This is a genomic window from Pseudomonas palleroniana (assembly GCF_022836895.1).
Classification (GTDB): Bacteria; Pseudomonadota; Gammaproteobacteria; order Pseudomonadales; family Pseudomonadaceae; genus Aquipseudomonas; species Aquipseudomonas palleroniana.
This window is the reverse complement of the sequence record NZ_CP092411.1, coordinates 4,836,469-4,947,543: the sequence shown is the minus strand read 5'-3', so window position 1 is coordinate 4,947,543 and position 111,075 is coordinate 4,836,469. Positions and strand designations below refer to the sequence as shown.

Genomic DNA, 111,075 nt, shown 5'->3' with positions numbered 1-111,075 from the left:
CTTATTGTCTTGGTGACTTCTGGCTTCGTGCTTCTTGCTGCCGCCTACGCCTTTTTAGCGACTCCGGAGTATCAAGTCAGCAGCGTGCTAAGGCCGGTTGCAATCAACGAGTTGGATGCATTGAATCGCTCAGAGGTCTACAAGCTCCCTCCAGGCGAAGCGCTGGCCAAGCTGGGAGCGTCCCTGGAGTCATATGAGACTCGTTTGGGGTTCTTTAGGGAAAATCAACCGCTGTTCAGTGAATTTGAGCGCCCAGGGCGTACGCTTGAGCAGAGCTTCGAGGAGTTCAATCGAGACTCGATAAACTTGATTTTGCCTGATCCAAAAAAAGCGGATTCTTTAAGTGCTTATATCCGGCTTGAAATGAATTATCCGAAAGGCGTTGATGGTGTAACTATCCTCAATAACTTTGTGCAATACGCTATACAAAGTGAGAGAAAACAGATAGCGGCTGATTTGAATGTTATTGTTAAAAACCGTCTAAATGAGATTTCTGGAAAGTTTAATGCTGCTCGCGCCAGTTATGAAACCAATAAGGAAGCCAAGATAGCTTCATTGCTCGAGGCGGATAATATTAAGCGTGCGCGGTTGCAGGATGAACTTAAAGCGCTGCGCGCTCAACTCAAGACACTGCGCGTCGATCGCATCGCACAATTGAACGAAGCGATTGGTATTGCCCGATCATTGGGGATTGTTAAGCCAACCACACCTTCTTCGCTTGGTGATGTAGCCCGGACTGGCTCAAGCAGCGTAATGCGCACAGAGATCAATAATCAGCAGATACCGCTCTATTTTATGGGCGTGGATGCACTTGAAGCTGAACGCCGTGCGCTTGCTCAACGAGGTTCCGACGATTTTTCCGAAGCTCGTATAGCTCAAATCGCCAAAGAGTTGCAGTTGCTTCAGTCCAACCGAGAAGTCGAGGTGCTGAAGAGTCGTGAGAATGAAGATATTTTTCTCGCTGATGTCGAACCGCTGCGCGCCGAAATGGCTCGTTTGCGCAATCTGAACATTGATATGGATAATCTCAAGCTGGTCTCTATAGACCGTGCCGCACTGGAGCCTTTGAGTGCATACAAACCCAAAAAAGCTTTTATCATTGGTGGCGGTTTGATAGCAGGCTTGGTGTTAAGTATAGCCTTGGCCCTATTCCGTTCTGTCTTGCGGGTGAGGACGGAAATTAAGTAGTGCGTGCGCGGTCAAAACCACCCCATGCAGCATGAGCGGAAATCCGGCTATGATGGGAGGCTGCGATTTTCTGGCTGGCACTGGCCATTTGGCCGTGCCTTTTTGACGGTGACTGAAGCGGCGTGAGCGCTTGGTGATTATGCTATTGCCTTTGCGTAAAAATGTCTAAAATCGCCATCAGATTTCAGAAGGCCGAACAGCGCTATGGGGCGTTGCGGTAAGGTCACTGAAGAAATCCTGGCCGTGTGGGCTACTTGTAGGGAATTTATGGCATATTTATCAAACGATCAGTTAGCTAAAATGGGGTTTAAGAGCCTCGGCAAAGAGGTCAAGATCAGCGATCGTGCCAGTATTTATAACGCTGATGAAATGGAAATTGGCGACTTTTCTAGGATTGATGACTTTTGTGTTATCTCTGGGAAAGTAAAGCTTGGCAAGTTTAATCATATAACCCCAATGTGCCTTATCGCCGGTGGAACACCCGGTGTTTTTTTGGATGATTTTTGCACGCTGGCATATGGAGTTAAAGTGTTTTCTCAGTCTGATGACTACAGTGGGGAAACGCTGACCAATTCCCTCGTTCCCAAAAAATACAAGAAAGAAGTGTTTTCGGCAGTTCATCTGCACAAGCATGTCATCGTAGGTGCTGGAGCCGTTATATTTCCAGGCGTAGACGTGGCCGAAGGTTGTGCCATCGGAGCGATGGCGCTCCTGACTAAAAGCACAGATGCCTGGGGTATCTATGCTGGTATCCCTGCGAAAAGGGTCAAAGAACGAAAGAAAGATTTACTTCAATTAGAAAAAGAATTTAACGGTGAGCATGATGAAAATTCCATTTAATAAACCGCCTTATACAGGTAATGAAGATCAATACGTGACCCAGGCGATGCGCAGCGCCAAAATGTCGGGCGATGGTGATTTTACCGTTAGTTGCCAGCGCTGGTTTGAGGAAACGTTTTCCTGTGAAAAGGCGCTCCTGACCCCTTCATGCACCCAAGCGCTCGAAATGGCCGCTATCTTGATTGATATTCAGCCGGGCGATGAAGTCATCATGCCTAGCTTTACTTTTGTCAGTACGGCGAATGCATTCGTATTGCGCGGGGCAAAGATTGTATTTGTCGATATTCGTCCAGATACGATGAATATTGATGAAACCCTGATCGAAGCTGCGATTACTGAAAATACCAAGGCGATCGTACCCGTTCATTATGCCGGCATTGCCTGTGAAATGGATGTGATCATGGACATTGCGCAGCGCCACGGCCTGTTTGTCGTGGAGGACGCCGCACAGGGCATGATGTCCACGTATAAAGGTCGTAAGTTGGGCACTATAGGCCATTTGGCGGCCTATAGTTTTCATGAAACAAAAAACTATACGAGTGGCGGTGAAGGAGGATTGTTGCTGATCAATGACAAGCGTTTCATTGGTCGCGCTGAGATTATCCGCGAAAAAGGCACCAATCGTAGCCAGTTTTTTAGAGGCATGATTGATAAATATACTTGGGTTGATATTGGTAGTAGTTATCTTCCAGGCGAGTTACAGGCGGCCTATCTGTTTGGTCAACTTGAACGTGCCGATGTAATCAATGACTTCAGATTAAGTGTTTGGCAGCGGTATAACGCTTCGTTGTCGGGGTTGGTGGCAGAAGGTTTGATTGAGACACCGACGACGCCAAGTGACTGTGTCGGTAATGCCCATATGTTTTACATTAAAGTAAAAAATATCAAGGCTCGCACAGCCTGTATTAAACACTTAAATGCAGCTGGGGTCGGTGCAGTATTCCACTATGTACCTCTGCACAGCGCTCCAGCAGGCGTCGTATTGGGGCGGTTTGCTGGTGAAGATCGTTTTACTACCCAGGAAAGTGAGCGCCTGATTCGTTTGCCTATCTGGTACGGCATGTCAGATGCCGAAGTGCAGCACGTAATTGACTCCGTAATAGGAGCCGTTGATGCCGCCGGCCGGTAAATTAAACAACGCAGGTAGTGGCATGTTGGCCGGCGCTTTTTTTACGAGCGCCGCCCAAGCATCTAAAATACTTGTTGGGTTTTGCATACTCAAGCTGATTGCTTTTTACCTGGGTGCAGATGGCTTGGGTAAATTGGGTCATTTCATGAGTCTGGTATCGATTGCCGTCCTATTGGCCGGCGGCGGAATTAGCCATGGTGTGATTAAGTACGTTGCGGAGTTCAAGAATAATCGATTCAAATTGGATCGATTGTTTTCGACATCGGTTTTTTATGCCGCAGGTTTTTGTGTTGTTTCGTTATTGCTGTTAGGAGTATTTTCGGAAAGGATATCTGCATTTGTTTTTGGAGAGGCTGAATATTATTGGGTGGTTTTACTGCTTGCGTTTTCTCAGCTATTTTTTGCATTTAATATTTTGTTTTCCGGCTTTTTCAACGGTCTGGGAAAGTTAAAAGTTAATGCAATGGTTCAAGTCGTTTCCAATCTACTTGCACTTCCCGTCATCTGGTGGTTGATTTACGCATTTGGCTTACCCGGCGCCGCTATCGCCATGTTGGCAATATTTTCCATACCTGTGCTTATTTCCCCGATTTTTCTAAGGGGATTACCACTGGTGAGGATGCTCAAATGGCGCAGGTTCGACATGCCCCTCGCCAAGAGTTTTTCCAGGTTCGGGCTGATGCTACTGGTCAGCGCAGTGATGTTCCCGGTCGTGGAAATTGTCATCAGGGAGTCGCTTATCACGCAGGTAGGTTATTCTGAAGCGGGGATTTGGCAAGGCAGCATAAAATTATCGAGCGCGTATATCGGTTTTTTCAGCGTCTTCCTGGCTTCTTATTTCATGCCCATGATTTCGGCCATTCAGGACAAGGGGCTCATCACTACCCACGTTGTGAAATTCATGCTGCTGGTGATGGCAGTATTTTTGGCGGGAGGGAGCGTCTTGTACTTCGGACGTCACTTTTTTATTCCGCTGTTGCTGTCTTCTGAATTCCACGATCTGGAAAACTTCATCATATTTCAATTAATCGGTGACTTTTTTAAGGTGGCCGCTTATGTCGTCGGTTTTGTTGCTGTTGCGAAAGCGGCGACAAAGTTGTACATCCTGTCTGAGGTAGTACAGGCACTTCTATTTGTCGGGTTGACATTTTCTGTGGGGAGAGATGTAGGTGGCGTCCACGGCGTCATGTATTCCTATATGCTGGCCTATATTATTTTCTTTGTGATTTCCATCGTTGGCTTTGTTTATTGGGCGCGCAGATAATGGGGTTGGAATTTGTACTCCCGTTGTACCTCGTATTTGGATTCTTAGTAATCGTTGCGGCGTTTGACGTGCTTAGTGATCGGCGCCTGCCGTCTGTGGTCATATCAGTCCTGATGGGGGCCCCCCTGATACTGTTAGCGACGTTGAGAGCAGCAGGTGTGGGGAGCGATGACCTCGCTTACTTGCAGATGGCGAATGAAATTCCGTCGTTATTGGATTGTAAAAATATTTACTGTGATTACAGCTACTCGACATTTAATGTCGAGTTTGGCTTTTTCATGTTTCTCTCCTTGTTGGCGGTGATTGGAAAAAACTCGTTTGTCTTGTTTGGGTTCAGTTCGCTGTTTGCGGTAGTGCTCAATATAAGAAGTATACGGTACTTTTCTCCTTATTTCGCTTTGGGTGTTTTGGTCTATTTTACACATTTTTATCTTGCAAAAGAATTGAATGCAATACGCTTGGGTATTGCCTCCGGATTGCTATTTTTAGCAGCGATGTATTTGCATAGACAACGTTACATGAAGCTGGCATTTTATGTTATTGCTGCCACTTTGGTGCACGTTTCATCGGTATTTTTCATTATCCCCCTTTCGCTTTATAAGATGAAGCCAAAAAGGATTTTGTACTTGTTCGTCAGTGTCATACTTGTCTTGATGGCAATGCTGATTGACTTTAAATCAGTGCTGCGCCAAGCGGCACTGTTTGGGTTTGTAGGCGAAAAAATTGAACTTTATCTTAATGCTGACATGTACAGTTACGCGTTGCCGTTGTTTGATATGGTTAATATAAAAAATTTATTAATCATATTGCTTTCGCTGATATGTTGGCGAAAGTTGGAGGTGCGCTATCCCACCTTTAATCTGGTTTTCTGCATGTTTTATTGTGCTGCTTTCTTTCGGATTGTGCTGGGTGATTTCGCCATTTTGGCCGGGCGTGGGTATGCAAGCATATCGATGTTTGAATATGTTTTGCTTCCAATGATTGCTGTTCATCTGCTCGGCAGGAAGCTCGGATTTTTGGCGGTTTGTCTTTATGCTTTTGGAACGTTGTACCTGAACTTGAGTACTAACTCGGGCTGGACGGGCGGGTCTGAAGTGTTTTTTGATTTTCTATGATTTTCTGGTGAGTTTATGAAGAACATTCTGTTTGTGATGGGCGGGTTGGCCATTGGTGGGGTTGAGACCTACGTTGTCCGGCTGGCGAAGTATCTCAGTCTGGCGGGACATAAGGTCACCGTGACGCTGCTCTCAAACAAGAGTGACGCCGGTCTGTTCGAGGAACTATCTCGCTACGCGACCGTCAATGTCGTGGAACACGTGCCTTTCTTTTCGGCATCAAGTTGGATTAACGCACTTATTCCTGCAAAAAAAGATCGGGCCCATTACGACATTGTGCATGTGGTAGATATTTTAACGTTGGCATATGTTTTTCTTAATAAGTCACGTCTTCGTTTTACAGCATTAAGTATTGGTATTTACCATTCCAAAGAAATTTGCTGGTGGCGTGGGCGAGATATCTATTTCAGAAGGAAGATGCTAGAGCTCTATGATCGCAATGTGGAGTTGACGCTGTTTCCGAACGAAAGGACCGCTGAGATGGCGTCTGCATTTGCCAATGTCGAAGTGAGCAATTTAGATATTCTGCCACTGGGTATTTCCTTTGAGAGCTATGCCAATCGACGTCCGCTGCAGTCTTCTCTGCGGATTGTTTCAGTAGGCCGTCTGGTTGATTTTAAGGTCTATAACAAACATGTGATTTCACAGCTGGCCGAGCTGCGCAAACAGGCCGATTTTGAGTACTTTATTTATGGTGATGGCCCTGAGCGAGCGGCTCTTGAGTCTTTGGCGCAGGCGTGTGGTGTCGGTAAATATGTGCATTTCAAAGGGGAGGTGGAGTATGCAGAGCTTCCCTCTATCCTCGAGGGCGCTTTTTGTTTCGTTGGCTCAGGCACAACAATCATTGAAGCGTCGGCCGCCGGTATTCCTTCTGTAGTGGGCATTGAATCCATAGAGGAGCCATTGACCTGCGGATTGTTTTCGGATGTTTCTGGCTACTCGTACAATGAAGCGACGGCTACAACTGTACGGGTGGGCATTCTAGATACTATTGCCATGTTGCAGGCTCTAAATCCAGAGCAGTACTTGGAAGTCTCTAACCAACATCGCGTAAAGGCAAAATCATTTGATATCGTCGAAACGTCGGATAAGTTTGTTGAGCTGTCAAGTCGTAAGCCGTCATTTGATATGAAAATGAATCGTTGGGTTGCAATGTTTTCGTTTTTTAAGTCGGTGGTCGTACAGGGCCCGCGTGGGCTGAAATCCAGATTTGATAGTGTGAATTGATATGTCTTTGAATATTGCGATTGTGACTCAGTATTTTTATCCTGAGAGCTTTATTATCAATGATATTGTCGAGGAGTTGGCGGCGTTAGGTCATGACGTGGAAGTTTTCACGGGGCAGCCGAACTATCCGGAGGGTGAAACCTACGAAGGTTATGATCAAAATGCGTGCAGTGAGCATCTGTATAGGGATTCGATAAAGGTTCATCGGGCCCCGTTGAGGCCAAGAAAGGCCGGAGGCGCCAAGAACTTGGTGCTCAATTATCTGTCGTTCGTGACCAATGGGATCAGGTTCTTCCCCAAAAAAAATGCCGGCAAGCAGTTTGATGCAATCATAGTATTCGCCGTTTCACCCATTACTGCGGCCATTCCAGCGATTGTCCTGAAGCGATCCAGTGGCGCCCACTTGATGGTGTGGGTGCAAGACCTATGGCCGGAAACCCTTAAGGCCACTGGATTCATTAAAAATCCTTTCTTGCTCAAGATCGTGGGGCTTCTTGTACGTTTTATTTATGCGCAGACTGATACCATCCTGGTTCAGTCCGAAGCCTTCGTCTCCTCGGCATCAAAGTATGCCGCTAAAGACAAGATTGTTTACTACCCCAATTCTTACCGTGTTCCATCGGTCGATGTGGAAGCGACGGACCGACTACCGCTTGAAATCAACCAATTATTATCATCCAATTTCTGTGTGGTTTTCGCTGGTAACCTGGGCTTCGCTCAGTCTTTGGAAACCATTATTGATGCTGCCAAAGCTTTAGGCCATTTGGATTGCAAAATAGTCGTGGTGGGTAGTGGCAGTCGGCTTGAGTGGATGCGTGAGCAGAAACGCCAACATCACTTGGACAATCTGGAGCTGGTGGGGCGGCTACCATCGTCATTGATGCCCGAGTTGTTTTCCAAGAGCGAAGCATTGCTGGTCACGCTCAAGCGCGACGAAATATTCACTTTGACTATACCCAGCAAGGTCCAGGCGTATATGGCGGCCGGTAAGCCTATTCTGGCTGCGTTGGATGGTGAAGGCGCTAGAGTCGTCGCTCAGGCGGGAGCAGGGCTTTGTTCGCCGGCTGAGGACGCTGCCGCGCTGGCCAGGAATATAGAGATGCTGCATGCGGCAGCTCCGGAAAAAAGAGCCGCTTATGGGGCGGCAGGCTTTAGTTTTTTCTGTAATAATTACGAGATGAAGAACCAGTGCCGTCGGTTGGTCCAAATTATTAAAGAACGTGCGAACTCTTAGAGATTAATGATGAAGATATTAGTGCTTGGCGTGACGGGGATGTTAGGGAGTGCTGTATTCAAGTACATTGCCAATCACACCGAACATAGTGTGTTCGGCACTATGCGTGGAAAAGGAGGGGCGAAGCACTTTGAAGAGAAGCATAGAGATCACTTCTATTCTGATATAGATGTTCTTGATTATGAGTCATTAGTCGGTGTGTTCGAGAAAAATCGCCCGGACGTTGTCATAAACTGTGTAGGCCTGATCAAGCAGTTGGCTCAAGCCAAAGACCCGCTGTCAACGTTGCCATTGAATTCGATGTTGCCGCATCGATTGTCAAAGCTATGCAAGTTGACGGGGGCTCGTCTCGTTCATATTAGTACCGATTGCGTATTTACCGGTGCCAAAGGCATGTATGTTGAGTCGGATCTGTCCGATGCGGAAGACTTGTATGGCAAATCTAAGTTTATCGGTGAGCTGCATGATGAAGAGCATGCGATTACTTTGCGAACCTCTATTATTGGTCACGAGCTGGCCAGTTGCTCCTCTCTGGTTGATTGGTTCCTATCTCAGGAAGGGGCAGTGAAAGGCTTCACGAAAGCGATTTTCTCCGGCGTACCCACCGCAGAGCTGGCGCGCATCATTGTTGATTTTGTGTTGCCTCACAAGGAATTGTTCGGGCTTTACCATGTGTCCGTTGCACCTATTGACAAGTTCACCTTGCTGAATGAAATCGCCAAAGTCTATGAGAAGAATATTGACATCGTAGCTGATGAACAATTGGTTATTGACCGCTCTCTGGATTCGACACGTTTTCGTGAAGCAGTCGGTTATGTGCCACCGGCCTGGCCGGATCTTATTAAGTTTATGCGCGCTCAGCGATAATTTAGGAGTTTTTTGATGTTTGATAATAAAGTTTTAATGATTACCGGTGGTACTGGCTCTTTCGGTAATACGGTTTTGAAGCGTTTTCTTGATACGAACGTAAAAGAAATTCGCGTATTTAGCCGTGACGAAAAAAAACAAGAAGACATGCGCATTGCGCTCGGTAATGACAAGGTAAAGTTTTATATCGGCGACGTACGTGATTACAACAGTATTTCCCAAGCTATGGTTGGGGTGAATTACATTTTCCATGCCGCCGCACTCAAGCAGGTTCCCTCGTGCGAGTTCTACCCGATGGAGGCCGTCAAAACCAACGTGCTGGGTACCGAGAACGTTCTGAACGCGGCGATTGCCAATAATGTGGAACGTGTTGTGGTCTTGAGCACCGACAAAGCGGTTTACCCAATCAACGCAATGGGCATTTCCAAGGCGATGGCGGAGAAGTTGGTAGTCGCCAAGTCCCGCATGATTCCGAAGGCCGGCCCGGTCATTTGCTCCACACGCTACGGTAACGTTATGGCGTCCCGTGGTTCTGTCATTCCATTGTTCATCAATCAGCTCAAGCAGGGCGGTGAACTGACCGTTACCGACCCTAATATGACGCGTTTCCTGATGTCCCTGGAAGACTCGGTCGATTTGGTGCTGCATGCATTCGAGCACGCTGAGCAAGGTGATATTTTCGTTCAGAAAGCCCCGGCTTCCACGGTAGAAGTTCTGGCTCAGGCATTGAAAGAACTCTTCAACCGCTTGAACTCAATTAAAGTCATCGGCACTCGCCACGGCGAGAAACTGTATGAGTCTTTGATTTCTCGTGAAGAAATGGCCAAAGCTGAAGATATGGGCCGTTACTATCGTATCCCGGCGGATAATCGCGACCTCAACTACGAGAAGTATTTCGTTGAAGGCGAAACCGAGATCTCCGAATTGGACGACTATACCTCCCACAACACCGAACGTCTCGACGTGGAAGGTGTTAAAAAGCTGTTGCTCAAGCTGGACTTCATTCAGGAGCAACTCAATGCTTAAGGTTATGACCCTGGTAGGAACTCGCCCGGAACTCATCAAGATGAGCCGAGTGATTGCAGAGTTGGATAAGCAGACTAATCATATTTTGGTCCACTCTGGTCAAAACTATGATTTTGAGCTCAATCAGGTATTTTTTGATGACCTGGAGATTCGCAAACCGGACTATTTTCTAGGCGCCGTCGGTGAGACCGCTGCCCAGACCATCGCACAGGTCATTGAGAAGTCCGATGAGCTTTTTGAGAAGGAAAAGCCGGACGCTCTGTTACTTTACGGTGATACCAACACCTGTTTGGCGGTTATCGCCGCCAAGCGTAGAAAGATTCCAGTGTTTCACATGGAAGCCGGTAATCGTTGCTTTGACCAGCGCGTGCCCGAGGAACTGAACCGCAAGGTATTGGATCACTTGAGCGATATCAACATGGTGCTGACCGAGCACGCTCGTCGGTACCTGCTTGATGAAGGCGTACGCCCGGAAACCATTATCAAGACGGGTTCCCACATGGAAGAAGTCTTGAATCATTACATGCCTAAGATCGAAGCCTCGGACGTGTTGGCGCGAGAAGGGCTGGAAACGGGGCGTTATTTCATTGTCAGCACGCACCGTGAGGAAAACGTTGATACCCCAGAGAACCTTCGCGACTTGCTGGGTTCCCTGAAGGCTTTGGCTGACCAATATCAATACCCGGTGATCGTGTCTACGCATCCACGTACGCGCAAGCGTCTCGAGGCGTTGGGTGAGTCGCTTGATCATCCATTGATTCGTTTCGTCAAGCCGTTCGGCTTGCTGGACTACATCAAGTTGCAGATGGGCGCTTACTGCATTCTTTCTGACAGCGGCACAATCACTGAAGAAGCTTCTCTTCTGAATCTGCCGGCCGTCACGATCCGTAACGCCCATGAGCGTCCGGAAGGTATGGACGAGGGTACGCTGATCATGTGTGGTTTGAAAACCGAGCGCGTTCTCAACGCTGTTCGTGTGGTGACATCACAACATGTACGCGGCGAGCGCAATATTGCGGTGGTCGATGATTACCTCGGCGGCGCCGTGTCCAAGAAAGTCGTGCGAATCGTGCACAGTTATACCGATTACATTAACCGCACCGTTTGGTCGAAGTCATAAGCAAGGAGCTTTGTGTGCAGATATTTGTGACTGGAGCATCGGGATTTGTTGGTGGTCGGTTGGTTCGAGTTTTAGCCGCTCGCACTGATATTCGAGTCACTGTAGCTGTAAGAGGGGCGAATTTTACTTGCCCTGAAGCAGAGCAGGTCGTCCGGTTCGACGATCTTTCGACCGCGAGCTTTTCATCCGAACTCAATGGTATTGATACCGTGGTGCATTGCGCGGCTCGCGTACATGTCATGAACGACCAGGAAGCTGACCCGCTGGAGGCTTTTCGTCGTGCGAATGTGGAAGGTACTCTAAACCTTGCACGTCAGGCTGCTGCAGCGGGCGTAAGGCGGTTTGTGTTTCTCAGTTCGATCAAGGTCAATGGCGAAAGCACTGCACCGGGTGCACCTTTTACAGCCGACCAAGCGGGTAATCCGTCAGACCCTTACGGTGTTTCGAAGATGGAAGCTGAGCAGGGGTTGCGTCAGTTGGCCTCGACCACTGGAATGGAGGTCGTGATTATTCGCCCCGTACTGGTCTATGGGCCAGGTGTGAAAGCTAACTTTCGCAGCATGATGCGTTGGCTGCATAAAGGTGTGCCATTGCCTTTTGGCGCTATTCATAACGCCCGCAGTCTGGTTGCCTTGGACAACCTGGTCGATTTGATCATCACTTGCGTCAGTCACCCGGCTGCGGCTAATCAGACGTTCATGGTCAGTGATGGTGAAGATTTATCAACCACCACATTACTGCGCAAAATGGCATCTGCGTTGGGTAAGCCGGCGCGTCTTCTTCCTGTGCCCGCTGTACTGTTAAGCGTAGGGGCGAACATGCTGGGTAAGCGTAGTTTGTCACAGCGCTTGTGTGGTTCATTGCAGGTCGATATCGCCAAGACACGTTCCGTCTTGGGATGGATGCCTCCACTGTCGGTAAATGAGGCGTTGAAGGTCACTGCGTCGGATTTCATGGAAAATGAAAAGAAATGAGTTACTGGTGGATTGTTCCTGCTGTTGCGTTGGTCTCATTTGTGATGACCGCTGTCATCCGTCGATACGCGCTTTCGCGAAGCATCATTGATATCCCGAATGCGCGCAGCTCGCACTCGGTACCCACGCCTCGAGGCGGTGGGGTAGCGATTGTGCTTGCCTTCCTTGCTGTTATTCCGCTGCTGGCATGGCTTGGGCTGGTATCTACGGACTCGTTGGTTGCAGTAGGGGGGGCCGGAGCCCTGGTTGCAGTGCTGGGCTTCATGGACGATCACGGCCATATCGCTGCTCGTTGGCGTTTGGTTGGCCATTTTTCCGCAGCCATTTGGGCGTTGTTCTGGCTCAACGGGCTCGCTCCGCTGAGCGTTTTTGGATGGACTCTGGAGCTCGGTATAGTCGGTAGCGTACTGGCTGCTGTGTATATGGTGTGGATGCTCAACCTCTATAATTTCATGGACGGAATCGATGGTATCGCCAGTGTTGAGGCAATGTGCGCATGTCTGGGAGCCTGCTTGCTTTATACGATGAGCGGACATCAGGATATGATCTGGTTGCCCTTGCTATTGGCTGCTGCGGTGGGAGCGTTTCTACTCTGGAATTTCCCACCCGCAAAAATATTCATGGGTGATGCCGGAAGTGGATTTTTGGGTGTCATCTTAGCCTGCTTCTCCATCCAGGCTGCGTGGACTCAATCGTCATTCTTCTGGGCCTGGTTGATATTGCTGGGGGTATTTGTGGTCGATGCAACCTTCACTTTGGTACGGCGCTTATTGCGCGGTGATAAGGTTTACGAAGCTCATCGCAGCCATGCTTACCAATTTGCTTCGCGTAAATTCGGCAAACATCTGCCTGTGACTTTGGCAGTGGCGGCCATCAATGTATTCTGGCTTTTGCCCATATCCATGGGTGTTGTTTTATACGGTTTGGATGGCGCCTGGGGGCTGGTTCTCGGCTATCTACCGCTGGTTGCTCTGGCGATAAAATTTCATGCTGGCGAGCTTGAGAAGCCGAGTGTTGGCAAATAAGTAGTATCTGCAGCCAGACTGGACGTTATGACGACTCCATATTTGGCGCTGCGAGCACAAGGCATTGGAGTGTATAGAGGTGTTTGAAGAGGCTATGGATAAGTTACGGGCGTATTTGGTCGCGCTACCTAGACGAAAAAAACGACTGATTCAGATTGGTACTGATGTATTTTTGGTTTGGTTAGCCTTGTGGCTCGCGTTCGTCGTACGCCTGGGCGTTGACGAACTGGTTAATCCGGTTCGTGTGCACCTCTGGCTGTTCATTGCCGCTCCTATTGTCGGAATCCCTCTGTTCGTACGCTTCGGTATGTATCGAGCGGTGATGCGTTACTTCGGTAACGATGCACTTATCGCGATTATTAAAGCGGTCAGCCTGTCGTCACTGATTCTCGGTGTGGTCGTCTACTGGTACAGCAACCACCAGAACGTGGTTCCACGTTCCATAATTTTCAACTATTGGTGGTTGAGCCTCATTATGGTTGGTGGCCTGCGCCTGGCAATGCGTCAGTATTTTCTGGGTGACTGGTTTGCCGCGTCACAGCATGTCCCGTTCACCAGTCGTGACGATGGCCTGTCGCGTGTTGCCATCTATGGTGCTGGTGCTGCGGGGAACCAATTGGTTGCTGCTTTGCGTATGGGCAGAGTGATGCGTCCAGTCGCCTTTATCGACGATGACGTCAGTATTACTGATCGCGTTATCTCCGGGCTGCAAGTCTATAAGCCAAAGCACATCCAGCGAATGATCGACGCCACTGGCGCTCAAGAAATCCTGCTCGCAATCCCTTCATCGAACCGTGGACGCCGTCGCGAAATCCTGGGGTTCCTCGAAGGCTTTCCTCTCCACGTACGAAGCGTTCCAGGTTTCATGGACCTCGCCAGCGGCCGTGTAAAGGTGGATGACATCCAGGAAGTCGACATTGCCGACCTGTTAGGGCGTGACGCGGTGCCTGCACAAGGCGAATTGCTGGAGCGCTGCATTAAAGGAAAAAGTGTCCTTGTGACCGGCGCGGGTGGGTCGATCGGATCCGAGCTATGCCGACAAATCCTGGCTTTGCGACCGACTACATTGCTGCTGTTCGAACACAGCGAATTCAACCTCTACAGCATCCTTTCGGAACTGGAGCAGCGAATCACCCGTGAGTCGCTCCCGGTGAAGCTGTTGCCGATCCTGGGCTCTGTGCGCAATCAGTCTAAACTGCTTGATGTGATGAAAACCTGGCACGTCGATACGGTCTATCATGCCGCCGCCTACAAGCATGTGCCCATGGTTGAACACAACATCGCCGAGGGGGTGTTGAACAATGTGATCGGCACATTGAATACCGCCCAGGCTGCATTGCAGGCGGGAGTGGAGAACTTTGTTCTGATCTCGACGGACAAGGCAGTTCGTCCTACCAATGTCATGGGCAGTACCAAACGCTTGGCTGAGTTGACTTTGCAAGCCCTGAGTCGCGAATTGGCACCCGTACTGTTCGGTGACAAATCCAATGTCTCGCGGGTCAATAAAACTCGTTTCACCATGGTGCGCTTTGGCAATGTGCTGGGTTCTTCGGGTTCGGTGATTCCGCTCTTCCACAAGCAGATCAAGTCGGGTGGCCCGCTCACGGTGACCCACCCCAAGATCACCCGTTACTTCATGACTATCCCTGAGGCCGCGCAGTTGGTGATTCAGGCAGGCTCTATGGGCCTTGGTGGTGATGTATTTGTGCTGGACATGGGGGAACCGGTAAAAATCGTCGAGCTCGCGGAGAAGATGATTCACCTGTCTGGCCTGAGTGTTCGCTCAGACAAGAACCCGCACGGCGATATAGCCATCGAGTTTTCCGGCTTGCGGCCTGGTGAAAAACTTTACGAAGAGTTGCTGATCGGTGACAACGTGGTCGCCACCCAGCACCCGATGATCATGAGCGCCAACGAAGACCATCTCGCTTGGGACGTACTCAAAGGGAAGCTGAGCGAGCTGCTTGCCGCCGTGGATGAGGACGATTACACCCGAGTCCGCCAGTTACTGCGCGACACCGTCAGCGGCTACTCTCCCGACGGCGAAATTGTCGACTGGATCTACCAGCAGCGTCGCCTCGAGCCCTGAGCTAACACCCTGTTACTCACTCACTTTTGACTCTCTCCTAACATCACCTAAGTTAGAAAAGCAGCTTCGGAAAAGCTGCTTTTCTCTTACCGATGTCATGGAGCGTCACCAATGCAAAACGCGTACATCTCTTCCCTTATCTTCGCCTTCCTCACCAGCTTCTCAGTCGCTACCATCGCGGCTCCATCCGCCAAGCCGGAAGCTCCGGCCGCCGTTGCGGCGCAGAAGGTCCAGGTCGAGCAATCCGCCAAGGTCAACCTTAACGCCGCTGACGCCGAAACCCTGCGTCGCGATCTGTTTGGTATCGGAGCGGCCAAAGCCAAGGCGATCATCGCCTATCGTGAAAGCAACGGCCCCTTCACGGCGGTAGATGAGTTGTTGGAAGTGAAGGGCATCGGCAAGGCGTTGCTGGAGAAAAATCGCGACAGGCTGATCATCAATTGAATATGTGAAAAAGCGCCCAGGAGGCCGGTCATTGACCGGCCTTTTCTGCATCTGAAACCTTATCGGCAGGATGTCCCAACAACCTTGGCATGAAAAGTGATTACCTCTGTTCCCGGCATTGTTCAACAATCCTGAGGTAACGATGACTCTCAATTTGTCCCTGGCTGACCAGATCGCCCTCGAATTACGTGCCGATATCATCGGCGGGCGTTTGCTGCCAGGTATGGCGCTGGTCGAAGGTGACCTGGTCAAGGGATACAACGCTTCGCGCAATACCATCCGCGAAGCGCTGCATCGTCTAGGGCAGGAAGGGCTGACGCGCTATATACGCAACAAAGGTGTGATGGTCCGGCGCTTGGAAAGGGAGGAGGTGCGCGACCTGTTCGTCGTACGCCGCACTCTGGAGCTGCAGGCTATTGCCCAGAGCGGCGCGCTGACGACTGATCAGGCCGCACACATGCAAAACGCGATTGAGGCAACCAGCCTCGCCCGTGAGCGTGAGGATTGGCGAGCAATGGCCACTCACAGCCTGCTGTTCCATCAGCAGATTGTCAGGTTGATGCGCAGCCCGTTGTTCGATGAGTTTTTCGCCCAGGTGATTGCCCAACTGCGGTTGGTGTTCTGTGCCGCCCCTGATGAGCAGCGTTTCCAGTCGCCCTGGCTGGAGCGCGACCGCGAGATTTACCAGTTACTGATCCAGGAAGATAAATTGGCGGCAGGGGAGGCGATGAGCCTTTACCTGGACGATTCCGAACGCCTTTCCCTTGCCTTGTTTGATCACCCTTGAAGGAGGGTTGCCCCATGTACAAAGACTACCCAGCTGCTTACCAAGTCAGCAAAGGCTCTGCGCTGCAAGTCGATACGGCGTTCTATGAGCGTATTCGTGACCGGGCCGGCCAGCGTACGCTGATCGAACAGTTCGAGGTGCCAATTCGGACGGGGAGGGCGTGGAAGGTGCCGGCCGGGCATGTGTTCCGTGTCACTACGCCGGTGGGCCCGCAGGTGGGTGACTTCAACGTGTGGAACGCCAATGACCCGCGCGAACGTCTGTGGGCGGCACGCACGAGACAATTGCAAGGCGCCCATGTCAGCACCCACGACCGGTTATGGTCCAACCTGCCATTTTTAAGACCTTTGGTAACGATCACCGATGACAGTCTGGCCAGCTATGGCATCGATGAACATGGCGGTCGTTTGCATGATCTGCTGGGCACGCGGTGCGATCCGTATGTGAACCGCATGCTGACAGGCGAGGACTTCCATCATCATTGCCACTCCAACCTCACGCGTGCGGTATTGCCCCACGGCCTGACGGAATTCGATGTGCATGACGTGCTGAATATCTTCCAGTGCACCGGGCTCAATCATGACGATATGTACTTCATGAAGGCCTGTCCGGCGCAGAAGGGCGATTACCTGGAGTTCTTCGCCGAGATCGATCTGCTGTGCGCATTGTCGACTTGCCCTGGCGGAGATCTCTCGCTGCCGATGTGGGGGCCGGACGCGCAGGACCCGTTGACGGTGTGCCGTCCGCTGGGGGTCGAAATCTACCGATTGGAGGATGAGTTATTGGACGGCTGGACTCAGCCTGAGCGTGCTGCCTACAGGGGGCAGCACGGTTTGCACATTGCCAAGGCGGCCTGGGAGTAAACCGGCTTAGCGATCCTGCGCATCCTTGGCGTCGGCCTGGGCGTTGCGTTCGGCCACGCGTTTACGTTGTTCGTCGGTGAGTTCCACCTTGTTGGCGCTGTCACGCAGCATCAGCAGCCCACCGACGATCGACCCGATCGCTACCACTAAAATCAACCACGCATACCACGGCATAAGGCTCTCCTTGAGGCGGACTATCGTGGGAGAATTTTCCCACAGTAGTACCGCTTTGAGTCACGGGCATTCTGAGTAGTTCAGTGTAGGCCCGTTCCGCCTCAATATCTCAGAGCCCGGTCAACATCGCATCCGCCGGTGCGTCGGCGCGGTCCTGTGCGGTCATCTGGAAGTACACGAACCCCACCAGCATGAAACCCAGGAAGATCAAGCCGATCAGCGCATTGAACCAGGCCATGGCCACCAGGCATACCACGGCCAGCACCAGCGCAATGCCCGGCACGATGGGATAGCCCGGCGCGCGGAACGTACGTTCCAGCAGTGGCTCGGTCTTACGCAGCTTGAACAGGCTGAGCATGCTCATGATGTACATCACGATGGCACCGAACACCGCCATGGTGATCATGGCCGCTGTCAGTGTCATGCCGCCCAGGTTGATCAGGCCATCGCTGTAGATGGCGGCGATGCCGACCACGCCACCGGCGATGATCGCCCGGTGCGGTGTCTGAAAACGTGACAGTTTGGCCAGGAAGGACGGCAAGTAGCCGGCACGCGCCAGGGCAAAGAACTGACGCGAGTAGCCGAGGATGATGCCGTGGAAACTGGCCACCAGCCCGAACAGGCCGATCCAGACCAGCATGTGCAGCCAGCCCGAACCGTTACCGACCACGGCCTTCATGGCTTGGGGCAGCGGGTCGTTGATGTTCGACAGCGCACGCCAGTCGCCCACGCCGCCGGCAAAGAACATCACGCCCATGGCCAGGATTACCAGCGTCAGGATGCCGCTGATATAGGCTTTCGGGATGGTGCGTTTCGGATCTTTCGCCTCTTCGGCCGCCATGGCGGCACCTTCAATAGCCAGGAAGAACCAGATGGCGAAGGGGATCGCCGCGAACATCCCGGCAATCGCCGGCGCGCCGAAGGTATCCGCACCGGCCCAGCCATTGAGGGCAAAGTTGCTGAAGCTGAATGCCGGCGCGACCACGCCCATGAAGACCAGCAATTCGGCGACCGCGAGTACACACACCACCAGTTCGAACGTGGCAGCGAGCTTCACACCGAGAATGTTGAGGCCCATGAACACGATGTAGGCACCGACGGCTGCGTGTTTCGGGTCCAGTGCGGGGAACTGCACATTCAGGTAAGCACCGATGGCCAAGGCGATGGCGGGGGGCGCAAACACAAACTCGATCAAGGTCGCGAGGCCGGCGATCAAGCCGCCTTTTTCACCAAAGGCGCGGCGGCTGTAGGCAAACGGCCCGCCGGCATGGGGGATGGCAGTCGTCAGCTCGGTGAAGCTGAAGATAAAGCAGGTGTACATCGCCGCGACCATCAGCGACGTCACCAGGAACCCCAGCGTGCCTGCCACGCCCCAGCCGTAGCTCCAGCCAAAATACTCGCCGGAAATCACCAGGCCGACCGCGATGCCCCACAGGTGCAAGGTGCCCAAAGTGGGTTTGAGTTGTGTATTCATTATGGGGTGCTCCCTGAACCGGTTGGAATGATTCAAGGTGTTGCAGCGGCCATGCCAGCCCACGCAACCGTGTCGTAAAGACACGCGACTGTCGTCGGGGGAACGGTTTGGCGTTTGAAAGTCGCTGGAGTTGCACCAGCAAAGTGCGGCAGAGACTCGACTGGCGCTTTCGCGAGCAAGCCCGCTCCCACACTTGACCGCGTATTTTCTGATGAACCTCGGTGAAGTGTGGGAGCGGGCTTGCTCGCGAAGAGGCCCTCCCAGCCCCTGTAAACCTCCTGTAAAGCCACTCTTTACGCCGTCTTTACGCCCCACCCACGCCCTCGGTCTCGTTCCTTTACGCCGCTCCTGCGGACAATTGCCTCACACGCGGCAATCGCCGTAAAACGGAGAGACTTCCATGAGCGTTCTGGACGCGGTGTCACTGCTATTGGCCGTGGCGCTGTTCATTTATCTGCTGGTTGCGCTGTTACGCGCGGATCGGAACTAGGAGCGGGCTATGCACAGTTATGACTATTGGCTGATCATCGCCTTTTTTGCCGTGGTGCTGGTGCCGGCGCCGTTCCTGGGGCGGTTCTACTACAAGGTGATGGAAGGCCAGCGCACGTGGTTGAGCCCGGTTCTGGCGCCGGTGGAAAAAGCCTGCTATCGCCTGTCGGGCGTCGACGAGCACCAGGAGCAAAGCTGGCAGAAGTACACGCTGGCGCTGATCGCGTTCAACCTGGCCGGTTTTGTGTTGCTGTTCGCGATCCTGCTGTTCCAGGACTACCTCCCACTGAACCCGCAGAAATTGCCGGGGCAGGAGTGGACGCTGGCCTTCAACACCGCGGTCAGTTTCATGACCAATACCAACTGGCAGAACTACAGCGGCGAAGCGTCCCTGAGTTACCTCAGCCAGATGGTCGGCCTGACCGTGCAGAACTTCGTCAGCGCCGCCACCGGCCTGGCCGTCCTGGTCGCGCTCTGCCGCGGTATCGGTCGCAAGTCCACCAAGACCTTGGGTAACTTCTGGGTCGATATGACCCGCGCCACCCTCTATGGCTTGTTGCCCTTGTGCCTGGTGCTTGCGCTGTTCCTGGTATGGCAGGGCGTACCGCAGACCTTCGCGCATTACGTGGACGCCGTGACCCTGCAAGGCGTGGATCAAGTGATTCCGCTGGGCCCTGCGGCCAGCCAGATTGCGATTAAACAATTGGGCACCAACGGCGGCGGTTTCTTCGGCGTCAACTCCGCCCATCCCTTCGAAGACCCGACTGCCTGGGCCAACCTGTTTGAATTGGCCGCGATCATCCTGATCCCCGTGGCACTGGTGTTCACCTTCGGTCACTACGTCAAGGACCTGCGCCAGAGCCGCGCGATCCTGGGTTGCATGCTGGCGCTGTTCCTGATTGGTGGCGCGACTTCGCTGTGGGCCGAATACCAGCCCAACCCGACCCTGAGCAACCCGGCGGTTGAGCAAACCGCACCGCTTGAGGGTAAAGAAGCGCGCTTCGGCACCACCGGCACCGTGCTGTGGTCGGTGACTACCACGGCGGCGTCCAACGGTTCGGTCAACGGCATGCAAGACAGCCTCAATCCCCTGAGCGGGATGGTGGCGCTGGTCAACATGATGGTCGGCGAAGTGATCTTCGGCGGCGTCGGCGCGGGCATGTACGGCATGTTGCTCAACGTGTTGATCGCGGTCTTCCTCGCCGGCCTGATGATCGGCCGTACTCCCGAATACCTGGGCAAGAAGCTGCAGGCCAAGGAAGTGCAATTGCTCGTCGTGACCCTGCTGGTCATGCCGGTGGGTGTGCTGGTACTCGGCGCTATCGCCGCCAGCCTGCCCGGCCCGGCCGGTGCCATCAGTAACCCAGGGCCGCACGGGTTCAGCCAGTTGCTGTATGCCTATACCTCGGCCAGCGCCAACAACGGCTCGGCGTTCGGCGGTTTCAGTGGCAACACCGCGTTCCATAACCTGATGTTGGGCCTGGGCATGTTGATCGGCCGCTTCGGCTACATCCTTCCGGTACTGGCCCTGGCCGGTAGCCTGGCGATGAAGAAGACCGCGCCGATCGGCCAGAACAGCTTCCCCACCCACGGCCCGCTGTTCGTGACGTTGTTGACCGTGACCATCTTGCTGGTGGGCGGCCTGACTTTCCTGCCGACACTGGCGTTGGGCCCCATCGCCGAACACTTGAGCATGGGCTTCTGATAAGGGATATGACAATGAATATGCCTGCAAAAAATGCGGCTTCCGTAGCCACCCAGGAACCCGCCAAAACCGCCATCTCCGCCCTGTGGCGCCCGGCGCTGGGCCAGGCTTTCGTCAAGCTGGACCCACGGCAGCTGCAACGCTCGCCGGTCATGCTGGTGGTGGAACTGACCGCCATCCTGACGACCGTGTTGTGCTTCGTGCCCGACACCGCCGTGCCGACCTTTGTCGCCGTGCAAATCGCGGTGTGGCTGTGGTTCACCGTGTTGTTCGCCAACTTCGCCGAAGCCTTGGCCGAAGGTCGCGGCAAGGCCCGCGCCGACAGCCTCAAGGCCGGCAGTGAAGGTCTGAGCGCACGGCGTAAAGAGGCCGATGGCAGTTTCAAGGTGGTGCCGGCCACCAGCCTGCGCAAAGGCGATGTGGTCCGCGTTGCCGCCGGGGAAATGATCCCCGGTGACGGCGAGGTCATCGAAGGGATCGCGGCGGTCAACGAAGCGGCGATCACGGGCGAATCCGCGCCGGTGATCCGCGAGTCCGGCGGCGACCGTTCGGCCGTCACCGGCAACACCCGGCTGGTGTCGGACTGGTTGCTGATCCGCATCAGCGCCAACCCCGGTGAGTCGACCCTGGATCGTATGATCGCCCTCGTGGAAGGCGCCAAACGTCAGAAAACCCCCAACGAAGTCGCGTTGGACATTTTGCTGATCGGCCTGACCCTGATCTTCCTGTTGGTGGTGGTGACCCTGCAGCCGTTCGCTCACTTCGCCAATGGCAGCTTGCCGCTGGTGTTCCTGGTCGCACTGCTGGTGACGTTGATTCCTACCACCATTGGTGGGCTGTTGTCGGCCATCGGTATCGCCGGCATGGACCGCCTGGTGCGCCTCAACGTGATTGCCAAGTCCGGACGTGCCGTGGAAGCGGCGGGGGATGTACACGTATTGCTGCTGGATAAGACCGGCACCATCACGTTCGGCAACCGTCGCTGCGCGGCCGTGCTCGCAGCGCCTGGCGTCAGCGGTCGGGACCTGGCCGAAGGTGCCTTGCTGGCGTCGCTGGCGGACGACACGGCCGAAGGCAAGTCCATTGTCGAATACCTGCGCGCCCTGCACCCCCAGGCCGAGCCGACCCTGGATCAACTGACCGCCGTGCCGTTCAGTGCCGAAACCCGTTTATCGGGTGTCGACTACCAGGGCCGTGTGTACCGCAAAGGTGCCGTGGATTCGCTGCTGGCATTCATTGGCCAACAACGTCGTGATCTGCAACCGGCACTGTCCCGCGAAATCGACAAGATCGCCCAGAGCGGCGGCACACCGCTGCTGGTGTGCGCCGATGGCAAATTGCTAGGTGCGATCCATCTCAAGGACGTGGTCAAGCCTGGCATCCGCGAGCGTTTCGCCGAGTTGCGCAAACTGGGCATCCGCACGGTGATGGTCACCGGCGACAACCCGCTGACCGCCGCCGCGATTGCCGCCGAGGCGGGTGTGGATGACGTGTTGGCCGAAGCCACGCCGGAGAAGAAACTCGCCCGCATTCGCCACGAACAGAACGACGGCCGGTTGGTAGCGATGTGCGGTGACGGCGCCAACGATGCCCCGGCACTGGCCCAGGCCGACGTCGGCATGGCGATGAATGATGGCACCCAGGCCGCTCGCGAAGCCGCCAACATGGTCGACCTCGACAGCGACCCGACCAAGCTGCTGGACGTGGTACAGATCGGCAAGGAATTACTGGTCACCCGTGGTGCGTTGACCACCTTTTCCATCGCCAACGACGTGGCCAAGTATTTCGCGATCCTGCCGGCGCTGTTTGCCGCGATCTACCCGCAGTTGGGCGTGCTCAACGTCATGCACTTGCAGAGCCCGCAAAGCGCGATTCTCTCGGCCATCGTGTTCAACGCGCTGATCATCGTGGTGCTGATTCCGCTGGCGCTGCGCGGTGTGCGCGTGCAGGCGGCAAGTGCGGCGGCGCTGTTGCGGCGCAACCTGCTGATCTATGGGCTGGGCGGGATTCTGGTGCCGTTCGTGGGTATCAAGGCGATCGACATGCTGTTGACCGCACTGCACCTGGTGTAACCCACCCCACTGGTTTGTCGATTTATTGAGGATGTGAAGATGACTAACATGATCCGCCCGGCCCTGAGCCTGCTGGTCCTCATGACCCTGATCACCGGCGTGGCTTACCCCTTGGTCGTCACCGGTGTCGCCCAGGTGGCGTTTCCCGACCAGGCCAATGGCAGCCTGGTGCGCGATGATAGCGGCAAGGTGCGCGGCTCCAGCCTGATCGCACAGGACTTTACCGGTGACAGCTGGTTCCATCCGCGCCCGTCGGCCGGTGCCTTTGCGACGGTGTCCAGCAGCGCCAGCAACCTGGGCCCAAGCAACCCGGCGCTGGCGACGCGCATTTTTGATGACGCGAATAAACAGTGGGTGCCCAGCCAGGGCCCGGTCCCTCTGGCATCGCTGACTACCTCCGGCAGCGGTCTTGATCCACACTTGCCACCGCAGGCAATTGCCTATCAACTGGCGCGGGTGGCGGCCGCGCGGAATGTGCCGGTCTCGACCTTGCAGCGGTTGTTGGATGAACATATCGAAAGCCCGTTGGTGGGGCCGCCGGTGGTTAATGTATTGGCACTGAACATGGCCCTGGAAAAACTCTGATCCCGTGTGGGAGGGGGCTTGCTCCCGATAGCGGTGTCTCAGCTACAGATAATGCAACTGACCCACCGCTATCGGGAGCAAGCCCCTTCCCACCGTTGATCTTCATCGAGCCAGATTAGATAAATACCTGAAGGACACTGCCCGCATGAGCGACTCCGGCCGCGCCGATGCCCTGTTAGCCGAACTGCCCCGGGACGGCCGTGGCCGGCTCAAAGTTTTCCTCGGTGCCGCGCCGGGTGTGGGCAAGACCTACGCCATGCTCCAGGCCGCGCACACCCAGCTGCGCCAGGGCGTGCGGCTGATCGCCGGGGTGGTCGAAACCCACGGTCGCGCCGAAACCGAAGCCCTGCTCAGTGGCCTGCCGCAGCAACCCTTGGTACGCAGCGAATACCGCGGCGTGATGCTCGAAGAAATGGACCTCGACGGCCTGCTGACCGCCAAACCCAAGCTGGTGCTGGTGGACGAACTGGCCCACAGCAACGCCCCCGGCAGCCGTCACGAAAAACGCTGGCAAGACATCCAGGAGCTGCTCGCCGCCGGCATCAACGTGTTCACCACGGTCAACGTCCAGCACCTGGAAAGCCTCAACGACCAGGTCCGTGGCATCACGGGCGTGCAAGTGCGTGAAACCCTGCCGGACTGGGTGCTGCAAGAGGCTGACGAATTACTCTTGATCGACCTGCCATCGCGTGAGCTGCTGGAGCGTTTGCGCGACGGCAAAGTCTACGTGCCGGAACAGGCGCGCGCGGCGATCGACGCGTTTTTTACCCAGACCAACCTGATGGCTTTGCGTGAGCTGGCGATGCAAACCGCCGCCGCGCACGTCGATGATGACTTGGCTCAAGGCTATCGTCAGCTCGGCCAGGCGGCACCGACGGTACGCGGACGCTTGTTGGTGGGAGTGGATGGCGATGCCCAGGCCGAACGTCTGGTGCGGCACGCCAGCCGCGTGGCCCAGCGCCGGCATTTACCCTGGAGCCTGGTGCATGTCGACAACGGCCGCGCACGCGATGAGCAATCGCGCCTGCACCTGCAGAATGCCCAGCAACTGGCTGAGCGTCTTGGGGGGGAGGTCGTCCTGCTGCGGGCGGGGGAAGTGGCGAAAACCCTGATCCAGCATGCCGCCGAACGTCGCGCCAGCCTGTTGCTGGTGGGGCAGTCACGGATGCGTTGGCGCCGCCGCTTGTTTGGCGGTGGCTTGGCGGCGCGCTTGCTGCGCAATGCGCGGGGCCTGGAAATCAACGTGCTCGACAGCGACGACATGCCCGCACCGCCGCGTCTGCCGGACGTGCGCGGGCTGGTCTGGTTCGACTACGGCCTGGCGGTGCTGGCGACCATCGTCGCGGCGGCGTTGGCCTGGGCGGTGGCCAGTGTGTTGCCGCTGCCGAATATCTCCCTGGTGTTTCTCGCGGCCGTCTTGCTGGTGGCGGTACGCAGCAGCCTGGGACCGGCCCTGGTGTGCGCCGCGTTGTCGTTCCTGACCTACGACTTCCTGTTTATCCCACCGAATTTCTCGTTTGCCATCCAGCGTGAAGAAGACGTGCTGACCCTGCTGTTCTTCTTGTTGATGGCGGCCTTGACCGGCAACCTTGCTGCGCGCCAACGCCGGCAACTGCAGGCCCTGCGCGATACCCAGGAAGAAACCAGCGAACTGCTCGACCTGTCGCGCAAACTCACCGCCGCCACCGATCGCCAGGCGGTGATCAGTGCGGCGGCGCATCATCTGGAAGGCTGGAGTGACCTCGACCTGTGCCTGGTCAACCGTGACGGCCAGGGCGGTTGGAAGGTCGAGACCGGCAGCCCGCTGACCCTGACCGAAGCCGAACGCGCCGCTGCCGATTGGGCCTGGCAACACGATCAACCGGCCGGCATGGGCACGGGCACCTTGCCATTCGGGCGCTGGTGGTGGTGGCCGTTATCGGGTGAGGAGGGGCCTTTGGGGTTGCTCGGTGTCAGCCCCAAGCCCGGTCTGGAGTTGAGCGGCCAACGCCGTCGCTTGCTCACTGCGTTGAGCCAGCCGCTGGCGCAGGCGTTGGCGCGGGCTCAGTTGGGCCAGGAACTCGAATCGGCTCGGCTGCATGGCGAAACCGAACAGTTGCGCAGCGCGTTGCTGGCGTCGGTGTCCCACGATTTGCGCACGCCGTTGACCTCCATGCGCGGCAGCATCGACAGTCTGTTGGCTCTCGGCGAGGCGATCCCTCTGGAAGATCGCCGCGAGTTGCTTGAGGGCACCCGCGATGAAGCCGAGCGCCTCGACCGTTACATCCAGAACCTGCTGGATATGACGCGCCTGGGGCATGGTGCATTGAAGCTGGCGCGCGACTGGGTGTCACCCGGCGATATCGTCGGCAGTGCTCTCGCTCGTTTACGCGCCGTGCTGGCGCCGTTACGCGTAAGCACCGATGTGCCGGCTGAACTACCGCTGTTGTATGTCCATGCTGCGTTGATCGAACAAGCCTTGGTCAATGTGCTGGAAAACGCCGCACGTTTTTCGCCGCCTCAGGGCCGCTTGCAGCTGACTGCCGGCGTGGCGGACGAGCAGCTGTTTTTTGCGGTGGCCGATGAGGGCCCGGGGATTCCCGAGGATGAGCGGGCGAAGATTTTCGATATGTTCTACACCGCTGCCCGTGGTGACCGGGGCGGGCAGGGCACGGGCCTGGGCCTGGCGATCTGCCAGGGCATGGTGGGCGCGCACGGTGGGCATATCAGCGTGGCCGATGGCATCGACGGGCGGGGCACTTGCATCACTTTGTTCCTGCCTTTACCGACACAACCTGGCTTGGAACACGGGGCCTGAGCTACCCTCTTTTCTCCACGGATTTTGATTGGACACCATGAGCCAGACCGCGACGATTCTAGTCATTGATGACGAACCGCAGATCCGCAAATTCCTGCGCATCAGCCTGGCCTCCCAAGGCTATAAGGTGATCGAAGCCGGCACCGGCAACGAAGGCCTGGCCCAAGCGGCGTTGAGCAAACCGGACTTGCTGGTCCTTGACCTTGGCCTGCCCGATATGGACGGCCAGCAAGTGCTGCGCGAGTTTCGCGAGTGGTCGACCGTGCCGGTGCTGGTGCTGTCGGTGCGGGCCAGCGAAGGTCAGAAGGTCGAGGCCCTCGACGGCGGCGCCAATGACTACGTGACCAAGCCGTTCGGCATCCAGGAGTTTCTCGCCCGCGTGCGTGCATTGCTGCGCCAGGCACCGGTGGGTGAGGCCCAGGAGGCCGCCTTGAATTTCGGCCCCCTGACGGTGGACCTGGCCTATCGCCGCGTCCTGTTGGACGGTGCCGAAGTGGCGCTTACCCGCAAGGAATATGCGGTACTGGCGCAGTTGGCCCGGCATCCGGGGCGGGTGATTACCCAGCAACAACTGCTCAAGGACATCTGGGGGCCGACCCATACCGAGGATAGCCACTACCTGCGCATCGTCGTGGGCCATCTGCGGCAAAAGCTGGCGGACGACCCCACTCAGCCAAGGTTTATCGTGACCGAGGCGGGCGTGGGGTATCGGTTGTTGAATGCCTAGATTGCGGGTGCCTGTTCCGACGCCATCGGGAGCAACCCCCCACATTTGAGCACATTCCAAAAGTAGAACTCGGTCCCCTGGGAGGGGGCTTGCTCCCGATGAGGCCATCAGCTACAGCTCAACTTCAATGCTGCTCACTCTCATACCGATCCAGCGTATCACTGGCAATCTCCCGCCCCAGCGCGATCAACTCCGGCGCTTTGTAGAACTCGAAAAAACGGCACACCCGTTTCGGCACGTTGATCAGCACGTCGGGCGGGTAACCGGCAATCTTGTACTGCGCCAATGACGTCTGCATCACCTCGAAACTCTGGTTGATCAGGTCCAGCAGTGACGCCGGGCCGACGTTGTCGATGATGAACGAACCGGTTGCGGACTTTGGTGCGCCTTCTTTTTCCGGCGCTGCGGCGGGCTGTTGGGCCTCGGGTTCGGCCGACTCCAGCCATGGGTTGATCTCTGCCGCTTCGGCCTGCAATGCCTCCTGTTCCAGCTTCAGTAACTGTTCAGCCTGTTTACGTCGAAACGGCAGGTGTGAGCCCAGGGATCTGGCCAGGTTATTGAAGCGACTCTTGAACGCAGGCGGGCGCTGGATCACCGGCAACTGGTAGTGTTTTTGATTGGTGGCATTGAGGTTGACCGCGATGATCAAGTCGCAATGGCTCGACACCACCGGCACGATCGGCAATGGGTTGAGCAGGCCGCCGTCGACCAGCATGCGGTTGCCCTGCATCACGGGGGTAAACAGGCTGGGGATCGCCGCGGAGGCGCGCATGGCTTGGTGCAGGCAGCCTTCCTGGAACCAGATTTCCTGTTGGTTGGTCAGGTCGGTGGCGACGGCGGTGTAGGGAATGCGCAGCTCTTCGATATTGAGTTCGCCAACGATCTTGCGGATCTGCCCGAACACTTTCTCGCCACGAATCGCGCCCAGGCGAAAGCTCACATCCACCAGGCGCAGTACGTCGAGGTAGTCGAGGCTTTCGATCCAGTTTCGATACTCGTCCAGCTTGCCGGCGGCGTAGATCCCACCCACCACCGCGCCCATGGAACAGCCGGCGATACAGGCGATGTCATAGCCACGCCGTTCGATTTCTTCGATCACGCCGATATGGGCGTACCCTCGGGCTCCGCCGGAACCCAGTACCAAGGCCACACGTTTCTTCATGAGCTGATCCTTCGCAAAACAGTTGACCACAATGCGCTCATCCGAGGGGCGGCTCAATCTTCGTCGATGTGCGGAATATTTTTGCTGCTTGGCCAGGGCGCTCGGGTATGCTCTGGCGATCGTCAGTTATGCTTTTGGGCGGCCAGACAAGGCACTTTTCCTTGTAGGCAACGTCTACAGCCTACGACTGTTTCTGTTTATTTTGAGGTGTCATCGATGAAAGCCTGGATGTGTGTGCCTGTGATCGTGTTGGCCCTGGCCGGTTGCGCTGGGAAAACGGCTTACCGTGATAGCTGTGGCACGCAATTGGATGCCGCCTGGCATGAGCTGGACCTGGCCAAGGCTGAAGGCTTTGCCGGGACCGTCAGTTACTCCAAGGCCCTGTCTTTGTTGACTGGCGCCAAGACCCAGCAGCAATTCGAAGCCTTTGAGGGGTGCGCCAACAAGGCCGAGAAAGCACGCTTCTATATTCGTGAGTCGCGTGCCGGCCGATAAGCCGTAGCGACAGAGCATTTCATCGTCAGCGGAGGAAGGGATGTCAGCTTTGGTCGATCAGTTAGTCGCTCAGGTCATTGGCCTGGAAGTAGGGTTACTGAGCTGCCAGGCTCGCCTCGCTGCCGTCACCGACGATGAAGCCCTGCATGATCTGCGCACCACCGTGCGGCGTCTGCGTAGCCTTTTGCGGCCCCTGCGCGGCTTGCCGGGGGTGGAGCAACTTGAATTGGCCGCCAGTGCGGTGGGTCAATTGACCACGCCCCTGCGCGACCGAGAAGTACTGGCCGCCTACCTGCACCAGCAGGGTTATCATGAGGCGGCTGCGCGGCGTTTGCGCTTGCAGCCCGAGGCTTATCGGCAGGTTGCGCAATGCCCCGAAGTGGCCCATCTGCTGTTGATCCTCGATGCTTTCCCAAGGTTTATTCGTGCGTCCGAGCACCAGAAGTTGCTCAAGGGCTTGCGCCCGCGCATCGAAAAGCGTCTCGCCAAGCAATGGCAAAAGCTCGGTGACGCCTTGAAGGACCCCGATCATGACCGTCACCGTCTACGGTTGCTGATCAAGCGCGTGCGCTACGCGGCCGAGGCGTATCCCAACCTGGACAAACTCCCCGCCAAAGCGATGTCCCGTCTCAAGCGTGCCCAAAGCGCGTTGGGCGATTGGCACGACTGCTGGCAGTGGCTGGCCCAGGCCGAACACCAAGCGGATTTGCAACCCTGCGTTGCGGTGTGGCATCGCACCATGGCCCAGGCAGAAGGGCACGCGGATCGGGTGCTGGATAAACTCAGCGCCGATTGTTTCTGAACCGGTCCGGTTTTTGGCCGGTATGGGCGCTGTGCAGTCACCCCACGCTGGTTAAGATCACCCCATCCGTGTTCTTGATGTGAGGTCCCGATGCGCTTTAGTGATCTGCTCGATGCCGCCCGTAGCAACCCGCTGGATGTGACCATTCCGGCCGAATGGGGCCAGGGTCGGGCTACGTTTGGTGGGTTGGTCGCCGCCTTGCAATATGAAGCCCTGCGCGCCCAGGTACCGGCGGACCGTCCGTTACGCTCACTGGCGATCACCTTCGTCGGCCCGGTTGAGCCGGGGGTAGCCGCCAGTTACCACGTGGAAGTATTGCGCGAAGGCAAAGCCGTCAGCCAGTTACTCGGCCGTGTGGTACAGAACGGCGAAGTCGCGACCGTGGTCCAGGCCAGCTTTGGCGCTGCGCGTGAGTCGCAGATTAACGTCGCAAGTGAACCTGCGCCGGCTTTCAAACACTGGGATGAATGCCAGGAGTTGCCGTACATCAAAGGCGTCACCCCTGAGTTCATGCGGCACCTGGCCATGCGATGGAGTGTCGGCGGGCTGCCGTTCACCGGCAATAAATCACGCGATATGGGCGGTTGGGTGCGCCTGCGGGGCGATGTGAAGGAAGAGGCATTGACCGAGGCGCATATCCTCGCTCTGGTGGACGCTTGGCCACCGGCCTTGCTGCCGCACCTGAGCAAACCCGCGCCGGGCAGCACCCTGACCTGGACCATCGAATTTATCCAGCCGTTGCAGCACCTGACCACCCTCGATTGGTGCCAGTACTACGTCAATATCGAACACGCCCGCGACGGCTACGGGCATGCTGCTGCCGCACTCTGGAGCCCGACCGGCGAGTTGATCGCCATCAGCCGCCAGAGCGTCGTGGTCTTCGCCTGACCTCAATGCCGGTGGCGCTGTCGCCAGGCACGCCACCAGCCACCGCTCAATACAAAACGCGGAAACGTCACGAACTGTTCGACCACCAGCCGTTGCACCGCATCTTTACGATCACTGAAGGGCTCACTGGCCTGAGTTTCCAGGCTATGGCCATGGCGCTGCAACGCCAGGCCGGCCAGGATGCCGATGATGCCCACGGCAACACTAACCAGGCTCAGGCTGAACACCCCGGATACGATCAACAGAAACCCGATGATGAACAGCGGCACGGCAATCAGGTGCAGCGCCAGGTTGGTCGGGTGTTGATGGTTCTGTGGGTAGTTACGCCATTGCCAGGCGGGGAGATTGGGGTGACGTTTGCCCATGATGGTGAATCCTCTGTCCGTTGAAACAACATGCAGAGGAGTTTAGGCGGGGTGGGGCGGGTGGGCGAATTGCGGCTGACTATGGGGGCCATAGCCAGCCTTGCTTGGCTATTGCGTCATAGCTTCAGCTGACCGATCGCCTTGCTCAGTGCTCCAGCCAGCGTCGCCAGTTCATTGCTGGTGCTGGCCGAGCCCACGGTCTGTTGTACGGTGTTTTCCGTCACATCGCGAATACTCACCACCGCGCGGTTCATTTCTTCGGCGACATGGCTTTGCTGCTCGGCGGCCACGGCGATCTGCGTGTTGCTTTCGCGCATCTGTGCCACGGCCCCCGTGATTTCGGCCAGTGCGGCGCCGGCTTCCTGGGCCTGCTGCACGCAGTCGTCGGCCTTGAATGAGCTTTCCTGCATGAAATCCACCGCATCGCGAGTACCGGCTTGCAGCGCCGAGACCATGCGGGTGATTTCATCGGTGGAGCTTTGCACGCGTTTGGCGAGGTTGCGCACTTCGTCGGCGACCACGGCGAAGCCCCGGCCCATTTCCCCGGCGCGAGCGGCTTCGATGGCGGCGTTGAGGGCGAGCAGGTTGGTCTGTTCGGCGATGCTGTGGATCACACTGACCACGCCGTTGATTTTCTGGCTGTCCTCGGCCAGTTTCTGGATCATTTGCGCCGTTTGTTGCACGCCGGTGGACAGCCCGGCAATGGAGTGTTGCACGCGGATGACCACCTCCTGGCCGCTGCCGGCAAGGGTGTCGGCGGTCTGGGACAGGTCGCGGGTGGCGCCGGCGTGTTGGGCGATGTGGTGGACGGTGGCGGTCATCTCATTAATCGCCGTGGCGGCCTGGTCGGTTTCGCTCTGCTGGCCGAGCATGCCGTGTTGCACTTCGTTCATGCTGCTGGCCAGGCGTGCGGCGCCCTCGTCCAGTTGCCGAGCGGTGCTTGCCACGGTGTTGACCACGCGCTGGTAGCCGGCCTGCATGGCGTTGAACGCGCTGGCCATCTGGCCGACTTCGTCTTTGCAGGCCAGGGGCACGCGGGCCGACAGATCGCCGGTTTTCTCAACGTGCAGCATCACGTCCTTGAGGGTATTGAGTTGACTGAGCAGGAAACGGATCAGCAGTTGCGAGGCACCGAGCATCGCCAGCATCAGGATCAGCACCGCCACGGCGTAGTTGGCGAAACGTTCGGCGAAGACCTGGCTCAGGCTGCGTCCGTAGGCCAACACGGCGATCTGTGGCCCGTCGGCACTTGTAATGACGTCAGCACCGATCAGCGGGTTTTCACCGAACAGGGCCCTGTGATTCAGCTCGACCCAGCCGCTGGCGCTGCTGAGGGCTGACAGATCCTGTGGGACTTGGCCCCGGGCAAACGTCAACCAATGCTCGTCCGTGGGCAGCGCCTTGTCGGCAGGCCAGGCCGCGAGCAATCGTGCTTGCGCTTGCGCCGAGGTTTGGGCCGCATCGTTGCGTGCCTGTTGTTCGAGCTGCACGGCGTACAACACCAGCAACAGGGTGGTGATGAAGGCCACCGCGTTGACGGCCCAGAATTTGTATTTCAGCGAGATATTGCTAAGCCAGGCACCCATGGAAGGTTTTCTCTGATAGCGGAAACAGCATTGGCAAGGTGCCATTATTGTGCCGCTATTCAGAAATCCGGTTTTGACATGGGTCAATGCACCGCATCGACACGGTTGTCTCAACCCAGGCAGGGCAGCCCAAAAAACGCACGGGCACAGGCTGTGCTGTGTTCGGCCAGATCTTCCGGGGTTTCGCTGCGGTGCAGGGCAACCTCATGCAGCACCTGCGGCAAATAGGCCGGTTCATTGCGACCATTTTTCGGCTTTGGTCGCAGGGTGCGCGGCAGCAGGTAGGGCGCGTCACTTTCCAGCATCAGGCGCCCGCGCGGGATTTCCCTGACCAGTGGATGCAGATGTGTCCCACGGCGTTCGTCGCAGATCCAGCCGGTGATGCCGATATGCAGGTCAAGGTCGAGGTAGCTGAAGAGCGCCTGCTGCTCGCCGGTGAAGCAATGCACCACGGCGGCGGTCAGGTGGTCGCGGTAATCCTTGAGGATCTCCAGCAGGCGCTGGTTGGCATCGCGTTCGTGGAGAAACACCGGCAGTTTCAACTCGACCGCCAGGGCCAGGTGCTCTTCGAGGACTTTTTCCTGCTGAGGGCGCGGGGAAAAGTCCCGGTTGAAATCCAGCCCGCATTCGCCCACGGCACGTACCCGGCCTTCGCTGAGCAAGCCGCGTAAACGCTGGGCGCTGTCGCCGTTCCAGTCGCTGGCGGAGTGCGGATGGATGCCCGCCGTGCTGAACAGGTGCTGGCCGCTGTCGTCGAGTTTTACGCACAGTTCCAAGGCTTGTTCGCTGCCGTCGACACTGGTACCGGTCAGCACCAATTGTTGTACGCCGGCGGCATAGGCGCGATCGAGAACGGCTTGATGCCTCTCGTCGAAACTGGGGTTGGTCAGGTTGACGCCGATATCAATGAGTTGCATGGTGCTATCTCCGCCTGCGGCCGGAAAGCATATCAGAGCTGTAGATTTATAAGAAAACGAAGAACTACAACGAGTTAAAGCTGTCTTTGAACGTCGCAAGTGACATTGTGGTGGGCCGAATGCCTGCCTCCCTGCCACCGTTGCGCGCCTTGCCAGCGCTTTAAGCGCTCTGTTTCTGACCTCCAGTGCCTCGTCTTTCACGAGGGCGCTGGCCAGTATTCTTTCCGGAGAGCGGATGATCCGACCCTCGGCGTTGCTCATGTTGTGCTTGACGTTGCTGCTGCCGATGACGGCGGCAGCGCGTCTGGACGGCCCGGTGGAAGTGACCAAGCCCGGCAAGGTGCGAGACCTGGCGCAGATTCGTTCCAGCCGCACCCTGCGCGTGCTGGTCAATCAGAGCCGCAACAGCTCGGGCGAAATTCAGGGCCAGGCGATCGGTGTCGAGTACCACCGCCTGCGCGCCTTTGAGCAGTACCTGAACGGCCACGCCCGTGACGGTGAAGAAATCAGCCTCAAGATCATTCCCAAGGCCAAGGACCAGTTGCTCGGTGCGTTGGCCCGTGGCGAAGGTGACCTGGTCGCCCCCGGCGAGCTGTTGGATGTAAAGGCCGCGCACAAGCTCAGCACCAGCGATCCGATCGTCAGCAATGTGCCGTTATGGCTGGTGGGAGTGAAAGGTGAGCGCCGGTTTACCAGGCTTGAACAATTATCGGGGCGAACATTGTCGCTGACCACCGGCAGTGCCGCGGCGGATGCCATCAGCCAGGTCAATCAGAAGCTTGCGCTGCACAAGCAACCACCGATAAAGGTGGAGTGGGTCGATCCGACATTGGCGGTAGAAGATGTGCTGGAGATGGTCCAGGCCGGGATCTTCCATTTGACCATCGTTGAGAAACCCATCGCCGAACGCTGGTCGAAAATCCTGCCCAAGCTTCGTTTTGACAAGCAGGTCGTGATCAGCGAGCCGGGTGACGAATATTGGTTCGTGCGCCAGGATGCTTCGATGCTGCGGGCCAGCATCGATCGGTTCCTCAAGGTTTATCGCACCCCGTCCGATCAGGATGTGGCCTTTCAACGGATCTACCGACGCCTCTATCAGGTGCGCAACCCACTGGCTCGCGCCGACCGCCAGCGCCTGGAGAAGCTGCGCCCGGTCCTGCAAAAACATGCCCGGGAGCAGGGCATTGACTGGTTGAACCTGGCCGCGCTGGCGTTCAAGGAGTCCGCACTGGACCCCGGTGCGCGCAACAGCGGTGGCCCGACGGGCTTGATGCAGATCACCCCTTCAGCGGCCCAGCGGGTCGGGGTGAATAGTATCGAGAGCCTTGATAGCAATGTGCAGGCGGGCGCGCGCTACTTGTCGATGATCCGTCGGAAGTTCTTCGCCAGCCCCAAGCTTAACGAAAGAGAGCGCATGGCCTTTGTATTGGCGGCTTACAACATGGGCCCGGAGCGCGTACAGGGCATGCGGGCGGAGGCGCGACGGCGTGGGCTGAATCCGAACCAGTGGTTCTTCCAGGTTGAACGCATTGCCATGGAGCAGGTGGGGATGGGTGGCGTCAGCTATGTTAATAGCGTGAACAAGTATTACCTGGCGTTCAATCGGGAGCGGGAGTCCCTGGAGCCGGCAGGGCCAAAGATCGCCTCACGCAAATAATCGATTTATTCGATGTCTATTAGGCATTTTTTCGGCTTTTAACATTGCCTAATTTGATTAATATAGCGGCCAACCACCTCCTACTTAGAAAAGGATTACCCCGATGAGCCCACTGATCAAAAGCATTCTGTCCACCCGCGCCGGTTATGGCCTGACCATCCTGCGCATCTTTGTCGGCATTATCTTCGCCGCCCACGGCTCACAGAAACTCTTCGGCTGGTTTGGCGGTTATGGCCTGGCCGGCACGGCACAGTGGATGGAAAGCATCGGCCTGGCACCCGGCACCCTGATGGCCGTGTTGTCGGGCGGTACCGAGTTCTTTGCCGGCCTGGCGCTGATCATCGGCTTGTTGGCACGCCCTGCGGCATTGGGTTTGACCATTCTTACACTGGTGGCGATTTTCTCGGTGCATATCCACAACGGTCTGTTCATGGCCAACAACGGTTATGAGTTCGCATTGGCCTTGCTGGGCGGTACGCTGGCCGTGTTGCTGGAAGGCGCCGGCAAACTGTCGGCCGATGGCGCCATCAGCCGCTGACCCTCGGTTAACGTCCCCCAAAAGCCCGCCACGTGCGGGCTTTTTCGTTGTCCGGGATTCTTGACACTGGCCTATCGGCTTCTCTAGGATGCTGCTCATGCGCCGATTTAAACAGCTAATTGCGGGGCGCCACCGGGACTCGATGCAGCCCGACAGAAGACGGTTCTGCCCTGCAGAGCACACTTCGAAATACCGCTAAAGCGCTGGTTCGGTGTTGCCTCTCACCTGCCCGCAGACTTTTGAGGCAGAGACACGACACGATGAATGCACTACGCCCCCTTATTCGACTCGCCCCGATCACTGCGGGCCTGACTCAACGCAATCCAAAGATCCTGCTTGGCGGCAAGCACCAGCCGACGCTGCTGCGTTATCTGGATGGCTGGCCTCGTCGTACTGGGCGGCCTTCGGCGTTTCTGATCCAGTTCGTTGAAGACGGTGATTCCCTGGCGCGTTTTGCCAGCAACAGTTTCGACCTCGCGGTGATACAGGCGCCCAGTGCCGGCAATGCCGATGACGTGATCCGCCACCTCACGCGTATTGCCCGACAGGGCCTGATCACCCGCCGCTGAGAGCTCAGTGACCGGCCGCTGAAGAGCGCGCCCGACGCCGACGCAACCAAAAAGCCAGCATCCAGGCGATCAGGCATAACAGCAGCGGCACCGTCGCGATCAGCAGCAGCTTCAGGCCGTCTTCGAAGCGCTGCACGGGCGCGTAAGCCTTGACCCTCAGCGCGTTGAGTTCCATGGGCAGTCGCAGGCGCTCCTTGTTGAGCGCTTGCAACTGGGTATTGGCTGCCACTGCCTGGGTACCCACACTCGCAGCCTGTGGGTTCAAGCGTTGCCACTCTTGTTCCGTGTGCTCAAGTCGTCGTTCCAGCTCTCCCGCGCTTTCCCGATAAGCCTGCGCCGCGGTCTCACGCATGTGTTCGAGCGTATGCAGGGGCCGGCTGTGCGTGGCGCGTGGTCGAATGGCCGCAAGCGCCGGTGATGCCGCCAGGTTATCCAAGGTGTTCAAGACAAATTGCACGTTGCTGTTGGGGGCCGAGCGGATGACCGCGTCTGCGAGCATATCCGTGTCGGCGACCACCACGACCTGGATCTGTGAGGCTTTCTGCACGCCGGGCGGCTTTCCATTCAGTCCCTCGGGAAACACCGAGTAGGCGGGGCCCTCAAGGCGAGCCGCAATGACGTGGGCCTGCCTGGGCGCAGCGGCGTTATCGGCGAGTGAATCGAACGTCGTCGCGAAAGCAAATTGCCTTGCGTCGAGCAGTACCGATTGCCGGGAGCTTTGCAGCAGGGGCGTGAAGGTCATACGGCTTTTGCGGGTGCGGGAAAGTGCGCCGCTGCTCGACACGATCATTGAGCTCAGTTTCCAGCTGCTTATATCGTTGGCGGTCATGGCCTGTCGTGGCAGGTTCAGCCTGGCCGGGTGCAAAACCATCGGCTTTCCGGGGCCCTGGGTGGCCGATGAGGCGTAGAGGTTATCGACCAACAGCTTGTCCGTCGGCATCTGCACACTCCAGGCCGCAAGCAGTTCCTCCAGCTTGGAGTCTGTCGAGACGGAGCCCGTGGCCATCTCGCTCACCGGGTCGATGAAGATCATCAGCCTGGCACCCTTTAATACGTGCTGTTCAATCGCATACAAGGCTTGCTCGGGCAGGGTGCGCGGATGGATGACCATCAACGTCCCGATCGATGCCGGTACCTGGGCGATGTTGGCGCTCAGTTCAACCAGGTTGAAATGCCCGCGCATCTGCGCCAACAGTTCTCCCGCAGCAGCATTGGACGCGAGCCCCGACAGCACGCCGACAGTCGGACGTTCAGGCTGCATCAAGGCATGGATCAGTCGGCTGATTTCATACTCAAGCAAGGGCGCCTGGTCTGGGCTGAAAGCTTCGATGCGCTGTGCACTTTGGCCGGTGCGTGTGCCGATGAGGCCCATGAAACCTTGCGTATTATCCAGTCCGAATAAACTGGCCTTGTAGGCTTCCTCGGAAAATGGAGCCGGGTCGATAACATGCAGGTTGATCATGCCCCTGGCTGCTTTTTCAAACTCCCTGAGTAAATCTTCCACCCGTTGACCGTAGCGCTTTAATGCGTGGGGTTTCTTGGGATCATTGATTGAGTTGAAGTAATACAAATCCAGCGGGCCTTCGAGAGTTGTAAGAAAGTTTCGCGCGGCCTGCGATAAACTATGATTTTTCTCTTGTGAAAAATCCCAGCGAATGTCAGGTGTTTTTTTTATCCAGACCAGATTGAATGCGAGAAAAAGTAGCGACATGACGATGAGTGTCATGCCTGTACGAAAAGCGGATCGCATCAGGGACTTTCCTTCTCAGCGGTTTTTATAGTTGAGTGTGACAGTCGTCGCTGAAAGAAAAACAAGGATGATACTGATGAAGTAAAACACGTCGTGAAGGGTCAGTTTTCCGCTGTCCATCGTGTTGAAACGTAAAATAGGATTGAGCGATATCAAACTGTCGACCACCCATATTGGGGCCTGATGTTCCAGCGCATCGAGTATGGAGGACAGGCCGCTGATGGTTAGTAGCAGACCCAGTGTCAACAGGAAAATCACAATGCGTTGGTGAGTCAGTACACAGACAAAGCAACCGACCGCTAGGTAACTCCCCGCCAGTAACCAGCTGGCGATGAATTGTGAGGCGATAACGCCGTTGTCGGCGGTGCCAAGATAGTGAGTGGCGATCACTATTGGAAAGTTTAAAAGCAGGGCAATGCTGCACACGGCCCAAGCCGCCATGAACTTTCCGATAACGCGTTCCGTCGAGGTGACAGGTAAGGTTTTCATCATGTTCGAAAAGCTTGCGTTATGTTCATCTGACCATAACTGCGTCGATAAAGTGGGAATCAGCAGAAGATAGAGCCAGGGGTGAAACTCGAAGAAGGCTTGCAAGTCGCCGCTGTTTCGCTCCAGCCACTGCTGGGTGTGCAACCCCAGCGTGGCACAGAGCGCCAGGAACACCGCTACGCTCAGATAAGTGCTGGGTGAAGAGGCATAACTGGCGAGTTGGCGTTTGAAAATGACGGTTAGCAGTTTCAAGGGGATACCTCTTGGCTGAGATGGTGAACAACGTCGTTCAAGCGTCCTGGCTCCAGGTGCATTGACGTGACGTTCCAGCCGCGGTGGGTGATGAGCGCGTTGATGGAGGGGAAAATGGCGTGGCCAGGCATGGCCAGAACCGTCACAGTGCCCGGTGTATGCCGGTCTTCTTCAATGCCTGCGACGCCGGGTAAGACGGCGAGCGCCAGTAAATCCAGTGGTGTATCGGCGGCCAGGGTTACAGCTTGGTAATGTCTGGAGCTGCGTTGCAGGTCCACCAGAGAGGTATCGGCCTTCAGGCGCCCCCCCGCGATAACCAGCGCCCGGGTGCAAAGATCAGACAGCGCGTCGCAATGACGGGAGGCGATGATGAGGGTCATTTCTTCGCTCAAGGACTGGATAAGTGTCCTGAGCTTGAGCCACTGATCAGGGCCAAGTCCTTCCAAGGGCTCGTCCAGTAAAAGCAACTTGGGCGAATGCACGATGGCTTGGGCAATTGCAACTTTGCGCTGTATGCCAAGGGAGAGCGTATCCATCGGGCAGTTGAATACGGATGACAGTTCCAGGCGCATAACGACTTGATCAACTCTTTTGCGTTTTTCGGCACCATGCAATCCCCTGACGGCGGCAACAAAGTTCAGCAGGCTTTTGACGGACATCACATCGTGACTGAGGCCTTCATGAAGTTGATAGCCCACTGCGTTCCTTGTTTGAATGGGATGGGTCTGGGTGCTCATTCCCTGAATATTGATTTTCCCGGAAGTTGGCTTGATCGCACCCGAGATCAAGTTCAATAAGGTTGTCTTGCCGGAACCCCGCTCACCAAATAGACCTATGCATTCTCGGCGCTGGGTGCAGAATGAAAAGTCGGTAATGATGTTTTTTCTGCCAAGTTGTTTCGTCAGGTTGCTTATCTCGATCATGGGTTTACCGAATAAGTTTGGCAGGGGCGGGTGGCCGTTGAGGGCATTAAAAAGGGTACGTTCATTAGTTGTGCTTGGGAACGCGTGATCTGATTAATAAGACAAGTCCTACGCTCAGTTTGATTACTCACTGAAACAATTGTTTTGTTTTGAGGGCTTGTTAATGGTCGGATGTTTATCTGATGTTTATATAAAGTTTTCTTTTTTGTGATGAGGTCTGACTGTCATGATGCTTCTACGTACCCTTGTTCTTGAACGCAGTGGTGAAGAGGCGCCCGTCAACGGTGCACTGCTCTGTGGGTTTGCTGTCGCGCAGATCGACTCGAACTTTCTTGTATATAGCCTGGATGAAGAGGCTGAACCCGGTCACTCGCGGGTTTATATCGCGGCATTGCGTAAAAAACTCGAGCGCTATTTCCTCGGGGCCGTGGACTCCAAGGAAGACCTGCAAGTGGCGATGCAGGTCTTCAAGCAGATCCTCATGAGCGCCTCTGGCGCAAAGACAAGTGGCCCTGGCGAGCCCCAGACGCCTTTTCATTTTGTGGATTTGAAAGGTTGCAGGTTGCCGCCTGCCAGGCCCGAAGATCATCACTCGGTGATTATCAAGAAGGCGTTGGTGATGAAGGTGATCACCCTGGGCATGTCAGCGCCCGCATTGCCCGCGATAGAAAGCACGACGGTCATCGTGCCGAGCATTCGCTTTTCGTCCCAAATGGTGGCACCGCCGAAGGACGTGAGCCATCCGAAGGCCGCTACTCAGTCGGCGGATCAATACACTGTCGAGGAGCCTTCGCATTCGGTGAGCGCGTTACCCAACGCATCCGTGCCCGCGGGGCTGAGTACACTGCCGGTTGAGCCTGAATCGAGCGAGGTTGCGCCCGCGAAACTGCCGGCTCACCAGGAGCACGCCACCTTGCTTGAGGTGGACAGCACACTGGCTAATCTTGCCCGGGTCGCCCAGGAGCTGGCGCAAAAAAAGCATGCGGCCATCGAGCGAGAGGAGATGCTTGAACAGTGGCAAGTTCGCCTGCACCAGCAGCAAAGCCAGCTGGATGAGAAAAGCCGCGAGGTCGAGCAGCGTCACAGGCAACTGCAGGACGAGCTGCTCGGGGCCGGCCAAAAAACCGAAAAATTGACGCTGATGATGTCGCAGCTGTCAGCCATGCGGCAGCACCTGCACAGCACGCTGCTTGAGCTGGACCGGGTCCTGGAGGCGCCTGAGATGAATTGATCTGCCTGCCGGTCTGGCTACTTTGCAGGGTTCATTTATCATCAGCTCCAGCCGGCCGGCGCCAGGGCATGAGGCCGTGGCGTATCGGCACCATTGGACATTACCTGGGGATGCAAGGGTTTGAGTACCAAGCTGATTACCAAAGAAGGTCATGATGCGCTGAAAAAAGAGCTGGATTACCTGTGGCGTGAGAAGCGCCCTGATACCACGCGCAAAGTGACATGGGCCGCTTCCCTGGGAGACCGCAGCGAAAACGCGGACTACCAGTACAACAAGAAGCTGCTGCGTGAAATCGACCGGCGGGTGCGTTATCTGCGCAAACGCCTGGAAGACATGCGCGTGGTGGAGTACCGGCCCGAGCAAGAGGGGAAAGTATTCTTCGGTGCCTGGGTGGAGATCGAAAACGAACAGGGTGACACCAAGCGCTTTCGCATCGTGGGTTATGACGAGATCTACGACCGCATGGATTACATCTCCATTGACTCACCCATGGCGCGTGCGCTGCTGCGCAAGGAAGTGGACGATGAGGCGATTGTGCAGACCCCAAACGGGGAAGTGTGCTGGTGGATCACGCACATCGAGTATGAGAAGTAGGCAATGACGGCCTGCGCCCGGGCAGGGTGCAGGCCGTCGGCGTTTCAGCCTTCGCGCAGTACTGTCAGCGGGCTGGCATTCAACGCACGGCGCGTGCCGAAGACCCCGGCGCCACCAATCAGTAGGGCACCTATCACCGGCAATAGCAGCAGCCACGGGTGAGGGTGCCAGGCCAGGTCAAACGCGTAGCGATACAGCACCCAGGTCACCAGCTCTGTGCCGAGTGCGGCCAGCAGGCCACTGACTGCACCCAGCAAGCCGAACTCAATGCGTCGCGCTTTGACCAGCAACTTGCGTTCGGCGCCCAAGGCACGCAACAGCGCGCCTTGGCGAATTCGCTCATCCAGGGTGGCCTGCAAACCGGAGAACAGCACGGCCATTCCTGCCGCCAACACAAACAGCAGCACATACTCCACCGCCAGGGTGACTTGGGCGAGGATGCTGCGCAACTGTTCCAGAAGTGCCTCGACCTGCAGGATGGTAACGGCCGGGAAGGCCCTGGACAGATCGACGATCTGTTGGTCGTGGCCCGGCGCGAGATAGAAGCTGGTCAGGTAGGTGGCGGGCAGATCCTTCAATGTGCCCGGCTGGAAAATCATGAAGAAGTTGGGTTGGAAATTATCCCAATTGATCGTACGCAGGCTGGTCACGCGGGCTTCGCGATTCTCGCCACCGACTGTGAACACCAGATGATCGTCGAGCTTGAGCTTCAGGCTTTCGGCAACCTTGGCTTCTACCGACACCCCAGGAACGCTATCGCTCGGCTGCGGCGACCACCAGGAGCCGGCGCTCAGGACGTTGCCCGGTGGCAAGTCGGCGGCCCAGGTCAGGCTCAGGTCGCGCTGCACGGCACGGTCGCCGCTGGAGTCCTTGCTGACCACTTCCTGCACCGCAACGCCATTGATGCTGATCAACCGGCCCGGCACGACCGGATACAGCGGTGCGGATTGGGCTTGCACCTGCAGCAGGCGTGCGCCAAAAGCGTCTTTGTCGGCCGGCAGGATGTTCAGTGCGAAATAGTTGGGGGCATCCTTGGGCAACTGGTTCTGCCAGGTATCGAGCAATTCGCCGCGCAGCAGGGCGATCAACCCCATGGATAACAGGATCAAGCCAAAGGCCAGGGACTGGCCTGCCGCCGCCAACGGATGACGCAGCAATTGTCCCAGGCCCAGGCGCCAGGGCAGGGATGCACGGGCCAACAATCGCCGCAGGCTTTGCAGCAGCAATAGAAGCAGGCCGCCGAGGATCAGCGCCGCCACCACGCCACCGCCCAGCAGCGCGAAAGTCAGTACCAGGTCGAGGCTCAGGCGCCACATGATCAACCCGAGGGCGAACAATGCGGCGCCGTAGACCATCCAGGTGCTGGAGGGGATAGGCAACAGGTCACGCCGCAATACTCGCAGCGGTGGAACACGGCCCAGGGCAGCCAGCGGCGGCAGGGCGAAGCCGGCAAGGGCAACCAGCCCGGTGCCAATCCCCGCGACCGCAGGTAACAACCCGCCCGGCGGCACGTCCGCCGGCAGCAGGTCGTGCAGGAAATAGAACAGCCCAAACTGCGCCAGCCAGCCGAGCAGGGCGCCGGTCAGGCTTGCCAGCAGTCCCAATACGCTCAGTTGCAGGCTGAACAGCAACATCGCTTCGCGCCGTGACAACCCCAGGCAACGCAACAGCGCGCTGGCATCGAAGCGTCGGCTGGCAAAACGATTGGCCGACAACGCCACCGCTACCCCGGCCAGCAGCACTGCCACCAGGCTGGCCATGTTCAGGTAGCGCTCGGCCTTGCCCAGCGCACCGCCGATTTGCTGATTGCCGTCGCGTGAGTCCTGCAGGCGCTGGTTGGCGGCGAGGCCGGGTTTGACCAGGTCACGATAGGTTTGCAGCGCCGTACTGCCTTGGGGCGCCCGCCACAGTTCGCGGTAGCTGACGCGGCTGCCGGGCTGGACCACACCGGTCGCCTCCAGGTCGGCCAGGTTGATCATCACCCGGGGCGTGAGGCTGTAGAAGTTGCCGGCACGGTCGGGCTCATAGGTCAGTATGCGTGTCAGGTGCAGGGTCTTCATGCCGACATCGATGCTGTCGCCAACCTTCAGGTCCAGCGCTGTCAGCAGCCGTGCCTCTACCCAGGCCTCTCCGGGCTTGGGGCCGCCTCCTGCTGTTTCGACCCCGAAGGGCTGCGCGGCACTTTTAAGCTCGCCGCGCAGCGGGTATTGCTCGTTGACCGCTTTGATGCTGGAGAGTTGGATACCGTTATCCGTGGCGATAACACTGGAGAACTCTACGATGCGTGCGTGATCCAGGCCCAGTTCGGTCCCGGTTTGGATCTGCTCGGGGCGAGCCGGCGAACTGCCTTCGAGCACCAGGTCGGCACCGAGAAATTCAGTGGCGCGCAACAGCATGGCGCCGTTGAGGCGCGCGCCGAAGTAGCCGATGGCAGTGCTGGCAGCAACAGCCACCAGCAGGGCGAAGAACAGCACACGCAATTCGCCGGCGCGGGCATCGCGCAGCAATTGACGCATGGCAAGGCTGAACAGACGCAATAGCGGCAAACGTGCCATCAAGGCTCCAGGGGCGCGACCATCAGGCCGGCTTCAAGGCGGATCAAACGCCGGCAACGATGAGCCAGGCGCTCATCGTGGGTGACCAGCACCAGGGTCGTGCCGCTCTCCTTGTTGAGTTCGAACAGCAAATCACTGATGCGCTCGCCGGTGTGACTGTCGAGGTTGCCGGTGGGCTCGTCGGCAAACAGCACGTCGGGTTCTGCCGCAAAGGCGCGAGCGATCGCCACCCGTTGCTGTTCGCCGCCGGAAAGCTGGCGCGGTGAGTGGGTCAGGCGCTGGCCCAGGCCAACGCGCTCCAGCAGGTGCCGGGCGCGCTCGCGGGCGTCCTGGCGGCCGTCCAGCTCCAGCGGCAGCATGACGTTTTCCAGTGCATTGAGGCTGTCGAGCAGTTGGAAAGACTGGAATACAAAACCCACATGCTCGGCACGGATGCGCGCGCGCTGGTCTTCATCCAGGGTGCTCAGGGCTTGACCGGCAAGAGTGACTTCGCCACTGCTGGGCAGGTCGAGGCCGGCCAGCAGGCCCAGGAGAGTGGATTTGCCGGAGCCGGAACTGCCGACGATAGCCAGGCTATCGCCTTTGTTCAGTTCCAGGCTCAGTTGGTGCAGGATAGTCAGTTCACCTTCCGCGCTGGGAACCACTTTGCTAAGGTTTCGCGCGGTGAGAATGCTTGCGCCCATGGAGAATCCGATGCGAATGTGGTTTTTGAGTGCTGGCCTGGCCTTGATGTGCATGGCCCAGAACGCAGCGGCGGGTACAGTCCTGATCGTTGGCGATAGTATCAGTGCCGGTTTCGGCCTGGATACCCGCAAAGGGTGGGTCGCGCTGCTGGAGCAACGGCTCAAGCAAGAAGGTTTCGACGATAAAGTAGTCAATGCATCCATCAGCGGCGACACCAGCGCCGGAGGCCTGGCGCGGCTGCCGGCGGCGCTTGCAGAGCATAAGCCGGATGTCGTGGTTATCGAGCTAGGCGGCAATGACGGCTTGCGTGGCCAGCCTCCAGCGCAATTGAAACAAAATCTTGCATCGATGATCGACCAATCCAAAGCCGGTGGTGCCAAGGTGCTGCTGTTGGGGATGCAACTACCGCCCAATTACGGCCCGCGTTACACCACTGCATTCGCTGAGGTGTACGGCGTATTGGCCAAAGAGAAAAACGTGCCGTTGGTGCCGTTTTTTCTTGACGGCGTGGGCGGGCATCCGGAGTTGATGCAGGCGGATCAAGTGCACCCGGCAGTCGGTGCCCAGGGTAAATTGCTGGAAAATGTCTGGCCGACGCTAAAACCGCTGTTATGACGCTTTTCTAGCGGCAGGCTTTCGGCTAATGTGGCGCCCCCCTGATTTGGAGCCCTTGATGTCGCGTCCTGCCTGGTCCCTGTTTAACTACCAACTGATCGAGCCGGACGAGCAGCTGGACCTGTTCGCCTGCCAGGAAGTCAGGGTGCATTTGGTGGCGCGTCAGCTGGAGTTGGGCGGCTCGATCGACCGTACGCTGTGCGGCACTTTGTTGCCCGCGCAACCTCGTTGGTCATCGGTGGACCGCTCGCTTTTTCAGGATCAGCGGCTTTGCCCCTTGTGTCGCGCCATTCTCGAATCGCAAAAGCGCGGCACGCCGCCGATCTGGCCGGAGCTGCGCTTCGAGCTGTAGCGGGGCGATGGATGCTTGACGCTCGCTTCACGTATACAATCAGTTTTTTCCTACCCGTCGTTCTGCGAAGGATTTCCCGGATGTTGTCGCGCCTTTCCGTCGTCACCTGCTGCCTGTCTCTCGCTGCTCTCTGTGCGGCCGGCCCGTCGGCAGCCTTGCAGTTGCCCTTGCCACCACCAGGTGAGGACATTGTTGGTCAGGTCCAGGTGATCAAGGCCAAATACGAAGATACCTTTGCTGACCTTGGCACTACCTACGACCTGGGCTATTCGGAAATGGTCGCGGCCAACCCGGGCGTGGATGCCTGGTTGCCTGGCGCGGGCACCGAGATTGTGCTGCCGACGCGGTTCATCCTGCCGCCTGGCCCTCGCGAAGGCATCGTGATCAACCTGGCGGAATACCGGCTCTACTACTTCCCCAAAGGGCAGAACGTGGTCTACACCTTCCCCTTGGGGATTGGCCGTGAAGGCTGGGGCTCGCCGATCGCCCATACCAGCATCATCGCCAAGACGCCGAACCCGACGTGGACACCGCCTGCCTCGATCAAGGCTGAACACGCCGCCAATGGTGACCCGCTGCCCAATGTGGTGCCCGCCGGTCCGGACAACCCGCTGGGGCCGTTCAAGTTCACCCTGGGCACGCCGGGTTATCTGATCCACGGCTCCAACATGAAATTTGGTATCGGCACGCGTACAAGCCACGGTTGCTTCCGCATGTTCAACAACAACGTGTTGGAAATGGCCAGCATGGTGCCGGTGGGCACCTCGGTACGCATCATCAACGATGCCTACAAGTTCGGCAGCAGCGGCGGCAAGGTCTACCTTGAAGCGCACACGCCGCTGAACGACGATGGCACGCCATCAGTGGTCGACAAGCACACTGCGGTCATCAATGCCTTGCTCAAGCGCGAAGACTTGGCCAACAACCTGCGGGTCAACTGGGATCAGGTGCGCGATGTGGTCGCCGCCGAAGATGGCCTGCCGACTGAAATCGGCGTACCTGGGGCCGCCCCGGTCGCTTCCAGCGCGCCGGTTGATTTGCAGCAGTAAGCCTCTGGACAAGCCCGCCATGGCCTTGGGTCGTGGCGGGTTTTTTATTGCCGCAGGTTTTGGGCTGAATCCCAGGCAATAAAAAAGCCGACCCAAGAATGGATCGGCTTGATAACAACCCCGAAGGATTATTACTTGCGGCTTGCTTTTTCAAGCATGCGCAGAGCGCGCTCGTTAGCTTCGTCAGCAGTCTGTTGTGCTTTTTGAGCAGCAGCCAGAGCTTCATCAGCTTTACGGTAGGCTTCGTCTGCACGAGCCTGGGAGCGAGCTGCTGCGTCTTCAGTAGCAGTCAGACGAGCTTCGGTTTCTTTGGAGACGCTGCTGCAACCGGTAGCCAGAACTGCGGCCAGAGCCAGAGCAGAGAATTTCAGAACGTTGTTCATCGTGTTCCCCTTCAAGGACTTTCTATTAAATGGCTACTTTCTCAGAGTGAGCTGATAGCCGGCGTACATACTACCCATTACTTGTAGTAAGTAAACTGACGTAGCGCAAGAAGCAAAAAAAAATCTTGAGCTGCATCTATTTTGGCTAATCTTTTTGACATCTGCATAAAAACTATCCAATTCTCTCCATCGCGATGGAGATTGGATCCAGGCTGAAAGCTACAGCCCGCATGTGTTAAGCCAAGTGAACAGGTGTGAATATATATATACAGGGTGACACTTTTGTACAGGTTGCCTTTAACCCGCCTCACATCTTTTGCGCATGTAGAGGTGACTTTAAGAGCGCCTGTTCGTCTCAAGCTTCAACTGCCGGCAATGTTCAGGCTTTCGATCATTGGTTGATCGAGGCCCTTTCTATATCCACCAGCAGCAAGGGATGACGTGTGCGCTTGAGCAATTGCCGCAATGGTGCCTACTATCTCCCTACGTGCTGGTTGTGAGCGCTATGGGTTTCTCGTTGTCGAAACCGGCACGGGGTGGCGTAGATGTTCCTTCGCCGGAAAAACATCGGTAAGGTAGGGGTCGCAATTGCAGACCCGCGAGGAGTAGTGATGAGCGAGGCGTTGTCCATCCACCATGACCAGGCTGGTCATCAGTTCGAGACCAATGTGGACGGTCATCGTGCCTATCTGACCTACATGGACCTCGGAAAGCAGACCCTGGATATCTATCGCACCTTCGTGCCCAACGCATTGCGCGGCCGTGGCATCGCTGCCGCGTTGACCGAAGAGGCGCTGAAGTTCGCCGAAGAGGCCGGCTACACGGTGATCCCTTCGTGCTCTTACGTAGAGCGCTACATGGAGCGCCACCAGCGCCATGCCGCGAAGCTGTGAACCCTAAAACCGCACCATGAAAAACGCCGGGCTCAGCCCGGCGTTTTTGTGTGCGTCATGCAGTGTCAGGTGCGTTTGCGTTTAGGCAATACGTCCTTGAGCTTGGCGTGCATGCTGCGCAAGGTGGTCTCGGTAGCGGACCAGTCGATGCAGGCATCGGTGATCGACACGCCGTACTGCAGGTCGGCGAGGTCTTTTGGAATCGCCTGGCAACCCCAGTTCAGGTGACTTTCGACCATCAGGCCGATGATCGACTGGTTGCCTTCAAGGATCTGGTTGGCGACGTTTTCCATCACCAGCGGTTGCAGCGCCGGGTCCTTGTTGGAGTTGGCGTGGCTGCAGTCGACCATGATGTTCGGCTTGATCTTGGCCTTGTTCAGCGCCTGTTCGCACAGCGCGACGCTGACCGAATCATAGTTGGGCTTGCCGTTGCCGCCGCGCAATACCACGTGACCGTAGGCGTTGCCCTTGGTGGTCACGATGGACACGCCGCCTTCCTGGTTGATGCCCAGGAAACGGTGGGGGCTGGAGACCGACTGCAGCGCGTTGATCGCGACCGTCAGGCCGCCGTCGGTGCCGTTCTTGAAGCCTACGGCCGAGGACAGGCCGGACGCCATTTCGCGGTGGGTCTGGGACTCGGTGGTACGTGCGCCGATGGCCGACCAACTGATCAGGTCCTGCAAGTATTGCGGCGAGATCGGGTCGAGGGCTTCGGTGGCGGTGGGCAGGCCCATCTCAGCCAGGTCCAGCAGCAACTGGCGACCGATGTGCAAGCCGTCCTGGATCTTGAACGAGTCATCCAGGTAAGGATCGTTGATCAAGCCCTTCCAGCCGACTGTAGTGCGCGGCTTCTCGAAATAGACCCGCATCACCAGATACAGGGTATCGGACACTTCGGCCGCCAGCACCTTGAGGCGCTCGGCGTACTCGTGGGCAGCCTTGAGGTCGTGGATCGAGCAAGGGCCGATCACCACGAACAGGCGGTGGTCGGTACCGTCGAGAATGTCACGGATGACTTCGCGGCCCTTGGTGACGGTCTGCAAGGCAGCGTCGCTCAGGGGGATTTCGCGTTTGAGCTGATCGGGCGTGATCAGGGTCTCGTTGGATTCGACGTTAAGGTCGTTGATCGGTAAATCAGCCATCGTGTTACTCGTCAGGGTCACGGTGCCGGCCGCCAGCCATCCCCGTGCGGCGGAGCACAGCATGATTTGAATGCAGGGGGAAGGAACCTTAGCGCGTATCACCGGCCCGCGACAATGGGCAAACTCCGCTTTAATCCAGCACAGGCTGCACAAAAGCCTCATGGGAGAATTCGACGGCATGGCGCGCAACCCACTCGTGGGCCATGGCTTCGTGCTGCGCAGGTGTCGGCTCGGCGTCTTCGTGCAAGCGGCAGTAGCGCTCGATCTGGCACACTTGTTCGCCCATCCGCGCACCGAACAAGGCGTGCTCATCGGTAAACGAGATACCGATACGGTAGCCCTTTTCGACTTTGCGGCACCACGCCACGTAGCCTGGATAGCGGGCGCTCGCGCCCAGCGACGGGATCCACAGATCCACCGCCGTGCCCTGGCGCCAGGCACGCGGATAATTGCACGCGACACCGCCCAGGCCGATAGTGTGCAGGCGTTGGCGGGGCATGGTGGGAGAGGGACGTTGGATCAACTCGACAGCGACATCATCAGGGTGAGGTAAAAAACGACCCATGTACACGGACTCCGAGCGCCGTCCCGTTGACGGCAGTGGCAGCAGTATAGTGAAGGAACTGGAATTGACCGACCTGGATATTGACCAGCAATTGCTGGGGTTGCCAGGTATTTCATTGGTGGTGTTCACCAGCGTCGGTTGTTCCAGCTGCCGCTTCGCACGTCAGCAGTTGCCCGGCTGGCACTTGCCGGTGGATCGCGTGTGCTGGGTGGATGCCGGGCACAACGGCGGGGCCGTCGAGCGCTACCAGATCTTTCATTTGCCCGCGTTATTCGTGGTGTGCGAGGGTCAGTTCCTGGGGCAGATACAGACGCGTCTTACGCGTGATGCCGTTGGCGATGCAGTAAAACAAGCCCTTACCCGTACTCCAGAGGATTTGCCATGACCGCAGTTGCACAGCCTTCCCCCCGCATTGGCATCATTGGTACCGGCGCCATCGGTGGCTTTTACGGCCTGATGCTGGCGCGCGCCGGCTTCGATGTGCACTTCTTGTTGCGCAGTGAATACGCCGCCGTCAGCGAGCATGGCTTGCACCTCAACAGCAAGGTGCATGGCAAATTGCATCTGTCTGCGGTCCATGCCTACGCCCGCGCTGCCGATATGCCTGCGTGCGATTGGTTGCTGGTGGGGACCAAGTCCACCGGCAATGTGGACTTGGCACCTACGCTCGCCCAGGTTGCGGCGCCGGATGCCAGGATTGTGCTGCTGCAAAATGGTCTCGATGTCGAAGACAGTCTGCGCGAGCACCTGCCGCCGTCGCTGCACCTGCTTGGCGGCCTGTGCTACATCGGCGTACATCGCTCCGGCCCTGGTGTCGTCGAGCATCAGGCATTGGGCCGGGTCAACCTGGGTTATCACAGTGGCGGTGCCGCCGACGATGAAGCCGGCCGGAAGGCCATCGTCGAAGAGGGCGCCGCGCTGTTTCATAAGGCCGGCATCGAGTCCCAGGCCATGGCCGACGTGCACCAGGCGCGCTGGCATAAGCTGGTATGGAACGTTCCCTATAACGGCCTTTCCGTGTTGTTGGGCACCGGCACCACGGCGTTGATGGCGGATCAATCCAGCCGCGAATTGATCCAGGCGTTGATGGCCGAAGTGGTACAGGGTGCCCGTGCTTGCGGGCATGACATTGCGGCGAGTTACGCCGACCAGATGTTTGCGATGACCGAAACCATGGATGACTATCTGCCCAGCATGTACCACGACCATGTGCACAAGCGCCCGCTGGAACTGGCGGCGATCTACGCCCGGCCGCTGGCGGCGGCAAAGGCCGCCGGCTGCGAGTTGCCACGAATCCAGGCGTTGTATCAAGCCTTGAGTTTTATCGATCGGCACAATCGCTGATTCGGGGGGAAACACCATGGCAAAAGGATTGGGCGACAAACTGGTGCTGGCGATTTCTTCACGGGCGCTGTTCGACCTGAGTGACAGCCACAAGGTCTACCTCGCCGAAGGCGTGGAGGCTTACCGCAAGTATCAAATCGAGCACGAGGAAGAAACCCTTGAACCCGGCGATGCCTTCCCGCTGGTCAAAAAGCTGCTGAGCCTCAATGCCAGCCTGGGCCGTGCGCGGGTCGAGGTGGTGCTGGTGTCGCGCAACAGTGCTGACACCGGCCTGCGCGTATTCAACTCTATCCAGCATTACGGCTTGGATATTTCCCGCGCCGCTTTCGTAGGTGGACGTAGTCCGTATCCCTACTTGGCTGCCTTTGGTTGCCATCTGTTTCTTTCCACCCATGCCGACGATGTACGCAGTGCCCTCGACGCCGGGTTTGCGGCGGCGACCATTCTGTCGGGCGGCGCGCGTCGAGCGTCGAGCGAGGAATTGCGCATCGCATTCGACGGTGATGCCGTGCTGTTCTCCGACGAGTCCGAGCGTGTGTACCAGGCTGGCGGCTTGGCAGCGTTTCAGGCCAACGAGCGGGAGTCGGCGCGCCAGCCTTTGCACGGAGGTCCGTTCAAAGGTTTCCTGGCGGCTCTCAATTTATTGCAACGCGAGTTTGTCGACGAGGCGTGCCCGATCCGCACCGCGCTGGTCACGGCACGCTCGGCGCCTTCCCATGAGCGGGTGATCCGCACGTTGCGCGAGTGGGACATTCGCCTCGACGAGTCATTGTTCCTAGGCGGCCTGGATAAGTCCGCATTTCTGGAGGCTTTCGCCGCCGATGTGTTTTTCGATGACCAGGCCGGTCACTGTGAGAGGGCCAGGGAGGTCGTCGCCACCGGGCACGTGCCCCATGGCATCAGCAATGAGTTGAAAATCCAGACCGAGAGCTGAGCCGAACTGCCCCGGGCGCTGCTAAGCTCATTCAATCTCCGCCATCCTGGCTGCCCAGGAGGTTCTATGATTCGTTCGATGCTGTACGCCACGGACCTCGGTCTCTATGCGCCTTATGTGATGCAACATGCGCTGGCACTGGCCCGAACGTTCAATGCCGATCTGCATGTGGTTCACGTGGTCGAACCCATGGGGCTGTTCGCCGAATCGGTGTTGCAGAGCTACCTTGATGAGCGGGCGTTGAGTGAGTGGCAGCGTCAGGGAGTGAACACGGTCATGGCGACGATCGAGCAACGGGTGCTGGACAGTTTTCGTGAGGAGTTGGGGGAAGGGGAGCAAGACCTGAAATTGATTCAATCGGTTCGAGTGATTCAGGGGGATCCTTGCGAAGTGATTCTCGACCAGTTGCGTAAACTTTCCGTTGATCTGTTGATCGTAGGGAGTCACAGCGATGCAACCGCAGCGGCCACACCCCTTGGGCGAACCGCCGCAAGGGTGCTGCAGTTGTCGACAGTGCCGGTTTACCTGGTGCCATCGTTGCAGCGTCGCCGCAACGATGATATTTGATCGTTAAAGAATGATAAAAAGTTCTAGATTTATCGATCTGTCCTTTAATATAGTTATATACCGTCGCTGATACCCGTGGCGTCTATCTGCTTTGAGGGATACATATGAAGCTTCAACAACTGCGCTACATCTGGGAAGTGGCGCACCACGACCTCAACGTTTCCGCTACTGCTCAAAGCCTCTACACCTCGCAACCCGGTATCAGCAAGCAGATCCGCCTGCTCGAAGACGAGCTGGGCGTCGAAGTGTTCGCGCGCAGCGGCAAACATCTGACCCGCGTGACTCCGGCTGGTGAACGCATCATCACCACCGCCGGCGAGATCTTGCGCAAGGTCGAAAGCATCAAGCAGATTGCCCAGGAATTCTCCAACGAGAAGAAAGGCACCCTGTCGATCGCCACTACCCACACCCAGGCGCGGTACGCACTGCCGCCGGTGATCCGCGATTTCATCAAGCAATACCCCGATGTCGCCCTGCACATGCACCAGGGGTCGCCGATGCAGATCGCCGAAATGGCGGCTGATGGCACCGTTGATTTCGCTATCGCCACCGAAGCCCTGGAGCTGTTCGGTGACCTGGTGATGATGCCTTGCTACCGCTGGAACCGCTGCGTGGTCGTGCCTCAGGGCCACCCGCTGGCCAAGCTGCCGAAGCTGACCCTGGAAGCCCTGGCCGAATACCCGATCGTCACCTACGTGTTTGGTTTTACCGGCCGCTCCAAGCTCGACGAAGCCTTCAGCCACCGTGGCCTTACGCCCAAAGTGGTGTTCACCGCGGCCGACGCCGACGTGATCAAGACCTATGTACGCCTGGGCCTGGGCGTGGGCATCGTCGCCAAGATGGCGGTCGATACCAGCCTCGACAAGGACCTGGTGGTTCTCGATGCCAGCGAGTTGTTCGAGTCCAGCGTGACCAAGATCGGCTTCCGTCGTGGCACGTTCCTGCGTGGCTTCATGTGCGACTTCATCGAGAAGTTCGCGCCGCACCTGACTCGCGAGGTCATGGCCAAGGCGATCCAGTGCCACAACAAGCAAGAACTGGAAGAACTGTTCGAGGGCGTGGAGTTACCGGTTCACTGAGACCGTCATTTGGCCTCGGTAACCGTAAAGTGTTGCCGAGCGCCCGCCACCAGAATCTCCACCTCATCCCCTTCGAACTTGCCCAGCAGGCTTTTGCCCAAGGGCGATCGCGGGGTGATGACGGTCACCGGCTGCCCCACCACATCCACCTTCAAGCCTGCCCCATCCGGTGCCAGGAACAGCCATTGCTGGCGGCCATTCTCGTCTTCCAGGCCTAATAAGGCGCCGATTTCAATGCCACGCTGATCGTCATAGGCCCGCAGTGGCAGGTTCTGGCACAGCGACAGCGCTTGCTTGATTTCCTCGACGCGCCTGGCCTGGCCGGTTGCCAGGTAGGAGGCCTCCAGCCCAAGGGTGTCGTATTTGTTTTCTGCGATGTTTTCTTCGTGGGTCGCAGTTTCGTAGGCGGTCTGCGCGGCGCGCTGGGCAATGTCGAGGTCGACGCTGAGTTTTTCCAGGATCAACGAGTGGACGGCATGTTTATTCATGGGCAGTGGGGTCATTCGCAAAATTGCAGGACATTGGCCCGGCTCTTTTCATTGGGAGCGTTCTGATCTTGCTGCAACCAGAACTGGCATTTGGGGTTGTTCAGGTTGCGCACATTGTTGCGGGCCTGGTCCAGGGATTGCTGCTGTTCCTGTTTGCGCAGGTTGTCGGTGTATTGCTCGAACATACGGTTCGGCGGCTCGGGTGTGACGACGGCAGGTTTGCCTAATTGTTGAACGGCCTGGGCGACCGGCGCCAGGCTCTGCGGGAACACATAGCGCGACGCGAGCCAGCTCGTCAGCACGATGGCGACAAACCCCAGCCATACACCAAACGCGATGGCGACACTGAGCTTGAACAGTGGCAGCGAACGATCAGACATGATGGCCTCCTGGCGGGCATTGATGGCGTGGCGACGATTGTCGCACAGCCACTGTGCAGAATAATCGCGATCAAGCCTTCTGCATTGGCGCATTTATGCGGACAATCGAGCCTTTGATCGTTGGAGCCCGGAATGAAAGCCCGCTGGGATATTTTTTGCAGTGTTGTCGACAACTACGGCGACATCGGCGTGACCTGGCGCCTGGCCCGGCAACTGGTGGTGGAGCATGGGTGCGAAGTGTGTTTGTGGGTTGATGATCTGCGGGCCTTCGAGCGCATGTGCCCTGAGATTGATGTGCGGTCGCCGCAGCAATGGCAGGACGGCGTCGAGGTGCGCCACTGGCCGGCCGACTGGCCCGGCGCCCCATCTGCCGATGTCGTGATCGCCGCTTTTGCCTGCCAATTGCCGCCGGCCTACATGGAAGCCATGGCCGAGCGCGAACGCGTTCCGCTGTGGATGAACCTGGATTACCTCAGTGCCGAAGAGTGGGTGGTGGGTTGCCATCGCCTGCCGTCGGTGAAGTTCAAGGGCGTGCAGAAGTATTTCTTCTTCCCCGGTTTTCGCCCGGGCACAGGCGGTCTTTTGCGCGAGGCAGGGTTGCTGGAGCAGCGCCAGGCTTTTCAACAAGATGTGCCGGCGCAACGACAATTCCTGCAGACCCTGGGAGTGTTTCCGGCAACTGATGCGCGATTGATCTCGCTGTTTGCCTATGAAAATGCTGGGTTGGCCAGTTGGCTGGACGTGTTGGCGACGGACGGGCGTGCCACTCATCTATTGGTGCCGGAGGGCCGCATCCTCGGCGATGTGCAACGTTGGCTGGGGGTGGAGGGCCTGGCAGCAGGTGATATTCATCAGCGCGCGGCCCTGACCGTGCAGGTGTTGCCGTTCGTGCGCCAGGAACAATATGACCGCTTGCTGTGGTGCTGCGACTTCAACGCGGTGCGCGGCGAAGACTCGTTCGTGCGGGCGCAGTGGGCGGGGCGGCCAATGCTTTGGCACATTTATCGCCAGGATGAAGATATCCACCTGGATAAACTCGACGCCTTCCTGCAGTTGTACACCGCCGCCTTGTCACCGGCAGCCAGTGCTGCCGTAGTCACACTTTGGCAAGCCTGGAACGCTGATGGCGATATGGCACAGTCGTGGAAAATGTTGCTGGAGCACTGGCCGGAGGTGAACCAGCACGCGCAAACATGGTGTCTGGAACAGGGCTTGCAGGCCGATCTTGCGACGGCGCTGGTACAGTTTTATGAAAGTTGGATATGATACGCCACCTTGAATTTTGTAAATCCCATCCAAATTTCGGATATCTGCAATGAAAACTGGTAAAGAACTGAAACCCGGTACCGTGATCCGTATCGACAACGACCCTTGGTTGGTTCAGAAAGCTGAGTTCACCAAGTCGGGTCGTAACAGCGCGATCATGAAGACCAAGCTGAAGAACCTGCTGACCGGTTACAAGACTGAAACTGTCTACAGTGCCGACGACAAGCTGGACGACGTGATCCTCGACCGCAAAGAAGCGACCCTGTCCTTCATCAGCGGCGACACCTACACGTTCATGGACACCACCGACTACACCATGTACGAGCTGAACGCTGAAGATATCGAAGCCGTTCTGCCGTTCATCGAAGAAGGCATGACCGACGTTTGCGAAGCGATCTTCTTCGAAGAGCGCCTGGTTTCCGTAGAGCTGCCGACCACTATCGTGCGTAAGGTTGCCTACACCGAAGGTTCCGCTCGCGGCGACACTTCGGGCAAGGTAATGAAGCCTGCCAAGCTGGCTAACGGCACCGAACTGCAAGTAGCCGATTTCATCGAAATCGACGACATGATCGAGATCGACACCCGTGAAGGTGGTTCGTACAAAGGTCGCGCCAAGAAGTAATTCTGGCTACCTCGATACGAAAAAAACCCGACTTTGAGTCGGGTTTTTTGTGGGCGTCTATAAATCAGACGGTTACGTGCAGGCGTACGTCGACGTTGCCGCGAGTGGCGTTGGAATACGGGCACACTTGGTGCGCGGCGTCGACCAGGCTTTGCGCATCGTCCTGGGCCAGGCCCGGCAGGCTGATGTGCAGGTCGATGTCCAAGCCGAAACCACCGGGGATTTGACCGATGCCGACGTGGGCGGTGATCGACGCGTTATCCGGAACCTTGCGCTTGGTCTGGCTGGCGACGAATTTCAGCGCGCCGATAAAGCAGGCCGAGTAACCGGCGGCGAACAATTGCTCAGGGTTGGTGGCTTGGCCGCCAGCACCGCCCAGTTCCTTGGGGGTGGAGAGTTTGACGTCGAGGATGTTGTCGCTGGAGACGGCACGACCATCACGGCCGCCGGTGGCGGTGGCTACTGCGGTATAGAGCGTTTGCATGGCGTTTCCTCTTTGTTATTAGCGCTAACTATTTGCGCGCTAAGTAGTTGGTGAGATGAATGTATAGCGCTAATGTTTAGTGCGCAAGATAAATTTATAAATTTTTATGCCCTACCACCAACCAGTGTGGGAGGGGGCTTGCTCCCGATTGCGGTGGATCAGCCAGCTTATCAATAGCTGACACGCCGCAATCGGGAGCAAACCCCCTCCCACATTTTAGAGCTTCACCGCGATTAGATTGAGCTTTGCAGGTTGCTGCGCAAGGCAACCAGGTCAGCCTGCAGCTTGCGCAATTGCTCCAGCTCCAAACCACTGGCGCCGAGGATGCACTGGGGAATCCCCATGGCTTTATCCTGCAGGGCGCGGCCGCTGTCCGTCAGTTCCACGACCACCACCCGCTCATCCTCGCGGTTGCGGGTGCGGCTGAGCAAGCCCTCGGCCTCCAGGCGTTTGAGCAGCGGGGTGAGCGAGCCCGGATCGGTCAGCAGGCGGTTGCTGATTTCGCCGACGGTCAAACCGTCCTCTTCCCACAGCACCATCATGGCCAGGTATTGCGGATAGGTCAGGCCGAGGGCTTGCAGCAGTGGCTTATAGACCTTGGTCATCAGCAACGAGGTGGAGTGCAGGGCGAAGCACAGCTGATTGTCCAGCATCAGGGATTGGCAAGGGGCAGGATTTTTGCTCATGGCGGTGTCTCGAAAGCGGGTATTGCCTGGAATCTAGCGGGCAAATGTTTAATGCGCCAGGTAATTCTATCCCGGCGGTCAAACCAGACCGTTTTGCAGTGCCAGATCCCAAGGCGGCACCGGGCTGAAGCGGGATTTGAGGTACTCGAGCAACAACCGGCTGCGCGCATTGGCCTGTTGCTCCAGGCGCAGCGCATAGATCCCGGCGGTTTCCGGGCTGGGCAGGCCGTTTTCGCAGAACAGGGGCAGCAACTCGCCACGGACCAGGTATTCACTGGCCAGCCAAGTGGGCAGGTGGGCAATCCCCAGCCCGGCCAACGCGCCGGACAGCAGAGCTTCGGCATTATTGGCACTCATGCGGATGCGCTGCGGGCGATAGGTGGCGCGGCGCCCGTCCAGCTCGAAGCGCCAGGCGAACATCGGCGCCAGGCCGTCCCAGTCGAGGCCGTCGTGCTCGCTCAGCTCCCGGGGGTGGGTGGGCGTACCCCGCGCTTTCAGATAGGCCGGGCTGGCGCAGGCGATACGTACGATGCTGGCCAGAGGAGTGGCGATCAGGCGGGTGTCGACGATATGCCCGGCGCGCAGTACCAGGTCGACCTTGCCCAAGTGCGCACCCTGCATATCGACAAAACTGTCGATCAGGTGCAGGTGCACATCCAGCCCGGGATAGACATTCAAAAAATCCGCAATCACCGGGGCCAGGTGCCGCCGCCCGAAGGCCGCCGGCGCATCCACACGAATCAGGCCTTCCGGCGCATGGCTCAAGGACACCGCTTCAGCCCGGGCCAATTGCAACTCACCGACGATCCGGCGCGCCCGCTCGGCAAAGGCCAGGCCTGCCGGCGTGGGCACCACCGCGTGGGTGCTGCGGAGGAACAGGCGGCTGCCTACAGAGCTTTCCAGGCTGTCGATACGTCGGGCGACCGCCGAGGGCGTCAGGGGATGGCGGCGTGCTGCGGCGGAAAAACTGCCCGTCTCCAATACATCCAGAAACAGGCTCAGTTGGTCGGTGAGCGTATTGGGATTCATCACTGAGCGCTTATGCGAAATTGGCAAAGCCATTGTGCGTTGCTGTGCGTTTCCGCGCCAGGGCCGACTGCGTAGCATGCACAGACCGGAAGTGTGGAGTGATGGCGGTGTTGGATTTTGTGATGTATGGGCTACTGGGTGCGGCCCTCGGCACGTTGGGCGGCCTGTTCGGCATTGGTGGCGGGCTGATTGCGATTCCGGTGCTGGGCGTGTTGTTCGGCCTGGATCAGCAGATCGCCCAAGGTACGGCGTTGGTGATGGTGGTGCCCAACGTGATGCTGGCTCTGTGGCGTTACCACCAGCGCAATCGCATCGAGTTACGCCATGCATTGCCCTTGGGCGTCATGGGCTTCAGCTTCGCCTGGCTCGGTTCGATCTGGGCGGTGGGCCTGGATGCCGGCGCCATGCGCGTGGGGTTTATCGCGTTCTTGCTGACGCTCTCGGCGTACAACCTGTTGCGCATGTTCACCCGCAATGCGCCGCCGACTGCACAGATGCGTTATTCCTGGCCATGGCTGGGGGTGCTCGGTGCAGTCTCAGGCTCCATGGGCGGGTTGTTTGGGGTCGGTGGCGCGGTGGTTGCCACGCCGGTGCTGACCAGCCTGTTCGGTACCACTCAAGTGGTCGCACAAGGTTTGTCGCTGGCCTTGGCGCTGCCCAGCACCGGCGTGACCCTGGTGACCTATGCCTGGCACCACCAAGTGGATTGGATGATCGGCATCCCCTTGGCAATCGGCGGCCTGCTCAGTATCAGTTGGGGCGTGAAGGTCGCCCATGCACTGCCGGAACGTGTGCTGCGTGGCCTGTTCTGCGCGTTCCTCGTGGTGTGCGCGGTGATGCTGACCTTTAAGGTTTGAAGCCTTCGAGGATGTACGCTGCCAGGCATTCGGTGATGGGCGAGGTCATCTGCGGGTTGCGCAGCAGGTGCAGATTCATCGAGGGCAATGGCGGGAGACCCTCGTCCTTGCCCAGTATGCGCAGGTCGTCGGTCACCAGGCTTTCCATGCTGACCATGACCGCGAGGCCAGCGTTGACCACCGCCTGGATCGCCGCCACGTTGGAGCTGTGGTAGGCCAGGCGATAATCCCGTCCGGCCGCATCCAGCGCGGAGCGCGCCCATTGCGTGTAGAGGCAATCCGCGCCAGACATCGCCAGCGGCAGGGCTTCGTGCTCGTCTACGCAGAAGCAGGGTGAAGCCGCCCATACCATGCGCTCCGTACGCAATAACTCGCCGATTTCGTTGCCAGGTTCGCGGCTGACCACAGTCAATGCGAGGTCACGTCGCTGCATCAGCACCGTTGACGATTCGCAGTGCATCTCGATTTGAATCAGCGGATACGCCTTGGAGAACTGCTTGAGAATGCCCGGCAGGAAGCGCATCACGTAATCGTCCGGTGTGCCGATGCGCACCAGCCCCACCATATGCGGTTCACGCAGGGTGTTGAACACTTCGCTGTGCAATTTCAGGATGCGCCGGGCATAGCCCAGCAGCACCTGGCCTTCGGGAGTCAGTCGCACCTGGCGACCGTCGCGTTCGAACAGTTTGCGCTGTAGGACGTCGTCCTCCAGGCGCTTCATCTGCATGCTCACCGCCGACTGCGTTCGGTTGACCAGCTCTCCAGCCCGCGTGAAACCGCCTTGGTCGGCGATGGCGACGAAGGTGCGCAGCACCTCGGTGTCGATACTTGGGAAGCTGGACAATTGATCAATCTCCGAGATGTATTGCATAAGAAACATTCGTTGGATTGATCATAGTGCCTGGCACACACTTTCGTCATCCCCACAGGAGGGCGAAAAGATGAAAGGTCAAACCGGTTTTGTGTTGATGGCGAAGCGTCCGTTTTCCGGGCTGTTGCATGCCCTGGCGCGCTGGCAGACGCTGTATCACGAGCGTCAGATGCTGGCGAGCCTGAGTGACGACGCGCTCAAGGACATCGGGCTCAATCGTGCCGATGTGGAGCAGGAGCGGCACTTGCACTTTTGGCAGGACCCCCTGCGAAAGTGAGCCAGGATGCAGTAGGGTGGTGGGCGAGTTCCCATGGAGATTCCCATGCCCGTCGACCTGTCTTTCTCACTCAAGCAAGCTCGACGCATGGCGCTGGCTGCCCAGGGTTTTTCCGGGCGCCAGGCGCCAGCCCTGATCAAGGCAACACACCTCAACCGCTTGATCGAGCGTCTGGGTGTGTTGCAGATCGATTCGGTCAACGCGCTGGTGCGCTCCCATTACCTGCCGCTGTTTTCCCGTCTGGGCAATTACTCGCCATCGATACTCGAGCAGGCCGCCTGGAGCCAGGGGCGCCATCGTTCGTTATTCGAATACTGGGGGCATGAAGCATCGTTGCTGCCTATGGCGCTGTACCCGCTGCTGCGCTGGCGCATGGAGCGGGCCAGGCAGGGGCAGGGTATCTATGCGCAGATGGCGCGTTTCGGGCGCGAGCAACAGGCCACTATCCAGCGCGTCCTGCGCACCGTCGAGCAACGAGGCGCGTTGGGGGCGGGCAGTTTGTCGACCCGCGAGGAGCGCGCTGGGCCCTGGTGGGACTGGAGTGAGGAAAAACACGCGCTGGAATGGCTGTTTGCCGCAGGCCTGGTCACCGTTGCGGGGCGGCGTGGTTTTGAGCGGCTCTATGATTTGCCGGAGCGGGTGATCCCCGGCGAAATGCTTCACGCCTCGGTGGACGAGGCGCAAGCCCAGCGCAGCTTGTTGTTGCACAGCGCGACGGCGTTGGGAGTGGCCACTGAAAAGGACTTGCGCGACTACTTTCGCCTGGACCCTGCCGACAGTCGCAACCGCCTGGCGGAGTTGGTTGAAGAAGGGCAGTTGCTGACCTGCCGCGTACAAGGCTGGAAGGCTGCGGCGTATTGTCTGCCCGAGCCGAAAGTGCCGCGCAAGGTGGCGGCCAGTGCATTGCTGTCGCCCTTCGATTCGCTGATCTGGGAGCGCAGCCGTACCGAGCGATTGTTTGATTTCCGTTATCGACTGGAGATCTACACCCCGCAAGACAAGCGCGTATATGGCTACTACGTGCTGCCGTTTCTGCATCACGAGCGGATAGCGGCGCGCGTGGATCTGCGCGCTGAGCGCGCTAACGGTCAGTTGGCTGTGCATGCGGTGCACGAGCAAGAGCCGGGCTTGGATGAGCAGGGGATGTTGGCGCTGGCGCTTAATTTGCGCCAGATGGCCGACTGGCTCGGGCTGGAGCAGGTGCAGCTCAATTGCCAGAGACCGAGTGCCGACCGCTTGCGGCGAGCGATGCTTTATGGGGAGGGTGGTCTTTAGGGCCTCTTCGCGAGCAAGCCCGCTCCCACACTCGACCGCGTTCCAAAGGAAGTACGTGGGCAAATGTGGCAGCGGGCTTGCTCGCGATGGCGTCAGTGCAGGCGGCTCAAACCTCAGCGCTTGACCTGCTTCAATGTTTCAGCAATCAAAAACGCCAGCTCCAGCGACTGATCGGCGTTCATCCGCGGGTCGCAGTGGGTGTGATAACGATCCGACAAACCATCTTCGGTGATCGGTCGTGCACCGCCGATGCATTCGGTGACGTTCTGCCCGGTCATTTCGATATGAATCCCGCCGGCGTAACTGCCTTCGGCCTGGTGAACCTGGAAAAACTCCTTCACTTCACTGAGGATCTGCGCAAAGTCGCGGGTCTTGTAGCCGCTGCTGGCCTTGATGGTGTTGCCGTGCATCGGGTCGGAGCTCCACAGCACCTGCTTGCCTTCGCGCTGCACGGCGCGAATCAGGTCGGGCAGATGATCACCGACCTTGTTGGCGCCCATGCGGGCAATCAGGTTGAGGCGGCCGGGGTCGTTGTCCGGGTTGAGGATATCGATCAAGCGGATCAGGTCGTCCGGGTTCATGCTCGGGCCGACCTTGACCCCGATCGGGTTGTTCACCCCACGCAGGAATTCGACATGGGCGCCGTCCAACTGACGGGTGCGGTCGCCGATCCACAGCATATGGGCCGAACAATCGTAATAGTCGTTGGTCAGGCTGTCGCGGCGTACGAAGGCTTGTTCGTAGTTGAGCAGCAGCGCTTCGTGGGCGGTGAAGAAGCTGGTTTCGCGCAATTGCGGCGAGCTGTCCATGCCGCAGGCGCGCATGAAGGCCAGGGTTTCATCGATGCGGTCGGCCAACTGGCTGTATTTCTCGGCAAGGGCGGAGTTGGCGATGAAGTCCAGGTTCCACTTGTGTACCTGGTGCAGGTCGGCGAAACCGCCCTGGGCGAAGGCGCGCAGCAGGTTCAAGGTGGCCGTGGACTGGTGATAGGACTGCAACAGACGGTCGGGGTCCGGCACGCGGCTTTTTTCGTCGAAGCCGATCCCGTTGACGATATCGCCGCGGTACGCGGGCAGGGTGATGCCGTCGATGGTTTCATCGTTGGCCGAACGCGGCTTGGCGAACTGGCCGGCCATGCGCCCGACTTTCACCACCGGGCAGCCGGCGGCAAAGGTCATCACGATTGCCATCTGCAACAGCACCTTGAAGGTGTCGCGGATTTTGGCGGCGGAAAACTCGGCAAAGCTCTCGGCGCAGTCGCCTCCTTGCAACAGGAAGGCGCGGCCCTGGGTCACTTCGGCGAACTGACGGCGCAGTTCACGGGCTTCCCCGGCAAATACCAGCGGCGGGTAGCTCGCCAGGTTTTTTTCCACTTGCAGCAAGTGGGCTGCATCCGGGTACTGGGGTTGTTGCTGGATCGGCATTGTGCGCCAGCTGTCGGGACTCCAGGGTTGGCTCATCATGAACTCGTTGGTTGGGTTGTCGGTAGAGCGGATGTTATCAGCAATTAGTGCGTGACCTGCTGCTGCCGCTTGGCCGACAATCGCGCCTTTGCCGAGCGGCAAACCCATTAGGAGTCGTGATGAGCGAGGAGCGTGTCGAGCACCTGTTGGCCGAAGTCCATGATGATTTCGGCATGATCCGCGTGCTCGAAGTGGCCGATTACCGGTTTCTCGAATTTGGTGATGCCATCGAGCAAAGCTGCGTATTCACCGCCGACCCGAGCTGGCTGGAGTACGACTATACCCGTGCCATGCTCATTGGTGCGTTGTGCCATGAACAGCCGGAGAGTGCGCTGTTTCTCGGCCTGGGCGCCGGTACGCTGACCCAGGCGTGCCTCAAGTTCCTGCCGCTGGAAGACGTCGAAGCCATTGAGCTGCGCCCGGATGTGCCGCGCCTGGCGATTGAATATCTGGGGTTGGACGATGACCCGCGGTTGTACATCCGCATTGGCGACGCCCTGCAATTGCTTGGCAGTGCCGAGTCGGCCGACCTGATTTTCGTCGACCTGTACACCGATGTCGGCCCGGGTGTCGGGCACCTGGCCTGGACGTTCCTGGAAGACTGCCAGAAGAAACTCAACCCTGGCGGTTGGCTGGTGATCAACCAATGGGCCACGGACGATGGCAAGCCACTGGGCGCTGCGTTGCTGCGTGGGTTGTACCACCGGCATTACTGGGAGCTGCCGGTAAAGGAGGGCAATGTGATTTTGCTGGTGCCTTCCGAGCTGGATCAGGAACTGGACCTGGATGCACTCTCGGCCCGCGCCGAAGCATTGGCGCCGCGCCTGGGTTATTCGTTGCAGTCGCTGATCAAGGTGATTCGGCCGGCGACTTAGTTGGCTGTGCCGGCGCCATCGGGGGCAAGCCCCCTCCCACACTTGGAACTCATTGCAAATGGGGGAGGGGGCTTGTTCCGATGGCGGGCCCAGCCAATTCAAATACCCTTGAACACCCCCGGACGCTTCTCGATCATCGCCCGGACTCCTTCCTTGGCATCTTCACTGTTGAGCAACTTCTCCACCATGGGTGGCAGCGCGGCGGCCGCGACGGTCTCGCCCTCATTGCGCGCCATGCGTGCCGACATCAACGTGGCCTGTACGCCGAGCGGGGCCTGGCGCGCAATCCGGTTGGCGAGTTCGATGGCGCGCGGTAGCAGGTCTTCGCTGGCCATCACCTCCTGAACCAGCCCCAGGCGCAGGGCTTCATGGGCGTCGAACTCGTCGCCGGTGAGCAGCCAGCGCATCGCATTGCCCCAGCCGGCGACTTGATGAAAACGTAGTGTCGCGCCGCCAAATGGAAAGATCCCGCGTTGGACCTCCATCTGCGCAAAACGCGTGTTGCTGGCGCACAGATTGATATCCGCCGCGAGCATCAACTCGATCCCGAGGGTCAGGCAGTAACCCTGGGCCGCGACGATCACCGGTTTGTTCACGCGGGGGCCGGCGAACACTCCCCAGGGATCGCACCCTCCGAGCGGCGGCTGCCAACCGCCGGCCATCACAGCACTGACATTGGCCAGGTCCAGCCCGGCGGTGAAGTGGTCGCCATGGGCAAATACCACCGCCACCCGGGCGTCATCATTTCGATCAAATTCGCCATACGCCAGGCTCAGCGCATTGAGCAGATCCAGATCAAAAGCATTGCGTTTGGCCACCCGGTCCAGGCCCAGTAGCAGGACATGGCCCTGGAGTGCACGGCTGACGCGGCTGCTGCTGGCTTGATTCATCGGGGTGCCCTCGGGCGTAGGGAAGGGTTTCAGACCAAAGGGTCTCAATCGGCAGGTGAACCGTTTAAGTGTTTTGACCAACAGGGCCGGGCCTTTGAAAAATAGACCTTGCTGCTCTTCTCTGCAAAGGCTGTGATACAGCGCGGTTTATCAGTGCTTTGCGATAAAAAAAGCTCCCTTTTTCAGCTATTTCCGGTATAGTGCGCGCCGGCCTTTAACCGGGCCGCGTTTAGGTAGCGCAATTCCCCGAAGTCAGCTTCGGCTGCACGTCCGCACAGCGGACTCTTCCTTGACGAATCTTTTTCATTCATTCGTTTTCGCAAATCCCCGCCGACAAAGCAGCCAGGGCGACTCTTGAGTCTCAACACGGCATGCGCAGCTTTGGAGCATGGGTCTTTGCGGATGCACTTAGAGGCAGACCCATGACCCAGGAAACCGGCGGCTTCGCCGCTTTTAATCTTAACCCGAATATTCTTGCAGCCGTCGCAGCGACCGGCTACGAAGAGCCTTCGGCGATTCAGCAGCAATCGATCCCGATCATCATGGCCGGCAAAGACATGATTGGCCAGGCGCAAACCGGTACCGGTAAAACCGCTGCCTTCGCCCTGCCTATCCTGCAATGCATCGATCCTGCCAAGCGCGAACCGCAAGCCCTGATCCTGGCGCCAACCCGTGAGTTGGCGCTGCAAGTAGCAACCGCCTTTGAAACCTACGCCAAGCAAATGCCGGGCGTGACCGTTGTGGCCGTTTACGGCGGCGCGCCCATGGGCCCACAACTCAAGGCAATCCGTAATGGTGCACAGATCGTTGTCGCCACTCCGGGCCGTCTGTGCGACCACCTGCGTCGTGACGAAAAAGTCCTCTCGACCGTGAACCACCTGGTTCTCGACGAAGCTGACGAAATGCTGAAGCTGGGCTTCATGGATGACCTGGAAGTCATCTTCAAGGCTCTGCCACCGACCCGTCAGACCGTACTGTTCTCGGCCACCCTGCCACAGTCGATCCGTGCCATTGCCGAACGCCACCTGCGCGACCCGGAGCACGTCAAGATCCAGACCAAGACTCAGACCGTTACCGCGATCGAACAGGCTCACCTGTTGGTTCACGCTGACCAGAAGACCTCGGCTGTATTGAGCCTGCTGGAAGTCGAAGACTTCGATGCCCTGATCATGTTCGTGCGCACCAAGCAAGCGACCCTGGACCTGGCCAGTGCCCTGGAAGCCAAGGGCTACAAAGCCGCTGCGCTGAACGGTGACATCGCCCAGAACCAACGTGAGCGCGTCATCGACTCCCTCAAGGATGGTCGCCTGGACATCGTTGTCGCAACCGACGTGGCGGCTCGTGGTCTCGACGTTCCACGCATCACTCACGTGTTCAACGTTGACATGCCGTACGACCCGGAGTCCTACGTTCACCGTATCGGCCGTACCGGCCGTGCGGGTCGCGAAGGCCGTGCACTGCTGCTGGTGACTCCACGTGAGCGCCGCATGCTGCAAGTCATCGAGCGCGTAACCGGTCAGAAAGTTGCCGAAGTCCGCCTGCCGGATGCCCAGGCAGTTCTCGATGCTCGTATCAAGAAGCTGACCAACAGCCTGTCGCCGCTGGTGGCTGACGCTGAATCGACCCATGGCGACCTGCTGGACCGCCTGACCGCCGATATCGGTTGCACCCCGCGCGCTCTGGCTGCAGCCCTGCTGCGTAAAGCCACCAACGGTCAGGCCCTGACCCTGGCTGCCATCGAGAAAGAACGCCCACTGGTGCCGAACAGCGCGCCACGCGGTGATCGTCCAGAGCGTTCCGGTGACCGTCCAGACCGTGGTGATCGCGAGCGTCGTGCTCCGGTGCCATTGGCTGAAGGCCGTGCTCGTTGCCGTACCGCGCTGGGTGCGCGTGATGGTATTGCTGCCAAGAACCTGCTGGGCGCTATCCTCAACGAGGGTGGCCTGGCACGTGAAGCCATCGGTCGTATCCAGGTGCGTGACAGCTTCTCTCTGGTGGAGCTGCCGGAAGACGGCCTGGAAAAACTGCTGGCCAAGCTGAAAGACACACGCGTTGCCGGCAAGCAGCTCAAACTGCGTCGCTACCGCGAAGATTGATCCGCCCTTGGGTTGATTGATCGCACATAAAAAATCCCCGACTGGTCGGGGATTTTTTTTGCCCGGCGGTTAACCGAAGCGATAGATGTCCATGCCCAGTGCTCCCATAGTGAAACCCTGGTGTGCCACGCTGAATGTCCCTCCGGCGCCGCGCGCAAAGTACAGCGGCAGCAGGTGTTCATCACTGGGATGGCTGCGTACCGCATTCGGTGCCTGGCGACGGTAATCATGCAAGGCCGCTTCATCGTCGGCGGCAAGCTTGTCCACCACCCAGTCACGGAAGTCCCGCGCCCATGGTTCGATGCTCTGCGGCCCCGCATGCCAGTCCAGTTCACCCAGGTTATGGGTGATGCTGCCGGAGCCGATCAGCAAGATGCCCTGTTCACGCAGCTCGGCGAGGGCATGTCCGACCCGGGTTTGCAGGGCAGGGCCCATGCGGCTGGGCAGGGACACCTGGACCACCGGGATATCCGCCGCCGGGTACATCAGCGACAAAGGCACCCATGTCCCGTGGTCAAAGGGGCGGCGCTCATCAATGCGCGCATCCAGACCATCGGCATGCAGCAGTTCGACGATCCGGCCAGCCAATTGCGGGTTGCCGGGCGCAGGATACTGCACGGCAAACAGCTCACGTGGGAAACCGCCGAAGTCATGCCAGGTTTGCGGGGCAGCGCTGCCGCTGACCAGCAACTGGTCGCTTTCCCAATGCGCCGACACCACTACAATCGCCTTCGGCCGTGGCAGTTCGGCGGCAAGGCGTTGGAGTGCCGGGCCGCTGGCGCCGGGTTGCAGGGCAAGCATGGGAGATCCATGAGAAATAAACAGGCTAGGGAGCATAAGTCGGGTCCTGAGCGTTAACATGGCCCATCTTCAATCAGATCATTGATCTAAATCTAATATAAGTTTTAACCCCTTTTGATCGAATTTTCAGGGTGATTCATGGAACCCAAATTTTGGCGGGAACGCTGGGCGCGCAATCAGATTGGCTTTCACCTGCCGCAAGTCAACGCTTATCTGCAACGACACTGGCCGCTATTGTCCGTCGCTGAAGGCTCCAAGGTGCTGGTGCCGCTGTGTGGCAAGAGCCTGGACTTGATGTGGCTGGCCAGCCAAGGGTTGCGGGTGTTGGGTGTGGAGCTGTCGGAGCAGGCGGTCGAAGCGTTTTTCAGCGAGCAGAACCTGACCCCGCGAATCAGCGAGCGGGGAGTGTTCAAGGTGTATCAGGCGGGTCTGATCGAGATCTGGTGTGGTGATTTTTTTGCCTTGGGCGCTGAGCCGTTGGCTGATTGCACTGCGCTCTATGACCGCGCCGCCTTGATCGCGTTGCCGCCGTTGATGCGTGTGCAGTACGTCGAGCATCTGAACACGCTGCTGCGGCCAGGTTGCCAGGGGCTGTTGATCACTCTGGATTACGAGCAGATACAAAAAGCCGGACCGCCGTTTGCGGTGACTGACGAGGAAGTGCACAAGCTATTGGGTGAGCGGTGGACGCTGGAGGTGTTGCAGGAGCAGGACATCCTGGGTGAAAGCTGGAAGTTTGTGCAGGATGGCGTCACTCGCCTTGAAGAGCGCGCTTATCGGTTAACCAGGGTATAAACCACGGTCACAAAAAAGGGGCGATATAATCGCCCCTTTTGCGTTACCGGGAATCAGCCGCGACGGCGCAATGCGTCGATCCGCTCTTCCAACGGTGGGTGGCTCATGAACAGGCGAGCCATGCCCTGTTTGATGCCGCCGTTGATACCGAATGCCGTCAGGCTGTCCGGCATGTGTACCGGCAGGCCCTGTTCGGAGCGCAGGTGTTGCAGCGCTGCGATCATTGCCCCGGTGCCGGCCAGGCGGGCACCGGCTTCGTCTGCACGGAATTCCCGTTTGCGCGAGAACCACATGGTGATTGCGCTGGCCAGGAAGCCCAGTACCAGTTCGGCAAAGATGGTCGCCACGTAATAGGCGATACCGCGGCCTTCTTCGTTCTTGAAGATCACCTTGTCGACAAAGTTGCCGATGATTCGCGCAAAGAACATGACGAAGGTGTTCACCACCCCTTGTACCAATGCCAGGGTGACCATGTCACCGTTGGCCACATGGCCGATCTCGTGGGCCAGCACCGCTTTCACTTCGTCGTATGAGAAGCGTTCCAGCATGCCCTGGCTCACCGCCACGAGCGCGTCGTTCTTGTTCCAGCCGGTGGCGAATGCGTTGGCCTCATAAGCCGGGAAAATGCCTACCTCGGGCATCTTGATACCGGCGTCACGGGACAGCTGCTCAACGGTCTGCAACAACCATTGCTCATGTCGGGTGCGTGGCTGGGTGATGACCTGGGTGCTGGTGCTCATCTTCGCCATCCACTTGGAGATGAACAGCGAGAACAGCGAGCCGGCGAAACCAAAGACCGCACAGAAAACCAGCAGCTGATTGAGGTTCAGGTCAACCCCGTTGGCCGCCATGAACCCGTTGAAGCCGAACAGGCTCAGGGTGATGCTGGCAATCAGCACGACCGCCAGGTTAGTGGCCAAAAACAGCAGGATGCGCATCATGGTTGTAGAGTTCTCCTCAGGCTTAATATGTCGCGTACTGCGGGGTATATAAGGTGCGGGATGGGGTGATTCAACCGAGCGACTATTTCAAACTGTGTCCTACAGTCTGAACGTAGAGCCTTGAAAGGATTTTCTGACCCACCAAGCTTGCCTTCATCACCCCACTTTTACCCTGCCGTCCCGTAATTATAGGGGGCTTGCCGATTAGTGGGGGCAACCACAGGGAGGACGGAGAAGCAGGGCAGAGAAGTGTTGCCAGATGCTCGCTGTACGACCGAATGAGGGCCGTACAGCGATAGGTCCATTACTGGCGATAGGACTTGAGGAAGTTGCCGATGCGACCAATGGCCATGTCCAGGTCATCCACGCGCGGCAGGGTCACTACCCGGAAGTGATCCGGCCATGGCCAGTTGAACGCGGTGCCCTGGACCACCAGCAGCTTTTCCGACAGCAGCAGGTCGAGCACGAACTTCTCGTCGTTGAGGATCGGGCACACTTTCGGGTCGATCCTCGGGAAGGCATACAACGCTCCCATGGGTTTCACGCAACTGACGCCAGGAATCGCGTTGAGCAGCTCCCAGGTACGGTTGCGTTGCTCCAGCAGGCGGCCCTGGGGCAGCACGAGGTCATTGATGCTCTGATACCCGCCAAGGGCGGTCTGGATCGCGTGCTGGCTCGGCACGTTGGCACACAGGCGCATGTTGGCCAGCATGTCGATGCCTTCGATGTAGCTCTGGGCGTTGTGCTTGGGGCCCGAGATGGCGATCCAGCCAGAGCGGAAACCGGCGACGCGGTAGGACTTGGACAAACCGTTGAAGGTCAGGCACAACAGGTCCGGTGCCAGGGAGGCGGTGCACACGTGCAGGGCGTCGTCGTAGAGGATCTTGTCGTAGATCTCGTCGGAAAACACCACCAGGTTGTGTTGGCGCGCCAGTTCAAGCATGCCCAGCAGCACTTCCCTGGAGTACACGGCACCGGTGGGGTTGTTCGGGTTGATGATCACCAGAGCCTTGGTGTTCGGGGTGATCTTGGCCTTGATGTCGGCCAGGTCCGGGAACCAGTCGGCGCCTTCGTCGCACAGATAGTGCACCGGGTGGCCACCGGCGAGGGTCACGGCGGCGGTCCACAGCGGATAATCCGGCGCCGGCACCAGGACTTCGTCGCCATTGTTGAGCAGGGCCTGCATGGACATCACGATCAGCTCGGACACCCCGTTGCCCAGGTAGATGTCTTCGATGCCGACACCTTCGACCTGCTTCTGCTGGTAGTACTGCATCACGGCTTTACGTGCGCTGAACAGGCCCTTGGAGTCACTGTAGCCCTGGGCGGTCGGCAGGTTGCGGATCACATCCTGGAGAATTTCGTCCGGCGCTTCGAAACCAAAGGGCGCCGGGTTGCCGATGTTCAGCTTGAGGATGCGATGGCCTTCCTCTTCCAGGCGCTTGGCGTGCTTGAGCACCGGGCCGCGAATGTCGTAGCAGACGTTGGCGAGCTTGTTCGATTTGCTGACCTGCATGGCGATGTGATCCTGAAAATGAACGATCCAGACGGTGTGGACACTACCGTACTGTGAATCCGATAAATACGTTTGAATGCCGGTAGCGTGGGTGCCAGACTGGCGTTTTGAAGAGGCGCAATCATACGTGCCGCCTGATCCATGGAAAAGACACAGATCAGGGTTTTTCAGTTGCCGAGGTGTACCGATGGAAAAGTTGCAGAAAACCGTTGATGAATGGAAGGCGATGCTCGATCCAGAGCAGTACAACGTGTGCCGTCTCAAGGGCACCGAGCGACCTTTCAGCGGCAAATACAATGGCACCAAGACCGACGGCGTGTACCACTGCGTCTGCTGCAATGAGCCGCTGTTCGACTCCACCACGAAATTTGATTCGGGCTGCGGCTGGCCGAGTTTCTACGCGCCGATTGCCGACAGCGCGATGATCGAGATCCGCGATGTCAGCCACGGCATGATCCGTACCGAAGTCACCTGCGCCAAGTGTGATGCCCATCTGGGTCATGTGTTCCCGGACGGCCCACCGCCGACCGGCCTGCGTTACTGCATCAATTCGGTATGCCTGGACCTGGTACCGCGTTAGACCGGCAACGACCTTCAATTGTGTGCGGGCTTGCTCGTGAATACGGCGTGTCAGTCAGTAGATATGTCAGCTGATAGACCGCTTTCGCGAGCAAGCCCGCTCCCACATTTGGCCTGAGTCGAGGCTGATAACGCGCCATCAATCCCGGTAATTAAATTGCACACAATTGAATTACCCACTATCTTTTTGCTTCTTCCCCTTATCCGAGGCACTGCCATGAGCGACAACTTGCTGAGTATCCCTTGCACCACCATCAAGGGTGAGCAAAAGACCTTGGCCGATTTCGCCGGCAAAGCCATCCTGGTGGTCAATACCGCCAGCAAATGCGGTTTCACGCCGCAGTACAAAGGGTTGGAGCAACTCTGGCAGCAGTACAAGGACCAGGGTCTGGTGGTGCTGGGTTTTCCCTGCAACCAGTTCGGCAAGCAGGAGCCTGGCAATGAAGGGGCAATCTCCGAGTTTTGCGAGCTGAACTTCGGCGTCAGTTTCCCGCTGTTCAAGAAGATCGACGTCAATGGCAGCGATGCTCACCCTTTGTTTGTTCAGTTGAAAAAACAGGCGCCGGGGCTGCTGGGTTCCAAGGGCATCAAGTGGAACTTCACCAAGTTCCTCGTCGGTCGCAACGGTCAGGTGGTCAAGCGTTTTGCCCCGACCACCAAGCCTGAGGACCTGACCCAAGAGATCGAAGCGCTGCTCAAATGACCGATCTGCCTGGCGTATCCCTCGCCCTGGACAACCAGTTGTGTTTCAAGCTCTACGCCGCCTCACGTGCGGTTACCCGGGCCTATAAGCCGATGCTGGATCAGTTGGGCCTGACCTATCCGCAATACGTGGTGATGCTGGTGTTGTGGGAATGGCACGACGCGGCACCGGCGCACCCCACGGTCAAGGCGTTAGGGGAACGGCTGATGCTGGATTCGGGCACGTTGACGCCGTTGCTCAAGCGGCTTGAGCAACTTGCACTGGTAAGGCGCCAGCGCAGCGCCAAGGATGAGCGCGAAGTGCACCTGAGCCTGAGCGAGGCCGGCGTGCAATTGCGCGACCGGACTCAGGGTTTGAAGACCCGGTTGCTGTGCGACAGTGGCATCGACCTGAATCAGGCCGACGCCCTGCGCGATGGCCTGGATCAGTTGCTGGTGCAGGTCAAAGGGTTGTCGTCTTAGGCACCCAGAGGTCCAGCAACGCATTGAGTTCTTCACGGCGAAACGGCTTGGCCAGATAGTCATTCATCCCCGCCGCCCGGCAACGTTCGCGTTCTTCAGACATCGCGTTGGCCGTCAACGCGACGATGGGCAGGTCCGGCCAACGCCCGCTGCGACGAATTTGCCGACTTGCCTCGTAGCCGTCCATCACCGGCATGTTGCAGTCCATCAGCACCATGTCGAAGCGCTGGTCTTCAAGCAGCTTGAGCGCTTCGCCACCATGGGCGGCGACGATGACCTTGCACCCCAATTTGTTGAGCATGCCCTTGGCTACCAGTTGATTGACCGGATTGTCCTCCACCAGCAGGATGTACGCGCGGTGGGCAAGGGGGGCGGCTTCTATCTGGACCGGGTCGAGGATCAACGGCGACTCGCTGTGCAGGTTACGTTGCAAGATCTGGTACAACGCGTTGCGGCTCAACGGGCGTGCCTGTTGCTGCAATGGCGCAAGGGCCGCCACTTCTTCACTGGGCATGAAGTTGCCATAGGCGGTCACCACCAGAATCGGTGCGCTGATCGCCGGGCGCAGGCGGAACAGGCACTCGGGGCAATCCGTGATCAGCAGGTCCGGCGTTTGCTCCCTCAAGTCATCGTCCTGGGAATAGCAGCGCGGTGTCAGCCCCCAATGGGGGAGCAGGGTGGTGAGCAGTTCCGTCAGGCCGCTGCCGGTGTTGGTGATGGCAATGACTTCGCCCGTCAGCGGGGCAACCGGGGCGGCCGGCAAATGCGTAGGCAACGGCAGGTCGGCGCAGAACTGGCTGCCAAACCCGACCTCCGAACTGATCGTCAGCCGGCCCTTCATCGCTTCGCACAAGTTATAGGTCAGCGCCAGGCCCAGGCCAGTGCCGCCGAACTGACGGGTGATACCGGCACCGGCCTGAGTGAACGGCTGGAAGATCTTCGCCTGCGCTTCCTGGGCGATGCCGATGCCTGTGTCGCACACTTCGATGCTGACCCGGTCGGCTTGAGCGCGCAGGCGTACATCGACCCGGCCGAAGCGGGTGAACTTCAACGCGTTGGAGAGCAGGTTGCTGACGATTTGGCGTACACGGGTCGGGTCGCCAATGACCTGGGCGGGGAACTGTGGGTCGATCAGGCACGTCAGTTCGACACTGGGAGCTGCGTTCTGCGACAGCAGGTTTGCGGTGTCTTCCACCAGTGAACCGAGGTCGAACGGAATGTGCTCAAGCTCCAGCTGACCGGCGTCGAACTTGGACAGGTCGAGGATATCGTTGAGCAATTCCACCAGCACTTTGCCCGAGTCATGGGCAATGGACAGTTGCTGGCGCTGTTCGGCGTTCAATGGGCTGTCCAGTGACAGTGCGATCATCCCCAGCAGGCCGTTCAGCGGCGTGCGGATTTCGTGGCTCATGTTGGCCAGGAATGCCGCCCGTGCCTGGGCCATGCCGAGGGCAGTCATTTTTGCCGCTTCCAGCTCATCATTGGATTGAATCAGGCGCTGGTTACTGGCTTTGAGCTCGAGGGTGCGCGCCGAGACAATATCTTCCAGCTGTCCGAGGTATTCAGTCAGCCGGTCTTCAGCGTGGCGGCGCTGCTGGATTTCGGTCTGCATGTTTTCGAACTGCTGGTTGGCGACGTTGACCAGCACGCCGATTTCGTCGTTTTCGTGCCCCGGCGGGCAGTCCAGATGGGTCTGCTTACTGGTGCTCAAGGCACGGATAATGCGCACCAGCGGCTGGGTCAACATGACATAGAACAACGCCAGCAGTATTCCGGTCAGCAGCAGGCTGCGGGCAAATCCGTTGAGCAGGGTGATTTCGGCGCGATGCAGGAAACGGCTGCCGAAGGCGTAGGTGTCGACGTCCAGCCGCAGCACCCCAAGCGAGTCATTGGGCATATGGCTGAGGAACAAGCGGTCTTCAAACTGACGGTTGGCGCCGAACAGAAAATCACTGAGGGGCCGGTAGCTGCTTTCCTTGGGCGCACGCACCACGTCTGCCAGGACCACGCCATTGTTGTCGATCAATTGCGCATGAGTGATGGCAGGGGACTGCAGCAGGCCCAGGGTCAACTCCTGGGCGAGTTCGGCATCGATGTTGTAGGCAATACGTGACGCGGGGTTATGGCTGATTTCAATCAGCGAACGTATTTCACGGTTGATGGATGCGTCTTCGCTGGCATAATCAATACCGATTTGGATCAGACTGAGCAGGGTTCCCAAGACGAAACCGACCAGCACAGTCAATCTGGCTTGTTTATAAGACAAGCGGTGGGCGAACTTGATATCCATCGAGTGTTGAACCACTTCACGTTTCCCTTCGCCCGGCAAGCATAGCTGAACATCCACAGGCTCTGGCTTACCCGGCATAAATCGTTTTTTACGCAGCCTCGTGCGGTCTGCCGCAGGGTTGCCAATACGCCATCTTTTGCAGGAACTTTCCAGAGGAATAATCGTGGATTCTCGATTGAATGCCTTTCTAGAGCGGGCCGATGCGGTGCTCGCACGCCTGGAACCCTTGTTGCCCGCCCCGCGCCAAGCTATCGATTGGAACCAATGCCTGGCGGCCCGCTGGCAGCGCGAAGGCCGCAGCGGCTTCCTGTTGCCGCTGGACGTCAGCCTGGACATGCGCCTGTCCGATCTGATCGGCGTTGACCGGCAGCGTGAGCAACTGGCCCGCAACACCCAGCAATTTATCGAGGGCCTGCCCGCCAACCATGCGTTGCTCTGGGGTTCGCGTGGCACCGGCAAATCGTCCATGGTGCGCGCGCTGCTGGCCCAGCACGCCAAGGCGGGTTTGCGCCTGATCGAAATCGAGCGCGATCACCTGGCCGACCTGCCACGTGTGGTCGAGCAGCTGCTCAAGCTGCCGCAACGCTTCATTCTGTTCTGCGATGACCTGTCGTTCGAAGCCGGTGAAAGTGATTACCGTGTGCTCAAAAGCGTACTTGACGGTTCGCTGGAGCAGGCACCGGACAATGTGTTGCTGTATGCCACGTCGAACCGCCGCCATCTGGTGCCGGAAAACCAGAGTGATAACGACAACTGGAAACGCGTGGACGGTGAGTTGCACCCCAGCGAGGCCGTCGAGGACAAGATTGCCTTGTCTGACCGTTTTGGCTTGTGGCTGTCGTTTTACCCCTTCACCCAGGAGCACTTTCTGGATGTGGTGGAGCACTGGATCGGTGAGCTGGCCAATAAAGCCGGTTTACAGTGGCAACGCGATGAGGCCCTCGATATCCTCGCCGTGCGCTGGGCTACCGGTCGCGGCAACCGCAACGGCCGGTGTGCTTATCAATTCGCCCGTTATTGGGTGGGTCTCAAATTGCTGGAACGTCAACCATGATCGATTTACAACAGGCCGGTACCGGCCTTGATGGCTACGCCATGCTTTGCGCGCAGTTGGAGTCGCTGTTGGCGGATGAGCGTGATTTCATCGCCAACAGTGCGCAGTTTTCCGCGTTCCTGTTCAACCAGCTGGATGATCTGAACTGGGCAGGTTTCTACCTCAACCGTAACGAAGAGCTGGTGCTCGGACCATTTCAGGGGCAGATCGCCTGTGTGCGGATTCCGTTCGGCCGTGGCGTGTGTGGTGCGGCTGCGGCTTCGCGGCAAACCCAGCGGGTGGAGGATGTGCACGCGTTCCCTGGGCACATTGCGTGCGATAGCGCTTCCAACAGCGAGTTGGTGGTGCCGTTGATCAAGAACAACCGGTTGATTGGTGTCCTCGACCTCGACAGCCCCTCGCTGGCGCGCTTTACGCCCGAGGACCAGGTCGGGATTGAACAGCTGGCGGCGATTTTCCTGCGTTTGACGGATTGCTGAACAAAGATGCCAGGGTAAGGCTTTGTGTAGGAGCGAGCTTGCTCGCGAAAAACTCACAGGCGCCGCGTTGATCCAGGAAAAACGCGTTATCGTTGACGTTTTTCGCGAGCAAGCTCGCTCCTACCGCTTGACTCAACCCTGCCTCTTATTGGCGATCCAGGTCATGCAGTTGCGTTTGCAGCATTCTTTCCAATTCCAGCATCAGCTTTTCCAGGGCTTTGATGCCGGCGTCGATCACGGGACGATCTTCGCTGCGAGAGCAGGCTTGTTCCAGTGTTTCGCATTGCCCCGCCAATGAGTGGGCTTGGACGATGCGGGCGGCTCCTTTGATTTTGTGGGCTTGCTCGATGATGTCCTGGTGCGGGGCTTGTCGAGCCAGCATGCCCATGAGTTCCTGGCGGTCGTGCCGGCTGCTATTTAGCAGTTCCTCCAGCAAGCGCCGACTCAATTGCGTATCGCCGCCGGTCAGGGCCTCCAGGCACGCCAGGTCCAGGCACGGGGTCGCCGGTTGTGGGGCGATGTGTGCCAGTTGTCGCTCCAACACCGTGAGGCTGATGGGTTTGAACAGGCAGTCGTTCATACCGGCCTGCACACACCGTTGCCGTTCCTCGGGTTGTGCATTGGCGGTAAAGCCCAATACCACGCAGGGCGGCCGTTGTTCGCGTTGCTCGTATTCACGGATCGAGCGGCTCAACTCGTAGCCGTTCATGATGGGCATGTTGCAGTCGGCGATCACCAGGTCGAAATGTTCCTGGCGCCACGCCTGGAAACCGGCCGCACCGTGCTCGGCCGCGGTGAACTGGTGGCCCAGGTAGCCCAGCTGCTGACACATCAGCAAGCGATTGGCCGGATGGTCGTCCACCACCAGCACATTGAGCACCGGGGTCGGGGCGGCCGCCACCGGTACCAGTTCACCTACCTGGTTCTGCGTGTGCAGACGCGGCATCTTCAGGTTGACGTGCACCTGGGTGCCGACCATGGGCACGCTGCTCAGGCTTAGCTGGCCGCCCATCATCGCGCACAAGCTGCGACAGATCACCAGCCCCAGCCCTGCGCCGCTCCTGGCCAGGTGCCCGGAGTTGTCCGCTTGGGCGAAGGGTTCGAACAAACGCAACTGGTCGTCCCTGCTGATCCCGATGCCGGTGTCTTCCACCACCAGTTTGAGCTCGATCTGTTCCGGTGCTTGAGTCGGCAGCACCTCAACTTTGATCTTCACCTGCCCACGCTCGGTAAACTTGATCGCATTGCTCACCAGGTTGGACAGCACTTGCTTGAAGCGCAGCGGGTCAATCTGGACCTCGATGTCGTTAAGGTCGGGTTTGAACTCCAGCAACAGGCTGAGGGTTTTCTGGCGTGCAAGCCCATCGAATACGCGTACGACGGACTCGATCACTTCCCGCAGGTTGACGCGTTCCGGGGCGAGGCTCAGACGCCCGGATTCAATGCGTGCGATATCCAGAATATCGCCGATCAGTTCCAGCAGGTCCTTGGCCGAGTTGTAGGCCACTTCAATGGCCGGTCGATCAAGATGCCCTTGATCGGCGCGCTTGAGTGTCAGTTCGAGCATACCGATCACGGCATTCATCGGTGTGCGGATCTCATGGCTCATGGTGGCAAGGAACGTACTTTTGGCACGGTTGGCTTCGTCGGCGCGCTCCTTGGCAGCGCGCAACTCATCAAACAGTTGGCGCCTTTCACTGATGTCGATCCAGCCACCGATGATGCCTTGGACTTCGCCGGTGGAATCGCGGTACGGCAGGATCCAGTGGTAGATGGTCAGTTTCTTGTCGTGGATGTGCAGGGTGCGGTCCAGGATCAGCGGGTTACCTTCGGCCACGACGCGTTGATAATCGGCGTGATACTGCGCCGCCTCCGACTCGAGGGCCATGCTCATCTGGACCGCGCTTTTGCCGATGACGTCTTCGCGTTTGACGTCGAATACCTGCAGGTAACTGTCGTTGCAGGTCTGCAACAAACCGTTGCGATCACGTACGTAGATCGGGTGTGGGGTTTCATTGACCAGCGCACGCATGAACTCGAACTGGTCGTTGAGGGCGCGCTCGGCCATTTGCCGATGCTTGATCTGGCGACGCATGTAGGCGTTCCAGGTCAAGGAGATCAACAGCAGCAGCCCGGTGCCGATAACGATCCGGGCAATCAATTGATGGTAGTTGCGCCAATAGCTGTCGGACGCGGCGGTATAGCCACGCCAGCGGCTGTTGATCACGCCCATTTCATCCGGGGCGATACTGAGCAGTGCCTTGTCGAGGATCGAACTCAGTTCGGTCGCATGGCGTGATGTGGCCAGGGCAAACGTGGCGGGGACCGTCCCGATAGTGCTGCTGATCTGCAGTTTGTCCTGGAAGACCTGCGAGGAGAGGAAGTAGTTGGCGATGACCAGCGAGTTCACGGCGCCGTCCACATGGCCTTGTGCAAGCAGTTCCGAAGCCTTGAACGTGTCGCTGGTCTCCACCAGGTGAATCTGTGGGAAGTCCTTGCCCAAGGTACCGGCCAGTGGGTTGCCCTGGGTGATGGCCAGGCGTTTTCCGGCCATCTGCTCCAGGCTCAGCGGAGCACCGGGCTCCTTGCGTGTCAGCAGTACGTAGGAGTTTTCCAGGTAGGGCCGACTGAAGTTGAGCTGCGCTTCCCTTTCGTTGCTCGGAACGATGGCGCCGATCATATCCACTTTGCCGGTGGCGACCTGCTCGATCATGTCGTTGACGTCGCGGCCGTTCTGGATCACGAAACGCAGGCCGGTGCGCAGGCGAATCAACTCCAGGAGGTCGGCAGTGATGCCGCGGAAGTTGCCGTCCGCATCGAAGAACGTGAGCGGTGCAAAGGTTTCGTTCACGATGACCTTTACCACGGGGTGCTGTTTCAGCCAGCGCTCTTCACGTTGGGTCAGTTGCAGTTTTTTGTCGGTCAGCAGGATGTCGCTACCGGCACTCCAGCGCTTGGCTATGTTGTCCCGTTCGTTGGTAGGCACGGCGGCCAGTACCGAGTCGATAATGCTCAACAGGATGTGTTGGTCCTGGCGCAGTGCAAAGCTGAAACCAAAGGCCTCATGTTTGCCGAAGTTAGCCATGTGGATATTTTTCAGATAGCCCTTGTTGATCATGTAATGGGTGGAAATGGTGTCGCCCAGAAACACATCCGCCTGGTCGAAGGCCACCGCATTCAAGGCATTTTGATAAGAGGGATAGGCGCGAATGATCGCGTTGGGGTACAGCTTTTCCACTTCACTCAGGGGCAGGTAATGATAGACAAGGCTCAGGCGAAGCCCCGCCAAGCCATCGTTGAGGCTGCGGGTTTCACCCTCACGGGTGACCAGCACCGGCTGGTCCACGGCGTAGGGTGCGGACAGGATCAGCTTTGGGTTCGCGGCTTCAAAGCCGTTGGAGGAGCCCAGTAGATCAATGTCACCCGCCTCCAGGGCTTGAATGGATGCCTTGCGGGAAGGGTAGCGCACGACCCTGACCGGCAAGGCGAGTGCCTTGGCCAGCAGCCCCGCATAATCGGCGGTGAGGCCTTCATAGTCATGGCCGCTGGAAGTGAGGTCGAAGGGCGGGTAGTCGGGTGCGGAAGTGCCCAGTACCAGCTCGCGTTTGTTCTGTAGCCACTGGCGTTGTGCTCTGTCCAATTGAATGTCCAGTTGAACGCTTCCTGCACGACTTAATAAGGTGAAATGTTCCGGGTCGGGTTGATATTGTGCGAGCGCAACGGTGCTGAAGCACAAGCCGGCACATAATACAATCAGATAGTCCTTTATACGGCTGGGCATCCGCTTTCTCACACTAGCGCGTTTCGTTTTGCCATCTCGATGAGTTCTACCAAGGATTTGGCTTTGAGCTTCTGCATGAGCCGCTTTTTATAAGTGCTGACGGTTTTATTGCTCAGGAACATGCCTTTGGCTATTTCTTTATTAGTGCGTCCTTGTGCAAAAAGTTGTAATACCATCAACTCCCGATCGTTGACGGTTTTGAATAATTCCAACTCCTCCACCTCAACGCCTTCGCTGCCGTTGCCATTCAGTGCCTGGCTGGGGAAATAGTTGTAACCGGAGAGTACTGCACGGATCGCGCTCAGCAGCTCGCTGAGGTCACCTTCCTTGCACACATAGCCTTCAGCGCCCGAGCGCATGCAGCGTGTTGCAAACAAGGTAGGGCACTGGGCCGTGAGCACCAGGGTTTTCATCGAAGTATTCATGGCGTTGAATCGGCAGAGTACTTCGAGGCCATCAAGTTTGGGGATGCTGATATCGAGAATTACCAGATCCGGGAGGCATTCGCGGACCATTTGGATGGCATCGCAGCCATTGTCTGTTTCGCCAACGACTTTGTAACCTTCATGTTCAAGTAACATTCTAATGGCCAATCGTATAACCGGATGGTCGTCGATAATAAAAACTGTATTCATGGTCACGCTCCGCGCCGATGCAAATAAAGCGGGCACATTAGCTCAGAAGATGAGTGAGGAGGATCGACGCCGACGGCCTAGACATAAAACAAGAAAAGTCCTACATAAAAAAAGGCATATGCCTACCAGCTACAGGGTAGTTGTGAAATGAAACGGACAGAGTTTTGGGCGCGAAAGCGGTGACGGGAAGTGGCCGGGAATTTACGATGCGCTTAGAGTCGCTTTTCACCAGTCGAGATGTTTAATGTCCTACATTTATCGATTGGATGTTATTAGCTTTTCAAGTTCTTCTTTATTTAACGGCTTGGGTAAATATCCCCACAGTGGCAGGCTTCGCTGCGCAGCTTGTAGAGCGAGGTTGATCAATTCGGTGGCAGGTAACCCGCTGAGCAGAATCGCAGCACTGATAAAACGGCCGCGGCTGGCTATTTCTATCAATTCGAGGCCGGGTAAGTCAGGCAGGCATTGGTCACACAGCATCAGGTCGAAAGGTCGTTCGGACTGGGTCATTGTGCGGATGGCCTGTTCGGCGTTTTCTACGGGTGTGAGTTGATCGAAACCGAAGCTTCTGAGCAGGCATTGGGTGGCCAGGAGTTGAAAGGGATGATCTTCCACCACAAGAATACGAAGAGAGTGTCTGGGCATAGAGAGCACACAGTGGGTCAAGCGTCGGTGGGATGTAGGAATTGTTTGCGACGCCCGCGAGGAGCGTGCGTGATTATTCTTCGGGTGCCTGTACGAATTCGATCAGGCCGCTCTGTTCCCTTTGTAGGTTAATTCTGTTCAGGGAACAGGCTGCGGGATCCGAGGGTTATTGGGGGCTGGAGCGGCCGGTCATCTCTCGCGCCATTTCGGTAGCGTAGCTGTCAGTCATGCCGGCGATAAAGTCGATCATGCGCAGGAACGAGGCATGCAACGGCCAGGCGGGGTCCGGTGCGCTATTGCCCAGCAAGTCGAGAATGCGTCGGTTCTTGAACGATGGTGTGCGCCCGCCATGTTGTTCCAGAGCGGCACCGCAAAATGCATTCAACAGGATTTCCAGGGTGGTGTAGGCGCCGATTTCATGCAGGGTCTTGCGCTTGTCCTGGAAAATTTTCTTGCGCGCCATGTCTTTGGCATCCAGTACACAACGCTTGGCAGGCCCATGCATATGCTCCACCAGGTCGCCGGGCAGGGTGCCGGCCAGCAAGGCGTCCTGCTGTTCGACAAACGCCTGTGCCGCCGCGTTGGTCAGGTGCTCGATCGCCTTGCCGCGCAAGATCGCCAATTTGCGCCGGCGCGAGTCCAGCGGGCCCAATTGGCGATACGTCTGCGGCAGGTCATCGCCGACCAGGTTGAGCAGCAGCGATTCGACCTCGGCGTATTCCAGCAGCTCCATCTCCAGCCCGTCTTCCAGGTCGATCAGCGCGTAGCAGATGTCGTCCGCGGCTTCCATCAGGTAAACCAACGGATGACGCGCCCAGCGTTGTTCTTCCAGTTGGGGCAGCCCGAGTTTGTGGGCGATCTGCTCCAGAATCGGCAGTTCGCTCTGGTAACAGCCGAACTTGTGTTTCTTGTAGCCCAGGGAGTCGGCGTGACGCGCGGTCCAGGGATATTTCAGGTAGGTGCCCAAGGTGGCGTATGTCAGCCGCGTGCCACCGTCGAACTGGTGGTACTCCAGTTGGGTCAGCACTCGAAAACCCTGGGCGTTGCCTTCGAAATTGAGGAAGTCATTACGTTCGGCAGGGCTCATGCCATCCAGCCAGCCACGGCCCGCAGCCTGCTGAAACCAATGGCGAATGGCATCTTCACCGGAATGCCCGAAGGGCGGGTTACCGATGTCATGGGCCAGGCAAGCCGATTGCACCACCATGCCCAGGTCGCTCGGGTCGCACCAGTCGGGCAGGGCGCTGCGCAGGGTCTCGCCGACGCGCATGCCGAGGGAGCGGCCAACGCAGCTGACTTCCAGGGAATGCGTCAGGCGCGTATGGATATGGTCGTTGCTCGACACCGGATGCACTTGGGTCTTGCGGCCCAGGCGCCGGAAAGCACCCGAGAAGATAATGCGGTCGTGATCTTTGTGAAATGGGCTACGGCCCAGTTCTTCCGGGCTGTGCAGGGGTTTTCCGAGGCGTTCGCGAGTCAGCAGGGTAGGCCAATCCAAGGCGGGTACTCTCCGTTGGTGAAGGATGCGCCCAGCTTCCCGGTTCGGCGTGGCCTGGGCAAGCGAAAATCTACCGGCAGATGCGCGGGCGAAAGCAGATGCGCGGGCGAAAAAAGGCCCGGCCCTGTTCTGATAAGGGCCCGGCCGGTTCTGTCGAGGCAACAGGCAGCGTGTGGGGGTTCAGCCTTTGCGCGCGCCTTGCATGGCCAGCTTGATCAGTGGGATCAAGCCGGCGCCCAAGCGCACCAGGCGCGTCACACTGCTGATACTGCCGCCCTTGGCACCTTTGCCGGTGAAAAAGCCCAGCAGCGTCACCGCCGCAACGCCCCATAGCGGCGCATGCTTGATCCCCAGGCTGTCTTGCCAGTTGTGGCGCATGTCGCGCATTTTGTGCAGGGGCGCCATGAGTTGTTGCGACTCGTGGCGGATCTCCTGGCGGTGCATTTCCATGCGCAGGCGGATCAACGCCTTGCGCATTTCCCGGCGTGAGGTGGATGGCGGGATTTCAGTCAGGCTCATGGCAGCAGGCGCTCCCGGTCATTGGCCAGCTCTTCCAGGGTGGCGTGGAAGGGCGTGGATTCATCGAATACCGCCGCTTTCAAGCGCAGCCCGCAGAATGCCGCGGCCAGGATGTAAAACACGCAGAGGCTGATGATCCCGGTGAGACGGTAGGTGTCCCATACCAGAATCATCACCAGTGCCGACAACCCCACCAATAACAGCAAGGCAAACACCAGCGAGAGCCCGGCAAACAGCAATAGGCTGACGGTGCGCGACTTCTGTTCCTGCAGTTCGATGCCAAACAGCTCGACGTGGCTGTGCAGCAAGCCCAGAACGGCCGCGCCCAGGCGTCGAGAGGTTGAGCTTGCGCCCTTGGACGACTCGGTTTCGCCGATAGACATGATTAGCGCCTTGTGGCCAGCAGGCCGATCAGAAAGCCCACGCCAGCGGCGATGCCGACCGACTGCCAAGGGTTGGCCTGTACGTAATCCTCGGTGGCGGCAACCGCTGCCTGGCCACGCTCACGCAGGGAGTCTTCGGTCAATTGCAGGGTTTCGCGAGCCTTGAGCAGGCTCTCATGGATCTTGGTCCGCAGCTCGTCCGCCTGGTCACCGGCCAATACGGCGGTGTCGTCCAGCAACTTTTCGGTGTCACTGACCAGGGTTTGAAAATCCGCCATCAGTATTTCTTGAGCAGTCTTTGCAGTGCGTCTGGCCATGGGTATCTCCGTGATTGGCTGATCGGTGTGTGGTTTCGAGTCACCGCGTTCGGTGAAGGTTCAGTGCAATTGTCTGGTACAGCTTTTGCTTTGCCTTGGTGCGCAGGCCCAACGGGCTGCGCTGAATCCGGGCGGTCGGGCCTAAAGCCTTGAAAAACCTTACCCTAAATAACTGAAACTCGCGGAAAAACCCTGTCGGTTACGGCCTGTTGTGTTGATCGCTGCGCTAAAGCGGTTCACACCCCCAATAGAGGGGTGGGACCGGCGGTGCCAATTTAGTGCGCGAAACCCTGGTTTGAACCGGTTTGGTGCTTTTTTGCCTTTGATGCAGGCCTGCCAACGTCCATGGAAAATGTGCAAAGTGCAGTAGACACCTTAGTCCACAGCTCCAACACCCTGTTTATCCTGATCGGTGCGGTCATGGTCCTGGCCATGCACGCCGGCTTCGCGTTCCTTGAAGTCGGGACGGTGCGCCAGAAAAACCAGGTCAATGCCCTGTCGAAGATCCTCAGCGACTTCGCCATCTCCACCCTGGCCTATTTCTTTATAGGCTATTGGATCTCCTACGGCGTGAGCTTCCTGCAACCGGCAGCGGTGATCAGCGCCGATCACGGTTACGGCCTGGTGAAGTTCTTCTTTCTGCTGACGTTTGCCGCAGCGATCCCGGCGATCATTTCCGGCGGTATTGCTGAGCGCGCGAAGTTCGCACCTCAACTGTGTGCCACCGCCTTGATCGTGGCGTTTATCTATCCATTTTTCGAAGGCATGGTGTGGAACGGCAATTTCGGCGTGCAGGCCTGGCTGCTGGCTACCTTTGGGGCCAGTTTCCATGATTTCGCCGGGTCCGTGGTGGTACACGCCATGGGAGGGTGGTTGGCGCTGGCGGCAGTGTTGCTGCTGGGGCCACGTAATGGTCGATACAGGGAGGGACGGCTGGTCGCCTTTGCGCCGTCGAGCATTCCGTTTCTGGCGTTGGGCTCGTGGATTCTGATTGTCGGCTGGTTCGGCTTCAACGTGATGAGTGCGCAAACCCTCAACGGCGTCAGCGGCCTTGTCGCCGTCAACTCGCTGATGGCAATGGTCGGTGGCACGGTCGCGGCCCTGATCATTGGTCGCAATGACCCAGGCTTCCTGCATAACGGCCCGCTGGCTGGGCTGGTGGCGGTGTGCGCGGGGTCCGACCTGATGCACCCGGTGGGCGCGCTGGTCACCGGTGCGGTCGCCGGCGGGTTGTTTGTGTGGTTCTTCATTGCGGCCCAGGATCGCTGGAAGATCGACGACGTGCTGGGCGTGTGGCCGCTACATGGCCTGTGCGGCGTCTGGGGCGGTATCGCCTGCGGTATCTTCGGCCAGACGGCCCTCGGCGGCCTGGGCGGTGTCAGCCTGATCAGCCAACTGATCGGTACGGCCCTGGGTGTCGCGGTGGCATTGGTCGGCGGCTTGTTGGTGTATGGCCTGATCAAGCGCGTGCATGGGCTGCGCCTGAGCCAGGAAGAGGAGTATTACGGCGCCGACCTGTCGATCCACAAAATCGGCGCGGTCAGTCAGGACTGATCGGCGGTTCTGCCTGCGGGTAGAAGCCGTGCAGCAGGCGATAACGGTTATGTCGCACTTCATCCACCCGCGCCTGCACCTGTTGGTCCGGCAGGCCCAACAGGATCAAGGCGTGGGAGGCGAGCATCAGGCTGGACTCCAGCAGTTCGGGCACCACTTCGCTGGCGCCCGCAGCTTTCAGTTCGGCCAGTTGGCTGTCATCGCGGGTACGCACCAGGATCGGCACTTCAGGGTTGATCCGCCGAGCTTCCTTGAGCACCACCAGTGCGACGTCCGTGTCGTCCACTGCGATCACCACCAATCGCGCCCGTTCCAACCCAACCGCACTCAGCAAGGCGCCACGGCGACAGTCACCGTAGTGCACGCTGCTGTCTTCAGTGGCGGCTTCCTGCACCCGTTCCGGGTCGTCATCCAGTGCGATAAACGCCTGCTGTTCGCGGCGCAGAAAACGACCGATGGATTGCCCGACCCGGCCATATCCGCAAATCACCGCATGGCCGCGTAACTGGGCGTTGAGCGCAGTGATTTGCTCCAATTGCACTTGCAGGTTGGGCTTGCGGTGCAGGCGCTGGGCGATCGACGGCGCGGCGCGCAGCAGCAGTGGGGTGAACAGCATCGAGCAGAACGTGGCAGCGAGGAGCAGGCCATTGAACTCATCGGGAATCAGCCGGCTTTGTTGCATCTGCGCCATCAGCGCAAAACAGAATTCGCCACCCTGGGCTAGGGCCAGTCCGCTGCGCCAGGCGGTTTCAGTGTCGCTGCCACGCCACTTGACCAGTCCCGCCACCACACAACCCTTGACCAGCATCAGGATGAGGGTCAGCCCAAGGATCAGCAGGCTATGGCTGACGAACAGTTGCAGGTCGATGAGCATGCCGATGCTGACGAAAAACAAGCCCAGTAGAATGTCGCGAAACGGGCGGATATCCGCTTCGATCTGATGCCGGTAATGGCTTTCACCCAACAGCATGCCGGCCAGGAATGCACCGAGGGCCGGCGAGAGTCCGAGCAGGTGCGTCAGCCAGGCGGTCAACAGGACGATCACCAGCGCCAGCAACACAAACAGCTCCGCCGAATGGGATGCGGCGACTTCATGGAACAAGCGCGGTAATAGCCAGCGACTGGCCCCTAGCAGGCCGATGAACAGCACCACGGTTTTGCCCAGTGTCAGTGGCAGCGCCCAGTACCACGCTTGGGTGCTGCTACCGGCAAACACCGGCACCAGCGTCAGCAGCAACACGGCGACCACATCCTGAAACAGCAGCACGCCAATCGCATTCTGGCCATGGCTGCTGAAGATTTCCCCAAGGCTGCCCAGCTCCTTGCTGACGATAGCGGTGGAGGACAACGCCAGCCCAGCGCCCAATAGCAGCGCCACACCGGGCGACAGGCCCAAGCCCATCAACAAACCACCCAGCAGCACGCCGCACCCCAGCACCTGCAGGCTGCCCAGACCAAACACCACTCGCCGCAGGGCGAGCATTTTGCTCAGGGAAAACTCCAGGCCCAGGGAGAACAAGAGGAATACCACGCCGAGCTCGGCGAGGTCCGGCAGTTCTTCGCTGTCATTCACCCAATCCAGCGCAGTGGGGCCTACGGCCAGGCCGACGCACAGATAGCCCAGCACGGGAGGCAATTGCAGGCGGCGAAAAAGCGCAATCACCACCAGGGATGAGGCCAGAATGATCAACAGGTTGGCAAACACGGACAGCTTCCTTGCAGGTTGGGCGGGCAAAAAGCCGCGAGAATCGCTGAATCAGTTATACGCCATGCTGATCTGGGTCAGGTTTTTTGTGGTGGTGGGCTTCATGCAGTCACCGGGCTTAGAATAGGTGACTGTTTTCTGATCGGGCCATTCATCATGCCTCCTGAATGCCAGTTGTTCGGCACCCTGGGTTGCCATCTTTGTGAAGTTGCCGAAGCCGAAATCATGCCGCTCGTCGAACGTGGCTTGCTGGTGGAACTGGTCGATATCACCGACCCCGACGACCTGACCGAAGCCTACGGCCTGCGGATTCCGGTGCTTCGCCGGGTAGACACCGGAGCTGAGCTGGATTGGCCGTTCGATACGGAACAGGTCGTGACGTTCTTGCTCTAGCTTTATGCGATGGCAGGTTTCCAAATATTAAGTTACTGTATGTTTGTACAGTGATTGAATAGAGGGAACGCCCGTGGTGAATGTTGAACAATTGAAAAGCAGCGTCAATCGCATGTCCGTCGATGTCGTGCGTGATGCGGTGAACGAGCTGCGCCTCGACGGCCTGGTCACGGAAGGCAAGACGCCGTTTAACAAAGTGCATTTCAACACTTGCTTTGCCGAAATCGAGGCGTTGTTCCAGCGCGCCGGTTATCACAAGCAGCTGGATGTGGTGGGTTACCAGGGGTTGTTGTACGCGCTGTACGATCCCGGCCGTTGGGATGCGGTCGACGTGCTGCGCTGGCTCAAGGAGTTCACCGAGGCCGCGAGTGCTTCGCCCATCCTGCGAACCCAATTGGCCAAAGCTTGAGATCGACCCTAGGCTCAATCCCGCTCCTTGCGGGATAATACCGCTGTGTTTTTCCAGGTTTCGAGCCTCTTCATGTCCACTTCCGGTTTTTCCGCGTCCCAGCATCAAGCCAGCACTCTGTATCTGCCTCCGGGGCCTTGGGCGACGGTGCTCGATTGCCTGTGCGAACACTTTCCGGCCATCAGTCGCGAGCATTGGCTGGACCGTATTGCGCGGGGGCGGGTGCTGGATCTCAATGGCCAGCCGATCAGCCAGGGCCTGGCTTACAAGGAGGGCCTGTGCATCTACTACTTCCGGGAGGTGCCCAATGAGAAGGTCATCGCGGTGCAGGAAACCGTCCTGTATGCCGACGAGCATCTGGTGGTGGCTGACAAACCGCATTTCCTGCCGGTGACGCCAGCCGGCGAATACGTCGAACAGACCTTGCTGCGGCGCCTGATCCGCCGCCTGGGCAACCCCTCGCTGGTGCCCCTGCATCGTATCGACCGCCACACGGCGGGGCTGGTGTTGTTCTCGGCCAACCCACAAAGCCGTTCGGCCTATCAACAACTGTTTCCCACGCGGCGTATCGACAAATTCTACGAAGCCATCGCGCCGGCATTGCCCAACCTGACCTTCCCCCTGGTGCATAAAAGCCGCCTGGTGGATGGCGAACCGTTCTTTCGTATGCAGGAGGGGCCCGGTGCCAGCAACACTGAAACGGCGGTTGAGGTCCGGGAACAGCACGGCGATCTGTGGCGATATGGCCTGTTTCCCGTGACCGGCAAGAAGCACCAGTTGCGCGTGCACATGACCGCGCTCGGTGCGAGTATCTGCAACGATCCGTTCTACCCGGATGTGATCAAGGACGCCGTGGATGACTACGCCAACCCGCTCAAACTGCTGGCCCAGGGCGTACGTTTTATTGACCCGATCACCGGGCTGGAGCGCAGTTTCCGCAGCCGGATCACCCTCGACTGGTGACCCCCGGAAACGACAAGGCCCGCACGAGGCGGGCCTTGGGCGGCAAGCGTTAAGACTTACAGGTCTTTAACGGTGCGAACCTGATCTTTGTTGATACGGGTTTCCTTGCCATCAAGCTGTTTGAACTCGTAGAAGCCCGATGCCTTGTCGTAAGTCGGGGTGTCGACGGCCTGGATTTCGCGACCGTCATTCAGGGTGATCACTGTTGGCGAGGCGCAACCGGCGAGGGTAGCCAGGCCCAGTGCAAGCATGAGAGCGGCGATGGTCCGTTGAGTCATGAGTTTGTCTCCGAGAAAATACTTTTGAATGACTGAGCTTGTGACGCGCAGGGCGTCGTCAAAGTTCCTTGTTCGCCCATCATTCTGACACGCCAGTCCCAGGGTGCAACAGTTCGGGTGTATTAAGGTTGGCCAGGCGCGGGTCATTGTCCGGGCATTCCAGTGCGACGCCACCCAGTTGCAGCAGGATCTTGCGTGGGCTGCGTTCGCCTGCGGCCCAGGCACATTCCATTGGGTTTTTAAGCGCGGTGGGGATGATGCACAGCAAGGGTTCCCAGAACTCGCCTTGTCGGACCATGACCGGCACGGAGGGATGGCTGCGTGATGTCTCCCGCAGGTCGGCGAGCAATCGTGCATCAATGTTCGGCACATCACACGGCAGGATCAGCAGGTGCTGATGACGTGCGGCGCGCAATCCGGCACGGATGCCGGCGAGCGGGCCGGGGAAGTCCTGGCTGTCGTCGCTCACCAGTTGGTCGGCATAGGGGGCGTAGAGGTCATGATTGCGGTTGCACGAGATGATCAGGTCATCTGTCAGCGGCCTGGTCAGCTCCTGCAAGTGCGCGATCAACGGCCGGCCGTGCCATTGCAGCAAGCCTTTATCCTGGCCGCCCATGCGTTGGCCGCGGCCACCGGCCAGCAGCAGGATCGAACAGGGCAGGGCTGAGTAATCGAGGGACATGGCGGTTTCGCTGCGGCAGGTCAATAAGGCCCTGTGATATAACATCGGGCTGTTCCTTCGACAACCGGACCGAGCCATGAAAGCCAAGGCTGATGCGCCCTTCGTACCCCTGAACATCGCTGTATTGACCGTCAGTGACACCCGCACCCTGGACACCGATACTTCGGGCCAGGTCTTCGTCGATCGCCTGACCGCCGCCGGCCACCACCTGGCCGAGCGCGTGTTGCTCAAGGACGACCTCTATAAAATCCGCGCCCAAGTGGCCCACTGGATCGCTGAAGACGTCGTGCAGGTGGTGCTGATTACCGGCGGCACCGGTTTCACCGGCCGTGACAGCACGCCCGAAGCGGTCAGCTGCCTGCTGGACAAGCAGGTCGACGGTTTCGGCGAGCTGTTCCGCCAGATATCCGTGGCGGATATCGGCACCTCCACCGTGCAGTCCCGCGCCCTGGCCGGCCTGGCCAACGGCACGCTGGTGTGCTGCCTGCCGGGCTCCACCAACGCCGTGCGCACGGGCTGGGACGGTATCCTCGCCGAGCAGTTGGACAACCGTCACCGCCCGTGCAATTTCGTGCCTCATTTGAAGCAGGCCGAGCCCTGTGAATCCCGTGGATAAGCCCGGCAAGACCGGCGCCCTGATGCCGGTGGAAGAAGCGCTGCAGCGCCTGCTGGACATGGCCGAAGCCACGCCGATCCGCGAGCAGGAGGTGTTGCCCCTGGCTGACCTCGATGGGCGCGTGCTGGCGCAAGACCTGATCTCCACCCTCGACCTGCCGCCATGGCCCAACAGTGCCATGGACGGTTATGCCCTGCGGCTGTCGGACTGGAAGGGTGAGCCGCTGCCGGTCAGCCAGCGCATCTTCGCCGGCCAGGCGCCGCAGCCATTGGCCGCCGGGACGTGCGCACGAATCTTTACCGGCGCGCCGGTGCCCGAAGGCGCTGATTGTGTAGAAATGCAGGAAAATGCCGTGTTTCACGCCGACGAGCGTGTGAGCTTCAGCGAGCCGTTGCAGGCGGGCCAGAACATTCGCCCACGCGGCCAGGAAACCACGGTCGGTGAGCGGGTGTTGACCGCCGGCACGCGCCTGGGCCCGATCGAACTGGGCCTGGCCGCCTCCCTTGGCCGTGACCGCCTGAGCGTGGTGCGCCGGGTGCGGGTGGCGGTGTTGTCCACCGGCGATGAGTTGATCGAGCCTGGCCTGCCGCTGGGGCCTGGCCAGATCTACAACAGCAATCGCCGCGTACTGTGCAGTTGGCTTGCGCGTATGGGGTGCGAAGTGATCGATGGCGGTATCCTGCCGGATGATCTGGAGCAGACCCGTGCGCGTCTGGCAGGGTTGGGTGATGTTGATCTGATCCTGTCCACTGGCGGTGTGTCGGTGGGCGAAGCGGACTTCCTTGGCATCGCCTTGCGCGAAGAGGGCGAACTGGCCCTGTGGAAGTTGGCGATCAAACCGGGCAAACCGCTGACGTTCGGTCACTTTCGCGGTGTGCCGGTGATTGGTTTGCCGGGTAACCCGGCTTCGACCCTGGTGACATTCGCCTTGCTGGCGCGCCCGTATCTACTGCGCCGCCAGGGCGTACGCGAAGTGACGCCGCTGCGTTTCGAAGTGCCGGTGGGGTTCGTGTGGCCCAAACCGGGTAACCGCCGCGAATACCTGCGCGGGCGCATCGAACAGGGCAAGGCGATCATCTACCGCAACCAGAGCTCCGGCGTGCTGCGCAGCGCGGCGTGGGCGGAGGGGTTTGTGGAGGTATTGGAGGGCACGACGCTGGCGGTGGGTGATCGAGTCAATTTCATCCCGTTGAGTGAAGTCCTGAGCTGACCCAGAGCCCACTTGTAGTGAGCGGGCTTGCCCCGCGCTGGGCTGCGAAGCGGCCCCAAACCCAGGCACCTCGGTCTTTCTGAAACACCGGGGCGGTCTTGTTGGGGCGGCTGCGCCACCCAGCGCGGGGCTTGCTCTAATGCCAGTCAGTTAAGGATTAATGCGGTCACTGTGGGAGGGGGCTTGCTCCCGATGGACTGCGTAGCAGGCCCATTTTTGAGGCCGCTGCGCGGCCTATCGGGAGCAAGCCCCCTCCCACAATTTATTCATCGCCCGCTCTATCGCTTAACTGACTGGCATTAGGGCAAGCCCGCTCACTACGAGGGTTAATAGTCGTCGCCACGTTCTGTGATGTCTCGTTCCGGCGGCTGCGCATGGGGGTCGTAGCCCACCGGGAACTTGCCCTTGAGCGTCCAGGCAAACGCAATGATTTCGGCCACCGTGCGGTACAGCTCCTCAGGAATACTGTCGCCCAGTTCCATGCGCGCCAGCAGCTTTACCAACTCGGCGTTTTCATAGATCGGTACTTCATTCTCCTGCGCCAATTTCAGGATCGCTTCAGCCAGTGCGTCATCGCCTTTGGCCGTCAACGTCGGGGCCTGCTGGCCGTCGTACTTGAGGGCAATCGCCTGGCGCGGCGGGTTAGCGTTCTTCATGCGGTTTCATCCACCCAGCGTTGTTCCAGTCCGGTTCGCGGCCCGCGTGGCGGGGTGCCGAGGTGGCAGTCCAGGTCACCGACGTTGAGCCCCGAGGTCACCAGACGCTCGCGCAGGCTGCCCAAATGGCTTTCGATCAGGCTGGCGGTGAAGGGCCGGCTCGCCCATAACTGGCTGGACAGTTTGCCCTGGCTGAGCTGGGCCTGGACCTGCAACGGCCCCAGCGGCTCCATGTCGAACGCCAGCTCGACGCGCCAGAGCATCTGCTTGGGGTCTTTTTTGTCTTTGCGTTCGGTTTGCTCCTTGTCCGGCGTTGGCTCTTCACGCTGGAACTTGACTTGCAACGGCACGATGTCCTGCAGGGTGCGCAGGGGGATCTCCAACTGCCAGGTGGTTTGCAGGCGGCCATCGGCGGTGGTGCCGGTCTGCTCCAGGCTCGACAGCTGATGGCTCTGCAACCGCGAGATCGCCGCAGCCGCCAGGCGCAGCAGGTTTTCCAGGTCACCTTCACCTTCCAGGCGCTGCATCAGCCGGTCCGGTAACGGAAAGCCCGCGGGCGCTTGACGGGCACCGATCTGGCCAAGGGTGTTCAGCGGGTTGCGTACGAAGTTCGGCAGCACCTGGGCCAGGGTGTTGGCGGCAAGCACCGCGTTCAGGTTGGTCGGGGTGGGCAGGGCCGGCAGCAAGTCGGCGACCAGGCGCAGCAGCGCGCCCTTCATATCCAGCGGCGGTATCTGCGGGTTTTGCCCGGCCAACAATTTGGCTTCGAGAAAGGCGCCGCTGTTCTGCACCAGTTGCGCCAGCACCTTGGGGTTACTGGCTTGTGCCAGGTCGGGCAGGGCAGCGAGCAAGCGGTCGGCGGCGGCGCGCAGCTCGGCGGACGTGCTGCTGCTGGCGGGCAGGTTCTGCAACGCGGTGAACAGTACATCCAGCGAGCCCTGGCGACTTTGCTGGGTGGTGAGTTGCTGCGCGATGGCCAGTTGATCCTTGAGCCCGCTCAAGGGCACGAAATTCAGGGTTTGCGCATTCTGCACCACGGCGCTGAGCAAGCTGCCGACCCGCAGCGGCTGCGGGCTCTCCACCGTGAGGGTGGTGCCTGCCAGGGCGTTATTGAGCACGCTCACCAGCGAGCGATAGATTGCCGGCTGCGTGGCGCCCTGAGGCAACATCTGGGTGGTCAACACCTTGGCCTGCAACAGTGTGCCTTCGGGCATTTGCGTGGTGTCGATGCGGGTGAGGGCGGCGACGTTGGCGCTCATGGCTTGCTGCAGGGAGAGGGTCAGGTTGCCTGTCGGCGTTTGGCTTACCGCCACGTTGCTGCCCAGTGGCAGTGGCTGCGCACTGCTGGCTTGCACCAACGTCTGGCGCCCGCCATCCAGGGTCAGCTTGAGCAGCAGTTGAAACGAGTCTCCGCCTTGTTTGAGTGCGAGCACTTCGGCGTTTGCGGTTTTTCCAGGGTCGATCAGCCCCGCCTGCGGCTCCAGCAATTTGAGCAACTCACCGGTCGCCGGCAGTGGAGCAGGCCCGGGCGCCGGGGTGGGAGGCAGCGGAGGAAGGTTGATCTCACCGGTCATCGTGCGCGTCGTCTCTGGGGAAATTGCCCTCTTTAGAGTAGGGCATCACATGTATAATGCCGCCCGTCTGCAAAGAGAGCGGTAAAAACCTCACAACTATTTGATCCAGCTCTCTAAAATCGGTCGCCAAAGCCGTTATTGTGCATCTCTCTATAACGGCCGCTGCACCGCCGACTTGAACCGTAAAGGCCCGCGATCTCTTGACCAGCCCTCTTCTTGAAGCCGTAGCGCTTGCCTGTGAACGCGACCTGCGCCTGCTGTTCGAACACCTCGAACTGCGGCTGACGGGCGGCGACATGGTGCAAATCAGCGGCCCCAATGGCAGTGGCAAGACCAGTTTACTGCGCCTGCTGGCCGGCTTGATGCAGCCGACGGCCGGCGAGGTCCGTCTCAACGGCAAGCCCCTCAACGAACAACGCAGCACGCTGGCGCGCAACCTCGTGTGGATCGGCCACGCCGCCGGTATCAAGGATGTGCTCAGCGCTGAAGAAAATCTCAGCTGGCTCAGTGCCCTGCATCACCCGGCCTCCCGCGACGCCATCTGGCAGGCCTTGGCGGCGGTCGGCCTCAAGGGTTTTGAAGACGTGCCTTGCCACACCCTGTCTGCCGGCCAGCAGCGCCGCGTGGCCCTGGCGCGTTTATATCTGCCCGGCCCGCCGCTGTGGATTCTCGATGAACCCTTCACCGCCCTCGACAAACAAGGCGTCGCCCAACTCGAAGAGCATCTGGCCCGGCACTGTGAGCAGGGCGGTCTGGTCGTGCTGACCACGCACCACACCCTGGCCCGCCTGCCGGCCGGTTATCGTGAGCTGGATTTGGGGCGGTGGTCGCTATGAGTGTGTTCGCCCTGTTGGTTGCGCGTGAAGCCCGGCTGCTGTGCCGTCGCCCAGCCGAACTGGCCAACCCGCTGGTGTTCTTCGCCATCGTGATTGCCTTGTTTCCGCTGGCGGTCGGCCCCGAGACTAAACTGTTGCAAACCTTGTCTCCGGGCCTGGTGTGGGTGGCTGCGCTTTTGTCCGTCCTGCTCTCGCTGGACGGGCTGTTTCGCAGTGATTTCGAAGACGGTTCCCTGGAACAGTGGGTCCTTTCGTCGCACCCCCTGCCACTTCTGGTACTGGCCAAGGTGCTGGCACACTGGGTTTTTTCCGGCCTGGCGCTAGTCTTGCTCTCCCCGTTGCTGGCGATGATGCTGGGGCTGCCCGTGGAGTGCCTGCCGGTATTGCTTCTATCCTTGTTGCTCGGTACGCCGGTGCTCAGCCTGTTGGGGGCGGTGGGCGCAGCGTTGACTGTCGGTTTGAAGCGGGGTGGCCTGTTGCTGGCCCTGTTGATTCTGCCTTTGTATATCCCGGTGTTGATCCTGGGCAGCGGCGCTCTGCAAGCCGCGCTCATGGGGATGCCGGCGACCGGTTACCTTCTGTGGCTGGGGAGCCTGACCGCCCTGGCGGTAACCCTGACACCCTTTGCTATAGCCGCCGGCCTGAAGATCAGCGTCGGCGAATAATGAGGTCTGGTTGAGCGCGTCATACCCTTGACCAGTAAAGACCCTGAGCGTCCCGCTACGACGGGAAGCCACCGTGATGGAAACAGCAATGAACTGGACCTGGTTTCACAAGCTCGGCTCGCCCAAATGGTTTTATGGCATCAGCGGCAAGCTGCTGCCGTGGTTGAGCATCGCCGCCCTCTTGCTGATCGGCGTCGGCCTGGTCTGGGGCCTGGCTTTCGCGCCGCCGGACTATCAGCAAGGCAACAGCTTTCGCATCATCTATATCCATGTACCCGCTGCGATGCTGGCCCAGTCCTGCTACGTGATGCTGGCGGTGTGCGGCATCGTCGGCCTGGTGTGGAAGATGAAACTGGCGGACGTCGCCCTGCAATGTGCTGCGCCCATCGGCGCATGGATGACCGCCGTGGCGCTGGTCACGGGCGCGATCTGGGGCAAACCGACCTGGGGCTCGTGGTGGGTGTGGGATGCGCGACTAACGTCCATGTTGATCCTGCTGTTCCTGTACTTCGGTCTGATTGCGCTGGGCAATGCGATCAGCAATCGTGACAGCGCCGCCAAGGCCTGTGCGGTGCTGGCGATTGTCGGCGTGATCAACATCCCCATCATCAAGTACTCGGTCGAGTGGTGGAACACCCTGCACCAGGGCGCCACGTTCACCCTCACCGAAAAGCCGGCGATGCCCGTGGAAATGTGGGCGCCGTTGCTGCTGATGGTGCTGGGGTTTTACTGTTTCTTCGGTGCCGTGCTCTTGATGCGCATGCGCCTTGAAGTGCTCAAGCGTGAGGCCCGCGCCAGTTGGGTCAAGGCCGAAGTGCAAGCCTGCCTGGGAGCGCGTGGATGAGCTTTGCTTCTTTCAGTGATTTTCTCGCCATGGGCCACCATGGCCTGTATGTCTGGACGGCCTACGGCATCTGCCTGGCGGTGCTGGCCCTCAACGTTGCCGCGCCAGTTCTGGCCCGCAAGCGTTACCTGCAACAAGAGGCGCGTCGTCTGCGCCGGGAGACCGATAAGTGAATCCGCTGCGTAGAAAACGTCTGTTGATCATCCTTGCCATCCTGGCCGGCGTCGGCATCGCCGTGGCCCTGGCCTTGAGCGCCCTGCAGCAGAACATCAACCTGTTCTACACCCCGACCCAGATCGCCAATGGCGAAGCGCCGCAGGACACGCGTATCCGCGCCGGCGGCATGGTGGAAAAAGGCTCGCTGAAACGCTCTGCCGACTCCCTCGACGTGACCTTCGTGGTCACCGACTTCAACAAGGCCGTGACCATTACCTACCGCGGCATCCTTCCGGACCTGTTCCGCGAAGGCCAGGGCATTGTCGCCCTGGGCAAACTCAACGCCGACGGCGTGGTGGTGGCCGATGAAGTGCTGGCCAAGCACGATGAGAAATACATGCCGCCGGAAGTGACCAAGGCCTTGAAAGACAGTGGTCAATCCGCCCCAAGCTCTAATTCACAGCCTGCCAAGGAGGGATAAGTGATGACGTCCGCACTGTTTATTCCGGAGCTGGGCCAGTTGTCGATGATCCTCGCCCTGTGCTTTGCCATCGTGCAGGCCGTGGTGCCGTTGCTCGGTGCATGGCGCGGCGATCGCCTGTGGATGAGCCTGGCGCAGCCGGCCGCCTGGGGCCAGTTTGCCTTCCTGGTGTTTGCGTTTGGCTGCCTGACCTACGCCTTCATGACCGACGATTTTTCCGTCGCCTATGTGGCCAATAACTCCAACAGCGCTCTGCCCTGGTACTACAAGTTCAGTGCCGTATGGGGCGCCCACGAAGGTTCGCTGCTGCTGTGGGCATTGATCCTCGGCGGCTGGACGTTCGCCGTGTCGGTGTTCTCGCGCCAACTGCCGCAAGTGATGCTGGCCCGCGTGCTGGCAGTGATGGGCATGATCAGCGTGGGTTTCCTGCTGTTCCTGATCATGACTTCCAACCCGTTCAGCCGCATCCTGCCGCAGATCCCGGTGGACGGTCGCGACCTCAACCCACTGCTGCAGGACATCGGCCTGATCGTGCACCCGCCGATGCTCTATATGGGTTATGTCGGCTTCTCGGTGGCCTTCGCGTTTGCCATCGCCGCCTTGCTCGGCGGGCGCCTCGATGCTGCCTGGGCGCGCTGGTCGCGACCATGGACCATTGTTGCGTGGGCCTTCCTCGGGATCGGCATCACCCTCGGTTCATGGTGGGCCTACTACGAACTCGGCTGGGGCGGCTGGTGGTTCTGGGACCCGGTGGAAAACGCCTCCTTCATGCCCTGGCTGGTGGGCACTGCGCTGATTCACTCCCTGGCCGTCACTGAAAAACGCGGCGTGTTCAAAAGCTGGACCGTGCTGCTGGCGATCGCCGCATTTTCCCTCAGCCTGCTCGGTACTTTCCTCGTGCGTTCGGGCGTGCTGACTTCGGTGCATGCGTTTGCGTCCGACCCAGCGCGCGGCGTATTCATCCTGATCTTCCTGCTGTTCGTGGTCGGTGGTTCACTCACGCTGTTCGCCCTGCGCGCGCCAGTGGTCAAGAGCCAGGTGGGTTTCAACCTGTGGTCGCGCGAAACCCTGCTGCTGGGCAATAACCTGGTGTTGGTGGTGGCCGCCTCGATGATCCTGCTCGGCACGCTGTACCCGTTGGTGCTGGATGCCTTGAGCGGCGCCAAGCTGTCCGTCGGCCCGCCGTATTTCAATGCGTTGTTTATCCCGCTGATGGGCCTGCTGATGGTGGTGATGGCGGTTGGCGTGCTGGTGCGCTGGAAGGACACACCCGTCAAATGGCTGGCCGGCATGCTGATGCCGGTGCTGCTGGGCAGTGTGGCCCTGGCGGTGATCGCCGGTATTGCCTACGGCGACTTCAACTGGGCGGTGCTCGCCACCTTCCTGCTGGCGGCCTGGGTGTTGCTGGCGGGTGTGCGCGATATCTTCGACAAGACCCGCCACAAAGGTTTGATCAAGGGCTTGCCGACGCTGACCCGTAGCTACTGGGGCATGCAGATCGCCCACATCGGCATCGCCGTGTGCGCCCTGGGCGTGGTGTTGTCCAGCCAGAACAGCGCCGAGCGCGACCTGCGCCTGGCGCCGGGCGAGGCCATGGACCTGGCCGGTTACCACTTTATTTTCGAGGGCGCCAAGCACTTCGAAGGCCCGAACTTCACCTCGGATAAAGGCACCGTGCGCGTCGTGCGCAACGGCCGCGAAGTGGCTGTGCTGCACCCGGAAAAACGCTTGTATACCGTGCAGAGTTCGATGATGACTGAAGCGGGTATCGACGCTGGTTTCACCCGCGACCTCTATGTGGCGCTGGGTGAACCCCTGGGTGAGGGTGCCTGGGCGGTGCGCGTGCATGTGAAGCCGTTTGTGCGCTGGATCTGGTTTGGCGGTTTGCTCACCGGGTTCGGTGGTTTGCTTGCCGCGCTGGACCGGCGCTATCGGGTCAAGGTCAAGAGCCGGGTGCGCGAAGCCCTCGGCCTGCAGGGAGCGGCGGTATGAAGCGTTGGTTGATGGTGTTGCCGCTGGCGGCATTTCTGGTGGTGGCGGTGTTCCTGTATCGCGGCTTGTACCTGGACCCGGCCGAGCTGCCCTCGGCGATGATCGGCAAGCCGTTCCCGGCGTTCAGCTTGCCGACGGTGCAGGGCGACAAGACCCTGACCCAGGCCGACCTGCTGGGCAAGCCGGCGCTGGTCAACGTGTGGGGTACCTGGTGCATCTCCTGCCGCGTTGAACACCCGGTGCTGAACAAGCTGGCCGAGAAGGGCGTGGTGATCTACGGCATCAATTACAAGGACGACAATGCGGCGGCCTTGAAGTGGCTGGCGGAGTTCCACAACCCGTACCAGCTGGATATCCGCGACGAAGACGGCAACCTCGGCCTCAACCTCGGCGTGTATGGCGCTCCGGAAACCTTCTTCATCGATGCCAAGGGCGTGATCCGCGACAAATACGTCGGCGTGATCGACGAAGTCGTGTGGCGTGAGCAACTGGCCGCCAAGTACCAGGCCCTGGTCGATGAGGCCAAGCCATGAAGCGCTGGTTGACCGCCGCTGTGCTGGCACTCGGGCTGGCAGGTGTGGCCCATGCCGCCATCGATACCTACGAGTTCGCCAATGATGCCGAGCGCGAGCGTTTCCGCGACCTGACCAAGGAACTGCGCTGCCCCAAGTGCCAGAACCAGGACATCGCCGATTCCAATGCACCGATCGCCGCCGACCTGCGTAAAGAAATTTTCCGCATGCTGGGGGAGGGCAAGGACAACCAGCAGATCATTGACTTCATGGTCGATCGCTACGGTGATTTTGTGCGTTACAAACCGGCCCTCACCGGCAAGACCGCACTGCTCTGGTTCGGCCCCGCCGGGCTGTTGCTGGCCGGTGTGGTCGTCATGGCGGTGATCGTGCGCCGCCGCCGCGCCGCGCCGATTGATGGCAGCGACGCACTGTCGCCTGAAGAGCGTAAACGTCTCGACCAATTGCTGGACACCAAGACTGATGATTGATTTCTGGCTCGCAGCCGGCTTGCTGCTTCTGATTGCCCTGAGTTTCCTGTTGATCCCTGTGTTGCGCGGCCGCCGTGCCCAGCGTGAGGAGGATCGCACCGCGTTGAATGTGGCGTTGTACCAGGAGCGTGTTGCCGAACTGCAAGTGCAGCAGGCCGAAGGCGTGCTCAATGCCGCGCAACTCGATGCCGGCCGTGCGGAGGCGGCCCGTGAATTGCTGGCTGACACCGAAGGCGCGGAAAAAACCCGTGAGTCGCGCCTGGGCAAGCCACTGCCATTACTCGCCGCGCTTCTGGTCCCGGTGCTGGGCATCAGCCTCTACCTGCACTTCGGTGCCAGCGACAAGGTCGAATTGACCCGCGAATTCTCCCAGCCGCCGGTGTCCATGGAAGACATGACCCAGCGCCTGGAGCGCGCCGCGGCGGCCCAGCCGGACTCGGCCGAAGGTCTGTACTTCCTCGGTCGCGCCTACATGGCGCAGGATCGCTCCGCCGATGCCGCGAAAGTCTTCGAGCGCACCGTGGCCCTGGCCGGTCGCCAGCCCGAACTGCTCGGCCAGTGGGCGCAGGCGCAGTACTTTGCCGACAACAAACAGTGGTCGCCCAAGGTTCAAGCCCTGACCGACGAAGCGTTGAAGCAAGATCCCAAGGAGGTCACCAGCCTGGGCCTGTTGGGTATCGCAGCCTTTGAAGGCCAGCGTTATCAGGAGGCTATCGACTACTGGAGCCGCCTGCTGGCGCAACTACCGGCGCAAGACAACTCTCGCGCCGCGCTGCAAGGCGGGATTGACCGTGCTGCCGAAAAGCTGAAAGAAAGCGGTAGCGCCGTCGCACCCAAGGCGGTGATGAGAGTGCGTGTGGATGTGTCGCCCGAGGTGAAGGCCAAGGCCCTGCCTACCGACAGCGTGTTCATCTTCGCCCGCGCCGTCTCCGGCCCGCCGGCGCCCTTGGCGGCCAAACGCGTCACGGTGGCTGAGCTTCCGATTACCGTCGAACTGGGCGACGCCGACGCGATGATGCCGCAGTTGAAACTGTCGAACTTCCCCGAAGTCCAACTGGTTGCGCGCATATCCCGGGCGGGTGTTGCCACCGCCGGTGAGTGGATCGGCCGCAGCCAACCCTTGGCCAGCAGCACCACTGCGCTGCAGCAACTGACCATCGACAGTCCGAACCCGTAATTCGAGGAAACGCCATGACCGCATTTGCACGCATCACCTTGCTCAGCCTGGTACTCGGCCTGAGCGCCTGTGCGGTCCACCGGCCCCCTCCAGCGCCCACCGGCCCGACGATCCCACCGTCAGGCCCATCGACCCAACCGAGCACCAAGCCGTCCGGCCCAGTCACTCCGGCCCCCAAACCACAGCCCAGCAAATCGCCGACGTTCGCCCCGCCACCGGGCGCCGCCAGCCACTGGGATGGCAAGATGCAGGTCTACGTACTCGACGACCAGCCCGACACCTTCTATCGCCAGCGCACCTACTACCGCTGGAGCAACGGCTGGAGTCGTTCGATCAGCCCGAACGGCCCCTGGGAAGAAACCGATGTGCACGGCGTGCCGCCAGGGTTGAGCAAGCAGTACGCGCAATGACAAAAGGCGACCTTCGGGTCGCCTTTTTCATGGGTTTGAAATCCACTTTGCCGGTCACCGCAGGGCAAATGTGGGAGTACTTCTGGTTCCGACTCTATGTCGCTGTCTGACGAGCCTTCAGCGTACACCTAGCGACGACGATGGCCAGCACCGCCAAACTGAAGGTGGTCCAGGCCATCAGGTGAGTACCTCCCTCAAATGCCTGCGTGGCACTGTTCATCAATTCACTGGCCTGATCTCCCACCAATGTGGCTGATACCGCATGAGCGCCTGCCAATGTCTCGCTTGCCAGGCTTATCTGCATGGGCGTCAGGAAGTCGGGTAATTGCAATGTGCCGCGGTAATAGGCGGTGACAAGGCCTCCGAGCAGGGTGGTGCCGAGCACTACCCCGACTTCATAGGCGGTTTCGCTGATGGCTGATGCTGCTCCGGCTTTGGTGGGTGGGACGGCCGACAGAATCACGTCGTTGGAGACAGTAGCGATTGCACCAACGCCAATGTTCAGCAATGCAAACGCCGCCACAATCACCGTCAAACTACTGCCCAGGCCTGCAACCAACAAAAATGCGCCGGCAGTAAAGGCCAGCAGGATGGGAATCAGGACATTGACCGATACTCGCTGCGCGACCGGGACTATCAGGATGCCCACCGCAATTGCCATGATCTGACCCGGAATCAGCGCGATACTGGCGCTAAGGGGGGACATTTGCAGAACGATTTGCAGGAATTGAGTGGAGAAAAATACAAAACCTATCAGGAAAGCCAAGCTCATCAGATTAATCGTCACCGACCCGCTGAACGTCTTGTTGCGAAACAGGCCCAGGTCCATCAACGGCGTCGACAGGTGCAATTGGCGGCGTACGAATTGCCAACCGATAACCACTGCAACGCCGAAGGCCACCAGCGCGGACACATCCAGAGCATCGCTGGCGATATGCTTGATGCTATACACCAGAGCACTGAGCGCCACGATGGATTGCACAGTACTGATGGCGTCCATAGGCCCGGAAGCATCGGGCTCCGACTCAGGCAACAGCCAGGGGCCGAGCACTAATAAGGGCACCAGCACCGGTACCGCCAGTAGAAAAATCGATCCCCAGGCAAAGAACTCGAGCAGAACGCCACCAACCAAAGGTCCAAGCGCAGAACCGACCGTCAACGTTGTCGCCCAGATAGCCACGGCCATGCGCCGCTCTTCCCGGTCTTCGAAGAGTGACCGAATCAACGCCAATGTCGAAGGCATCAACATGGCACCGAAGATCCCCATACAGGCACGTCCCACGATCAGTTGGGAGGCAGTGTGAGAGTAAGCTGTCATGACTGAAACGACGGTAAACCCCAGTGACCCGATCAACAGCAGTTTTCGATGGCCTTTGCGATCACCCAGGCTACCCATGGTAATCAGCAATCCTGCCAATACCAGTGAATAGGCATCAATCATCCATAACTGCTGGCTGGCGCTAGGGTGTAACGCCTCAGCGATTTTTGGCAGTGCGAAGCCCAAGACCGTGTTATCCACGGTCACCAGCAAGACCGGTAGCATCAATATCGCTAGAGCCAACCACCGCCGAGACCGGGTTTGTCGTTTTACTTCATCAGCCGCTAAAGACATCACCGGCTCCTTCTTGAAAAATTCATAGATTTATACATTGCGGATTGCACGGAAGAACTTCCCCATCCATTGGCAAAGTCATTTTTCAATTCAATAGTGAAAACAGATGCTGGCAGTCCACCGCACCCGCATTCAAACGTGTGCCTAAAGCATTTGAAATAGACTGTAAGTCACTCTCGAACTGCTCGTAGTCTCTTTCAATGACGTTTTTCTGCAGGCACTCCAAGCCGTGGACTAACGCTGCACGCTGGGCAGTTGCTTCGTTGTTTTCCAGTTGAATGTCCCAATAAACTTCCGGTGGGTTAACCAATATCCGTGAAAGCAGAGCCATCATGGTGCGCATCGGGGGGGGCATGACTTCGGCCATTGTGTCTAGGTCTACGGAGGATTTGGCTAGCGCCATACCGAATCCGATTATGGCTGCATGAGGTAATGCCTGGCACAAAGCCATCAGTTCGTCATGTGCGGCTGGCGTCATTCGGCGGATCTTCATCCCGGCTTCCATCAGGTGACGCTCGATGAAGGTTTGCGGGGCTTGCGTGTCTTCCACGCAGACTGCCACCGTGCGCCCCTGGACGGACAGTTTTGGCGAAAACATCGGATTCACGCCAGCAAACTGTTGCTGCGGCGCTGCAGCTTTCAACGCCTTATAAAAGGGACTCTGTACCGAGCAGGTGGGTATTAGCACTACCTCGGATGAAAGGAAGCTTGTCACCCAGGGAATAGCGTTTACCGCAGCGCTTTCCGGCAGTGCGAAAACGACTGCGGTGGCATTATGAAAAATAGCTCCCGTATTACTGAATGGTTGGGTCACATCCAGTTCGTGATACTCACACTCAAACGGCGCGGGCCGACGATCTACGACTCGCACGAAGTACCCATATTGTTTGAGAATACGGCTGATCATCGAGCCGATGAGGCCGGAGCCTCCCAATACGACTACTGTGTTGGAATTCATTTTTCGCTCCCTGCGCAAAAACTGTAATAGGGTACGCTGGCTTTGATTAGTGTCTCTTCAAGCTCTTCATTCGGATCTGAGTGAGCGACAATTGCACCGCCGATGCCGAACTCAGCCTGTTGTTTGTGCAATACCGCCGTACGAATGACAATGCTCAGTTCTGAGCTGCCGCTGAATGAGATCCAGCCAAGTGCACCTGAGTAGACGCCGCGTGCGCAAGTCTCCAGCCCATCGATAATTTCCATCGTGCGTTTTTTCGGTGCTCCAGTCATTGATCCGCCTGGAAAGCAGGCCCTAATGGCCTCTATTGTCGATATGTCATTGCGTAAATGCCCACGTACAGTGGAGACGAGTTGGTGTACGGAGGAAAAACTTTCCACCGCAAAAATATGCGGCACATGCACACTGCCTGAGCGGCACACCCGGTTTAAATCATGGCGCACTAAATCCACAATCATAAGGTTCTCAGCACGATCCTTGGTTGAGGCTTGCAAGTCGTCTCGCAAGCGCTGATCTTCAACTGGGTCCTTGTCCCGTGTACGAGTGCCTTTGATTGGGCGAGACTCGATTAGGCCGCCTTCATCAATTCTCAGAAAGGTTTCGGGCGAGGCGCTCAGCACGCAAAAGCTATCGAGACATAAGTAGGCGCCATAGGGCACGGGACTCGCTTCGCGCATCCGTTGGTAGGCCGCTAGTGGTGCACCGCTGTAGTTCATTCTCGCTCGGTTGGTCAGGCATATTTCGTAAGATTCGCCATCGGTGATGTATTGCAGTGACTGCTTGATCTTGCGTACGTAATCATCGGGACCATCTTCGAGTGACAGCTTAAGCTGATCTACCGCGCCCGGCACAAAGCGCGGTTTATCTGTGTTGCTGTGGGGGGCTGGAATTGAAGCCAATATCGTGGGCCACTCCGGCGTCTGGCCTGTCGCGCTTATCATGCATTCGTAGACTGTCTGTTCATGGTGGTCGAAGACGAAGAAATGCGGGGCGAACATAAAGCTGGCGTCTGGATAACCAGAGCGATGGACCTTTTGCCCGCCGGTCAGAGCTTTCAGCTCATAACCCATGTACCCGACGAAACCACCCTTGAACTCAAAAGGAAGGTATTGCGGGACTGCGACGTTCACCGCCCCCATGATTTGGTCGAACAATGTGAAGAAGTCACCTGTCACAGTCCGACTGCCTTCAGGGCCTTCAAGTGTCAGGCACTCGTTGTTGACGTCATAGGATAGTCGAATAGAACCCTGGCCCTCGCCACTGCCCATAATTGAATAACGTGCGTTGGGTCTTTCCGATTTTTCACTGTCGAGCCAAAACGCGTGGCGATCATCGGTGTAGAGCTTTGTGAACAGTGCCAGTGAGTCCAACGAACCAGAATGGGTACGATAGGCTAATTGCATATTGAGTAAGCCGCCTACAGCCACGTAATGTTCTTTCGCCGATAGAGAACTCGACAAGTCTTGCTTCATCCGTGTGCGATGGCTTCTATTGTGGTCGAGTGCCATGCGGATGAAGTTGCTCAGCAGGGCATGCCCGTACTCGGAATCGATGGACTCGGGATGAAATTGAACGCCCCAGACCGGGCGGCTTTCGTGCTCAATCGCCATCACCACACCACCCTCCGTCCACGCGGTGCAGCGTAGCTCCTGAGGTAGATGAGTACACATCAGCGAATGGTAGCGGACAACTTCAAACTGCTCTGGCAAATCGCGGAATAAACCGCTGCCGGAATGGGTGATTTTGCTCCGGTAACCGTGCACGGGGTTGGGGGCGTGACCCACCGTTCCGCCGAGAAACTGGGCGATGCCTTGATGTCCAAGGCAAATACCAAGTAACGGCACCGGGGAGCGAAGGATAACCTCTCCGCATACGCCAAAATCCAGATATTCGCCCGGATGTCCTGGGCCGGGTGAAAGTACTACGGCATCGTATTGTTCTATTTTCAGGTTTTCATAGGCTACGGTATTGGTGATGACCTCGGCGCAAACACCTGTGACCTCATACAGGTATTGAGCGATGTTCTGAGTAAAAGAATCAAAGTTATCAATCAGCAATACTTTCATGAACTCTGCCCCTGATTTCTTCGTTGTTGGATCAATTGCTCCTCTTGGCTGCAGGTTTCTTCGATAATCAGCTTGAAAATCGACTGAACGTAATCGGTCCTCAAGCCGACTTCCGAGGATTTATCCTTGAGTTGATCCAACACCTGAACAATACGTTGCGGTTGCATCATAGGTATGTCGTGGGTGGCCTTGAGTTCGGCAATCTCCATGCATACATTCATGCGTTCGCAAAGCAGTTCCACCAACTGGTTGTTGATCCTGTCCAGCTGATCACGTTTGGGGCGCAAAATGGTGGAAGGAGTTATCCGTGAAATCTGTTTATTTTGTGTCATTTTTCATTCCTTTGATTTTTACGGCGGGTGGCTCGCGTATTAATCGTCAGGCCGTAGTCACGCTTGCCGGAGTGGCTTTCCATAAGCCTGCACGGGTGACCTCGTTCAAGGATGAGGCCAGTTGTCGAATGTCGTGATGTGTGTGGCTTGCCGAGAAGGCAAAACGCAGCATGGCCTTTCCCTTAGCTATAATCGGATAGAAAACCGGGAACATCAGGATGCCGTTGTCTCGCAGGATCCGGCACGCTTGCAGACCATCTTCTTCCGTGTCGAAAAGTGCGCCTCTGACCGGTGATTGAACGCCGGCGTTGAGCAGGCGATCCTGGGTCAATGAGTCGAACAGACGTATGTTGGCCCACAGGTTGTTTTGCAGGTTATCAATCTGGTGACTCAGGTGTATTTCCGCTGCCGCGACGTTGGCTGCCAGCATCGGCACCATGATGGAGTGACCGAAAACTAGCGGGTTGGCCAGCGATTGAATTGACGGAATATCTCGTGGGTCGCTCACTACCACGAACCCGCCAGCCCCTCCGAATGCTTTGGAGAGAGAACCAGCCAGAATCATGTTGTGCGGCAGTTGGTTATCTACGGCTGCAAGGGCGTAACCAGCGCCATGACGTCCTGCGATGGATATCCCATGAGCATCATCCACATACAGGTATCCCCCGGCTGCTCCCAGTTGGTGCGAGAGTTGTGCGATAGGAACCAAACCGCTCATCGAGCCAATACCGTCGATCAGCAGAATCGGCGTTTCCTGGCGTTCAGAGCAGTTTTTCAATGCGGTGCTCATCGATTCCGGGTCGGTCGATTGAACACGGGACACCTCACCAAACTGCTGCAGAACGCCTCGTAGTACCTGCATCGATGCGTGAGCGGTTTTGTCTACCAACCAGTGCGCCCGCTTTCTGATCGGGTAGCCTTTGAGCGAATTACTGCCTAGCAGCGGCAGTACGCCTAGATGCACACTGCTGGTCGAGGTGAATACACTGACACCGCAGTCTTTGTAGATTTCGCTAAGGAGCGATTCCAGTTGCGATAAATAAACAGGGCGCATTGCACTGCGCGATGAAGACAAGTGCAGACCAACATCGCCCAAAGCGCGGTGTGCCGCCTCGATCAGTGCAGGGTGTGTTTCCAGGCCCAGATAAGAACAAGAGACGAACTCGGTGAACGTGCCGCCCTGCGCCAAAGTAATGCGTTTGTTCTCACGGCTTACGACAGTAAATCCTGTAAGGCCCTCCGCGTAAGCACTTTCTAAGGCGCTGCTGGTATTGTCACGGCGAATGGTCATCCAATCTTGTTTGGTTTGTGCATCCATTGCTCAAAATTCCTCTGCCTGAACTGTATTCGGTAACCTGCCAACGGTCATGACTGAGGTGCCCGTACTGTCCGATGCCTGGCGGTCAATGACCGTCTGGATTTCACCCAGGTGGTGTTGTTTAAATAGCTTACGGACCGCGCATGCCTGATCCTCGCCATGCTCGATTACCAGCCACCCATCAGGTCTTAGTAACGTCATCGCCAGCTCACTGATTCGACGTATCAGGTCCAGGCCGTCGGCACCTGAGTAAACGGCCACGACAGGATGATGGTCGCCCCATTCAGGCTGTAGCTGAACTAGTTGGGGAACATAGGGGGGGTTGGCGACTATGAGCCCCACCTGGTGGGTGAAACGGGTAAACGCTTTGACGTTAAAAATATCCGCCTGCATCGCTTTGACATGCACGTTTTTGGTTGAGAGCCGGGCTATGTTGCGCTTGAGATAGCTTACGGCTACCTCTTCTAACTCTACGCAGGTGACCTCGAGGTCTGGCCTGCGCCGAGCAATTGCCAGCCCGATCGCCCCGCTGCCGGCGCAAAGGTCCAAAACGCGAGTTCCAGTTGCCAGTCTGGTGTCGTCCAGCCATTTATGAATAACAGTGCTATGTGGGCGTGGGACGAACACACCGCTGCCGACAACCAATGGCAATTCATCAAACTCTACGCTGCCGAGAATATGCCCCAAGGGAATACGATTACAGCGCTCGCTGACAGCCAGTCTGAATTCATCAAGTGCGCGTTGCTTGTCTGTGCGCACTATAAAACGATCGACCAGGCTGCTCAGGTCATTATCCGGATCCCAGATACCGGACGCTTCCAACTGAGCGCGGGCTTGAGCGATAGCCTCGCGCTCGAATTTACCCAGACTCATGACCATTCCTTGTAATACTGTGCCAGCTTCACCCGCATGGATTCGTAGAGATAGGAGAAGGCGACCAACTCTGGGGGCGGCGTGAATGTGGGGTGTAGTTCATCAATCAGGTGCTGGTAATTACTCGAAAGTCCTTTATCAAGAATAGGCAACCAGTAAGGTTTTACGTCCCAGCGATATTCATAACCGGTGGCAAACATTTGCTTGACGGTTTCACCGACCGTCAGCTCACGAGCCAGACCAGCCAGTGGGGCGCGCACAGGATGGAAGGTGCTCAAGTCCAATCCGGTGCTCTTTACGTCTGTCAAACAGTCAGCGATATAGGTCGCCAGCAAAGGCGATTGGTGCAAGCCGTCACGGTAGGTTCCAGTAGCCAACCACAGCCCCTGTACACCGCACTCGCCAATCAATGGAAAACCGTCAGCTGGAATTGGACGGTTGCCCACCTGAATCGAAATAATTTCAGCGCTATGTAGATCGAGATTTAACTGGTCGACTGCGCAATCGAGCAAAAACTGCACATCTGAGACCAGTGCATGGTGTTTGGGACGTTCGGCTAGGATATTGGTCGCGCCCAGATACAGCACGTCTTCACCTCGTGGTACGCAATGAAGGCCGCAGGCAAACGCACGATTAGGAGTGCGGATTACCGACTTTGGCAGTGTCATGCCTTCCGGCAGCTTTACAAGAATAGAGACGCCATATCCGCTGAACAGAGGAGGGATTTTTTTTACCACGTAGTCTAAATCACTAAGCAGATCCAGCGACTGAACACCCGCGGCGACGACAACTTTTTTACCCCAAAGTACTTGTCCGTCGAGTAGCTCGACCCCCGTCGCGACCCCACCTTCGGTAAGCACTCGAATGGCATTCTGATTAATTAAGGTGCCATTGGTGGCCAGTAAGGCTGCGTCGAGTTTTTCCAGCAGCAGGTGGGAATTTACGGCGTGCTCATTGGGAATGAACAGGCCGCGCAGGGGCCGCACCAGATGGTCTGGGGCGAGCCATTCCATCGTTCTTGGATCAATGGTCTCAAACGATTCCTCATAAGCTCGCAGTGTTTGCTCGATCGCTTCGTAGTTGACAGTATCGACCTCGTCCATCCCGGCACTGTTTAGCAAAACATGCGTGCCTCGGGCGGTGAACAGTTGCTTGCTGATGCCGGATGCGTTAGCCAGGCGTTCGGCCCAAGCAGGCCATAAGTCCTGCGCCTGACGGTCCATATTTAGCTTGAGCTTGCCATGTTCACTGGCCAAGAGTCCGCTGGTGACCTCGCCAAAGCAGCCATTCATTGCACCAGCGGCCTTGGACGCTGCGTTGGTGCGATCAGTCTCACCGACTCGGCAAACATTCAAGCCGCGTGAGCCAAGTTCATATGCGATAGAGCCGCCAATGGCTCCAGCCCCTACTACAATTACGTCGAACTCCATGTTCTAGACCCCTAATTAACCGGTAACTATAGGATGAAAACCGTTCCCATGTAGGAACGTGCTGAACTTTGTATAGTTTGTAATGAGGTGCGACCATCGGGTATTTGTTTCATGTTGTATCGCTGTTACAAATTCACATATTTACCAAAAAAGCCTCGAGTTTAGGGCGCATCTATCTGTAGCTTCCAATACATAGAGATGATCGCGTTCATCGGTCTTTGTCATGCCTGAGAAATACATGCAGCGAACAATGCAGAGCAAAATGCTTGGGTTTCTTCGGGTTCGCATTCGCTCCCTAAAAGCGTACTAGCGACTTGGCTATCAGCACTGA

At 58.3% G+C, this 111,075-nt stretch carries 113 protein-coding genes (1 of these 113 only partly in view); 68 read left to right on the top strand and 45 right to left on the bottom strand.

Features of this window, described 5'->3' with window-relative positions; all coding sequences use genetic code 11:
• The 16 genes from MJP36_RS22105 to MJP36_RS22030 form a co-directional block, all read left to right on the top strand.
• On the top strand, positions 1-1,188 hold the 3' portion of the coding sequence (locus MJP36_RS22105; protein ID WP_161548811.1) for a Wzz/FepE/Etk N-terminal domain-containing protein. It extends 90 nt beyond the left edge of the window; only the last 1,188 of its 1,278 coding nucleotides appear in the window; its start codon lies beyond the left edge, outside the window; its stop codon occupies positions 1,186-1,188.
• 267 nt (positions 1,189-1,455) lie between these two features.
• Positions 1,456-2,028 carry an acyltransferase gene (locus MJP36_RS22100; protein WP_161548812.1) on the top strand — a complete coding sequence of 191 codons (573 nt, stop codon included), beginning with the start codon at positions 1,456-1,458 and terminating at the stop codon, positions 2,026-2,028.
• Positions 2,012-3,157: a dTDP-4-amino-4,6-dideoxygalactose transaminase gene (gene rffA / locus MJP36_RS22095; protein ID WP_104996218.1), complete on the top strand. Its 1,146-nt coding sequence runs from the start codon at positions 2,012-2,014 to the stop codon at positions 3,155-3,157. Before MJP36_RS22100 ends, rffA begins: the two co-directional genes overlap by 17 nt.
• Positions 3,141-4,421: an O-antigen translocase gene (locus tag MJP36_RS22090; protein ID WP_244384003.1), complete on the top strand. Its 1,281-nt coding sequence runs from the start codon at positions 3,141-3,143 to the stop codon at positions 4,419-4,421. Before rffA ends, MJP36_RS22090 begins: the two co-directional genes overlap by 17 nt.
• Positions 4,406-5,536: an EpsG family protein gene (locus MJP36_RS22085; RefSeq protein ID WP_161548813.1), complete on the top strand. Its 1,131-nt coding sequence runs from the start codon at positions 4,406-4,408 to the stop codon at positions 5,534-5,536. The genes MJP36_RS22090 and MJP36_RS22085 overlap by 16 nt, the downstream gene beginning before the upstream one ends.
• Before the next feature lie 15 nt (positions 5,537-5,551).
• Positions 5,552-6,763, top strand: a complete 1,212-nt coding sequence (locus tag MJP36_RS22080; RefSeq protein WP_244384002.1) for a glycosyltransferase family 4 protein — start codon at positions 5,552-5,554, stop codon at positions 6,761-6,763.
• 1 nt (position 6,764) lies between these two features.
• A complete protein-coding gene (locus MJP36_RS22075) occupies positions 6,765-7,997 on the top strand; it encodes a glycosyltransferase family 4 protein (protein WP_178126868.1) in 1,233 nt (410 codons plus the stop codon).
• 9 nt (positions 7,998-8,006) lie between these two features.
• Complete coding sequence (locus MJP36_RS22070) at positions 8,007-8,864, top strand: dTDP-4-dehydrorhamnose reductase family protein (protein ID WP_244384001.1); 858 nt, start codon at positions 8,007-8,009, stop codon at positions 8,862-8,864.
• Between the two features lie 15 nt (positions 8,865-8,879).
• The gene (locus MJP36_RS22065; protein WP_104995872.1) at positions 8,880-9,890 is read left to right on the top strand and encodes a nucleoside-diphosphate sugar epimerase/dehydratase; all 1,011 of its coding nucleotides are present in this window, start codon (positions 8,880-8,882) and stop codon (positions 9,888-9,890) included.
• A complete protein-coding gene (gene wecB / locus MJP36_RS22060; RefSeq protein ID WP_161548814.1) occupies positions 9,883-11,010 on the top strand; it encodes a non-hydrolyzing UDP-N-acetylglucosamine 2-epimerase in 1,128 nt (375 codons plus the stop codon). Before MJP36_RS22065 ends, wecB begins: the two co-directional genes overlap by 8 nt.
• A 14-nt stretch (positions 11,011-11,024) precedes the next feature.
• Complete coding sequence (locus tag MJP36_RS22055; protein ID WP_104995874.1) at positions 11,025-11,984, top strand: UDP-glucose 4-epimerase family protein; 960 nt, start codon at positions 11,025-11,027, stop codon at positions 11,982-11,984.
• Positions 11,981-13,009 carry an MraY family glycosyltransferase gene (locus MJP36_RS22050; protein WP_104995875.1) on the top strand — a complete coding sequence of 343 codons (1,029 nt, stop codon included), beginning with the start codon at positions 11,981-11,983 and terminating at the stop codon, positions 13,007-13,009. The genes MJP36_RS22055 and MJP36_RS22050 overlap by 4 nt, the downstream gene beginning before the upstream one ends.
• A gap of 94 nt (positions 13,010-13,103) precedes the next feature.
• The gene (locus MJP36_RS22045; RefSeq protein WP_104995876.1) at positions 13,104-15,098 is read left to right on the top strand and encodes a polysaccharide biosynthesis protein; all 1,995 of its coding nucleotides are present in this window, start codon (positions 13,104-13,106) and stop codon (positions 15,096-15,098) included.
• Between the two features lie 111 nt (positions 15,099-15,209).
• Complete coding sequence (locus MJP36_RS22040) at positions 15,210-15,542, top strand: ComEA family DNA-binding protein (protein WP_060753225.1); 333 nt, start codon at positions 15,210-15,212, stop codon at positions 15,540-15,542.
• A gap of 142 nt (positions 15,543-15,684) precedes the next feature.
• On the top strand, positions 15,685-16,329 hold the full coding sequence (locus MJP36_RS22035; RefSeq protein ID WP_244384000.1) for a GntR family transcriptional regulator: 645 nt from the start codon (positions 15,685-15,687) through the stop codon (positions 16,327-16,329).
• Between the two features lie 14 nt (positions 16,330-16,343).
• Positions 16,344-17,192: an urea carboxylase-associated family protein gene (locus MJP36_RS22030; protein WP_161548817.1), complete on the top strand. Its 849-nt coding sequence runs from the start codon at positions 16,344-16,346 to the stop codon at positions 17,190-17,192.
• 6 nt (positions 17,193-17,198) lie between these two features.
• Here the strand turns inward: MJP36_RS22030 and MJP36_RS22025 are convergent, their stop codons facing one another.
• A complete protein-coding gene (locus tag MJP36_RS22025; RefSeq protein ID WP_008437727.1) occupies positions 17,199-17,366 on the bottom strand; it encodes a DUF2897 family protein in 168 nt (55 codons plus the stop codon).
• 109 nt (positions 17,367-17,475) lie between these two features.
• Positions 17,476-18,840: an ethanolamine permease gene (eat, locus tag MJP36_RS22020; protein ID WP_060753228.1), complete on the bottom strand. Its 1,365-nt coding sequence runs from the start codon at positions 18,838-18,840 to the stop codon at positions 17,476-17,478.
• 400 nt (positions 18,841-19,240) lie between these two features.
• Between eat and kdpF the strand changes: the two genes are divergently transcribed.
• The 6 genes from kdpF (at position 19,241) to MJP36_RS21990 (ending at position 27,215) form a co-directional block, all read left to right on the top strand.
• A complete protein-coding gene (gene kdpF / locus MJP36_RS22015) occupies positions 19,241-19,330 on the top strand; it encodes a K(+)-transporting ATPase subunit F (protein WP_057703805.1) in 90 nt (29 codons plus the stop codon).
• A gap of 9 nt (positions 19,331-19,339) precedes the next feature.
• Positions 19,340-21,034, top strand: a complete 1,695-nt coding sequence (gene kdpA / locus MJP36_RS22010) for a potassium-transporting ATPase subunit KdpA (RefSeq protein ID WP_104995878.1) — start codon at positions 19,340-19,342, stop codon at positions 21,032-21,034.
• Between the two features lie 14 nt (positions 21,035-21,048).
• Positions 21,049-23,106 (top strand): potassium-transporting ATPase subunit KdpB, encoded by a 2,058-nt coding sequence (gene kdpB, locus MJP36_RS22005; RefSeq protein ID WP_174554020.1) that lies wholly within the window; start codon positions 21,049-21,051, stop codon positions 23,104-23,106.
• Between the two features lie 39 nt (positions 23,107-23,145).
• Entirely contained in the window at positions 23,146-23,691 is a 546-nt protein-coding gene (gene kdpC, locus MJP36_RS22000) for a potassium-transporting ATPase subunit KdpC (RefSeq protein ID WP_090366052.1), read from the top strand.
• Positions 23,692-23,836: 145 nt separating this feature from the next.
• On the top strand, positions 23,837-26,488 hold the full coding sequence (locus MJP36_RS21995; RefSeq protein ID WP_104995880.1) for a sensor histidine kinase: 2,652 nt from the start codon (positions 23,837-23,839) through the stop codon (positions 26,486-26,488).
• Positions 26,489-26,525: 37 nt separating this feature from the next.
• A complete protein-coding gene (locus MJP36_RS21990) occupies positions 26,526-27,215 on the top strand; it encodes a response regulator (protein WP_090366049.1) in 690 nt (229 codons plus the stop codon).
• Positions 27,216-27,339: 124 nt separating this feature from the next.
• Here MJP36_RS21990 and MJP36_RS21985 read toward each other — a convergent pair whose 3' ends face one another.
• On the bottom strand, positions 27,340-28,377 hold the full coding sequence (locus MJP36_RS21985) for a patatin-like phospholipase family protein (protein WP_060753234.1): 1,038 nt from the start codon (positions 28,375-28,377) through the stop codon (positions 27,340-27,342).
• A 216-nt stretch (positions 28,378-28,593) separates the two neighbouring features.
• On the opposite strand from MJP36_RS21985, the gene MJP36_RS21980 reads away from it, so the two are divergent.
• From MJP36_RS21980 to MJP36_RS21970, 3 genes are all read left to right on the top strand, one after another.
• Positions 28,594-28,872, top strand: coding sequence for a hypothetical protein (locus tag MJP36_RS21980; RefSeq protein ID WP_017734442.1), 279 nt, complete (start codon positions 28,594-28,596; stop codon positions 28,870-28,872).
• 40 nt (positions 28,873-28,912) lie between these two features.
• Positions 28,913-29,674, top strand: coding sequence for a CHAD domain-containing protein (locus MJP36_RS21975; protein WP_244383999.1), 762 nt, complete (start codon positions 28,913-28,915; stop codon positions 29,672-29,674).
• A 90-nt stretch (positions 29,675-29,764) separates the two neighbouring features.
• Positions 29,765-30,562, top strand: a complete 798-nt coding sequence (locus MJP36_RS21970; protein WP_244383998.1) for an acyl-CoA thioesterase — start codon at positions 29,765-29,767, stop codon at positions 30,560-30,562.
• Between the two features lie 2 nt (positions 30,563-30,564).
• On the opposite strand, the gene MJP36_RS21965 is transcribed toward MJP36_RS21970, so the two are convergent.
• The 3 genes from MJP36_RS21965 to MJP36_RS21955 form a co-directional block, all read right to left on the bottom strand.
• Positions 30,565-30,927, bottom strand: a complete 363-nt coding sequence (locus tag MJP36_RS21965; RefSeq protein WP_060753237.1) for a DUF962 domain-containing protein — start codon at positions 30,925-30,927, stop codon at positions 30,565-30,567.
• A 116-nt stretch (positions 30,928-31,043) separates the two neighbouring features.
• Positions 31,044-32,513 (bottom strand): methyl-accepting chemotaxis protein, encoded by a 1,470-nt coding sequence (locus tag MJP36_RS21960; protein ID WP_244383997.1) that lies wholly within the window; start codon positions 32,511-32,513, stop codon positions 31,044-31,046.
• 110 nt (positions 32,514-32,623) lie between these two features.
• Positions 32,624-33,430, bottom strand: coding sequence for a TatD family hydrolase (locus MJP36_RS21955; RefSeq protein WP_060753239.1), 807 nt, complete (start codon positions 33,428-33,430; stop codon positions 32,624-32,626).
• Between the two features lie 235 nt (positions 33,431-33,665).
• On the opposite strand from MJP36_RS21955, the gene MJP36_RS21950 reads away from it, so the two are divergent.
• From MJP36_RS21950 to MJP36_RS21940, 3 genes are all read left to right on the top strand, one after another.
• Positions 33,666-35,087: an MltF family protein gene (locus MJP36_RS21950; RefSeq protein WP_060753240.1), complete on the top strand. Its 1,422-nt coding sequence runs from the start codon at positions 33,666-33,668 to the stop codon at positions 35,085-35,087.
• A 103-nt stretch (positions 35,088-35,190) separates the two neighbouring features.
• Positions 35,191-35,625, top strand: a complete 435-nt coding sequence (locus tag MJP36_RS21945; protein ID WP_060753241.1) for a DoxX family protein — start codon at positions 35,191-35,193, stop codon at positions 35,623-35,625.
• 260 nt (positions 35,626-35,885) lie between these two features.
• Positions 35,886-36,194, top strand: a complete 309-nt coding sequence (locus tag MJP36_RS21940) for a hypothetical protein (protein WP_060753242.1) — start codon at positions 35,886-35,888, stop codon at positions 36,192-36,194.
• A gap of 4 nt (positions 36,195-36,198) precedes the next feature.
• Here MJP36_RS21940 and MJP36_RS21935 read toward each other — a convergent pair whose 3' ends face one another.
• Genes MJP36_RS21935 through MJP36_RS21925 form a run of 3 tightly spaced genes read right to left on the bottom strand, consistent with a single transcriptional unit; the run spans position 36,199 to position 39,608 of the window.
• Entirely contained in the window at positions 36,199-37,944 is a 1,746-nt protein-coding gene (locus MJP36_RS21935) for a GldG family protein (protein ID WP_244383996.1), read from the bottom strand.
• A gap of 15 nt (positions 37,945-37,959) precedes the next feature.
• The gene (locus MJP36_RS21930) at positions 37,960-38,685 is read right to left on the bottom strand and encodes an ABC-2 transporter permease (RefSeq protein WP_244383995.1); all 726 of its coding nucleotides are present in this window, start codon (positions 38,683-38,685) and stop codon (positions 37,960-37,962) included.
• The gene (locus tag MJP36_RS21925) at positions 38,682-39,608 is read right to left on the bottom strand and encodes an ABC transporter ATP-binding protein (protein ID WP_104995888.1); all 927 of its coding nucleotides are present in this window, start codon (positions 39,606-39,608) and stop codon (positions 38,682-38,684) included. Before MJP36_RS21925 ends, MJP36_RS21930 begins: the two co-directional genes overlap by 4 nt.
• A gap of 226 nt (positions 39,609-39,834) precedes the next feature.
• Here MJP36_RS21925 and MJP36_RS21920 point away from each other — a divergent pair, with 226 nt between their 5' ends.
• Together MJP36_RS21920 and greB are read left to right on the top strand one after the other, a co-directional pair.
• Positions 39,835-40,839, top strand: coding sequence for a hypothetical protein (locus MJP36_RS21920; RefSeq protein ID WP_244383994.1), 1,005 nt, complete (start codon positions 39,835-39,837; stop codon positions 40,837-40,839).
• Positions 40,840-40,959: 120 nt separating this feature from the next.
• Positions 40,960-41,433 carry a transcription elongation factor GreB gene (gene greB / locus MJP36_RS21915; protein ID WP_060753247.1) on the top strand — a complete coding sequence of 158 codons (474 nt, stop codon included), beginning with the start codon at positions 40,960-40,962 and terminating at the stop codon, positions 41,431-41,433.
• Positions 41,434-41,477: 44 nt separating this feature from the next.
• Here the strand turns inward: greB and MJP36_RS21910 are convergent, their stop codons facing one another.
• Together MJP36_RS21910 and MJP36_RS21905 are read right to left on the bottom strand one after the other, a co-directional pair.
• Positions 41,478-43,988, bottom strand: a complete 2,511-nt coding sequence (locus MJP36_RS21910) for an ABC transporter permease (protein WP_244383993.1) — start codon at positions 43,986-43,988, stop codon at positions 41,478-41,480.
• Positions 43,988-44,671, bottom strand: coding sequence for an ABC transporter ATP-binding protein (locus tag MJP36_RS21905; RefSeq protein WP_060753249.1), 684 nt, complete (start codon positions 44,669-44,671; stop codon positions 43,988-43,990). The genes MJP36_RS21910 and MJP36_RS21905 overlap by 1 nt, the downstream gene beginning before the upstream one ends.
• 10 nt (positions 44,672-44,681) lie before the next feature.
• Here MJP36_RS21905 and MJP36_RS21900 point away from each other — a divergent pair, with 10 nt between their 5' ends.
• The 3 genes from MJP36_RS21900 (at position 44,682) to MJP36_RS21890 (ending at position 46,688) form a co-directional block, all read left to right on the top strand.
• Positions 44,682-45,287, top strand: a complete 606-nt coding sequence (locus tag MJP36_RS21900) for an arylesterase (RefSeq protein ID WP_060753250.1) — start codon at positions 44,682-44,684, stop codon at positions 45,285-45,287.
• A 58-nt stretch (positions 45,288-45,345) separates the two neighbouring features.
• The gene (locus tag MJP36_RS21895) at positions 45,346-45,639 is read left to right on the top strand and encodes a hypothetical protein (protein ID WP_060753251.1); all 294 of its coding nucleotides are present in this window, start codon (positions 45,346-45,348) and stop codon (positions 45,637-45,639) included.
• A gap of 80 nt (positions 45,640-45,719) precedes the next feature.
• Positions 45,720-46,688, top strand: a complete 969-nt coding sequence (locus MJP36_RS21890) for a L,D-transpeptidase family protein (RefSeq protein ID WP_060753252.1) — start codon at positions 45,720-45,722, stop codon at positions 46,686-46,688.
• A gap of 131 nt (positions 46,689-46,819) precedes the next feature.
• On the opposite strand, the gene oprI is transcribed toward MJP36_RS21890, so the two are convergent.
• On the bottom strand, positions 46,820-47,071 hold the full coding sequence (oprI, locus tag MJP36_RS21885) for an outer membrane lipoprotei OprI (protein WP_003172710.1): 252 nt from the start codon (positions 47,069-47,071) through the stop codon (positions 46,820-46,822).
• Between the two features lie 611 nt (positions 47,072-47,682).
• Between oprI and MJP36_RS21880 the strand changes: the two genes are divergently transcribed.
• A complete protein-coding gene (locus MJP36_RS21880; RefSeq protein WP_003189869.1) occupies positions 47,683-47,964 on the top strand; it encodes a GNAT family N-acetyltransferase in 282 nt (93 codons plus the stop codon).
• A gap of 65 nt (positions 47,965-48,029) precedes the next feature.
• Here the strand turns inward: MJP36_RS21880 and MJP36_RS21875 are convergent, their stop codons facing one another.
• Entirely contained in the window at positions 48,030-49,106 is a 1,077-nt protein-coding gene (locus tag MJP36_RS21875; RefSeq protein WP_060753323.1) for a 3-deoxy-7-phosphoheptulonate synthase, read from the bottom strand.
• A gap of 130 nt (positions 49,107-49,236) precedes the next feature.
• On the bottom strand, positions 49,237-49,671 hold the full coding sequence (locus tag MJP36_RS21870; RefSeq protein ID WP_060753253.1) for a PilZ domain-containing protein: 435 nt from the start codon (positions 49,669-49,671) through the stop codon (positions 49,237-49,239).
• On the opposite strand from MJP36_RS21870, the gene MJP36_RS21865 reads away from it, so the two are divergent.
• The 5 genes from MJP36_RS21865 (at position 49,670) to cysB (ending at position 53,595) form a co-directional block, all read left to right on the top strand.
• Positions 49,670-50,056, top strand: coding sequence for a YbbN family protein (locus MJP36_RS21865; RefSeq protein ID WP_090366031.1), 387 nt, complete (start codon positions 49,670-49,672; stop codon positions 50,054-50,056). The genes MJP36_RS21870 and MJP36_RS21865 overlap by 2 nt on opposite strands.
• The gene (locus MJP36_RS21860; RefSeq protein WP_244383992.1) at positions 50,053-51,015 is read left to right on the top strand and encodes a putative 2-dehydropantoate 2-reductase; all 963 of its coding nucleotides are present in this window, start codon (positions 50,053-50,055) and stop codon (positions 51,013-51,015) included. The genes MJP36_RS21865 and MJP36_RS21860 overlap by 4 nt, the downstream gene beginning before the upstream one ends.
• Before the next feature lie 16 nt (positions 51,016-51,031).
• Positions 51,032-51,949, top strand: a complete 918-nt coding sequence (locus MJP36_RS21855; RefSeq protein ID WP_060753256.1) for a 5'-nucleotidase — start codon at positions 51,032-51,034, stop codon at positions 51,947-51,949.
• A 66-nt stretch (positions 51,950-52,015) separates the two neighbouring features.
• Positions 52,016-52,516 carry a universal stress protein gene (locus MJP36_RS21850; protein ID WP_060753257.1) on the top strand — a complete coding sequence of 167 codons (501 nt, stop codon included), beginning with the start codon at positions 52,016-52,018 and terminating at the stop codon, positions 52,514-52,516.
• 104 nt (positions 52,517-52,620) lie between these two features.
• The gene (cysB, locus tag MJP36_RS21845; protein WP_060753258.1) at positions 52,621-53,595 is read left to right on the top strand and encodes an HTH-type transcriptional regulator CysB; all 975 of its coding nucleotides are present in this window, start codon (positions 52,621-52,623) and stop codon (positions 53,593-53,595) included.
• A 5-nt stretch (positions 53,596-53,600) separates the two neighbouring features.
• On the opposite strand, the gene MJP36_RS21840 is transcribed toward cysB, so the two are convergent.
• Together MJP36_RS21840 and MJP36_RS21835 are read right to left on the bottom strand one after the other, a co-directional pair.
• Positions 53,601-54,083: a GreA/GreB family elongation factor gene (locus tag MJP36_RS21840; protein WP_090372223.1), complete on the bottom strand. Its 483-nt coding sequence runs from the start codon at positions 54,081-54,083 to the stop codon at positions 53,601-53,603.
• Between the two features lie 11 nt (positions 54,084-54,094).
• Entirely contained in the window at positions 54,095-54,463 is a 369-nt protein-coding gene (locus tag MJP36_RS21835) for a hypothetical protein (RefSeq protein ID WP_060753259.1), read from the bottom strand.
• A 132-nt stretch (positions 54,464-54,595) separates the two neighbouring features.
• Between MJP36_RS21835 and earP the strand changes: the two genes are divergently transcribed.
• Together earP and MJP36_RS21825 are read left to right on the top strand one after the other, a co-directional pair.
• The gene (gene earP, locus MJP36_RS21830) at positions 54,596-55,729 is read left to right on the top strand and encodes an elongation factor P maturation arginine rhamnosyltransferase EarP (protein ID WP_104995894.1); all 1,134 of its coding nucleotides are present in this window, start codon (positions 54,596-54,598) and stop codon (positions 55,727-55,729) included.
• 49 nt (positions 55,730-55,778) lie between these two features.
• Positions 55,779-56,351: an elongation factor P gene (locus MJP36_RS21825; RefSeq protein ID WP_016975379.1), complete on the top strand. Its 573-nt coding sequence runs from the start codon at positions 55,779-55,781 to the stop codon at positions 56,349-56,351.
• A gap of 64 nt (positions 56,352-56,415) precedes the next feature.
• On the opposite strand, the gene MJP36_RS21820 is transcribed toward MJP36_RS21825, so the two are convergent.
• The 3 genes from MJP36_RS21820 to MJP36_RS21810 all read right to left on the bottom strand — a co-directional run bounded on the left by MJP36_RS21820 (position 56,416) and on the right by MJP36_RS21810 (position 58,550).
• Positions 56,416-56,835: an organic hydroperoxide resistance protein gene (locus tag MJP36_RS21820; RefSeq protein ID WP_060753261.1), complete on the bottom strand. Its 420-nt coding sequence runs from the start codon at positions 56,833-56,835 to the stop codon at positions 56,416-56,418.
• Positions 56,836-57,068: 233 nt separating this feature from the next.
• The gene (locus MJP36_RS21815) at positions 57,069-57,521 is read right to left on the bottom strand and encodes a MarR family winged helix-turn-helix transcriptional regulator (protein ID WP_244383991.1); all 453 of its coding nucleotides are present in this window, start codon (positions 57,519-57,521) and stop codon (positions 57,069-57,071) included.
• 78 nt (positions 57,522-57,599) lie between these two features.
• Positions 57,600-58,550 carry a LysR family transcriptional regulator gene (locus MJP36_RS21810; RefSeq protein ID WP_244383990.1) on the bottom strand — a complete coding sequence of 317 codons (951 nt, stop codon included), beginning with the start codon at positions 58,548-58,550 and terminating at the stop codon, positions 57,600-57,602.
• Positions 58,551-58,657: 107 nt separating this feature from the next.
• On the opposite strand from MJP36_RS21810, the gene MJP36_RS21805 reads away from it, so the two are divergent.
• Positions 58,658-59,407 (top strand): sulfite exporter TauE/SafE family protein, encoded by a 750-nt coding sequence (locus tag MJP36_RS21805; protein ID WP_161548880.1) that lies wholly within the window; start codon positions 58,658-58,660, stop codon positions 59,405-59,407.
• On the opposite strand, the gene MJP36_RS21800 is transcribed toward MJP36_RS21805, so the two are convergent.
• Positions 59,397-60,278 (bottom strand): LysR family transcriptional regulator, encoded by an 882-nt coding sequence (locus MJP36_RS21800; protein WP_104995897.1) that lies wholly within the window; start codon positions 60,276-60,278, stop codon positions 59,397-59,399. The genes MJP36_RS21805 and MJP36_RS21800 overlap by 11 nt on opposite strands.
• A 70-nt stretch (positions 60,279-60,348) precedes the next feature.
• On the opposite strand from MJP36_RS21800, the gene MJP36_RS21795 reads away from it, so the two are divergent.
• Both MJP36_RS21795 and MJP36_RS21790 read left to right on the top strand, forming a co-directional pair.
• On the top strand, positions 60,349-60,555 hold the full coding sequence (locus tag MJP36_RS21795; RefSeq protein ID WP_060753265.1) for a DUF1127 domain-containing protein: 207 nt from the start codon (positions 60,349-60,351) through the stop codon (positions 60,553-60,555).
• A 45-nt stretch (positions 60,556-60,600) separates the two neighbouring features.
• Positions 60,601-61,830: a winged helix-turn-helix domain-containing protein gene (locus MJP36_RS21790; protein ID WP_161548834.1), complete on the top strand. Its 1,230-nt coding sequence runs from the start codon at positions 60,601-60,603 to the stop codon at positions 61,828-61,830.
• Between the two features lie 113 nt (positions 61,831-61,943).
• Here the strand turns inward: MJP36_RS21790 and MJP36_RS21785 are convergent, their stop codons facing one another.
• A complete protein-coding gene (locus MJP36_RS21785; protein ID WP_244385656.1) occupies positions 61,944-63,290 on the bottom strand; it encodes a class II 3-deoxy-7-phosphoheptulonate synthase in 1,347 nt (448 codons plus the stop codon).
• A 122-nt stretch (positions 63,291-63,412) separates the two neighbouring features.
• Between MJP36_RS21785 and MJP36_RS21780 the strand changes: the two genes are divergently transcribed.
• On the top strand, positions 63,413-64,168 hold the full coding sequence (locus MJP36_RS21780; RefSeq protein ID WP_060753267.1) for a spermidine synthase: 756 nt from the start codon (positions 63,413-63,415) through the stop codon (positions 64,166-64,168).
• A 98-nt stretch (positions 64,169-64,266) separates the two neighbouring features.
• On the opposite strand, the gene MJP36_RS21775 is transcribed toward MJP36_RS21780, so the two are convergent.
• Positions 64,267-65,058: a crotonase/enoyl-CoA hydratase family protein gene (locus MJP36_RS21775; protein ID WP_104995899.1), complete on the bottom strand. Its 792-nt coding sequence runs from the start codon at positions 65,056-65,058 to the stop codon at positions 64,267-64,269.
• 422 nt (positions 65,059-65,480) lie between these two features.
• Between MJP36_RS21775 and MJP36_RS21770 the strand changes: the two genes are divergently transcribed.
• The gene (locus MJP36_RS21770) at positions 65,481-67,154 is read left to right on the top strand and encodes a DEAD/DEAH box helicase (protein WP_016972326.1); all 1,674 of its coding nucleotides are present in this window, start codon (positions 65,481-65,483) and stop codon (positions 67,152-67,154) included.
• Positions 67,155-67,223: 69 nt separating this feature from the next.
• On the opposite strand, the gene MJP36_RS21765 is transcribed toward MJP36_RS21770, so the two are convergent.
• Positions 67,224-67,991 (bottom strand): DODA-type extradiol aromatic ring-opening family dioxygenase, encoded by a 768-nt coding sequence (locus MJP36_RS21765; RefSeq protein ID WP_060753269.1) that lies wholly within the window; start codon positions 67,989-67,991, stop codon positions 67,224-67,226.
• A 102-nt stretch (positions 67,992-68,093) separates the two neighbouring features.
• Between MJP36_RS21765 and MJP36_RS21760 the strand changes: the two genes are divergently transcribed.
• Positions 68,094-68,750, top strand: coding sequence for a thiopurine S-methyltransferase (locus MJP36_RS21760; RefSeq protein WP_244383989.1), 657 nt, complete (start codon positions 68,094-68,096; stop codon positions 68,748-68,750).
• Between the two features lie 53 nt (positions 68,751-68,803).
• Here the strand turns inward: MJP36_RS21760 and htpX are convergent, their stop codons facing one another.
• On the bottom strand, positions 68,804-69,691 hold the full coding sequence (gene htpX / locus MJP36_RS21755) for a protease HtpX (protein ID WP_060753271.1): 888 nt from the start codon (positions 69,689-69,691) through the stop codon (positions 68,804-68,806).
• 304 nt (positions 69,692-69,995) lie between these two features.
• Positions 69,996-71,207, bottom strand: coding sequence for a pyridoxal phosphate-dependent aminotransferase (locus MJP36_RS21750; protein WP_244383988.1), 1,212 nt, complete (start codon positions 71,205-71,207; stop codon positions 69,996-69,998).
• 187 nt (positions 71,208-71,394) lie between these two features.
• Here MJP36_RS21750 and msrB point away from each other — a divergent pair, with 187 nt between their 5' ends.
• From msrB to MJP36_RS21735, 3 genes are all read left to right on the top strand, one after another.
• Complete coding sequence (gene msrB, locus MJP36_RS21745; protein WP_060753272.1) at positions 71,395-71,787, top strand: peptide-methionine (R)-S-oxide reductase MsrB; 393 nt, start codon at positions 71,395-71,397, stop codon at positions 71,785-71,787.
• A gap of 216 nt (positions 71,788-72,003) precedes the next feature.
• Positions 72,004-72,489: a glutathione peroxidase gene (locus MJP36_RS21740; RefSeq protein ID WP_090366011.1), complete on the top strand. Its 486-nt coding sequence runs from the start codon at positions 72,004-72,006 to the stop codon at positions 72,487-72,489.
• Positions 72,486-72,950, top strand: a complete 465-nt coding sequence (locus MJP36_RS21735) for a MarR family winged helix-turn-helix transcriptional regulator (protein ID WP_244383987.1) — start codon at positions 72,486-72,488, stop codon at positions 72,948-72,950. Before MJP36_RS21740 ends, MJP36_RS21735 begins: the two co-directional genes overlap by 4 nt.
• Here MJP36_RS21735 and MJP36_RS21730 read toward each other — a convergent pair.
• The gene (locus MJP36_RS21730) at positions 72,931-75,240 is read right to left on the bottom strand and encodes a response regulator (protein WP_244383986.1); all 2,310 of its coding nucleotides are present in this window, start codon (positions 75,238-75,240) and stop codon (positions 72,931-72,933) included. The two genes, MJP36_RS21735 and MJP36_RS21730, sit on opposite strands and share 20 nt — an antisense overlap.
• A gap of 163 nt (positions 75,241-75,403) precedes the next feature.
• Here MJP36_RS21730 and MJP36_RS21725 point away from each other — a divergent pair, with 163 nt between their 5' ends.
• Both MJP36_RS21725 and MJP36_RS21720 read left to right on the top strand, forming a co-directional pair.
• The gene (locus MJP36_RS21725) at positions 75,404-76,294 is read left to right on the top strand and encodes an ATP-binding protein (protein WP_090366008.1); all 891 of its coding nucleotides are present in this window, start codon (positions 75,404-75,406) and stop codon (positions 76,292-76,294) included.
• On the top strand, positions 76,291-76,773 hold the full coding sequence (locus tag MJP36_RS21720) for a GAF domain-containing protein (RefSeq protein WP_244383985.1): 483 nt from the start codon (positions 76,291-76,293) through the stop codon (positions 76,771-76,773). Before MJP36_RS21725 ends, MJP36_RS21720 begins: the two co-directional genes overlap by 4 nt.
• A 145-nt stretch (positions 76,774-76,918) precedes the next feature.
• Here MJP36_RS21720 and MJP36_RS21715 read toward each other — a convergent pair whose 3' ends face one another.
• From MJP36_RS21715 to MJP36_RS21685, 7 genes are all read right to left on the bottom strand, one after another.
• Positions 76,919-80,554: a transporter substrate-binding domain-containing protein gene (locus MJP36_RS21715; protein WP_205345487.1), complete on the bottom strand. Its 3,636-nt coding sequence runs from the start codon at positions 80,552-80,554 to the stop codon at positions 76,919-76,921.
• Between the two features lie 8 nt (positions 80,555-80,562).
• Entirely contained in the window at positions 80,563-81,189 is a 627-nt protein-coding gene (locus tag MJP36_RS21710) for a response regulator transcription factor (protein ID WP_060753279.1), read from the bottom strand.
• A 255-nt stretch (positions 81,190-81,444) separates the two neighbouring features.
• Positions 81,445-81,834, bottom strand: a complete 390-nt coding sequence (locus tag MJP36_RS21705) for a response regulator (protein WP_060753280.1) — start codon at positions 81,832-81,834, stop codon at positions 81,445-81,447.
• Between the two features lie 166 nt (positions 81,835-82,000).
• On the bottom strand, positions 82,001-83,332 hold the full coding sequence (locus MJP36_RS21700; protein WP_060753281.1) for a deoxyguanosinetriphosphate triphosphohydrolase: 1,332 nt from the start codon (positions 83,330-83,332) through the stop codon (positions 82,001-82,003).
• Between the two features lie 180 nt (positions 83,333-83,512).
• Positions 83,513-83,851, bottom strand: a complete 339-nt coding sequence (locus tag MJP36_RS21695) for a hypothetical protein (protein WP_060753282.1) — start codon at positions 83,849-83,851, stop codon at positions 83,513-83,515.
• On the bottom strand, positions 83,848-84,234 hold the full coding sequence (locus tag MJP36_RS21690) for a phage holin family protein (protein WP_244383984.1): 387 nt from the start codon (positions 84,232-84,234) through the stop codon (positions 83,848-83,850). The genes MJP36_RS21695 and MJP36_RS21690 overlap by 4 nt, the downstream gene beginning before the upstream one ends.
• A gap of 2 nt (positions 84,235-84,236) precedes the next feature.
• A complete protein-coding gene (locus MJP36_RS21685; RefSeq protein WP_161548841.1) occupies positions 84,237-84,551 on the bottom strand; it encodes an ElaB/YgaM/YqjD family protein in 315 nt (104 codons plus the stop codon).
• Positions 84,552-84,896: 345 nt separating this feature from the next.
• On the opposite strand from MJP36_RS21685, the gene MJP36_RS21680 reads away from it, so the two are divergent.
• Positions 84,897-86,105 (top strand): ammonium transporter, encoded by a 1,209-nt coding sequence (locus tag MJP36_RS21680; RefSeq protein ID WP_104995907.1) that lies wholly within the window; start codon positions 84,897-84,899, stop codon positions 86,103-86,105.
• Here the strand turns inward: MJP36_RS21680 and MJP36_RS21675 are convergent.
• A complete protein-coding gene (locus MJP36_RS21675) occupies positions 86,092-87,810 on the bottom strand; it encodes a cation:proton antiporter (RefSeq protein ID WP_244383983.1) in 1,719 nt (572 codons plus the stop codon). The genes MJP36_RS21680 and MJP36_RS21675 overlap by 14 nt on opposite strands.
• Before the next feature lie 156 nt (positions 87,811-87,966).
• On the opposite strand from MJP36_RS21675, the gene MJP36_RS21670 reads away from it, so the two are divergent.
• From MJP36_RS21670 to MJP36_RS21660, 3 genes are all read left to right on the top strand, one after another.
• The gene (locus MJP36_RS21670; RefSeq protein WP_060753287.1) at positions 87,967-88,203 is read left to right on the top strand and encodes a glutaredoxin family protein; all 237 of its coding nucleotides are present in this window, start codon (positions 87,967-87,969) and stop codon (positions 88,201-88,203) included.
• A gap of 73 nt (positions 88,204-88,276) precedes the next feature.
• Complete coding sequence (locus MJP36_RS21665; RefSeq protein WP_060753288.1) at positions 88,277-88,612, top strand: hypothetical protein; 336 nt, start codon at positions 88,277-88,279, stop codon at positions 88,610-88,612.
• A 72-nt stretch (positions 88,613-88,684) separates the two neighbouring features.
• Positions 88,685-89,575, top strand: a complete 891-nt coding sequence (locus MJP36_RS21660; RefSeq protein ID WP_060753289.1) for a pseudouridine synthase — start codon at positions 88,685-88,687, stop codon at positions 89,573-89,575.
• A gap of 56 nt (positions 89,576-89,631) precedes the next feature.
• On the opposite strand, the gene MJP36_RS21655 is transcribed toward MJP36_RS21660, so the two are convergent.
• Both MJP36_RS21655 and mobA read right to left on the bottom strand, forming a co-directional pair.
• Entirely contained in the window at positions 89,632-89,853 is a 222-nt protein-coding gene (locus tag MJP36_RS21655) for a YgdI/YgdR family lipoprotein (RefSeq protein ID WP_060753290.1), read from the bottom strand.
• 79 nt (positions 89,854-89,932) lie between these two features.
• Positions 89,933-90,535 carry a molybdenum cofactor guanylyltransferase MobA gene (mobA, locus tag MJP36_RS21650; RefSeq protein ID WP_104996224.1) on the bottom strand — a complete coding sequence of 201 codons (603 nt, stop codon included), beginning with the start codon at positions 90,533-90,535 and terminating at the stop codon, positions 89,933-89,935.
• A 76-nt stretch (positions 90,536-90,611) separates the two neighbouring features.
• On the opposite strand from mobA, the gene moaB reads away from it, so the two are divergent.
• Entirely contained in the window at positions 90,612-91,151 is a 540-nt protein-coding gene (gene moaB / locus MJP36_RS21645; protein WP_010211803.1) for a molybdenum cofactor biosynthesis protein B, read from the top strand.
• Positions 91,135-92,361, top strand: coding sequence for a molybdopterin molybdotransferase MoeA (locus tag MJP36_RS21640; protein WP_244383982.1), 1,227 nt, complete (start codon positions 91,135-91,137; stop codon positions 92,359-92,361). Before moaB ends, MJP36_RS21640 begins: the two co-directional genes overlap by 17 nt.
• 326 nt (positions 92,362-92,687) lie before the next feature.
• Here MJP36_RS21640 and MJP36_RS21635 read toward each other — a convergent pair whose 3' ends face one another.
• Together MJP36_RS21635 and fliK are read right to left on the bottom strand one after the other, a co-directional pair.
• Positions 92,688-93,017 carry an EscU/YscU/HrcU family type III secretion system export apparatus switch protein gene (locus tag MJP36_RS21635; RefSeq protein ID WP_104995909.1) on the bottom strand — a complete coding sequence of 110 codons (330 nt, stop codon included), beginning with the start codon at positions 93,015-93,017 and terminating at the stop codon, positions 92,688-92,690.
• Positions 93,014-94,591, bottom strand: coding sequence for a flagellar hook-length control protein FliK (gene fliK, locus MJP36_RS21630; protein ID WP_244383981.1), 1,578 nt, complete (start codon positions 94,589-94,591; stop codon positions 93,014-93,016). Before fliK ends, MJP36_RS21635 begins: the two co-directional genes overlap by 4 nt.
• A gap of 200 nt (positions 94,592-94,791) precedes the next feature.
• Here fliK and ccmA point away from each other — a divergent pair, with 200 nt between their 5' ends.
• From ccmA to MJP36_RS21580, 10 genes are all read left to right on the top strand, one after another.
• Positions 94,792-95,427, top strand: coding sequence for a cytochrome c biogenesis heme-transporting ATPase CcmA (gene ccmA / locus MJP36_RS21625; RefSeq protein ID WP_104995911.1), 636 nt, complete (start codon positions 94,792-94,794; stop codon positions 95,425-95,427).
• Positions 95,424-96,092: a heme exporter protein CcmB gene (gene ccmB, locus MJP36_RS21620; protein WP_014717701.1), complete on the top strand. Its 669-nt coding sequence runs from the start codon at positions 95,424-95,426 to the stop codon at positions 96,090-96,092. Before ccmA ends, ccmB begins: the two co-directional genes overlap by 4 nt.
• A gap of 88 nt (positions 96,093-96,180) precedes the next feature.
• Positions 96,181-96,936 (top strand): heme ABC transporter permease, encoded by a 756-nt coding sequence (locus MJP36_RS21615; protein ID WP_060753295.1) that lies wholly within the window; start codon positions 96,181-96,183, stop codon positions 96,934-96,936.
• Positions 96,933-97,109, top strand: a complete 177-nt coding sequence (gene ccmD / locus MJP36_RS21610; RefSeq protein ID WP_060753296.1) for a heme exporter protein CcmD — start codon at positions 96,933-96,935, stop codon at positions 97,107-97,109. The genes MJP36_RS21615 and ccmD overlap by 4 nt, the downstream gene beginning before the upstream one ends.
• Positions 97,106-97,573 carry a cytochrome c maturation protein CcmE gene (gene ccmE / locus MJP36_RS21605; protein WP_104995914.1) on the top strand — a complete coding sequence of 156 codons (468 nt, stop codon included), beginning with the start codon at positions 97,106-97,108 and terminating at the stop codon, positions 97,571-97,573. The genes ccmD and ccmE overlap by 4 nt, the downstream gene beginning before the upstream one ends.
• Before the next feature lie 3 nt (positions 97,574-97,576).
• The gene (locus MJP36_RS21600; RefSeq protein ID WP_090365987.1) at positions 97,577-99,565 is read left to right on the top strand and encodes a heme lyase CcmF/NrfE family subunit; all 1,989 of its coding nucleotides are present in this window, start codon (positions 97,577-97,579) and stop codon (positions 99,563-99,565) included.
• Positions 99,562-100,098: a DsbE family thiol:disulfide interchange protein gene (locus tag MJP36_RS21595; RefSeq protein ID WP_008434782.1), complete on the top strand. Its 537-nt coding sequence runs from the start codon at positions 99,562-99,564 to the stop codon at positions 100,096-100,098. Before MJP36_RS21600 ends, MJP36_RS21595 begins: the two co-directional genes overlap by 4 nt.
• Entirely contained in the window at positions 100,095-100,568 is a 474-nt protein-coding gene (locus tag MJP36_RS21590; protein ID WP_090365984.1) for a cytochrome c-type biogenesis protein, read from the top strand. Before MJP36_RS21595 ends, MJP36_RS21590 begins: the two co-directional genes overlap by 4 nt.
• Positions 100,561-101,745 carry a c-type cytochrome biogenesis protein CcmI gene (gene ccmI / locus MJP36_RS21585; RefSeq protein WP_090365982.1) on the top strand — a complete coding sequence of 395 codons (1,185 nt, stop codon included), beginning with the start codon at positions 100,561-100,563 and terminating at the stop codon, positions 101,743-101,745. The genes MJP36_RS21590 and ccmI overlap by 8 nt, the downstream gene beginning before the upstream one ends.
• Positions 101,746-101,759: 14 nt before the next feature.
• Positions 101,760-102,155: a hypothetical protein gene (locus MJP36_RS21580; RefSeq protein ID WP_060753302.1), complete on the top strand. Its 396-nt coding sequence runs from the start codon at positions 101,760-101,762 to the stop codon at positions 102,153-102,155.
• Between the two features lie 94 nt (positions 102,156-102,249).
• On the opposite strand, the gene MJP36_RS21575 is transcribed toward MJP36_RS21580, so the two are convergent.
• From MJP36_RS21575 to MJP36_RS21545, 7 genes are all read right to left on the bottom strand, one after another.
• The gene (locus MJP36_RS21575; RefSeq protein WP_244383980.1) at positions 102,250-103,767 is read right to left on the bottom strand and encodes an MFS transporter; all 1,518 of its coding nucleotides are present in this window, start codon (positions 103,765-103,767) and stop codon (positions 102,250-102,252) included.
• An 85-nt stretch (positions 103,768-103,852) separates the two neighbouring features.
• The gene (locus MJP36_RS21570; protein ID WP_244383979.1) at positions 103,853-104,725 is read right to left on the bottom strand and encodes a prephenate dehydrogenase dimerization domain-containing protein; all 873 of its coding nucleotides are present in this window, start codon (positions 104,723-104,725) and stop codon (positions 103,853-103,855) included.
• Positions 104,722-106,791 (bottom strand): aminodeoxychorismate synthase component I, encoded by a 2,070-nt coding sequence (gene pabB, locus MJP36_RS21565; RefSeq protein WP_244383978.1) that lies wholly within the window; start codon positions 106,789-106,791, stop codon positions 104,722-104,724. Before pabB ends, MJP36_RS21570 begins: the two co-directional genes overlap by 4 nt.
• The gene (locus MJP36_RS21560; RefSeq protein ID WP_244383977.1) at positions 106,788-107,123 is read right to left on the bottom strand and encodes a chorismate mutase; all 336 of its coding nucleotides are present in this window, start codon (positions 107,121-107,123) and stop codon (positions 106,788-106,790) included. Before MJP36_RS21560 ends, pabB begins: the two co-directional genes overlap by 4 nt.
• A gap of 46 nt (positions 107,124-107,169) precedes the next feature.
• Positions 107,170-108,441 carry an aminotransferase class I/II-fold pyridoxal phosphate-dependent enzyme gene (locus MJP36_RS21555; protein ID WP_244383976.1) on the bottom strand — a complete coding sequence of 424 codons (1,272 nt, stop codon included), beginning with the start codon at positions 108,439-108,441 and terminating at the stop codon, positions 107,170-107,172.
• Between the two features lie 3 nt (positions 108,442-108,444).
• Positions 108,445-109,314, bottom strand: coding sequence for a N5-glutamine methyltransferase family protein (locus MJP36_RS21550; RefSeq protein ID WP_244383975.1), 870 nt, complete (start codon positions 109,312-109,314; stop codon positions 108,445-108,447).
• Positions 109,311-110,744 (bottom strand): NAD(P)/FAD-dependent oxidoreductase, encoded by a 1,434-nt coding sequence (locus MJP36_RS21545; RefSeq protein WP_244383974.1) that lies wholly within the window; start codon positions 110,742-110,744, stop codon positions 109,311-109,313. The genes MJP36_RS21550 and MJP36_RS21545 overlap by 4 nt, the downstream gene beginning before the upstream one ends.
• Between the last annotated feature and the right edge of the window lie 331 nt (positions 110,745-111,075).

What these genes read in the sequence shown, in the direction of transcription:
- MJP36_RS21590 (WP_090365984.1), top strand. Translation starts at nt 100,095, where the DNA reads ATGAAGCGCTGGTTGACCGCCGCTGTGCTGGCACTCGGGCTGGCAGGT.
- msrB (WP_060753272.1), top strand. Translation starts at nt 71,395, where the DNA reads ATGGAAAAGTTGCAGAAAACCGTTGATGAATGGAAGGCGATGCTCGAT.
- htpX (WP_060753271.1), bottom strand. Translation starts at nt 69,691, where the DNA reads ATGATGCGCATCCTGCTGTTTTTGGCCACTAACCTGGCGGTCGTGCTG.
- MJP36_RS21575 (WP_244383980.1), bottom strand. Translation starts at nt 103,767, where the DNA reads ATGTCTTTAGCGGCTGATGAAGTAAAACGACAAACCCGGTCTCGGCGG.
- MJP36_RS22100 (WP_161548812.1), top strand. Translation starts at nt 1,456, where the DNA reads ATGGCATATTTATCAAACGATCAGTTAGCTAAAATGGGGTTTAAGAGC.
- MJP36_RS21850 (WP_060753257.1), top strand. Translation starts at nt 52,016, where the DNA reads ATGATTCGTTCGATGCTGTACGCCACGGACCTCGGTCTCTATGCGCCT.
- MJP36_RS22065 (WP_104995872.1), top strand. Translation starts at nt 8,880, where the DNA reads ATGTTTGATAATAAAGTTTTAATGATTACCGGTGGTACTGGCTCTTTC.
- MJP36_RS21635 (WP_104995909.1), bottom strand. Translation starts at nt 93,017, where the DNA reads ATGAAGAACGCTAACCCGCCGCGCCAGGCGATTGCCCTCAAGTACGAC.
- MJP36_RS21555 (WP_244383976.1), bottom strand. Translation starts at nt 108,441, where the DNA reads ATGGATGCACAAACCAAACAAGATTGGATGACCATTCGCCGTGACAAT.
- MJP36_RS21940 (WP_060753242.1), top strand. Translation starts at nt 35,886, where the DNA reads ATGAATGCACTACGCCCCCTTATTCGACTCGCCCCGATCACTGCGGGC.
- MJP36_RS22075 (WP_178126868.1), top strand. Translation starts at nt 6,765, where the DNA reads ATGTCTTTGAATATTGCGATTGTGACTCAGTATTTTTATCCTGAGAGC.
- MJP36_RS21870 (WP_060753253.1), bottom strand. Translation starts at nt 49,671, where the DNA reads ATGGGTCGTTTTTTACCTCACCCTGATGATGTCGCTGTCGAGTTGATC.
- MJP36_RS21950 (WP_060753240.1), top strand. Translation starts at nt 33,666, where the DNA reads ATGATCCGACCCTCGGCGTTGCTCATGTTGTGCTTGACGTTGCTGCTG.
- MJP36_RS21595 (WP_008434782.1), top strand. Translation starts at nt 99,562, where the DNA reads ATGAAGCGTTGGTTGATGGTGTTGCCGCTGGCGGCATTTCTGGTGGTG.
- MJP36_RS21965 (WP_060753237.1), bottom strand. Translation starts at nt 30,927, where the DNA reads ATGGGCAAACGTCACCCCAATCTCCCCGCCTGGCAATGGCGTAACTAC.
- MJP36_RS21905 (WP_060753249.1), bottom strand. Translation starts at nt 44,671, where the DNA reads ATGGGCGCAAGCATTCTCACCGCGCGAAACCTTAGCAAAGTGGTTCCC.
- MJP36_RS21790 (WP_161548834.1), top strand. Translation starts at nt 60,601, where the DNA reads ATGCCCGTCGACCTGTCTTTCTCACTCAAGCAAGCTCGACGCATGGCG.
- MJP36_RS22040 (WP_060753225.1), top strand. Translation starts at nt 15,210, where the DNA reads ATGCAAAACGCGTACATCTCTTCCCTTATCTTCGCCTTCCTCACCAGC.
- MJP36_RS21560 (WP_244383977.1), bottom strand. Translation starts at nt 107,123, where the DNA reads ATGACACAAAATAAACAGATTTCACGGATAACTCCTTCCACCATTTTG.
- MJP36_RS21975 (WP_244383999.1), top strand. Translation starts at nt 28,913, where the DNA reads ATGTCAGCTTTGGTCGATCAGTTAGTCGCTCAGGTCATTGGCCTGGAA.
- MJP36_RS21960 (WP_244383997.1), bottom strand. Translation starts at nt 32,513, where the DNA reads ATGGGTGCCTGGCTTAGCAATATCTCGCTGAAATACAAATTCTGGGCC.
- MJP36_RS21740 (WP_090366011.1), top strand. Translation starts at nt 72,004, where the DNA reads ATGAGCGACAACTTGCTGAGTATCCCTTGCACCACCATCAAGGGTGAG.
- MJP36_RS21770 (WP_016972326.1), top strand. Translation starts at nt 65,481, where the DNA reads ATGACCCAGGAAACCGGCGGCTTCGCCGCTTTTAATCTTAACCCGAAT.
- MJP36_RS21970 (WP_244383998.1), top strand. Translation starts at nt 29,765, where the DNA reads ATGCGCTTTAGTGATCTGCTCGATGCCGCCCGTAGCAACCCGCTGGAT.
- MJP36_RS21835 (WP_060753259.1), bottom strand. Translation starts at nt 54,463, where the DNA reads ATGTCTGATCGTTCGCTGCCACTGTTCAAGCTCAGTGTCGCCATCGCG.
- MJP36_RS21695 (WP_060753282.1), bottom strand. Translation starts at nt 83,851, where the DNA reads ATGAGCCTGACTGAAATCCCGCCATCCACCTCACGCCGGGAAATGCGC.
- ccmD (WP_060753296.1), top strand. Translation starts at nt 96,933, where the DNA reads ATGAGCTTTGCTTCTTTCAGTGATTTTCTCGCCATGGGCCACCATGGC.
- MJP36_RS21750 (WP_244383988.1), bottom strand. Translation starts at nt 71,207, where the DNA reads ATGCAGGTCAGCAAATCGAACAAGCTCGCCAACGTCTGCTACGACATT.
- MJP36_RS21705 (WP_060753280.1), bottom strand. Translation starts at nt 81,834, where the DNA reads ATGCCCAGACACTCTCTTCGTATTCTTGTGGTGGAAGATCATCCCTTT.
- eat (WP_060753228.1), bottom strand. Translation starts at nt 18,840, where the DNA reads ATGAATACACAACTCAAACCCACTTTGGGCACCTTGCACCTGTGGGGC.
- MJP36_RS21935 (WP_244383996.1), bottom strand. Translation starts at nt 37,944, where the DNA reads ATGCGATCCGCTTTTCGTACAGGCATGACACTCATCGTCATGTCGCTA.
- MJP36_RS22070 (WP_244384001.1), top strand. Translation starts at nt 8,007, where the DNA reads ATGAAGATATTAGTGCTTGGCGTGACGGGGATGTTAGGGAGTGCTGTA.
- MJP36_RS21775 (WP_104995899.1), bottom strand. Translation starts at nt 65,058, where the DNA reads ATGAATCAAGCCAGCAGCAGCCGCGTCAGCCGTGCACTCCAGGGCCAT.
- MJP36_RS21910 (WP_244383993.1), bottom strand. Translation starts at nt 43,988, where the DNA reads ATGGCACGTTTGCCGCTATTGCGTCTGTTCAGCCTTGCCATGCGTCAA.
- MJP36_RS22050 (WP_104995875.1), top strand. Translation starts at nt 11,981, where the DNA reads ATGAGTTACTGGTGGATTGTTCCTGCTGTTGCGTTGGTCTCATTTGTG.
- MJP36_RS21820 (WP_060753261.1), bottom strand. Translation starts at nt 56,835, where the DNA reads ATGCAAACGCTCTATACCGCAGTAGCCACCGCCACCGGCGGCCGTGAT.
- MJP36_RS22035 (WP_244384000.1), top strand. Translation starts at nt 15,685, where the DNA reads ATGACTCTCAATTTGTCCCTGGCTGACCAGATCGCCCTCGAATTACGT.
- ccmI (WP_090365982.1), top strand. Translation starts at nt 100,561, where the DNA reads ATGATTGATTTCTGGCTCGCAGCCGGCTTGCTGCTTCTGATTGCCCTG.
- MJP36_RS21990 (WP_090366049.1), top strand. Translation starts at nt 26,526, where the DNA reads ATGAGCCAGACCGCGACGATTCTAGTCATTGATGACGAACCGCAGATC.
- ccmB (WP_014717701.1), top strand. Translation starts at nt 95,424, where the DNA reads ATGAGTGTGTTCGCCCTGTTGGTTGCGCGTGAAGCCCGGCTGCTGTGC.
- MJP36_RS21985 (WP_060753234.1), bottom strand. Translation starts at nt 28,377, where the DNA reads ATGAAGAAACGTGTGGCCTTGGTACTGGGTTCCGGCGGAGCCCGAGGG.
- MJP36_RS21765 (WP_060753269.1), bottom strand. Translation starts at nt 67,991, where the DNA reads ATGCTCCCTAGCCTGTTTATTTCTCATGGATCTCCCATGCTTGCCCTG.
- moaB (WP_010211803.1), top strand. Translation starts at nt 90,612, where the DNA reads ATGAAAGCCAAGGCTGATGCGCCCTTCGTACCCCTGAACATCGCTGTA.
- MJP36_RS21550 (WP_244383975.1), bottom strand. Translation starts at nt 109,314, where the DNA reads ATGAGTCTGGGTAAATTCGAGCGCGAGGCTATCGCTCAAGCCCGCGCT.
- MJP36_RS21865 (WP_090366031.1), top strand. Translation starts at nt 49,670, where the DNA reads ATGTACACGGACTCCGAGCGCCGTCCCGTTGACGGCAGTGGCAGCAGT.
- MJP36_RS21980 (WP_017734442.1), top strand. Translation starts at nt 28,594, where the DNA reads ATGAAAGCCTGGATGTGTGTGCCTGTGATCGTGTTGGCCCTGGCCGGT.
- wecB (WP_161548814.1), top strand. Translation starts at nt 9,883, where the DNA reads ATGCTTAAGGTTATGACCCTGGTAGGAACTCGCCCGGAACTCATCAAG.
- MJP36_RS21690 (WP_244383984.1), bottom strand. Translation starts at nt 84,234, where the DNA reads ATGTCTATCGGCGAAACCGAGTCGTCCAAGGGCGCAAGCTCAACCTCT.
- pabB (WP_244383978.1), bottom strand. Translation starts at nt 106,791, where the DNA reads ATGAAAGTATTGCTGATTGATAACTTTGATTCTTTTACTCAGAACATC.
- fliK (WP_244383981.1), bottom strand. Translation starts at nt 94,591, where the DNA reads ATGACCGGTGAGATCAACCTTCCTCCGCTGCCTCCCACCCCGGCGCCC.
- MJP36_RS22080 (WP_244384002.1), top strand. Translation starts at nt 5,552, where the DNA reads ATGAAGAACATTCTGTTTGTGATGGGCGGGTTGGCCATTGGTGGGGTT.
- MJP36_RS21995 (WP_104995880.1), top strand. Translation starts at nt 23,837, where the DNA reads ATGAGCGACTCCGGCCGCGCCGATGCCCTGTTAGCCGAACTGCCCCGG.
- MJP36_RS21730 (WP_244383986.1), bottom strand. Translation starts at nt 75,240, where the DNA reads ATGGATATCAAGTTCGCCCACCGCTTGTCTTATAAACAAGCCAGATTG.
- MJP36_RS21735 (WP_244383987.1), top strand. Translation starts at nt 72,486, where the DNA reads ATGACCGATCTGCCTGGCGTATCCCTCGCCCTGGACAACCAGTTGTGT.
- MJP36_RS21785 (WP_244385656.1), bottom strand. Translation starts at nt 63,290, where the DNA reads ATGAGCCAACCCTGGAGTCCCGACAGCTGGCGCACAATGCCGATCCAG.
- MJP36_RS21810 (WP_244383990.1), bottom strand. Translation starts at nt 58,550, where the DNA reads ATGAATCCCAATACGCTCACCGACCAACTGAGCCTGTTTCTGGATGTA.
- MJP36_RS22090 (WP_244384003.1), top strand. Translation starts at nt 3,141, where the DNA reads ATGCCGCCGGCCGGTAAATTAAACAACGCAGGTAGTGGCATGTTGGCC.
- MJP36_RS21955 (WP_060753239.1), bottom strand. Translation starts at nt 33,430, where the DNA reads ATGCAACTCATTGATATCGGCGTCAACCTGACCAACCCCAGTTTCGAC.
- rffA (WP_104996218.1), top strand. Translation starts at nt 2,012, where the DNA reads ATGAAAATTCCATTTAATAAACCGCCTTATACAGGTAATGAAGATCAA.
- MJP36_RS22030 (WP_161548817.1), top strand. Translation starts at nt 16,344, where the DNA reads ATGTACAAAGACTACCCAGCTGCTTACCAAGTCAGCAAAGGCTCTGCG.
- MJP36_RS21715 (WP_205345487.1), bottom strand. Translation starts at nt 80,554, where the DNA reads ATGCCCAGCCGTATAAAGGACTATCTGATTGTATTATGTGCCGGCTTG.
- MJP36_RS21825 (WP_016975379.1), top strand. Translation starts at nt 55,779, where the DNA reads ATGAAAACTGGTAAAGAACTGAAACCCGGTACCGTGATCCGTATCGAC.
- MJP36_RS21875 (WP_060753323.1), bottom strand. Translation starts at nt 49,106, where the DNA reads ATGGCTGATTTACCGATCAACGACCTTAACGTCGAATCCAACGAGACC.
- kdpF (WP_057703805.1), top strand. Translation starts at nt 19,241, where the DNA reads ATGAGCGTTCTGGACGCGGTGTCACTGCTATTGGCCGTGGCGCTGTTC.
- MJP36_RS21680 (WP_104995907.1), top strand. Translation starts at nt 84,897, where the DNA reads ATGGAAAATGTGCAAAGTGCAGTAGACACCTTAGTCCACAGCTCCAAC.
- MJP36_RS21840 (WP_090372223.1), bottom strand. Translation starts at nt 54,083, where the DNA reads ATGAATAAACATGCCGTCCACTCGTTGATCCTGGAAAAACTCAGCGTC.
- MJP36_RS21760 (WP_244383989.1), top strand. Translation starts at nt 68,094, where the DNA reads ATGGAACCCAAATTTTGGCGGGAACGCTGGGCGCGCAATCAGATTGGC.
- MJP36_RS21855 (WP_060753256.1), top strand. Translation starts at nt 51,032, where the DNA reads ATGGCAAAAGGATTGGGCGACAAACTGGTGCTGGCGATTTCTTCACGG.
- MJP36_RS21580 (WP_060753302.1), top strand. Translation starts at nt 101,760, where the DNA reads ATGACCGCATTTGCACGCATCACCTTGCTCAGCCTGGTACTCGGCCTG.
- MJP36_RS21655 (WP_060753290.1), bottom strand. Translation starts at nt 89,853, where the DNA reads ATGACTCAACGGACCATCGCCGCTCTCATGCTTGCACTGGGCCTGGCT.
- MJP36_RS21945 (WP_060753241.1), top strand. Translation starts at nt 35,191, where the DNA reads ATGAGCCCACTGATCAAAAGCATTCTGTCCACCCGCGCCGGTTATGGC.
- MJP36_RS21600 (WP_090365987.1), top strand. Translation starts at nt 97,577, where the DNA reads ATGACGTCCGCACTGTTTATTCCGGAGCTGGGCCAGTTGTCGATGATC.
- cysB (WP_060753258.1), top strand. Translation starts at nt 52,621, where the DNA reads ATGAAGCTTCAACAACTGCGCTACATCTGGGAAGTGGCGCACCACGAC.
- MJP36_RS21615 (WP_060753295.1), top strand. Translation starts at nt 96,181, where the DNA reads ATGAACTGGACCTGGTTTCACAAGCTCGGCTCGCCCAAATGGTTTTAT.
- MJP36_RS21720 (WP_244383985.1), top strand. Translation starts at nt 76,291, where the DNA reads ATGATCGATTTACAACAGGCCGGTACCGGCCTTGATGGCTACGCCATG.
- MJP36_RS21880 (WP_003189869.1), top strand. Translation starts at nt 47,683, where the DNA reads ATGAGCGAGGCGTTGTCCATCCACCATGACCAGGCTGGTCATCAGTTC.
- mobA (WP_104996224.1), bottom strand. Translation starts at nt 90,535, where the DNA reads ATGTCCCTCGATTACTCAGCCCTGCCCTGTTCGATCCTGCTGCTGGCC.
- MJP36_RS21895 (WP_060753251.1), top strand. Translation starts at nt 45,346, where the DNA reads ATGTCGCGTCCTGCCTGGTCCCTGTTTAACTACCAACTGATCGAGCCG.
- MJP36_RS21685 (WP_161548841.1), bottom strand. Translation starts at nt 84,551, where the DNA reads ATGGCCAGACGCACTGCAAAGACTGCTCAAGAAATACTGATGGCGGAT.
- MJP36_RS21780 (WP_060753267.1), top strand. Translation starts at nt 63,413, where the DNA reads ATGAGCGAGGAGCGTGTCGAGCACCTGTTGGCCGAAGTCCATGATGAT.
- MJP36_RS21545 (WP_244383974.1), bottom strand. Translation starts at nt 110,744, where the DNA reads ATGGAGTTCGACGTAATTGTAGTAGGGGCTGGAGCCATTGGCGGCTCT.
- MJP36_RS21795 (WP_060753265.1), top strand. Translation starts at nt 60,349, where the DNA reads ATGAAAGGTCAAACCGGTTTTGTGTTGATGGCGAAGCGTCCGTTTTCC.
- MJP36_RS21925 (WP_104995888.1), bottom strand. Translation starts at nt 39,608, where the DNA reads ATGATCGAGATAAGCAACCTGACGAAACAACTTGGCAGAAAAAACATC.
- MJP36_RS21920 (WP_244383994.1), top strand. Translation starts at nt 39,835, where the DNA reads ATGATGCTTCTACGTACCCTTGTTCTTGAACGCAGTGGTGAAGAGGCG.
- earP (WP_104995894.1), top strand. Translation starts at nt 54,596, where the DNA reads ATGAAAGCCCGCTGGGATATTTTTTGCAGTGTTGTCGACAACTACGGC.
- MJP36_RS21900 (WP_060753250.1), top strand. Translation starts at nt 44,682, where the DNA reads ATGCGAATGTGGTTTTTGAGTGCTGGCCTGGCCTTGATGTGCATGGCC.
- MJP36_RS21670 (WP_060753287.1), top strand. Translation starts at nt 87,967, where the DNA reads ATGCCTCCTGAATGCCAGTTGTTCGGCACCCTGGGTTGCCATCTTTGT.
- MJP36_RS21815 (WP_244383991.1), bottom strand. Translation starts at nt 57,521, where the DNA reads ATGAGCAAAAATCCTGCCCCTTGCCAATCCCTGATGCTGGACAATCAG.
- kdpC (WP_090366052.1), top strand. Translation starts at nt 23,146, where the DNA reads ATGACTAACATGATCCGCCCGGCCCTGAGCCTGCTGGTCCTCATGACC.
- MJP36_RS21860 (WP_244383992.1), top strand. Translation starts at nt 50,053, where the DNA reads ATGACCGCAGTTGCACAGCCTTCCCCCCGCATTGGCATCATTGGTACC.
- MJP36_RS21800 (WP_104995897.1), bottom strand. Translation starts at nt 60,278, where the DNA reads ATGCAATACATCTCGGAGATTGATCAATTGTCCAGCTTCCCAAGTATC.
- kdpA (WP_104995878.1), top strand. Translation starts at nt 19,340, where the DNA reads ATGCACAGTTATGACTATTGGCTGATCATCGCCTTTTTTGCCGTGGTG.
- MJP36_RS22025 (WP_008437727.1), bottom strand. Translation starts at nt 17,366, where the DNA reads ATGCCGTGGTATGCGTGGTTGATTTTAGTGGTAGCGATCGGGTCGATC.
- kdpB (WP_174554020.1), top strand. Translation starts at nt 21,049, where the DNA reads ATGAATATGCCTGCAAAAAATGCGGCTTCCGTAGCCACCCAGGAACCC.
- oprI (WP_003172710.1), bottom strand. Translation starts at nt 47,071, where the DNA reads ATGAACAACGTTCTGAAATTCTCTGCTCTGGCTCTGGCCGCAGTTCTG.
- MJP36_RS21660 (WP_060753289.1), top strand. Translation starts at nt 88,685, where the DNA reads ATGTCCACTTCCGGTTTTTCCGCGTCCCAGCATCAAGCCAGCACTCTG.
- MJP36_RS21890 (WP_060753252.1), top strand. Translation starts at nt 45,720, where the DNA reads ATGTTGTCGCGCCTTTCCGTCGTCACCTGCTGCCTGTCTCTCGCTGCT.
- MJP36_RS21570 (WP_244383979.1), bottom strand. Translation starts at nt 104,725, where the DNA reads ATGAATTCCAACACAGTAGTCGTATTGGGAGGCTCCGGCCTCATCGGC.
- MJP36_RS22045 (WP_104995876.1), top strand. Translation starts at nt 13,104, where the DNA reads ATGGATAAGTTACGGGCGTATTTGGTCGCGCTACCTAGACGAAAAAAA.
- MJP36_RS21710 (WP_060753279.1), bottom strand. Translation starts at nt 81,189, where the DNA reads ATGAATACAGTTTTTATTATCGACGACCATCCGGTTATACGATTGGCC.